Raw genomic sequence first — 115,343 nt, 5'->3', positions numbered from 1 at the left:
TCGCCACGTGCACCTGCCGCTCCTTCATCCACTTGTCGAACTCGTCGGCGGTCATCGCCTTGCCGTCCTGGCGCATGTCGAAGCGCCAGGGGCCGGGCGGCGTGGGTTCGGGCTCCGCGTTGGCGGGCGTCGGCTTGCGTTCGCCGGCTTGCGCGGTGGCGATCGGAAGCGCCTGGACCATGCGGTCCATCGCGCTCGGCGACACGGGCGGCGGCGCGGGATCGGGTGCGGCCACGCGCATGTCGGGGCCGCGATCGTTCACCGTGAGTGCGCGCACTTCCACGTTCGCGGTGCCCGCCGGATACACGCCGAGCTTCACCGCGGCCGCGTAACTGAGGTCGATCACGCGCCCGTCGTGGAAGGGGCCGCGATCGTTGACGCGCACCACCACCGACTTGCCGTTCGCCAGGTTGGTGACGCGCGCGAAGGACGGCAGCGGCAAGGTCTTGTGCGCAGCGCTGAAGGCGTACATGTCGTACACCTCGAGCGACGAGGTACGGCGGCCGTGGAATTTCTGGCCGTAGAACGACGCGGTGCCGCGTTCGACATAGCCCGAGGGATCGTCGAGCACGTGGTATTGCTTGCCGAGCACCGCGTAATCGCGATTGCCGTAGCGCGAACGCGGTTCGGCGACGACGTCCGGTTCCGGGATCAGGTGCACGTCGTCGATCGGCGGCGGCGCGCTGTCCCGGACGTTCGGTGCGTAAAGGCCGCCGGCGGTGTAATCGCCGCGCTTGGAGAGATCTTCCTGCGCGGGCGCGTAAGGCGAACGGCGCTTGCCGCCCTGCGTGTTCGCCGATGCGTTCGAAACGGTGGTGGAAGATTGCGAAGGCGCCGGCGCCTTGGTGGTCGGCGCGCCGCCGCAGGCGGCCAGCAACAGGCACATCGCCGGCAGCGCGCGCTTCATGGCGGCGTGGCCTGCGCCTGCACCGGCGGCAGCGGAACGGTCGCCAGCTGCGTCTGTTGCGCCACCTGCGCGTCGCGCCCGGCGATCGATTCGGCGAGCTGGTACACGGCCGTCGCATACAAACGCGAGGTGTTGTACTTGGTGATCGCGCGGAAGTTGTCGAACACCATCCAATATTCGGTGCCGCCGGCGCCGTCGAAGCGCACGATCTGCGCGGGCGTGGCGGGCGCGAGCGGAAGGGTGGTGCGGTAGCCGATCGGCGCGAAGCTCTCGAAGGGCTGCATCACGTCGATGTCTTTGGCGCTGTAATCGGTGGCCGACGGATCGCGCAGCGCGGCCGTCATCACCGGGCCGCCGCGTTTCCAGCCGCCCTTCTTCGCAAAATAGTTGGCGACCGATTCCGTCGCGTCGTCGATGTTCTCGAACAGATCGCGCTTGCCGTCGTTGTCGCCATCCACCGCGTACTGGCGGTAGCTGGAGGGCATGAACTGGCCGTAGCCCATCGCGCCGGCATAGCTGCCCTTGAGCTGCGTGATGTCCAGGCCCGCTTCCTTGCCCAGGGCGAAGAACTGGCCGAGCTCGTCGCGGAAGAAGGCTTCGCGCTGGTTCTCGCGCGTGACCTTGGCCGGATCGCCGGTGCGCGGATAGTTGAAGGCGAGCGTGTAGAGCGCATCGATGACCGGATAGCTGCCCTTGTTGCCGCCGTAGCTGGTTTCCACGCCGATGATCGCGGTGATGATTTCCGCCGGCACGCCGAAGCGGGCTTCGGCGCGTGCGAGCGCATCGCGATTGGTCGACATGAAGGCCTTGCCGCCGTCGATGCGCCCTTGCGTGATGAAGATCGGGCGGTAGTCGCGCCACGGTTTGGCTTCGGCCGGGCGCGACATCGCGGCGATGATGCCGTCGCGGATCTGCGCCTTCGCGAGCACCGATTCGATGTACGCAGGATCGATGTCGTACTTCGCCGCGGTCAGGCGCACGAAGTCGGCGCGCGCGGCGCTGATGTCGCGCAATTGCGGCGGAACGGGCGCTGCGGGCGTCGTGCTGCGGGTTGCGGCGGAAGCCGGCTTGACCTGCGTGATGGCGGGCGCCGGCGCGGTTTGCGGGGAAGGCGGGGCCTGGGTCGCGCACGCAGTCAGCGCGGCCAGCGGAATGAGCAATGCGGCACGGAACGTCATTGCGCCGGAGGGTAGCGCGTGGACGGGGAATGGGGAATAGGGAATGGGGAATTGTTGATCCGCCGTGCATCAACCATTCCCTATTCCCTATCCCCTATTCCCGCCTTTGCTTCATGTCGTATGGCGCGGGCGATGCGCGCCGACCGCCATCACCAGGCCCAATCCCGCCAGCAGGGAAACCGCCGACGTGCCGCCGTAACTCAGGAGGGGCATGGGCACGCCGACGACCGGCAACATGCCCGAGATCATCCCACCGTTGACGATGACGTAGACGAAGAAGGACAGGCCCAACGCGCCCGCGAGCAGGCGCGAATAGCCATCGCGCGCTTCGGCGGCGATCCACAGGCAGCGACCGATCACGAACAGATACAGCGTGAGTACCGTCGCCACGCCGAGCCAACCGAACTCTTCGCTCAGCACGGCGAAGATGAAGTCGGTGGTGTGTTCGGGCAGGTAATCCAGGTGCGATTGCGAACCCTGCCCCCAACCCTTGCCCGTCATGCCGCCCGCGCCGATGGCGATCTTCGACTGGATGATGTTCCAGCCGGCGCCGAGCGGATCGGATTCGGGATTGAGGAAGGTCAGGATGCGTTCCTTCTGGTATTCGCGCAGCATGAAGAACCACGCGACGGGCGCGACCGCCGCCACGCCGGCGAAGGCAGCGACGAACCACCACCACGACAACCCGGCGAGGAACAGCGCGAACACGCCGCTCGACGCCACCAGCATCCCGGTGCCGAAGTCCGGCTGCAGCAGGATCAGCCCGAGGGGAATCGCGATCAGGACGCCGGAGACGAGCACGACGCGGAAATTCGGCGGCAGCGGTTCGCGCTGCAGGAACCACGCGACCATCATCGGCAGGCTCAACTTGATCACTTCCGAAGGCTGGAAGTAGAAGAAGCCCAGGTTGATCCAGTGGTTGCCGTGCTTGCCCTGCCCGATCGCGAGCACGAGCAGCAGCGGCAGCAGCGAGATGCCGTACACCAGCGGCGACCAGTGCCGCAGCCGCGTGGGCGGAATGCGCGACAGGCCCCACATCGCGGCCAGGCCCACGACGAAGCGCGCGCCCTGCGCGTAAACGAGCTTCGGGGTTTCGGCGCCCGCGCTGTACAGCACGGCCAGGCCGATGGTCATCAAGGCCAGCAGCGCGGCGAGCAGCCACGGATCGACCGTGCGCAACACGCGCCCGGTGAGATCCACGCCGATGCGGAGGATCGCGTTCATCGCGGCGGTGCCGGTGTCGGCGACGGCGCCGCCGGAACTGCAGCGGCGACGGGTACCTGCTCGGGCGGCGCCACTTCCGGCATCTTCCCCAGCAGGTAAGCGTCGAAGATCTTGCGTGCGATCGGGCCGGCGGTGCTCGCGCCGAAGCCACCGTGTTCGACGGCGACCGCGACCGCGATCGTCGGGTTCTCCGCCGGCGCATAACCGACGAACAAGGCTTGGTGGCGGAGGTTGAACGGCAACTGGTGCGGATCCACGCTCACGCCGCCGCGTCGGCTGATCTTCTGCGCGGTGCCGGTCTTGCCCGCCATCAGGTACGGCGCGCCGCGCACGAGGCTGAAGCCCGTGCCGCCCGGCTGCATCGTCATCATCATGCCTTCCTGCACGGCGCGCAGGTTGTCGGGATGGTCGGTGATGCGCACCGCGGGCGGCTGCACGATCGGCAACCACGGCGTGTCGTAACCATCGCGACGCGCGGCGGCCAGATGCGGACGAATCAGGCGACCGCCGTTCGCGATCGCCGACACACCGCGCGCGAGTTGCAGCGTCGTGGCGACCCAATAGCCCTGCCCGATGCCCGCGATCACGGTCTCGCCGGCATACCACTGGTCCTTCGTGCGCGTGGCCTTCCACGCCGGCGAGGGCACGATGCCGCTGGTTTCGCCGGCGAGGTCGATGCCCGAGGGCGCGCCGAATCCGTACTTGTGCATGTACGAAGCGAAGCGCTCGATGCCCATGTCGTAGGCGAGCTTGTAGTAGTAGAAGTTCACCGACGCGGCGATCGACTTGCGCAGGTCCGTCCAGCCCGCGCCGCCGTGCGCGTCGCGATATCCGCGCTTCTGGCCCGGGATATGGAATTCGCCGGTGGAGAACACCTTGTCTTCCGGACGGCGCAGGCCGCTGTCCAGGCCCGCGAGCGCGATCAGCGGCTTCACCGTCGAACCCGGCGGACCACCGCCGAGCACATTGCGGTTGAACAGCGGGCGCGAGGGATCATCCATCAGCGCCTTGTATTGCGCGTGCGAGATGCCGTTGACGAACAGGTTGGGGTCGTAGGAAGGCAGGCTCACCATCGCGAGGATTTCGCCGGTGCGCGGATCGATCGCGACCGCCGAACCGTCGTGGTCTTCGAACGCGGCGACCATCGCCTTCTGCAGATCCAGGTCGATCGACAGGCGCAGGTCCGCGCCCGGCACCGCGGGCACCTGGCCCAGGCGGCGCAGCGCGCGGCCTTCGACGTTGGTTTCGATCTTCTCGAAACCGACCTTGCCGCGCAGCGCTTCTTCGTAATAACGCTCCAGGCCCGTCTTGCCGGTGTGCGTGAGCGCGGCATCCACTTCGCCCATCTTCGCCAGGTCCGCCTGGTCGATGCGGCCGACGTACCCGATGATGTGCGCGAGCAGATCGCCGTAGGGGTAATGGCGATTGAGGTAGGGCACGAGCTCGACGCCCGGGAAACGCCAGCGGTCGACCGCGAAACGCGCCGCCTCTTCCTCGCCCACGCGCATCTTCAGCGTGATCGGGCGCCAGCCGTGGCGGGCCTTGCGTTCGACGTCGAAGCGTTCGATGTCTTCTGGATCGAGCGCGACGATCTTCGAAAGGCTCGCGACCAGTTGTTGGGTGTCACCCGCCTGGTCGGGCACGACGTCCAGGCGGAAGGCCGGCACGTTTTCGGCGAGCACGCGGCCCTTGCGATCGAGGATCAGCCCGCGGCCCGGCACGACCGGGCGCGGCTTGATGCGGTTGGCTTCCGAGCGCGTGGCGTATTCGTCGTGTTCGAGCACCTGCAGGCGGAAGTACCAGCCGCCCAGGCCGAACAACGCGAGCGCGACCGCCGCGAACGCGATCAACGCGCGGGTGCGGAACTGCATCGCCTCGGCGAATGCGTTCTTCAGCTGGCGGCGGCGCATGCGACGGCCTTCAGCGGTTGCGCCACGCCCGCAGGCGCAGCGTGTCGAACAACAGGAACAACGGTGCCCACAGCACCATCCCGATCGCAGGCGCGACCCACGACAGCGGTGGCAACAACGACTCGCCCAGCGCCAGGTGGAGCGCGGTGGTCACGATGCGATCGTTGAGCAACAGCGCGCCGATCGCCAGTGCCTGCTGCGACAGCGGGAAGAAGCGCAGCCGCGCGCGGAAGCGCTGCAGGATGAACGCGAGGATGGTCAGGCGCAGCGCCTGTTCGCCGAGCAGGCTGCCGAAACACAGATCCGCGATGAGGCCGACGACGAACGCGAAGCCCAGGCCCACGCGATCGGGTTCTTCGAGCACCCAGTAGGCGAGCGCGAGCGCGAGCCAGTACGGGCGCAGCGGCGCGACCTGCGCCGGAAGCGGCAGCAAACCGAGCAGCAGCGCGACGACGATGCTGACGGGAAGCACCCAGGCGGCGCGTTCGCGGCTCATGGGCGGGCCCCCGTGGTGGCGGGCGCGGGCTGCGTGGGTGCAGGCTGCGTGGCCGCGGGTCGCGTCGGTGCGGACTGCGTGGATGCGGGCTGCGTGCGTGCCGCCGGCGCGCGCGCCTTGAGTTGCGCACGCGTGGGAATGGCGGCGGTGGAGGCGGGAACGGTGGCGCTCGATGGGCTGGCAGGCGCGGTACTCGCGGGCGCGGGACCGATCACCGGGCGTTCGGGTGCGCTGCGCAGCAGCAGCACGTCGCGGCCACGATCCAGTTGCGCGGCGGGCGTGACATCGCCGACGAGGAACGCACGGCTGTCGTCGGGGCGCAGCGCGGAGATCTTGCCCACGGGGAACCCCGCGGGGAAACGCTCGCCGAGGCCGGACGTGACAACGACATCGCCGACCTTCACGTCGCTGGACAGGGGAATGCTCGCGAGCGCGAGGCGATCGCTGCGCCCCGTGCCGTAGGCGACCAGGCGCACGCCGTTGCGCATCACGGCGACGGGCACGGCATGGTCGGGATCGGTGAGCAGCAAGGCGGTCGAATGCGACGCGGTGGTGGCGATGACCTGGCCGACCACGCCGCCGGCATCGATCACGACCTGGCCCACGCGCACGCCGTCGCTGCTGCCGGCATCGAGCACGAGGCGCTGCCGCGTGGGATCCAGGTCGATGTCGAGGATGGGCGCGAGTTGCACGTCCAGGCCGCCGCGCTGCACGACGCCGAGCATGCGGCGCAGGCGATCGTTGTCGGCGGCCGCCGCCTGCAGGCGCGCCATGCGCGCGCTGTCGACGAGCATCTGGTTGCGCATGCGGCGGTTTTCTTCGATGAGCGAGGTGCGCGTGCCGGCATCGTCGCTGATCGAATCGATCATGGCCCCGGGCCACCCCGCCACGGCCCACATCGGCTGCACGAAGGCCTGCGCCTGCTGGCGGACCTGCGAGAGCCAGCCGCCGCGATGGTCCAGCAGGATCAGCGCGAAGGCCGCGGCCAGATACGCCAGCAGCCGAAGCGTGCCGACGATTTCGCCGGGGCGGGCAGCTGCGGGACCGGCGTAGGACGGCACGATGGCGGCGAGGAAAGTAGACCTGGCGGGAAAGGGGCTCGCTTATTCCGGCGCGAAGAACTCGTTGCCGTGCATGTCGAGCATCTCGAGCGCACGGCCACCGCCACGCGCCACGCACGTCAGCGGATCGTCGGCCACCTGCACGTGCAGGCCGGTTTCTTCGGTCAGCAGGCGGTCCAGGTCGCGCAGCAGCGCGCCACCACCGGTGAGCACGATGCCGCGCTCGGCGACGTCGGCGCACAGTTCCGGCGGAGTCTGCTCCAGCGCCTGCTTCACCGCCGCGACGATGCCGGCGAGCGGCTCGCGCAGCGCTTCGAGGACTTCGTTGGAGGTGATGGTGATCATCTTCGGCACGCCCTCGGCCAGGTGGCGGCCCGAGATTTCCATCGTGCGCACTTCCTTCGGCGGGTAGGCGCAGCCGATTTCGAGCTTGATGCGCTCGGCCGTCGCGTCGCCGATCAGCATGCCCTGCGTGCGGCGGACGTAGGCGATGATCGCCTCGTCGAAGCGGTCGCCGCCGATGCGGGCCGACTGGGAGTACACGATGCCGTTGAGGGCGATGACCGCGACTTCCGTCGTGCCGCCGCCGATGTCCACGACCATCGAGCCGCAGGCTTCGGTCACCGGCATGCCGGCGCCGATGGCGGCGGCCATGGGTTCTTCGACCAGGTGGACCTCGCGGGCACCGGCTTCTTCGGCCGATTCCTTGATCGCGCGGCGCTCGACCTGGGTGGAGCCGCAGGGCACGCACACCAGCACGCGCGGGCTGGGACGCAGCAGGCGCGACTTGTGCACCTTGCGGATGAAGTGCTTGAGCATTTCCTCGGTGTAGGTGAAGTCGGCGATGACGCCATCCTTCATCGGCCGGATCGTCGTGATGTGGCCCGGGGTGCGGCCAAGCATCTGCTTGGCCTCCGTGCCGACCGCCGCGACCGTCTTGGAGCCGCCGCCGAGGCGATCCTGGCGCACGGCGACCACGGACGGCTCGTTGAGCACGATGCCCTGCCCGCGGACGTAGATGAGGGTGTTGGCCGTGCCCAGATCGATGGACAGGTCGCTGGAGAAGTAGCGGCCGAGGAACTTGAACATTCGGGGGGAGTCGCCTGCATGCGGGCGGCACTGGAAATCGTGCCGCGAAGGTGCGCTAGCCTATCCTTCCCCCTGCCCCCCAGCAAGCGCGGAGTGCGCGTTTTTTCCGGGGATTTCGGGCAATTCGACGGCCTCCGCAGAATCGCCCCCGAAGTGGCCCGTTCTGGCCATGCGGGCAATGGGCCGCTACCCTGTGCGCCCCGCGGGCCCAGCCCGGCCCGAATACAAGGTTTCCCGATGTCCGCCCTGATCTGCGGTTCCCTGGCCTACGACACCATCATGGTGTTCCCCGACCAGTTCAAGAACCACATCCTGCCGGACAAGGTGCACATCCTGAATGTCTCCTTCCTCGTGCCGAGGATGCGCCGCGAGTTCGGCGGTTGCGCGGGCAACATCGCCTACAACCTCAAGCTGCTGGGCGGCGATCCGATCCCGATGGCCACCGTCGGCCAGGATTTCGGCCCGTATCGCGAGTGGTTCGTCGAACAGGACATCCGCCTGGACCAGGTCAAGGTGATCGATGAACTGTTCACGCCGCAGGCCTTCATCACCACCGACCACGACAACAACCAGATCACCGCTTTCCATCCGGGCGCGATGATGCGCAGCTACGAAAACCACGTGAAGGACGTGGCGGGCGTGACGTTCGGCATCGTGAGTCCCGACGGCCGCGAAGGCATGTTGCAGAACGCGAAGGAATTCGCCGAGGGCGGCATTCCCTTCATCTTCGATCCGGGCCAGGCGATGCCGCTGTTCAACGGGCAGGAACTGCGCGAGTTCATCGAGCTGGCCGACTACGTCACGGTCAACGATTACGAATCCAACCTGTTGCAGGAGCGCACGGGCTGGAACGAGAAGGACATCGTTTCGCGCACGAAGGCCTACATCGTCACGCGCGGCCCGCAGGGCGCGCAGATCCACACGCCGGGCAAGTCCTACGACGTGCCGCCGGCGCACGAGCGCCGCGTCACCGATCCCACCGGTTGCGGCGACGCATTCCGCGCGGGCCTGATCTTCGGCATCGAAAAGGGCGCGGACTGGATGACGATCGGGCGCATCGGCAATCTCATGGGCGCGCTGAAGGTCGAACATCCGGGCACGCAGAACCAGCGCTTCGATTACGCGGACTTCAGCGAGCAATTCCGCCAGCAGTTCGGCTACGCGCTGTAATCACATCACGTGCGCCAGCCAGAGCAACTCTGGCTGCGCGAGGCGCTCGAATTCCTTGTACGGCATCCGCACCGCATCGGTGTGCGTGCCGGCGTTGAACGCGATTTCGTGGTGCGAGGCAAGGCGCGAGTCGACGAACACCGGCAGGCCGTAGAGATTGCCGAACGGCGGCATCGCACCGACTTCGCAATCGGGGAATGCATCCTTGAATTCGGTCTCTTCGGCCAGTTCGGTCATGCGCCCGCCGAGGGCGCGCGACAGGCGCGTGAGGTCGACGCGATACGCCGCGGGCATCACCATCATCGCGAGCGTGCCGTCGACTTTCAGCATCACGGTCTTGGCGAACACCTGGCGGCTGACGTGCGCCGCGCTGGCGGTTTCGTGCGCGGTGACCGTGCGGTCGTGCACTAGCGTGGAATAGTGGGAATGCTGCTGGTCGAGATAGTTGTGCAGGCGCGGTGACAGCATGGTCGCCTCCGCTCCGGTGGGGACGTCGAGCTTAGTCCCCTCGCGCTAACCCGGCGTGATCGTTTGCCGGACTACTTCCACTTCGGCAGTTTGCCCTTGTCCACGCCACCGGTTTCGAACACCGCTGTGCGCGTGCCGCCGGCCTTCACCGGGAATTCGATGGAAAGGGCCGTTTTCGCCTGCGCGGCCATGCGCCACAACGCGCCCTGGTCGGTGATGAACATCGCGATCGCCTCGTCGGTCTTCGGGCGCGTGGCCGCCATCGCCTTCGGTTTTCCGTCGTCGATCGTGACCTTCACCTTGCAGCCCGAATAGCAATCGAAATCGCCCTTCTCCAGCACCAGGTACGCGCTCTTTCCCCATTCGGGATGGTCGCGGAAGATCAGGCGCACGGGACGCTTGCCGCCGCCGGTGTCGACTTCCTGCTTGGAATAGATCGCGGCCGAAACTTGCGTGCCGCCTTTCGCCGGTTGTGTTTGATAAGCCCACAGGGCGGCGCGGCGACGCGCATCGTCTTCGGCGTGCAGATGCGCGCGCGCGTCATCGAGCTTGGCCTGGATGCGCTTTGCGGCGGCGGAGTTCGGGTAATCCATCTGCAGCGAATCGCCGTAGCCGCGCGCGAGTTTCCAATCGCTGCGCGCATACGCATCCTCGAATTCCTTCTCCTTGCCGGCGGCGAGTTGATCGACGCGCGCCGACTCGGCGGCCGCGGCCTTCGCGGCGGCCTGCGGATCTTCCTTCGGGCCGCACGCGGCAAGCAGCAAGGCGACGGCGAGCGTGGAGCAAGTGCGGGCGTTCATCGGGGCTGGCCTCGTTCGATAAGTCGGTCGATGGCGATGGCGACGTCTTCGGGCCGCTCCATGATCGACATGTGGCCGCAATCGTCGAGCATCACGCCCGTCGCCTGCGGAATGCGGTCAGCGTACAACCCGAGCGCGCTGGGATCGATCACGGCGTCCTGTCGGCACCACAGCAACAACGCCGGCTGCCGGATGCGCGCGGCTTCATTGCCGGGAAGGAAACGCTCGGGGCCGCGGCCGATCGCGGCGAGCACCTGTTGTTCGAAGGCCGCATCGCGCATGCGACGCGCGATGTAGGCCTTGTCGGCCGGCCACGGCACCCACGGCCGAGTGTCTTCGCGATGGAAAATGGTGGCGAAGAAACGATCCAGGCTCGCGCGATCGCGCACGGCGTACGGATTGCCTCCGGCGACGACCTGTTTGCCGAAGTCGTTGTCGTTGAAGCGCACGCCCGCCGCATCAATCAGCGCCACGCGCGACACCAGGTCCGGATGGCCCGCAGCGACCAGCGCCGCGATGCCGCCGCCCATCGAATGCCCGACGAGCACGACCGGCTTGCCCGGCGAAACGTTGCGAATGAAAGCGGCCAGGCGCTCGCTCTGCGCGAGGAAACCGTAGTTCTCGTTCGGAATGCGCTGGCTTTCGCCCCAACCCGGCAGGTCGGGAATCACGAGGCGATATTTGCCCGCGAGCGCACGCGCGACGGGATAGAAGTTTTCCTTGCCGCCGACGAAGCCATGCACCATCACGATCGTCGGTGCATCGGCCGTCTTCGCATCGCGTGTCGCGTAGACCCAGCGATGGCCCGCGACCTCGCGCGTCTCGCGCGACAACTTCGCATCGTGCCGTTGCCGCGCGAACTCCATGCGAATCGCCGCGTCCGGATCGATGACGACATAGGCGAACAACGCAAGCAACGCGGCCGCCACGAGGGCGGCCGCGAGGGCGACTTGGCGGGGTCGCGTCATCAGCTTACTGCGCGTTCTTCGACTTCGCCGCGTCGATCACCGCTTGCACCGAACCGGTGGTGATCGGGTGGTAGCCCGGCTTGGCCTTCGCGAAGGTTTCCTCGGCGAGCTTCAGGCCTTCCGGCGTTTTCACCAGCTCGTTGTACGTCGGCATGATCAGCTTGCGACGGCCGATCTTCTGCAGGAACGCGGCGATGGCTTCGTTGGCCTGCGTGTAACCGCTGCGCACCGCGAGCGGATACCAGCGCTGCGCGATCTCGCCGTTCGGCGTACCGGTGAACTTGTACGCCGTGTCCAGCTCTTCCATCTGCTTGGTATTGAGCGTGGTGGGCATGCCTTCGATGAAGTGCACCCACTCCTGCGTCGACCACTTGCCGGTGGCATCGGCGGCCGGCAGCGTGCCGTCCTGCAGCCACGCCTTGCGTGCGGTGTCGACCGCGTCGAAGCGCGGCGAAGCGGTTTGCGGCGCGTCGGAGGGGACGCCAGGCTCGTGCAGCCATTCGTCGAACTCCTGCTGCGTGACCTTGCCCGGGTACTTGTCGAGCAGGTTGGCCTTCGCGTAGTCGGCGAACTGCTGCGAGGAAATCGACTGGAACGCGAAGTGGTCGAAATAGCCGCGCAGGAACGCATCGAAGTTGTCGCGGCCGAAGCGCTGTTCGAGGAACTGCATGAACCACGCGCCCTTGGTGTAGACCGTCGAGCTGAGGTTGTCGTCGGGATCCTTCAGTTCGCCCGGCGCGCCGGCGAGCTTCTGCAGCGGCTTGTTGTCCTCGGTGTATTCGGACTTGAGCTCGTTGCGGTTGATCACCAGCTCCATGTCCGAACGCGGCTTGCCGTACAGCGCTTCGACGATGCGGTTCTCGACGTAGCTGGTCACGCCTTCGTTGAGCCACGCGTCCTTCGCGGTGGAGAAGGTCACCAGGTTGCCCGACCAGCTGTGCGCGAGTTCATGCGCGACCAGCGAGACGAGCGACTTGTCGCCGACGATCACGGTCGGCGTGGCGAAGGTCAGGCGCGGGTTCTCCATGCCGCCGTAAGGGAACGAAGGCGGCAGCACGAGGATGTCGTAGCGATCCCAGCGATACGGGCCGTACAGCTTTTCGGCGGTGTCGATCATCTTGCCGGTGTCGGCGAATTCCGCGGCCGCCGGCTTCACGGTGCCCGGTTCGGCCCACACGCCGGCCTTGTCGGTGATCGGCTGGAAGACCAGGTCGCCGGCCGCGATCGCGAGCAGGTAGGACGGGATCTTCTGCGGCATCTTGAAGCTGTAGTCGCCGTCGCGCGCGGCCTTGGGATCGTTGTCGGCGCTCATCAGCACCATCGCGTCCTTCGGTGCGGTGACGTGCGCGGTGTAGGAGAAGCGCACGATCGGCGTGTCCTGCAACGGCACCCACGAACGCGCGTGGATCTGCTGCGACTGGCTGAACATGAAGGGTTGCTTCTTGCCGGCCGTCATCGACGGTTCGAGCCACTGCAGGCCCGAGGCATTCGGCGACGTCGTGTACGTCACGCGCACCTGCTTGGGGCGCTGCGGCGTTTCGATGGTCAGCTTCGTGCCGAGCACCTTGTCGGCGCCGTCGGCGAGCTTGAACTGCAGCGGCGCCCACTTCCCGTCGGCGCCCAGGCCTTCGGCCTTCGCGATGGTCAGATCGCGCGTGTCGAGCACGAGCTGCGTGGCGGTGGGATCGACCCAGTCCAGCGAATAGGTGGCGGCACCCGACAGGGTCTTCTTCGCGAAATCGAGCGCGAGATCCAGCGCGAGGTCGGTCGTGCGGACCTTGTCGGGCTGCGAATAGGAGTGTTCGTCGGTCACGGCGGCGGCCTGCGTGGCGGGGGCGGCAGCGGCGGCGGTCGAGGATGCAGCGGGCGTGCCCGGCGTCGCAGGGGTTTCGTTCTTCGCGTAGGCGCTGAGCGCGAGCGTGACGGCCAGGGACAGCATCAGGGGGGCGTGGCGCATGCGGGCGGAATCTCCGGGGAACCGAGGCGGCCGAGTGTAGCCTCGACGACGCCCGCACGCGCAAAGGACCCCTGAACGACGCAGCCCGGCCGAAGCCGGGCTGCGCGTGGCAATGGCCGGGCCTGCCAGGCGTGAATCACCAACTCATGCGCGGGCCGACGAACCACTGGGTGTCGCCGCCGATGAACTTCACGTCCGCCGCAAGGCCGAAGGATTGGCTGAACTTGGCCTGCGCGCCGACGCGGGTGTAGAACTCGCCGTTGCCGTACGCCACGTCGCCGTATCCGCCGAGTGCATAGCCTTCGAAGTGCTTGCCCATCGCGGCACGCACGCCGCCTTCGATGGAAGCACCGTTGCTGTCGTTGCTGAACTTGCGACCGTAGTAGACATAGTCCGTATCGGCCATGGTCCAGGCCAGCCGGGCGACGAAGTCGACGTTGTCGCTAAGGCCGTGGCGATAGCCGACACCGAGCGACCACTGCGTGGTGTCGAGATCCGAATAGATGTTCGAAACGGCAATGCTGTGATCGGCGTAGCTGCCGAAGACGTGGAAGTTCTCGTTCAACGCCCAGGAGCCGTTGATCGCCCAGCCATCGGCGTCGCGGCCGGCATCGCTGTGAACGTAACCAGCTTCGGCGTAGGTGTATGACAGATCGGGGCCCTTGGCAGAGGCCGCAAACGGCAGGGCGGCGAGCAGGACGAGGGCGAACCAGGAACGTTGCATTTGCTTGGAACCTCGGGGTTGGTGTGCGGGCGATGCTGACGGCCGCGCCGGCGCGGCTCCATCGGCCTTTGGTGAGGCCGGGTCCACAACGGGACGCAATGCCTCCACGCCCCGACTTCCGGCACGCTCGCCGCGCGAGGCGAATCCCCATGCTCCGCGCCCATGCCTGTCCTGACTTCGAGCGGCCCGCTCCGGCGCGCCCTGTTCTGCCTTGTCGCGCTCGTCGCGGCCACTCCCGCCTTCGCGCAGACCGCGGCCCCCGCCGCGCCCGCGACCCAGACCGTCGTGCGCGACATTCCGCGCGCGCCGTCGGACATCGTCGTCGATGGCGTGCTCGACGATGCCGCGTGGGCGGCCGCGACGCCGATCGACCTCGCCTTCGAGGTCACGCCGAACGACAACACGCCCGCGCCGGTGAAGACCACCGCGCGCATGGCCTACACCGACGACGCGCTGCTGATTTCCTTCCACGCCGAAGATCCCGATCCGTCGAAGCTGCGCGCGTTCCTGCGCGACCGCGATGCGTTGTACAGCGACGACTTCGTCGGCGTGATGCTCGACACCTTCGACGATCAGCGCCGCGCGTACGAATTCTTCGTCAATCCCTTCGGCGTGCAGGCCGACCTGATCAAGGAAGAGTCGACCAACTCCGAGGACGACAGCTGGGATGGCCTGTGGGAAAGCGCCGCGAAGGTGACCGAACACGGTTACGACGTGGAAATGCGCATCCCCTTCGCGACGCTGCGCTTCCGCGACACCGACGGCACGCGCCGCTGGGGCGCGACCTTCCTGCGCATCCGCCCGCGCGATTTCCGTTACCAGTACTTCAGCAACCGCGTCGAGCGCGGTTCGAAGTGTTTGACCTGCACCTTCGACAAGGTCGAGGGCTTCGTCGGCGTGAAGCAGGGCAAGAACCTGGAGATCACGCCGACGCTCACGATGTTGCATGCCGAAGAACGCGCGCGCCCCGGCGCGGAATGGACAAACGACGGCACCGACATCGAGCCCGGCGTCGACGTGGCCTGGGCGCCGAGCCCGAACCTCACGCTCAACGCCACGCTCAATCCGGATTTCTCGCAGGTCGAAACCGACCAGGCGCAGCTCGACCTCAATACGAGCTTCGCGTTGTTTTTCCCGGAGAAGCGCCCGTTCTTCCTGGAAGGCGCCGATTACTTCACCACGCCGCTGCAGGTGCTCTACACGCGCCAGATCGCCGATCCCGATGGTGGCCTGCGCGTCACCGGCCGTAACGGCGGGCAGGCCTACGGCGCGATCCTCGCGCGCGATGCCACCACGCAATTGCTCGTTCCGGGGCCGCTGGGTTCCTCGTTCCGCTTCCTCGAACAATCGGCGGACGATTTCGTCGGCCGCTATCGCTACGATTTGGATGCGTACACCAGCGTGGGCGCGATCGCGACGTATCGCGCCGGCGAGGGCTATCGCAATTCGGTCGGCGGCATCGATGCGCGCTACCAGAAGGACGAGCACACGCTGATCGGCCAGTGGCTGGGCAGCGATTCGGTGTATCCCGACGGCCTGGCGCTGCGCGACACGGCGCCGAAGGGCGACGCGCTATACCTCAAGTATGCATTCGCGAATCGCAACTGGCGTTTCAACCTGCAGCACCAGGCCGTCGACGACGGTTTCCGCGCGGACCTGGGCTTCATCACGCAGGTGGGTTACGACAAGCAGACCATCGGTGGCGGCCGTACGTGGTTCATGCCGAAGGGTTCGACCGTGAGCCGGATCGAGTTCAACGGCGACTGGGACATCACGCACCGGTTCGACGGGCAGTTGCTGGAGAAGGAACTCGAGGGTTATCTCGCGGCGCGCGCATCGCGGCAGGGCTATTACGAACTGGGCGGCCTGTCGCGCACGCGTTTCTGGAATGGCCGGATGTTCGACGAGCAGTGGGGCTCGTTCTACTTCGAACTCGTGCCGTGGGCGCCGATCAAGGTTGGCGGCAATTTCCAGGACGGCACGGCGCTGGACTTGCTTGCATCACGCACCGGGCATCTGGTCGACGCCGAGCCGTTCGTGCAACTCGACATCGGGCGCGGCATCAACCTCAACGTGACTTACACGCTGCAGCAATTGCATCGCGACGGTGGCACGGCGTACGACGCGCGCGTGTTGGACGGGCGACTGAGCTGGCAGTTCGATCCGCGCCAGCGCGTGCGTCTGTCGGTGCAGAGCAGCGACATCGACCGGGATCCGGCGTTGTATGACGTGCCGGTGCTGCGCCATTCGAGCGATGTGGCGGCGCAGGTGTTGTATTCGTACAAGCTCAATCCGCGCAGTGCGCTGTATGCGGGGTATTCGGAAGGCGGGTTCGAGGATGACGAAGTGCGCAATATGTTCACCAATACGCGCAGTTTGTTCCTGAAGATCAGCTATGCGTGGCAGCCGGGGTAAGAGCTTTACTTGCGTCATTGGCGCGTCGCCCGAACGTTGTGAGTTCCAAATTTTTTTGGGAAAAAAATTTGAAACTCACAACGCTGGGGCATCACCTTTCGAGCGTTGGCTCTCGATTGGGGACTTCGCCCGAGCCTTTGCTTTGCCGGTGCGAAGCAAGCTTCGCACTGCGCCGATCCTTGTCGAAGGAGCGCTCTAGACCTTGTATCCAGTATGCACGGCCACGATGCCTGCATTGAGGTTCTTGAACGAGCACCTTGCGAACCCTGCGGCTTCCATCATGCCCTTCAACTGTTCCTGCGGCGGATGCTTGCGAATCGACTCGGCCAGATATTGGTAGCTGCCGGAATCCTGCGCGAACAACTTGCCCAATTGCGGCAGCACCTTGAAGGAATGGAAGTCGTAGATCGGCTTGAACCACTCCGCCTTCACTTCGGAGAACTCGAGCACGCGCATCTGGCCGCCGACTTTCAGCACGCGGTGCATCTCGCGTAGCGCGGCGTCCTTGTCGGTCACGTTGCGCAGGCCGAAAGCGATCGTGACCAAGTCAAAGCTCGCATCGGGAAACGGCAGCGCTTCGGCGTTCATCTGCACATACGATAGGCCGCGCACGTTGCCGCGGTCGGTCATGCGATCGCGGCCCACGCGCAGCATCGCGCCGTTGATGTCGCCGATGACGACTTCGCCCTGCTCGCCGACGCGGTCGCGCAGCAGCGCGGCGATGTCGCCGGTGCCGCCCGCCAGGTCGAGTACGCGATCGCCGGGCTTCACTTGCGCGGTGGCGACGAAGTAACGCTTCCACACGCGATGGATGCCGAGCGACATCAGGTCGTTCATCAGGTCGTACTTGCCGGCGACCGAAGAGAAGACTTCGCCGACGAGCTTCTGCTTCTCGCGCACGGGCACGTCGCGGAAGCCGAAATGGGTGGTGTCGCGGTCGTTGGGCTGGCTCATGCGTTGGATTATCGCCCACAACGCCAAGGCCGGTTCCATCCGCGCGATGCGTTGGCGGGGGCACACACCCCAACGGGAGTCGATCCGTGAAGACCACTGCCCTGTTCACCCTTGCCCTGATCCCCGCGCTCGCATTGACGCTGTCCGCCTCGGCGCAGGACGCCGGCGCATCGGGCGCCCACGTCATGGTCAAGGCGTCCGACACCAAGTGGGGCGAAGGCCCGGCGTTCCTGCCCAAGGGCGTGCAGGCGGCCGTGCTGTACGGCGACCCGGCGAAGTCGGGGCCCTTTGCGATCCGTCTGAAGGCGCCCGCGGGCGGGAAGATCCCGCGCCACTGGCATCCCACCGATGAGCAAGTGACGATCATCGAAGGCGACTTCCACCTGGCGATGGACGAAGGCGCCAAGGCGCACGAAGCGGACTTCGGCGCCGGCGATTACGTCAACCTGCCCGCGAAGATGCAGCATGAAGCATCGACGAAGGGCGGCGCCGTCGTGCAGGTCAACGGGATGGGCCCGTTCCAGATCAACTACGTCGATCCGAAGGACGATCCGCGGAACGCGAAGCCTTAGAGGATGTACCGCGACAGATCCGGATCCTGCACCAGTTCGCCCAGGTGCAGATCCACGTAGTCGCGGTCGATCGTCAGCGCGGTGCCGTCCTTGTCGGGCGCTTCGAAGCTCAGGGTATCGAGCAGGCGCTCCATCACCGTATGCAGGCGGCGCGCGCCGATGTTTTCCTGGCGGTCGTTCACCTGCTCGGCGATGTCGGCCAGGCGTTCGATCGCTGCGTCGTCGAAGCGCAGCGACACGCCTTCGGTCTTCAGCAGTTCGACGTACTGGCGCGTGAGTGCCGCGCGCGGTTCGGTGAGGATACGGACGAAGTCGGCCTTGCTCAGCGCCGAGAGCTCCACGCGGATCGGGAAGCGGCCCTGCATTTCGGGGATGAGGTCGCTCGGCTTGGCCAGGTGGAACGCACCCGAGGCGATGAACAGGATGTGGTCGGTGTTCACCGGGCCGTACTTGGTGCTCACCGTCGAGCCTTCCACCAGCGGCAGCAGGTCGCGCTGCACGCCTTCGCGCGAGACGTCGGCGCCGTAGCCTTCCGAGCGCTTGGCGACCTTGTCGATCTCGTCGATGAACACGATGCCGTGCTGTTCGCACGCTTCGATCGCCGCGGCGCGGACGTCGTCTTCATTGACGAGCTTGCCCGCTTCTTCCTCGATCAGCAGCGGGCGCGCGGCCTTGATCGACATCCGCTTGGTGTGCGTCTTGCCGCCGGCCACCTGCGAGAACATCTGCCGCAACTGCTGGCCCATCTCTTCCATGCCGGGCGGCGCCATGATGTCGACGCCGACGTTCATCGCGATCTCCAGCTCGATTTCGCGCTCGTCCAGCGTGCCCGCGCGCAACTGCTTGCGCAGCTTGGCGCGCGTGGCCGTTTCTTCTGGCGAAACCTCTTCGGGCGCTTCTTCGTTGGTGAAGCCGAACACGGTCGGGACCTGCCGCTTGGGCAACAGCGAGGCGAGGATGCGTTCTTCGGCGCGGTCCTCGGCCTGCGTGCGCACGCGCAGCTTGGCCTGTTCGCGATACATCTTCACCGCGGTGTCGGCGAGGTCGCGCACGATCTGTTCGACGTCCTTGCCGACGTAGCCGACTTCGGTGAAGCGCGTGGCTTCCACTTTCACGAAGGGCGCGTTGGCCAGCGTCGCCAGGCGGCGCGCGATTTCGGTCTTGCCCACGCCCGTGGGGCCGATCATCAGGATGTTCTTGGGCATCACCTCGTCGCGCAGGTCCGGTTCCAGCTGCATGCGGCGCCAGCGATTGCGCAGCGCGATGGCGACCGCGCGCTTGGCGGCCTGCTGGCCGACGATGTGCTTGTCGAGCTCCTGCACGATTTCGCGCGGCGTCATGGTGGTGGAGGAGGTTTGGACGGCGAAGTTGGTCATCAGAGCTCTTCCACCACGATGTTGCGGTTCGTGTAGATGCAAACGTCGCCGGCGATGCTGAGCGCTTCGGTGACGATGGTCTTCGCGTCGAGCGATGTGTGCGCGTAAAGCGCGCGCGCCGCCGACAGCGCATACGGGCCGCCGGAACCGATCGCGATGATCCCGTCCTCGGGTTCGATCACGTCGCCCGTGCCGGACACGATGAGCGAGGTCTCCTTGTCTGCGACCGCCAGCAACGCCTCGAGTTTCCCGAGGCGGCGTTCGGTGCGCCAATCCTTCGCCAATTCCACCGCGGCGCGGGTGAGTTGGCCGTGTTTTTCGAGTTTCGATTCGAATAGTTCGAACAAGGTGAACGCGTCGGCCGCCGCACCGGCGAAGCCGGCGAGCACCTGGCCGCCGCGTCCGAGGCGGCGCACCTTGCGCGCGTTGGCCTTCATCACGGTGTTGCCGAGCGTGACCTGGCCGTCGCCACCGACCGCGACTTTGCCGTCGCGACGGACGGAGAGGATGGTGGTGGCGTGGAAACGATTGGGATCCATCGGGGGATTGGCTCCGGAACGGTTTAGCTTGAGGTGGGGACGCCGGGCGGGGGATCAAGCGCGAATCGATGGAGGCGTCGGCCCTGCGCGGGGGAACGTTCGGGGTGAACAGTGCGCGGGGGCCTCGACAGACTGTTCGGATGCCTGCCGTGCCCTTCTCCCGCCGATTCCTGCGCGATGTCGCCTGCGCCGTCGCCCTGCCGCTCGCGCTTGCAGCGGCGGGTGCGCGTGCCGCAGAGGCGGATCATGAACCCTCGCCGCATGGTCTGGTGCGCACGCTGCTCGCTTCGTTCGACCCGGTGCGCACGACATCGGGATTCGCGGCGCGGCGTCATCCCGTGAAGAAACGCGTGCACTTCCACAATGGCGTGGACTTCGCCGCGCCGCACGGCACGCCGGTGCGATCCGTCGCCGACGGACGCATCACGTTCGCGGGATGGCAGCGGGGATACGGCAAGGTCGTCTACATCGAACATGGCCCCGGCGAGCACACCGTATATGCGCACCTGAGCCGCATCGATGTGCGCACCGGCGATATCGTCGGCGTGGGACGCACCATCGGCGCGGTCGGGAATACGGGTGTCGCGACCGGCCCGCACCTGCACTTCGAAGTGCGTGAACACGGCAAGCCGGTCGATCCCATGAAGTGGGCCCTGCCCTCCTTGCGCGGTGCGATGCCATCGGCCATGCACGCGATGGTCGACGCACCCGATGCCGCGCGATGCGTGGCGCTTCTGCAGAAATTCTCCCTCGAGTCGTTGAACCCCGACGAACTCGAACTCGTTCGCCGAGGATGCGCCCAATGAAACCCCTGTCGTTCTTCCTGCGCCTTTCAGGCGTGTTCGCGATGCTCGTATTGCTCGGCGCCTGTGCGACGAAACCGGTCGCCGTGCAGGGCCCGGTCCCGTTCGACGAGGCCGTGCGCGACGCCACCGACGCGTTGGTCGCGCAGACCAATGCCATGCCATCCTTCATCGCGCAGCTGTCCCGGCGCGGCATCGTGCACGACCCGACACTCGATGCCGAAACCGCCCAGCAGACCATGACCACGCAGCGGCTCGACACGCTCGCGACGACGCATCTCGGCACGCAGTACAAGCAGTTCGACCTGCTTCCGTTCCGCTCCGCAAACCTGGCGAATGCCGAATATCTGCTGGTCAGCACCCTCTCGCGCGATGGCGCCGCAGGTGCGCGCACCTTGCGCATCGATCTGGCGCTCGTGGAGATCGCAACCGGCGTCGTCGCCGCGCAGGCCGGCGCGCTTGCGATCGACGACGGGCTGGACCACGCGCCGCTGCCCTACTACCGCGACAGCCCGGTGCTGGTGAAGGACCAGGTCGTCGAAGGCTACGTGCGCACCGCACGCACGCCGCGCGGGCAACAGGGCGATCGTGTTTACCTGGAGCGCATCGCGTCGGCCATGGTGACGAACGAAGCGACCGACCTGTACAACCAGGCGCGCTATCGCGAGGCGCTCGGCGAATATCGCAGCGCGCTGGCCGCGCCCTTCGGCGAGCAGCTGCGCGTTCTCAACGGCATCTACATGGCGGCGGCGAAACTCAGGCAGACCGAGGAATCCGAAGCGGCCTTCGCGCGCGTGGTCGCCATGGGCATCGCGTATCGGCAACTGAGCGTGAAGTTCCTCTTCGAACCCGGCGGCACGGCGTTCCATGTCGACCCGCGCATCCACAGTCCGTATCCGATGTGGTTGCGGCAGATCGCACGCGAGGCTGTCGCTGCGGATGTCTGCCTCGACGTCGCGGGGCACGCCAGCCGCACCGGAAAGCAATCCGTGAACCAGGCCCTGTCGTTGCGTCGCGCCGCGCGCATCCAGGCGGGCCTGGTCGCGGAGGCGCCGGTGTTGAAGACGCGCACGAAGGCGATCGGCCTGGGCTTCGAGCAGAACCTCATCGGCACGGGTACCGACGATGCGATCGACGTGCTGGACCGACGCGTGGAATTCCGCATCGTGCCCTGCGGAAAGAAGGGTTAGACCTTCTTCCGCCTGGCCCGGGGGTGTGCGGCGTCGTACACCTTCGACAGGTGTCCGAAATCCAGGTGCGTGTAGATCTGCGTCGTCGAGATGTCGGCGTGGCCGAGCAATTCCTGCACGCCGCGCAAATCGCCTGAGGATTCCAGCACGTGGCTTGCGAAGCTGTGGCGCAGCAGATGCGGGTGCACGTTCTTGAACAAGCCCTGCCGTTGCGCGAGCGTGCGCAGGCGCAACTGCACGGCGCGCGAGGTCAGCGGGCCGTTTCGGCCGGGGAAGAGGAATGCATCGTCGGCGGTCGGCTTTTGCTCGGCCTTCCATTCGCCCAAGGCTGCGCGTGCGAAAGAACCGACCGGCACCGTGCGCTGCTTCTTGCCCTTGCCGAGCACGGTGACCATGCCGACGCCCAGGTCGAGGTCGCGCCAGCGCAGCGCGCACAGTTCCGACAAGCGCAGGCCCGAGGAATAGAACAGTTCGAGCAACGCGCGGTCGCGCAGGCCGAGCGGCACGTCGGTCGGGACTTCGACCAACACCTTCGCCTCATCGGCATCCAGGATCTGCGGCAACTTGCGCGGCGCTTTCGGCGCGCGGATCGGTTGCGCCGGATTGGCCGGGATGCGGCCGTGGCGCAGCAACCAGCGATAGAAGCTGCGGCATGCGGAGAGGCGGCGTTGCAGGCTCTTCGGCGAAAGACCGCGCCGATGCTCCGAAGCGATGAATGCGCGCAGTTGTTCGGTGTGGATCGTTTCGACGTCCAGGCCCTGTGCGGTCGCAAACGCCTGCAATCCATCCAGGTCGCGGCGATAGCCGTCGAGCGTGTGCGGCGACATGCGCCGCTCCACTTCCAGGTGCGCGAGGTACTCGGCGATCGCGGCCATGGCCGTCTGCGCCGTCGTCAGCCCGGGAAACGCTGCAAGGCGACCGAGAGCGTCTCGCCCATCATGCGCAGGAACAAGGTGCCCATGCCCGGGAAGAAGCGGTTGGGATCGCGGGAGCCGACGCCGATCAGGCCGATGCCCGGAATGGAAAGCAGCGCGGTGGATTGCACTTCCTCCGCGCGCACACCGTAAAGCAACGCGTGCTTGTCCGGATGCAGGCGGCCGCAGATCGGCTCGCCATCGTCGATCGCGTCCTTGAACGGCGCCAGGCGCGGATCGCCGGCGGGAATCGATTGCCACCAATCGGCGTCGTCGAGCCCGGCGACCGGCGCGAAAGTCAGGATGCGCACGAGGTCGCCCTGGAAATCTTCTTCGAGCGTCGCGGCCATCGCGCGCAAGGTGGCCGCCGGCGTGTCCTGGCGCATCAGGCCCAGGGCGAGCTGGTGCGTGCGCACCGCGAGGCGTTCGTTTTCCTGCGCGTTGGCGAACAACTCCTGCAGGCGACGCGCGAGTTCGCGGTTCTTGTCGCGCAACACTTCGAGTTGGTAACTCGCCAGCGATGCGGCGGGGCCGTCTTCGCGCGGCACGACCAGGCTGATCGCCAGGTCCGGGAACTGCTTGAGAAACGTGGGATGCCGGCGCAACCAGGCGGCGACTTCGTGGGCACCGAGTTTTTCGGTCGTCTCGCTCATGGCAACCACTCCCCTTCGAATACGAATGCGGCCGGACCGGCCATGGTGATCGGGCTGGCGTCGTCGGGCCAGGCGATGCGGAGTTCGCCTCCCGGCAACGCGACGACGACATCGCGGTCGATGCGGCCGCGTCGCATCAGGATCGCGGCGGCCGCGCATGCGCCGCTGCCGCAGGCCAGGGTTTCGCCGACGCCGCGCTCGTACACGCGCAGGCGGATGCGGTCGCGCGATTGCACTTGCGCGAAACCGACGTTCACCGATTCGGGAAACGCCGCGCTGCGCTGCAGCGCCGGGCCCTGGAGCCCGACGCGCGCGGTGGCGATGTCGTCGACTTCGATCAGCGCGTGCGGGTTGCCCATCGATGCGGCGCCGATGCGCAAGGTCGTGTCATCGACCTGGATCTCGTAGGTATCGCGCGCCTGCTCGCCCTGTCCGGCGAGCGGAACGTGCGCCGGCGCGAAATCGGGCACGCCCATCGCGATGCGATAACGATTGCCGGGCAACACATCGACCGCATGCGTGCCCGCGGGGCTGTCGAGTTCGAAGCGCGCGCCCTGCGCCGTGCCGTCGCGCACGACGAACGCGGCGACGCAGCGCGCACCATTGCCGCATTGCTGCGCCTGCGAGCCGTCGGCATTCCAGATGCGATAGCTGGCCGCGGACGATGCATTGCGCGGCGCTTCGATCGTGATGATCTGGTCGCAGCCCACGCCCGCGTGGCGATCGCCGAGCGCACGACACAGCGACGCATCGGGCACGGCTTGCCCATGCCGCAGGTCGACCATGACGAAGTCGTTGCCGGCGCCGTGCATTTTCGTGAAGCGCAGGGAGCGGCCGCCGGCCGCGTGCGGCTGGTTCATCGGATCGGTTTCAGCGCGGCTTGCCGGGCGTCCCATCGGAATCGGCCGGCGGTGCGGTCGTCGTTGCGGGCGGAGGTGCGATGGACGTGGCAGGCGGCGGCGCGATCGTCGAGGACGACGGCAGCGCGACTGTCGCGGACGACGGCGGCGCCATCGATGCCGCCACTTCCGGCGGCATCTCCTGCGGTTCGGGATTGAGGATCAGCTGTCCCTTGTTGCCGCAGCCGGCGAGCGGCAGGGCGGCGAACAGGGCGACGGCGACGAGGCGGACTGCGTTCATGGGCGCCAGTGTGTCACTTCGCGGCGGCGGTTTGCACGCCGCCGGCGTCGGCCCGCAGTTGCGTCAGCAGGAACGCATACATCTCCGACAACTCGCGATAGCGGCGGAAACGCCCCGACTTGCCACCGTGGCCCGCATCCATGTTGACGCGGAACAGCACCGGGCGATCCGGGCCGGCGGTGTCGAGGTCGCGCAGGCGCGCGACGTACTTGGCCGGTTCGAAGTACTGGACCTGCGAATCCCACAGGCCCGTGCCGACGAACATCGCCGGGTAGGCCTGCGCCTTGAGGTTGTCGTAGGGCGAGTACGACAGCATGTAGTCGTAGTAGTCCTTCTTCTCGGGGTTGCCCCACTCGTCGTATTCGTTGGTGGTCAGCGGGATCGACGGGTCGAGCATCGTGGTGACGACGTCGACGAAGGGCACCTGCGAGAGGATCACGCGGTACTTCTCCGGCGCCATGTTCGCGATGGCCCCCATCAGCAGGCCGCCGGCGCTGCCGCCGTAGGCGGCGACGCGATCCTTCGACGCATAGCCTTCCTTGACCAGGAAATCGGTGACGTCGATGAAGTCGGTGAAGGTGTTCTTCTTCTTGAACAGGTGGCCGTCGTCGTACCACTGGCGGCCCATTTCCTGGCCACCGCGGATGTGCGCGAGCACGTACACCATGCCGCGATCGAGCAGGCTCACCACCGGCAGGTTGAAGCCCGGGTCGGTGGAGGAGCCATAGCTGCCGTAGGCGTACTGCAACAGCGCGGCCGTGCCGTCCTTCTTGAAGCCCTTCTTGTAGACGACCGAGACCGGCACCTTCGTGCCGTCGCGCGCCGTCGCCCACAGGCGCTCGGTGGTGTACTTGTCCGGGTCGTAGCCGATCACCGGGTCGCGCTTCATCAGCTTGCGCTCGCCGGTCTTCGTGTTGAGTTCGTACACGGTGGCCGGCGTGGTCATCGACGTATAGGTGTAACGCAGCCAGTCGGTGTCCGGCTCGGCGTTGACCGACAGGCCCATGCCGTAGGCCGGTTCATCGGCTTTGACGTACTCGGACTTGCCGTCGGCGCGCAGCAGGCGCAGGCGTTCCAGGCCTTCGCTGCGTTCGGCGATCGCGGCGAAGCCGTCGAACAGCTCGAAGCCGTCGATGAAGACCGATTCGCTGTGCGGGATCCAATCCTTCCATTCCTTGCGCGAGCCCGAGCCATCGGGCGCGGTCACGACCTTGTAGTTCTTCGCGCCGTCGGCGTTGGTGCGGATGACCCAGCGGCCGCCGTGGTGGTCGGCTTCGTATTCGACGTCGCGTTCGCGCGGGGCGAGCACGGCGAAGGCCTTCGGGTCGGCGGCGGGCGCGCAGCGGAATTCGCTCGACACGGTGCTGTCCATCTGGATGCAGATGAACTTGTCGTCGCGCGTGCGGCCCACGCCCATGTAGAAGCTGTCGTCCTTTTCGGTATAGACCACTTCGTCGGCGTTCGCCGGCGTACCGAGCACGTGTTTCTGCACGCGCGTGGTGAGCAGCGTCTTCGGATCGTTCCAGACGTAGAAGAGCGTCTTGTTGTCGTCGGCCCACACCAGGTTCGGCGCGACGCCCGCCACTTCGTCCGAATACACCTCACCCGTGGCGAGATTCTTGATCTTGATCGTGTACTGGCGGCGGCCGACGGCGTCCTCGGCCCACGCGAGCAGGTTGTTGTCCTGGCTGACTTCCCAATCGCCGACGCTGAAGTAATCCTTGCCGGCGGCCATGGCGTTGACGTCGAGCAACACTTCCTCGGTGGCGTCCATCGCACCCTTGCGGCGCGCGTACACCGGATAGTCCTTGCCGGTTTCGAAGCGCGAGTAATACCAGTAGCCGCGCTCGTGGTACGGCACCGAGCTGTCGTCCTGCTTGATGCGGCCGACGATTTCCTCGTACAGCTTTTCCTGCAGCGGCTTCAGCGGCGCCATGACGGCGTCGGTGTACGCATTCTCGGCGTTGAGGTAGGCGAGCATCTCCGGGTTCTTGCGCGTGTCGTCGCGCAGCCAGTAGTACTCGTCGTTGCGTTCTGCGCCGAAGGGCGCCTTGACGACGTGCGGCTTCTTGGCGACGTCGGGAGGTTGCGGAAGGTCGGCGGCGAAAGTGGTGGTCGAAGTCATCAGCGTCAGGGCGAGAAGGCAGGGAGTGAGTTTCATGTCGGGTCCGTTAGCGGCGGGTTACTTCGACAGTTCGTTCCACAGGAAGGTGTAGGCGAGCGCGTTCATGTGCGCCGACTGCGCGTTGTTCGCCGCGCCGCCGTGCCCGCCCTCGATGTTTTCGTAATAGCGCACGTTCTTGTTGGCCGCGAGCATCTTGGCCATCATCTTGCGGGCGTGGCCGGGATGCACGCGATCGTCCTTGGTGGACGTGGCGAACAACACCGGCGGGTAGGTCTTCGTCGCATCGAACAGGTGGTAGGGCGAGAAGGTCTTGATGAAGTCCCAGTCGGCCGTGTCCGGATCGCCGTATTCGGCCATCCACGAGGCGCCGGCGAGCAGGTGGCTGTAACGCTTCATGTCGAGCAGCGGCACCTGCACGACGATGGCGCCGAACAACTCCGGATACTGCGTGAGCATGTTGCCCATCAGCAGGCCGCCGTTGCTGCCGCCCATGATGCCCAGGCGCTGGTGCGTGGTGAGTTTCGACGCGACCAGGTCGTTGGCGACGGCCGCGAAATCTTCGTAGGCCTTGTGGCGATTGGCCTTCAGGGCGGCCTGGTGCCAGCGCGGGCCGTATTCGCCGCCGCCACGGATGTTGGCGACCGCATACGCGCCGCCCTTCTCCAGCCAACCCTTGCCGACGCCGCCGGAGTACCCGGGCGTCATCGACACTTCGAAACCGCCATAGCCGTAGAGCAGCGTCGGCGTGGCGCCGTCGTTCTTCGCATTCTTCGGCTTCACGAGGAAGTACGGGATGCGCGTGCCGTCCTTCGAGGTGGCGAAATGTTGTTCGATGACGTGCGTGGTGGCGTCGAAGAATTGCGGGTTCGACTTGAGGACTTCGGGCGCTGCGTCGCCCGACACATCGGCGATCGCGAGCGTCGTCGGCGTGAGGTAGTCGGTGGCGGTGACCCACACGGCGTCGCTTTCGTCGGCATCCACCGCGCCTACGCTCACGGTGCCGATGGTCGGCGGGCCCGCGAGCGGCTTGCGCGCCCATGCACCCTCGCCCGGCGTCAGCACGGTCAGCTTGTTCTTGACGTCCTCCATGACGTTGAGGACCAGGTGGTCCTTCGTCCAGGACGAGCCGGCGAGCGAGGTGTTGTCGGTGGGCGCGAAGAGTTCGGTGAAGTCGCGCTTGCCCGCCATGAAGTCGTCGAACTTCGTCGCGATGAGCGCACCGGACGGCCAGGTCTTGCCACCGGCTTCGTAAGGGTCGCGCAATTCCAGCAGCAGCCATTCCTTGTGGACGGACTTGATCGCCGAGTTCGGCGCATCGACCTTCGCCAACGTGCCATCGCTGCCGCGCAGATAAAGTTCATCGTTGTAGAAGGCGATGGTGCGCTGGACGAAATCGCGCTGGAAACCGGGCGTCAGGTCGCGCCCGGCGGCGATGTACATGTCCTCGGGCTGGCCTTCGTAGACTTTCGTGGCCTTTGAAAGCGGCGTGCCGCGCGACCACTGCTTCACGATGCGCGGGTAGCCCGAAGGCGTCATCGAACCTGCGCCGAAATCGGTGTAGACGTAGGTGGTGTCGCGATCGATCCAGCCCATGCCGCCCTTGGCTTCGGGGCGGAAGAAACCGTCTTTCACCCAGGCCTTCGCTGCGAGGTCGAACTCGCGCGTGACGTCGGCATCCGAGCCGCCTCGCGAGAGCGCGATCAGGCAGCGCGCGTAATCGGGCTTGAGGCAATCGGCGCCGTGCCAGACCCAGTTTTCCTTCTCGGCGCGATTGAGGGCATCGAGATCGAGGATGGTTTCCCACTTCGGGTCGGGCTTGCGGTATTCGGCGAGCGTCGTGCGGCGCCAAAGACCGCGTTCGTGGTCTTTGTCCTTCCAGAAGTTGTAGTAATACGGCCCGATCTTCTCGACGCCGGGGATCTTGGCGGTCGAATCCAGGATCGCGCGGATGTCGGATTCGAGTTTGCGGAACTGCGGGGTCGCCGCGAGTTCGGCTTCGCTCTTCGCGTTCTGCTCGCGGACCCAGGCGATCGCCTTGTCGCCGTTCACATCCTCGAGCCATTGATAGGGATCGTCGTTCGCCACGGCGGGCTCCTGCTTCGCGGGGGGCCCATCGGCGGTTTGCGCGGTGGCGGCGGCACCTGCGCCGCTGAGTGCGGCGAGCCCGAAGGCGATTCCTGCGACGAGGCGGAAAGACGACCCTTGGGGCATGACGGCTCCGGCAGCGATGGGAGGGCCGTCACGCTATCACGGCCCGCTCAGCGGGCGCGCACCCACCTGGCGTGGACCCGGCGCAGGGCCCAGAGCGCGCTCGCGGGCATCGCGATCAGCCACATCGGAAGGAAGCCGACGGGGGTGTTGGTGCGCGCGGCGGGAAGCAGGAGCACGGCGAGGACGCCGAAGGTGAGGACGATGCGCAACAGGCTGGCGAGGCGGGTGGTCTGGGCGGGATGCATGGCGGCGTCGCTCCGTTTGGGTTGGAGCGAGCTTTGATGCGCGGCATCTCACGGGTTGCGAATGCCCCGCGGGATCAATACCCGGCGGCGTCGAGCGCCTTGTCGGCTTCCTTCCGGCCGATGTCGATCAATTCCTTCGCCCGCCAGAACTCATAGAACTGGCACGCATCGCGCGGGATGCGGATGACGAGCTCGGGCGGGTCCAGCGCGAGCTGCACGCGCGCGATCTGCGCCTGCATCGTATCCAGCGAGCGCGCCATGAGGTCGGTGAAGCCCAGGCGCACGCGCGCGGCATCAGCCGATGCTTGCGTGGCGCGCGTGTGTTTCCACGCGGTGAGCCAGCTGCGGTTGGTCGGGCCCGATGGCGCATCCGCTTCGGCCGGCTCGCCGGGCGGGTGTTGCGGCCAGCCGTGCATGTCGACCGCGATCAGGCGATGCGCGTCGGACAAGCGCGTCGCGGCGATCGGCAGCGGTGCAAGCAGGCCACCATCGACCAGCGCGCGACCGTGGATCACGTGCGGCGTGAACAGGCCCGGGATCGCGAACGAGGCGCGGATCGCATCCCACATGTCGCCTTCGCGCAACCAGACTTCGCGCTGCCGCAACAGGTCGACCGCGACCGCGGTGAAGTCGATCGGCAGGTCTTCGATCTTCGGCGAACCCGCGATCTCGCGCAGCGCGGCGATCAGGCGCGTGCCTTCGAACAAGGCCGAGCGGCCGAAGCCCGGATCGAGCAGCCGCAGCATCCCGCGGCGATCAAGCGACAGCAGCCAATCGCGATATTCGGGCAGCTTGCCGGACGCGTGCAGCCCGCCGACGAGTGCGCCGCTCGACGAACCGGCGATCGCGGAGATCACCATGCCGCGCACCTGCAGCGCTTCGATCACGCCGATCTGCGCCAGCCCGCGCGCACCGCCCGCGCCAAGCACCAGCGCGACTTTTTCCCCGCTGCGGATCTTCGGAGGATCGGCGGGCGACATCAGCGCTCGTAGTTGGAAATGGCGAGCGAGAGCAGGGACCGCGCCTGTTCGCGCAGCACCGGCGGCTCGACGATTTCCGCGTCGCTGCCGTAATGCAGCACGTCCATCAACAGTTCGCGCGAGTTGCTGTAGGGCAACTTCAATTCGTAGCGGCCATCGGGCAGGAAGCGCCCCTGCTGTTGCGAATGCCAGCGTTCGTCGGCCACCCAGCGCGCGGCCTTCGGGCTGAAGACGATCGTCGCCCAGTTCTTCGGCGGCCCGGAGAAGATGCCGTAGCTGGAGGCCAGGTGTTCGTCGAGCTGCGCATCCTCGATGTCGCGCGCTTCCCCCTCGCCCATCTTCGCCGAGGCGATGCGGTCGACGGCGAAACTCCGCAGCCCTTCGCGATCCTCGTCCCACGCATCGAGATACCAGTTGTCGCGATAGTGCGTGACGCGCTGCGGCGACACGGTGCGCCGCGTCTTTTCGTCGGTCGAACGCGCGCGGTAGTCGAACGTCAGCTTGCGCCGCCCGAGCACGGCCGAGGCGACGATGCGGAAGCTGTGCTCATCCAGGCGGCGCGGGCGGCTGGCGATCACGCGCACGCGTTCGACCGGCCACCGCTTGCCGCCGGCCTGCTCCTCCAGCAGCTTTTCCACGCGCGATTGCAGAGGCGCGAGCGCAGTCGAGAGCAGGCCGCCGCCGCTGCGCGAAAGCAACTGCTGCGCGGCGAGCAGCGCATGCAGCTCTTCGGAGTTCAGCCACAGGCCGGGCAACTCGAAGCGATCGTCCTCGTTGGCGTCGTACTTGAAGCCGGCCTCGCCGTCGCCGACCACCGGCGCCATCAGGCCGTCGCGGAGAAAGGCGAGGTCGCGGTAGACGGTGGCGCGCGAGCAGCCCAGTTCGTCCTGCAACCGCGCGACGGTCACCGGGTAGCGCGCCGCCTTGAGCAGGCGGTGGAGGGCGTTGATGCGTTCGTAGCGGTCCATGGGTGAATTAAAGCAGATGCCGCCGACGGCATCTCCTACAATGCGCCCATGCGCGAGCCCGAGCTCAACCCGTCGCCCTCCCCGGGCGATGCCGTTCACTCCACCACCTGCTACATGTGTGCGTGCCGTTGCGGCATCCGGGTGTGGACCCTCGACGGGCGGATCCGCTACATCCAGGGCAATCCGGACCATCCGGTGAACCGCGGCGTGCTCTGCGCCAAGGGCTCGGCCGGGCTGATGCAGCACTACTCGCCGGCGCGCCTGACGCGCCCGCTGCTCCGCACGGGCGAGCGCGGCAAGGGCGAGTTCAAGGAAATCACGTGGGACGAGGCGCTCCGGATCGCCACGTCCTGGCTCGCGCCGATCCGCGAACGCAATCCCGACGAGCTGGCCTTCTTCACGGGCCGCGACCAGTCGCAGGCGCTCACCGGCTGGTGGGCGCAGCAATTCGGCACGATCAACTACGCCGCGCACGGCGGGTTCTGCTCGGTGAACATGGCCGCCGGCGGTCTGTACACGCTGGGCGGCTCGTTCTGGGAATTCGGCGAACCCGACTGGGACCACACGCAGTACCTGATGCTGTGGGGCGTGGCCGAAGACCACGACTCCAATCCGATCAAGCTCGGACTGGGCAAGCTGAAGGCGCGCGGCGCGAAGATCGTCGCGGTGAATCCGGTGCGCACCGGTTACGGCGCGATCGCGGATGAGTGGATCGGCATCCGTCCGGGCACCGATGGCTTGTTCGCCTTCGCGCTGATCCATGAATTGCTGCGCAGCGATCGCATCGACCTGGATTACCTTGTGCGGTATGCGAATGCGCATTGGTTGGTGATCCGCAATCCGGGTGGCGCGGACGACGGCTTGATCGCGCGCGATGAAAACAACGAGGCACTCTGCTGGTGCGCACCCTCCCCTGCGAATGCWGGGGAGGGCCGGGGAGGGGTGCAGTTGGCGAACGCCGTAAACATCTCCCCCGTCGTCGTCGGCGAATACACCCTCCCCGACGGCCGCATCGCCATCCCCGTCTTCCAACTGCTCGCCGAGCGTTACCTCGACCCGCAGTATTCCCCCGACGCCGTCAGCGAACGCTGCGGCATCCCGGCCGACACCATCCGCCGCATCGCACGCGAACTCGCGAGCGCGGCCTTCGATTCGAAACTCACGCTCCCCATCGCGTGGACCGACAGCTGGGGCCGCGAACACGCCGACATGCCCGGCCGCCCCGTGTCGATGCACGCGATGCGCGGCATCAGCGCGCACAGCAACGGCTTCCATACGTGCCGCGCGCTGCACGTGTTGCAGCTGTTGCTCGGCGCGGTGGATGTGCCGGGCTCGTTCCGATTCCAGCCGCCCTTCCCCAAACCGATTCCGCCCGCGAACCGCCCCGGCAAGAAGCGCCGCGACGATGGCGGTCTCGATGCCGCGCCCCTGGGCTTCGTGCATTCGCCGGAAGACCTGGTCGTCGACGCAGACGGCCAGCCGCGCCGCATCGACCATGCGTATTCGTGGGCCTACCCGCTCGCGGCGCACGGCATGATGCATACGATGATCCGCAACGCGTGGGCGGGCGATCCCTACCGCATCGACACGTTGCTGATGTTCATGGCGAACATGAGCTGGAACTCGGCGATGAATACCGGCGAGACGATGCATTGGCTCACCGACAAGTTCGAAGACGGCGAGTACCGCATCCCGCACATCATCTACAGCGATGCGTACGCCTCGGAAATGGTGGCCTACGCCGACCTGGTGTTGCCGGATACGACCTACCTCGAACGCCACGACGCGATCTCGCTGCTCGATCGCCCGATCTCCGACGCCGATGGCGCGAGCGACGCGATCCGCCATCCGATCTTCGACGCCGCCACCCAACCGACCGACGACGGCCGCCCGCGCGACGTTCGCGGTTTCCAGAGCGTGCTGCTCGACATCGGCGCGCGCCTGGGCCTGCCCGGCATGGTCGAAACCGATGGCACGCCGAAATACCGCGACTACGCCGATTACATCGTGCGCCACGAGCGCATGCCCGGCGTCGGCCTGCTCGCCGGTTGGCGCGGCGCGGATGGATCGCTGGAAGGCAAGGGCCCGCCGAATCCGAACCAGTTGCAGAGGTACATCGAGCACGGCGGGTTCTGGCATGCGCCGATCCCTGAATCGGCGCGCTATTACAAGATGGCCAATCGCGATTACCTGCGTTGGGCGCACGGCTTCGGCTTCGTGCCCAACGAACAGCCGATCGTGATGCAGCTGTATTCGGAAACGCTGCAGAAGTTCCGCCTTGCGGCGCAGGGCTTTGGTGCGAACCAGCCGCCGGACGAACATCGCACGCGCGTGGCCACGTATTTCGATCCGCTGCCGATCTGGTACGAGCCCTTCGAACACGACGAGACATCGCGCGAAACCTATCCGCTGAGCGCGATCACGCAGCGCCCGATGTACATGTATCACGCGTGGGGTTCGCAGAACGCGTGGCTGCGGCAGATCCAGACGCGCAACGCGCTGTACGTGCATCCCTCGACGGGTGCGCAGTACGGGCTCGAAGAAGGCGATTGGGCGGACGTGACTTCGCACAACGGGACGATCACGGTGGAAGTCCGCTTCGCCGGCAACGTGCAGCCTGACACCGTGTGGAGTTGGAACGCGATCGGCAAGCGCCGCGGCGCGTGGCGCTTGTCCAAGGACGCGCCGGAGAGCAAGCGGGGCTTCCTGCTCAACCATCTGATCTCCGATGTCACGCCGAAGGGCGATTACGCGAACGCCGACCCGGTCACGGGCCAGGCGGCGTGGTTCGACCTGCGCGTGCGCATCCAGAAGTCCGAGACCGCCGGCGAAAGCGCGCCGCAATTCGCGCCGCTGCATTTCGCCGAGGCGCCCGAACATCCGCTGCGCTACGGCGCGCAATCGCGCAATCGCGAACACCCGAGCAAGACCTCGACGGACGACACGCTGCCATGACCGATCTGCCGCCGCCGTCGAAAAAGAAACTCGGCCTCGTCATCGACCTCGATACTTGCGTGGGTTGCCACGCATGCGCGACGGGTTGCAAGCAATGGAACAGCGGCGGCATGGCCGGCCCGGTGACCGACGAGAATCCGTACGGCAAGGATCCCTCTGGCGTGTGGTTCAACCGCATCCACAGCTACGAACTCGAACAGGTGCCCGCTTCGGATCAAGCGCCTGCGCAGCCGGCGATGACGCTGCACTTCCCGCGCTCGTGCCTGCATTGCGAAACGCCCGCGTGCGTCACCGTGTGCCCGACGGGCGCGAGCTACAAGCGCGCCTCCGACGGCATCGTGCTCGTCGACGAGGACAAGTGCATCGGATGCAAACTGTGTTCGTGGGCCTGCCCGTACGGCGCGCGCGAATACAGCGAAGTGGAAGGCGTGATGAAGAAATGCACGCTCTGCGTCGACCGCATCTACAACGAGAACCTCCCCGAATCCGAACGCGAGCCCGCCTGCGTGCAGGTGTGCCCGACGAAGGCGCGCCATTTCGGCGACCTGGGCGATCCGGAGTCGAAGGTCTCCAAGCTCGTCGCCGAGCGCGGCGGATTGCCGCTGCTACCGGAACTGGGATACGCGCCGGTCAATCGTTATCTCCCGCCGCGGCCGCGCCGCGCCGGTGGCGACGAGGCCGTCGCCGTCGCCGAACCTACCGTCGAAGTCACGCCGAAGCGCTGGCTCGACCGCATCTTCCGTCGCTGAGGAATTCCGCCATGGCCGATCAAACGCCGGTGCTCGTCACCACCACCAACACGGTCGAAGGCCGCCGCATCGTCGCGTACCACGGCCTGGTCGGCGGCGACGCGATCCTCGGCGCCAACATGTTCCGCGATTTCTTCGCCGGCATCCGCGACATCCTCGGCGGCCGTTCGGGTGCCTACGAGAAAGTCCTGCGCAAGGCGAAGACCGAAGCGGTCAACGACATGATCGAGCAGGCGCGCGAACTCGGCGCGAACGCAGTCGTCGGCGTCGACCTGGATTACGAGACCATCCAGATCCAGGACGGCGGTTCGATGCTGATGGTGTCGGCCTCGGGCACCGCGGTCGTGCTGGAGTGATGCCTTAAATGCATCCCGCGCTTTCGGTCATTTTCTTCACCACGCTGTCGGGCGCGGGCTACGGGTTGCTGTTCTGGGCCGCGTGGCATGCGCTGACCGGGCAGAGCGCGGCGCGCACGCTGTTGGCCTCCATCGCGATCGCGATCGTGCTTTCCACGATCGGCCTGCTCAGCTCGATGTTGCACCTGGGCAAGCCGATGCGCGCGTGGCGCGCCTTCTCGCAATGGCGCACCTCGTGGTTGTCGCGCGAAGGCGTTGCGGCGATGGCGACGTTCTTCATCGCAGCTGTCCTCGCGACGGCCACGCTCCCTCCCCTGCTCGCAGGGGAGGGCTGGGGAGGGGTCGCTCTCGGCGCGCTCGGCAAAACCGTTGCGCTCCTCGCGATGCTCGCCGCCGTCATCACCGTCTACTGCACCGCGATGATCTACGCCTCGCTCAAGCCGATCCCGGCGTGGGGGCATCGCCTCGTGCCGACGGTTTACCTGCTGTTCTCGCTGTTCACCGGTGGCCTGCTGTTCTGCGCCATCGCCACCGCGCTGGGCCGGCCCGTGTCGAACATGATCGCGCTGGCCGGCTTCGCGGCGGCGATCGCGCTGCTGGTGATGAAGGTGAAGTACTGGCGCGACGTCGATGGGCCGCTGCCGGCCACGCGTGGCGATGCCATCGGCCTGCCGCAACGCACCGCGACGGTCTTCGAACGCCCGCATACAGAAGCCAATTACCTGACGAAGGAAATGGGCTTCGTCGTCGCACGCCGGCATGCCAAGACGCTGCGCCGCATCGCGCTCGTGCTGTTCGCGGCGCTGCCGATCCTGTTCCTGCTGCCGACCTGGCTCTTCGTCCACATGGACGCCGCGCCCTGGTACACGGCGGCCGCGCTCAGCGCCCTGGCCGGCGCCTTCGTCGAACGCTGGTTGTTCTTCGCCGAAGCGAAGCACATGGTGACGTTGTATTACTGAGCGTCGATGAAGTCGCGCGCGCCCTGCGACAACAGGCGTTGCGCGACTTCCAGCCCCAGCGCTTCGCGGTCGGCGCCCGTGCTTTCGGCGCGCACGACGCGCCCGTCGCTCGCCGATCCCACCAGCCCCTGCAGATGCAGCGTGGCGCCCTCGCGGCGCGCGAACGCCGCCACCGGCACGTGGCAACTGCCGTGGAGCGCGCGATTCATCGCACGCTCGGCTTCGACGCACTCGCGCGTGGCGACATCGTCGAGCGCAGCCAGCAATGCGAATGTTTCCGGCGTGTCGTCGCGGCATTCGATCGCGATCGCGCCCTGCGCGGGCGCGGGCAACCAATCGGGGGCATCCAGGCGCCCGCGGATGCGTGATTCGAAGCCGAGCCGCGCAAGGCCTGCGCACGCGAGCACGATGGCGTCGTAGTCGCCCGCGTCGAGTTTCGCCAGCCGCGTGTTGACGTTGCCACGCAAGTCGCGCAAATCCAGGTCCGGGCGCCGCGCGCGCAATTGCGCCTGGCGACGCAACGATGACGTACCCACCACCGCACCCTGCGGCAGCGCTTCGATGTTCTCGAAACGATTGCTGACGAAGGCATCGGCATGATCTGCGCGCGCCAGGATCGCCGGCAAGGCGAAGCCCGGCTCCAGCACCATCGGCACGTCCTTCAGCGAATGCACGGCGCAATCGGCTTGCCCGCGCTGCATCGCGACTTCGAGTTCCTTGAGGAACAGGCCCTTGCCGCCGATCGCCGCGAGGGAACGATCGAGGACTTCATCGCCGCGCGTGCTCATCGGCACGATTTCGACGTGAAGCCCCGGATGCGCTGCGCGCAAACGCGCGGCGACGTGTTCGGTCTGCCAGAGGGCGAGCGGGGATTTGCGGGTGGCGATGCGGAGCGTTTGCATCCCCCATTATCGCCCGCGACGCACTACAGGTGCTTCACCGTCTCGCGCAGATGCGCCACGCAGCGCCGGCTCACTTCCAGCGGATGCTCGCCGTGCCGCAACACGGCCTGCACGTGCCCGTCGGGGGCGCGCTTGAGTTCGACGATCTCGTGCCGCGCCACCAGGCAATTGCGGTGGATGCGGACGAAGCGGTCGCCGAATTCCTCTTCCAGCGACTTGAGCGATTCCTCGATGAGGTCTTCGCCGCGCGCGTGGTGCACGACGACGTACTTCTCCTCGGCCTGCAGGTAGTGCACGTCTTCGATGGGGATCAGGCGCAGGCTGCCGCGCAGGCGCGCGCACAGGTGCGTGCGGTGTTGTTCGTGGCGGGGCTCGCCGTCGAGGGCGGCGCCGTTGCCGTTGCGGCCCGCGGCGAAGGTGCGCGCGCGTTCCAGTGCGGCGGCCAGGCGTTCGGGACGCACGGGCTTGACGAGGTAATCGATCGCCGCGGCCTCGAAGGCCGACAGCGCATGCGCGTCGTACGCGGTGCAGAACACCACCGCGGGGCGCGGTTCGAATGCGGCCAGGTGGCGCGCGGTCTCCAGGCCGTCGATGCCCGGCATCGCGATGTCGAGCAACACCAGGTCGGGATGGTGGGTGGCGCAGGCGTGCAGCGCCTCGCGCCCGTCGCCTGCCTCGGCGACCAGCTCGATGCCCGGCTGTTCGGCAAGCAGGTCCCGCAGGCGTTCGCGCGCCAGGGGTTCGTCGTCGGCGATCAACACTCTCACGAGCGACCTCCTGCTTAGAGCGGGACTCGAAGCTCAGCCAGATAGTAGCCCTCGTGCCAGTGTCCGGTCACGCGGGCCTTGGAACCGAATGCGTAGGCCAGCCGATGCGCGATGGAACGCTGCGCATGGCCGCTGCCTCCCCTCCCCGGGGCGGGCAGGTCGTCCGGCGTCATGTCCCGTTCCCTCGGCGGGGGTGCTGGGTTATGAACGCTGATATGCAGCCCATCCGGCCGTTGGGCGAGTTCGATGTCGATCGTCCCGCCCGCCGGGAGGCGCGAAATGCCGTGCAGGACCGCGTTTTCGACCAGGGGCTGCAGGACCAGGCGCGGCAGGCGGAGCTGCCAGGGCAAGGCCGCCTCGCGCCCGCGCCAGCGCACCTGCAGGCGCTCGCCGAGGCGGAGTTGCTCGATCGAAAGGTAGCGTTCGGCCAGCTCGATTTCCTCGGCCAGGCTCGAATCGCCCTCGCCCGCGCCCAGCGCCGCGCGGAACAGGTCGGACAGGTCGAGCACCGCGCGCTCGGCCACGTCCGGGTCGCGGCGGACCAGGCCGGCGATGGTGTTCATGCTGTTGAAGAGGAAATGGGGCTTGATGCGCGCCTGCAGCGCGTCGGCCTCGGCGCGCGCGCTCGCACGCACCTGCTTCTGCCAACCATCCACCGCGTAGAGATAACGCAGCACGACGCTGACGATCAGCGTCGCGATCGCCGCGCTGCCACCGATGAAGCGGTGGATGTGCACGGTCCCGGGCACCAGCCCGAGGGCCAGGCCGCGATCCACCGCATGCACGAGCGCCGCGCCCGTGGCGGCGATCAGCGCGGCGATGAGCACCGCGGCGGTGCCGCCCATCCAGGGCTTCATCCCCGACAGGGACCGGCGCGCGACGCACAACACCACCGAGACGGTGAGCGAGAGCCACAACGCGAACGCACTGGCCGACGCGAAGCGCGCCGGCGTCCATTCGGCTTCGGAGGCCGGCGCGAGCGCGATGATGCAGACGACGAGCTCGGCCACGCCGAGCATGATCGCAAGCCGCCCGAGCCGGCACAGGTCCGGCAACCAGGGTTCGCCGGGCGTGGCCGTCATGGTCAGGCGGCGAACCTGCGGTCGAACCAGTCGCGCAGATCGCGCACTTCTTCCGGGCAGACCGCATGCGGCATCGCATACGACCGCCAGGTCACGTCGAAGCCCAGGTCGCCGAGCGTCTTCGCGGTGGCCACGCCGGCCTGCACCGGGATGACCGGATCGGCCTCGCCGTGCGCGAGGAAGATCGGTTGCCGCCGGGCTTCGGCGGTGGCCTTCTCGCCCGCGATGTCGTGCGACATCGGGATGTAGGTCGACAGCGCGATGATCCCCGCCAGCGGCGTCTTGCGCGCCAGCATCGCCGACAGCGCGATCGCCCCGCCCTGCGAGAAGCCGGCCAGGAAGATGCGCTCGGGCGGAATGCCGCGGGCCTGTTCGCGGTCGAGCAACGCGCCGACCTGGGCCGTCGAGACCGCGACGCCTTCGGCATCGGCGCGATTGGCCAGGTCGAAATCGCGGATGTCGTACCACGCGCGCATGCGCATGCCAGCGTTGATCGTCACCGCGCGCACGGGCGCATGCGGGAAGACGAAGCGGATCGCGGGCCATTCCGGGCGCACCAGTTCGGGCACCAGCGGGACGAAGTCGTGCCCGTCGGCGCCGAGGCCGTGCAACCAGAGCACCGACCAGCGCGGATCCGGTCCGGTCTCTTCCTCGATGGTCTCGAGCAGGTCGATGGCGTCCATGATGTCTCCCGCGGTCCTCCGGCGCAGTCTAGTGCAAGGAGGCTGCACCGGATGCTGTCCGACGCCGGCCGCGCGCCCCGTTGGTTCGACGATGGGGGCGCGTGTCAGCGTTCCCTCGGGAGGCGCGCATGGCGAGTTCGCTCGGGCGGCTGTTCGCGGAACTGCGCCGGCGGCGCGTGGTTCGCGTGCTGGCCGTCTACGCCATCGCCGGTTGGCTGGTGATCCAGGTCGCCGCCACCGTGCTGCCGAGCCTGCACCTGCCGCCGTGGACGGTCACGCTGGTCATCGTGCTCGTCGTGCTGGGCCTGCCGATCGCGATCGCGATGGCCTGGATGTTCGACGCCGGGCCGCGCGGGCTGGAACGCACGCCGCCGTTGTCCGCCGATCCGCCACCCGTCGTCGCACCGCCCGCTTCCGCGTCCGCGCCGGCACTCGCGCGCGCACCGACCCCGCCGCCGGCCGAGCCCGAATCCGACGCCCCGACGCCGTCGCCGCGCGCATCCCCAAGCACCGATGGCCGCCGCACGATCGCGGTATTGCCCTTCGTGAACATGAGCGGCGATGCGGAGAACGAATATTTCAGCGACGGCATCGCCGAGGAAATCCTCAACCTGCTGACGCAACTGCCGCAGTTGAAAGTGGCCTCGCGCACGTCCGCCTTCGCCTACAAGGGCAAGGACTTCACCATTCCCGACGTCGCCCGCGACCTGGGCGTCACCACGCTGCTCGAAGGCAGCGTGCGCAAGGCCGGCGAGCGCGTCCGCATCACCGCGCAGCTGATCGACACCGGCAGCGACTCGCACCTGTGGTCGGAAACCTACGATCGCGAAATGAAGGATGTGTTCACCATCCAGGACGACATCGCGCACAGCATCGTCAAGGCGCTGCAGGTCACGCTGACGCCCCAGGAACGTCGCGCGCTCGTGTCGGTGGCGACCTCCGACCCCGAAGCCTACGACTACTATCTCCGCGGCCGCAGCTACATGTATTCGATGGCGCGCCGCGATTACGAGCATGCGATCCGCATGTTCGAACAGGCGATCGCGGTGGATTCGAAATACGCGCTCGCCTACGCCGGCATGGCCGATGCGTACTCGCACCTGTATCGCTACGCCGCGGCCACGCCCGAGAACGCCACGCGCGCCAATCGCGCGAGCGAACAGGCGGTCGTGCTGGATCCCGAATCGGCCGAAGCGCACGCCTCGCGCGGGTTGGCGCTGCTGATCGGCGAGCAATACGACGCGGCCGAACAGGAATTCGAAACCGCGGTCGCGCAAAACCCCAATCTGTTCGACGCCTGGTACTACTACGGCCTGGCGTGCTCCTCGCGCGGCGACCACGAAAACGCCGCGAAGAAGTACGCACGCGCCGCCGAAGTGAATCCCACCGATTTCCAGGTGCCGATGTTCCTCGCGCAGACGCTGGCCTCGCTGGGCCGCAAACAGGACGAAATGCGCGTGCGGCTCGGCGCGCTCAACACGCTCGAACGCCACATCAAGCTCAATCCGCACGACACGCGCGCCCTGTACTTCGCCGCGCAGGACCTGTGGCGCGTGGGCGAAAAGGAACGCGCGATCCTGATGGCCGAGCAGGCGCTGAAACAGGCGCAGGACGAACCGGTCGTGCTGTACAACCTCGCATGCTTCTATTGCGAGCAGGAAGACATCGAACGCGCGATCGACCTGCTGGAACAAGCCGTCGCCCTGGGTTGGGGCGATCGCGCGTGGATGGAACACGACAGCGACCTGGACCCCCTGCACGGCAATCCGCGCTTCGAGGCCCTGCTGTCGCGGATCAAGTGATCCTCAGCGGTCCTTCCGGACCACCGCGCCCTGCTTCATCACGAACACCGGCCGCTCGGTGGCGCGGATGTCCTGCAACACTTCGCCGGGAACGGCAACGATGTCGGCGAACTTGCCGGGCTCCAGCGTTCCGGTCTCTTTGTCGACACCGAGCAACCGCGCCGAGCCCTGGCTGCTCGTCATCAAGGCCTGCGCCGGCGCCATCCCGAGTTCGACGTAATCGCCGAACTCCTGCGCGTTGATCCCGTGCGGATAGACCGAGGCATCGGTGCCGTAAGCGATCGGCACGCCGATGCGCAGCGCGTTCTTCATCATGCCGCCGTGCGAGGCCGCGGCGTCCCGCGCTTTCTTGCCGACCTGCGGCGGATACGTGTCCGCCTGCTTCAGCACGAATTTCACCGCCATGCGCGTGGGCACCAGGTACACGCCCTTGTCCTTCATCCGCTGCAGGGTTTCGGGCGTGAGGAAGCTGCCGTGTTCGATCGAATCCACGCCCGCGTCTACGGCCATTCGCGCCGCGCGATCGCCATGCGCGTGCGCCGCCACCTTGCGGCGCCACGCATGCGCTTCGTCGACGATGGCGCGCAGTTCGTCGGGCGTGAGCTGCGGCACGTCGACCGGATCGGTTTCCGACAACACGCCGCCCGACGCGCAGATCTTGATGTTGTCCGCGCCGGCCTTGAGTTGTTCGCGCACCGCGCGACGGCAGGAATCGGCGCCGTTGCACACGCCGTCCTTCTCGCCGAACTCGCGCACCACGCCGGGCGGGAAGTTGGGCGCATCGCAATGGCCGCCGGTCGAACCGATCGCATGCACCGAGACCAACATGCGCGGCCCTTCGGCCAGGCCTTCGGCGATCGCGTTGCGCAGCGCGACGTCGATGGCATCGGGCGCGCCCAACTCGCGGATGGTCGTCACGCCGGCCTGCAAGGTGAGGTGGGCGTTGTGCTCGGCGTGGTAGGCCTGCTCGACGGGCAGGCGCATCATCGAGTTGTAGAAGCCACGCGTCCACGACTCGTCGTAATCGCTGGTCATGTGCGTGTGCGCGTCGATGAAACCGGGCACGAGCGTCGCGTCGCCGAGGTCGATCACCTGCGCCCCAGCGGGGACGACGACATCGCTGCCCACCGCTTCGATGGTCTTCCCGCGCACGAGGATGCGGCCGGGCGAGACGAGCTTGCCGCTCGCGCCGTCGAACAAGTGCGCCGCCTGAAGAACGATCGGCGCCGTTTCCGGCGCCGATGTCTGTGCTCTGCCGGCGAGCGTGGCGAACCCGGCGACGACGGTCAGGCAAGCGATCCCAGCAATCCGGCGCATTGCGTTCCCCATGACGTGGCGGGCGCCACGTCCGACCGGATCGATGTTACTGCGTCTTGACCGGCGTGAAGAGCAAGTCCTGGTAGTCGAAGCTGAAGTCGGCGATCGGCGAGACGGCCTTCATCGTCACGCGCGCGATCTTGCCTTCCGCGTCGAGGCCGAAGGTCACGTAGGCCGGTTCGATGTTCGCGTCGTCCCACACTGCCCGGAAGGTATCGTGGTGCGCATGCTCCAGGCGGCCGACCATGCCGGGCGTGCGCGTGAAGTCGATGCGCAGGACGCCCTTGTCGTTCGTGATCGCGATCGGGCCGTACCAGGGATCGTTGTAGCGGCCCGCGTAGTCGGCGGTCGCGAGCGACGCCTTGCCCGGCGACGGGCCGCGCGCCTTCGCCGCTTCGTCGAGCGCGGCGACGCCGCCGGCGATGCGGTTGTCGGCGAACTCGTCGAACGCGGCCAACCAATCGGTGTCCGGCGCGCCGAGGTAATGGTCGAGCAACTCCATCGCGACGCCGCGCATCGCCTGGAAGTCTTCGGAGTTGATCTGCACCGCGATGCCGATGTTCTTTTCCGGCACGAGCGCGACGTAGGTCTGCACGCCGAACACCGCGCCGCCGTGGTCGATGACCTTGAAGCCGCGGTAATCGCGCACGCTCCAGCCCAGCGCGTAAGCGGAGAACTTCGGCGAGAACGGGGCGAGCTTGCCCGGGTAGATCGCGGTCGGCGTGAGGATTGCCGGCGTCCACATCTGCTGCGACTGCGCTTCGCTGAAGACCTTGACCTGCTTGCCATCGGCATTCGTCCACGTGCCGTGGCCGAGCTGCACCTGCATCCAGTGCGCCATGTCGTTCGCACTCGACGACAAGCCGCCGGCCGGCGCGGCGTTGTCGCCGAGCGTCTTGCGTTCGTCGAGCACCTGCTGATCGCCCAGGCCACGCACGCGACCGCCGATGCGGGCATGCGGCCACGCGCGGTTGGGATTGGCGAAGCGCGCGGATTGCTCGGTCACCGAACTCGTCATGCCGGCGGGCTTGAGCACGCGCTCGCGCACGAACACTTCCCACGTCTTGCCGCTGACCTCTTCGATCAGTTGGCCGGCGACGGCGTACAGCAAGTTGTCGTACGCATAACCGCTGCGGAAGCTCGTCGCCGGCTTGATGTAACGCAGCGCGCGCACGGTGTCGGCGCGGCTGCGCGAGGAACTCGGGACGAACATCAGGTCGCCCGCACCCAGGCCCAGGCCGCTGCGATGCGTGAGCAGGTCGCGCACCGTCATCTCGTTGGTCACCCACGGGTCGTACATGCGGAACCACGGCATGTGGTCGATGATCTTGTCGTCCCACTGCAGCTTGCCGTCGTCGACGAGCACGGCCAGTGCCGCGGTGGTGATCGCCTTGCCGGTCGAGCCTGTGGGGAAGATCGTGTCGGCATCCACGCGCTCGGGCGAACCGAGCTTGCGCACGCCGTAGCCCTTCGCGAGCACGGGCTTGCCGTCTTCGACGATCGCGATCGCCATGCCCGGCACGCCGTTGGCACGCATCGCGGCTTCCACCTGCGCGTCGAGGTCGGTGGGCACCGCGGCGAACGCACCGTCGGCGACAAGCAGCAGCGTCGCCATGGCGAGCGCGGAACGAACAAGGGAGCGCGACATCGATCGTTTCCTTCGGAGWTGGGTTTTCAGTTCTGCGGCGCGGCGACCGGCCGCGGCGCGCGATTCCGCAGGCGCCACACGCCGACGGTCAGCAAGGGGAGGACGTAGACGACGAGGAACAACCACGCCAGTCCGCGATAGCCGCGCGCGATCAATTCGACCAGGCCGAAGCGCGAGGCGATGAAGATCGATCCCACCAGCAGCACCGTGGCGATCGCGAAGCGCGCGCCGCTCGACAGCTCCACACCGCGCGACGTGCGCCACGTGGCCGCGATGCGTTCGTTCGCCGCGTGCACGCAGGCTGCGCCGCTTTCGAGCAACGCGCTGAAGATCATGAGCTGGAACAGCACGTGGAAGATCGGCATGTTCAACTGCCGCAGCATGAAATCCGACGGCAAGGCTTCGGCGCCGATCGACGGGTACCACGCGACCATGCAGATGAAGAACAGCAAGCCCGGCAGCATCGCGAGCGGCCCGGCGAGCACGCCCGCGACGACCGCATCGCGCCGCGTGAGGAAGTGACGCGCCAGCGGCAGGACCATCACGGCGCCGACGATGTTGTAGCCGGCGTAGGTGAGGCCACCGGACAACCAGCCATCGGTGGGTACGGGTGTCGCGAACTGTTGCGCGGCCTGCCCGCCGAACTTCGTGAGTACGAAGATGATCAGCAACACATACACGCCGTACAACAGGAACGACACGTACTTGAACAAGCGTTCGACCGAGTGATTGCCGAACGCCGTGAACGCGCCGATCGCCAGCATCAGCAGCAGGGTGCCCACGAGCGTCGGCCAACCGAACACCGCTTGCCCGATCGCGCCCGCCGCCGCGCCGAACACGGCGAGGATCAACACCATGAAGACCAGGTACGCCAGTTCGAACACGAACGCGAACGGCCCCAGCAGGTTCGCGAAGAACGTCCGATAGTCGTAACTACGCGTCGCATGGGCGAGCGCGAAGGTCAGTGCGCACAACGCACTCCACGCGAACATCGCCACCAGGATCGCCAGCACCCCGCCCTGCGGGCCGCTGGGGATGAAGTACTCCGCCAGTTCGCGGCCCGTCGCGTAACCGCCACCGATGACCGCGGCCTTGAACGCGAGCCCCGGCAGGATCCAGCGCCGGAAGCGCCCGGTGTGCGCGGGTGCGCTCATGCCAGGCAGGAATCGACGAGGCGTTCGAACGCATCGCCGCCGCGGATCGGATCGGCGACGGGCAACCCGAGGCGATGGCTTTCGGATGCGATCAGACGATGCGCTTCTTCCGCGTCGAGCTTGCCGGTATTGAGGCTGATGCCCGCGCAACGAATGCGCGGCGACGTCCGTGCGCCCAGGCGCAGTGCGAGCTCGATCGTTTCGCGCAGGCCCGGCACCGGATAGTCCGGATGGCCGAGCACGCGCTCGCGTCCAGGCTCGTGGCACACGACGATCACGTCGGGCTGGCTCCCGTGCAGCAGCGCGAGCGACACGCCCGCATACGCCGGATGATGCAGCGAACCCTGGCCTTCGACCACGTCCCAATGCGTCGGCGCCGCATCGGGCGTGAGGAGCTCGGCGGCTCCGGCGGCGAAGTCGGCCACGACTGCGTCCATCGGAATTCCGCCGCCGGCAATCAGGATGCCGGTCTGTCCCGTCGCACGGAACGTCGCATCGACGCCCCGCGACTGGAACGCACGCGCGAGCGAGAGCGCGGTGTATTTCTTGCCCAGTGCGCAGTCGGTGCCGATCGTCAGCAATCGACGGCCGGTGCGCGCTTTGCCGGAAGCGACCGGAATGCGTTCCGGCGGAATGCGGATGTCGATCAGGCGACGCCCGAGTCGCTCGGCGGTTTCGCGCAGTCGCGCGAAATCCCGCAGGCGCGCATGCATGCCGCCGATCAGGTCGAGCCCGGCTTCCATCGCTTCGACCAGGGCATCGAGCCACGCAGGCGGAATGAACCCGCCTGCGTTGGCGACGCCGATCACCATCGCCTGCGCACCGGCGGCATGCGCCTGTGCGGGCGTGAGGAACGGCAGGCCCGTCGTGACCGTGGCGCCCGGGACCGAGAACTCGCCGATACAGCGTTCGGGCGCCCAATCGCGCAACCCGAACGCCGTCTTCGCATAGCCCGGCTCGGTGGTATCGCCAAGAAACAACAGGTAAGGCTGGGGCAACGCAATGGTCGTCATCGCGGCGGTTTCACCAAGTTCGTACGAGGTCGGTGGATCAGAAGCGGTAATCGACCTCGATCCCGAAGGTGCGCGGCATGATCGGCGTGGCGGACGTGTGGTGCGTGAGTCCGGTGACCGGGCTGGTGACGTCGGCCATCGTCGAGTAGGCGCGCTCGTCGAAGGCGTTCTTCATGTAACCGCGGATCGACCAGTTCGCGTTGGAGACCGACAGGTACAGGTCCAGCGCCTGGTAGCTGTCGATGTCCAGGCCGCGCGTGATGGTGGTGCCTTCCACGGCGCCGCCGACATCGACCTGGCGAAACGTCGTTTCTGTGATGCGGTCATCGACGTAGCGGTAGCCGCCGCCGACGTTCATGCCCCAATCGCCCGTCAACGGCAGGTAGTAATCCGCCGTCGCCGACCAGGTCACGTCGGGCACGTAGGGCATGCGATCGCCCTTCAGGCCGGTGTTGATGAACGATTCCCCGCCGGTGTCCCCTGGCACGGTGATGAGCGGGAAGTCCTCGTCGATGTTCGCGTCGTTGTAGGCCGCGTTGACGCCGAGCGTCAGGCCGTCGATCGGGCGGAAATTCACGGAGACTTCGAGACCGTTGCTCGTCGCTTCGCCACCGTTGACCAAACCACTGACGCCGTTGACGAGCGAGGCGACCTGGATGTCTTCCCACTTGATCTGGTAGGCGGCGACGTCCAGCAGCACGCGGTTGTCCGCGAACGCCGACTTCATGCCGATCTCGTAGCTGGTGAGCGTCGAGGAATCGACCTGCGGCGGCAGCCCGTTGATGACGACGTTCGGGCCGCCGGGCTGGTAACCGGTCGACACCTTGCCGTACACCATCACGTCTTCCGACACCTGGAACTGCGGCGTGATGCTCCACGTCGTCACGTCTTCTTCGGAGGTGTTGAACTCGGTGCCGATCGGCGCGAGCAGGCCGGCGACGGCGTCCTGCGTGAACTCCTGCTTGTTGCGCGACCAGCGCACGCCGGCGCCGAGCTTGAACCAATCGTTGAACTTGTACGCCGCGTTGCCGAAGACGGCCGTTTCTTCGTAGGTGCTCGGCAGGTACAGATCGCCGAGCACGCCGACGATCGAGTCGAACGGGGCCGGCAGCGGGCTGCCGTCGAACTGGTTCAGCCCCACGAACTGGTGGTTGTCTCCGCGCTCGTCGTCGTAGAAACCGCCGAGGAGCCACTCGAACGGCGCATCGGCCTTGGAACTCAGGCGGACTTCCTGCGAGAACTGCTTGAGGCGCAGATCCTGGGTGATGTACGCGCTGCCCGAGGGCAGACCGAACAGCAGCGGGTAGTCGCCGTAGGAGTACGTCAGGTCGTTGGTGATCGAGGTGGAGATGTCGGAATAGCTCGTGGCCGACACGAGGTTCGCCCAGCCCAGGTCGTAGTCGACGGTGAGCGCGTAGTTCTCGATGTCCTTCTTGAAGACTTCGTCGACGCCGACGAAGTTCGACAAACCGTAGATGTCGTCGTGCGTGGTCGGGTCGAGCGCGATCGTCGAGTTGTTCGGGCTGTCGATCTTCTGCTTCATCAGGGCGAACTGCACGCTCGCCTTGTCGGTTTTGAACAGGATCGAAGCGCGGCCGCTGGTCTGCGAGGCATCGTTGATGTCTTCGCGGCCGTTCACGAGGTTGTCGACGTAGCCGTTGGGCTCGTTGCTCGCGAAGCTTGCGCGCAGCGCGACTTCGTCCTGCGCGAGTACGAGGTTGCCGCCAACGCGATAGTTGAACGACGCGCCGTCGGCGCCCTGCGTATCGGCGATGCCCATGCCGATGCGGAACTCGTTCTGCGTGGTGTCGGGCTTCTTCATCACGTACTTGATCAGGCCGCCCATCGCGCCGGCGCCGTACAGGGTGCCCTGCGGGCCGCGCAGCACTTCGATGCTGTCGATGTCGTAGGGCAGCAGGTCGAGGTTGAACAGCGTGGCCTGCTGGTAGAGGCTGTTGGAACCGATCGGCGTTTCGTCGACATAGGTGCCGACCGTCGATCCGGGGGACATCGCCGCGATGCCGCGCATCGAGACCTGCGTCTTGCCCGGCGAGCCCGAATCCTGCACCTGCAGGCCCGGCACGTAGTTCGCATAGTCGGACATCTGCGTGGCGTTGATGTTCTCGATCTGCTCCGCGCTCAGCTTGGTCACCGCGGTGGCGACTTCGCGGATGTTCTCGGTGCGCTTGTTCGCGGTGACGGTGACGACGTCGAGTTCCTGCGCGGTCGCTGCCTGCTGCTGGTCCGCCGGCGCGGCCTGCTGCGCCAGGGCCGGGCCTGCGAGGCCGAGCGCGAGGGTGAGGGTGATCGCCGAGGTCAGCGAGTGACGACGCATGGACTTGGCGCGGTGGTGCTGTTGCATGCCTTTCTCCCCAGAAGGTTTTGTATTGCCTTATCAGGATGTAAGCATCCTGATCGGAAAATTGTCAATCGGTGTAGGACGGTTTCAGGTGCCGCCCGTCGGATGCCGGCGCATTCATCGCTTCGGCGCGGACGACCGCGCTGTGGAGCAGTCGCAACAAGGTCCCCGCGAACGCGGCGACACCGGCCATGACGACGAAGAACGCTGCGTGCCCCATCGCACTCCACAGCGTGCCGAGCGCGCCCGCCAGCAGGTTTCCGCCGAAGGAGGCGAAGTACCAGGCGGCGATCGACGTCGCCGCGTAACCGGCCGGCGCCAAACGTGCGAACAGGCTCAGCCCGATCGGCAGGATGAAGAGCTCGCCCGCGGTGAACAGGACGAAGAACGCCGCGAGCCACACCCAGTGCGCATGCCCCTGCGCGCTCGCATCGACCAGCGCAAGCAGCAGGAACGCGAGCGACACGCCGAATGCGCCGAGCGCCATCTTCTTCGCAGGCGCAGGTTCGCGGCCGCGCCTGGCCTGCTTCGTCCACAGGGCGACGAGCACCGGCGTGAGGAAGATCACGAGGAAAGGATTGAGCGACTGGAACCACGTCATCGGGATGACGAAGTTGCCGGCGCTGCGATCCAGGCCAACATCGGCCCACAGGGCGATGGTGTTGCCCGTTTGTTCGTACGCGCCGCGGAAGATCATCACGCACACGGCCACGGCCGACAGGGTGAGGATGCGTTGCTTCATCGCGAACAGGGGCATGCGCGCGGACGGCGCGAGGTCTTTGACCTTCGGGCGTTCGGGCGGCAACCACTTCCCGCCCAGCGTGTAGATCGCCAGGCCCGCCAGCATGCCGACGCCCGCCGCGCCGAAGCCGTAATGCCATCCATACAACTCGCCGAGCGTGCCGCACACCAGCGGTGCGAGCAGCCCGCCGACGTTGATGCCGACGTAATAGAAGTTGTACGCAGAACCGCGGCGCGGATCGTCCTTCGCATACAGATCGTCGATCTGGCTCGGCAGGCTCGGCAGGAACAGGCCGTTGCCCAATGCGATCGCGGCGAGCGCGAAATACAGCATCGATTCGGAGGCCATCAGGAAATGGCCGAAGGACATGATGACTGCGCCGATGATCACCGAGCGTTTCCGCCCGAGCCAACGGTCCGACACGATGCCGCCGAGCAAGGGCGTGAAGTAGAACGTCGCGATGTACACGCCGTACACCATCGAGGCGTGCTGTTGCGAGAACAGCAGCTGCTTGGTCATGTAATAGACGAGCAGCGTGCGCATGCCGTAGTAGGAGAAGATCTCCCACATCTGCGTGAAGAACAGGACCGCCAGGCCCGGCGGCTGCCGCAGCCAGCCGGGTTTGGCGATGGCTTGCGGCAGCGCGTTCACAACACGACGTCCGGTGAGCCCCACACGGCCGGCGGGCAATCGACGAGCCCGTCGAAATACACCACGCCCGGCGTGCGATCGCGTTGCAGGAAGATCGGGCCGTCGAGGTCGACGATGTCGCAGAACTGGCCGAGCAGGAACGCAGGCGCCATCGCCAGGCTCGTGCCCACCATGTTGCCGACCATCACCTTCAGGCCCAGCTCGCGTGCGCGCTGCGCCATCAACAGGCCTTCGGTGAGGCCGCCGCACTTGTCCAGCTTGATGTTGACGACATCGAACCAGTGCGCGTGTTCTTCGAGTTCGACCAGCGACAGGATGCTTTCGTCGGCGGCGATCGGCACGGTGCGATCGATGCCGTCGAGTTCGCTTTCGCGGCCGCGACGGCACGGTTGTTCGAGCAGCGCGACCTTCGCATCGACCAGCGCGGGCAGCAGGCGCTGCAACGTCGCCGGCACGTAGCCCTGGTTGGCGTCGACGCCGATCCACGCATCGGGACGCACCGCGCGAACCGCGTTCAATCGCGCGATGTCGAGTTCGACATCGCCGGTGAGCTTGAGCTTGATCGCGCGGGCATGCGTGTAGCCCAGCGCTTTCTCGGCCATGACATCGGGGCGATCGGCGCCGACGGTGAACGTCGTCGTCAGCGCCTTCGGCTTCTGCATGCCAGCCAGTTGCCAGGCCGGAATGCCGAGGATGCGCGCTTCGAGTTCCCACAACGCGCAGTCCAGCGCGTTGCGTGCGCCGCCGGGCGGCAGGATGTCGCGCAATTCATCGCGCGTGATGCCCGCTTCGATGCGGTCGCGCAGCGAGTCGAGCGTGCGCAGCATATCGGCGGGTTCGTCGCGAAGGTAGTAGACGCCCGATGCTTCGCCGCGACCGATGGCATGCCCTTGTCGCAGGTTGACCACGGTGACGGGCGAGACTTCGAAGACATGGCCGGAGATGCGGAAGGGTTCGGACAGGCGCAGCAGTTCATTCCGCAGCACGAGCTCGACGCGGTCGGTCTGGATCACGGGAAATTCTCTGAAGAAAAAAAGCGCGGCGGCGTATCGCCGCCGCGCGGGGGTCCGTCAGTAGTCGGCGGTGAAGCCGATGACGTGGCAAGCGAAACCGATGAACAGCAGGCTCAGGAACGCAGCGGCGAGCACGACGGCCCACACCTTCGCCCACTTCCTGCGCTGGCTGGTCAATACCTTCCAGGCATTCCACAGCGCGACGATCGTGCCGAGCGGCAAGAGGATCGACACGAGCGAACGAATCGCGATGATCATGCCGTCCTGCGCCGGCGTCATGAGGTCGAAGTTCGACAACATCGCGACCACCAGGCCGAACATCCCGCCGAAGGAGAGCAGCACCGCGAGCGAAGCGATGCGGATCCAGCGATGCGCGCGCGCATCCTGGCCCGTCAGCGCATAGCGCGTGCCGTAGTGGCGGCGCACCATCGCCGAGACCGGCCAGGCAAGCACCGTCAGCAACAACGCGGCCAGGCTGCCGAACAACATCGTCAGGAACACCGCCGGCGTCTGCCAGAACGCAGCGCGCTGGAACACCATGATCGAGGCGTAGGGTTCGCCGCTGAAGCGCGTGACCTTGCCTTCGACGACGTCGGCCGCGAGGCGGTCGCCGCTGTTGGTGTCCTTCCACACGAAGGGGCTGATCTCGCGCCACTTCTTCGGGGCGCCGCTGTAGGTGGAGAACATCGGCGAGCTGATGGTGCCGTCTTCGTTCGCGACGACCTTGATCTGGCCGAGCATGTAGACCAGGTTCATGAAGTTCGAATCGGCGCGGCGGCTGCTGTTGTACGTGCCGGCCATCATCTGCGCGTGCTGCTTCGCGGTGGCCGCGTCGACGCCGGCAACTTCGGGCGCCGGGTTCTTCGGCGGCAGGTACCGGTTGACGAACGCGGTGACCAGGCCGTCGCGGATCAGGCGCGCGCTGCCATCCTTGCCGGCGCTGTTGGTCGAGACGTAGATGCCGACGTTGTCGTCGAGGAACAGCTGCAGGTCGCTGTGGAACCACTGCGTGTCGCCGCCGTGCGCGATCGCGCGATGGCCGTTGGCGGTGGTTTCGTAGAAGCCGAGCATCATCTTGTTGAGCGGGCCGACGGAGGTCTGGCCGGTCTCGTGCATCTCGTGCGCGGTTTCCTCGCGCAGGATGCGCTGGCCGTCGAACGCGCCGTTCTGCAGGTGCGCGATCATGAAGTTGCCCATGTCCGCGCCGGTGGACGTCAGGCTGCCGGCCGGTGCGAGGTTGATGTACTCGTAGGGCTTGGCCTTGCCGTCGGACGCCGTCGAATAGCCCTTCGACGTCGTCTCGAGGAATTCCTTCTGCACCGGCTGGCTGAAGGAGGAATGCTGCATGCCCAGCGGCGTGAAGATGTGCTTGGCGATGTACTGGTCGAACGGCTCGCCCGAGGCGCGCTGCACGATGTAACCGGCGATGGCCGTTGCGTAGTTCGAATACGCGGGCGTGGTGCCCGGCGCGTAGATGCGTGCGGGGATCCAGTGCTTGAGCGTCGCGTCGAGCGGGAGGATCTCGCTTTCGTTGTTCGCGATCAGCCCGCGCACCACCTCTTCCATCCCGGTGGTGTGGGTCATGATGTTGCGCAACGTGACCGGCTTGCCTTCGTACGGCGGGATCTTGAAGTCGATGTACTGGTTGACGTCGGCGTCCAGGTCCAGCTTGCCCTGCTCGACCAGCTGCATCACCGCCGTCCAGGTGAACAGCTTGGAGATCGAACCCGGGCGGAACAGCGTCTTGTCGGCATCCACCGGCGTGCGCTTGTCCAGGTCGGCGAAGCCGTAGCCCTTCTTCAGCAGCACCTTGCCGTCCTTCACCACCACGACCACCGAGCCGGCGACGTCGGTCTGCTCCAGCGCGTAGGGCATGAAGCCGTCGAGCCAGGCTTCGACATCGGTGGCGGTCATGCGGTCCGCCGGGGCGGGCATCGCATCGGGCGACAGCGGCGCGGCGGCGGTCGCGGGCGCTTGCATGGCGGGCGGCACCGTCACCGGCGGCTGCTGCGCGGCCGCGGTGAACGCGACGCCCAGCGCCAGCAAGGCGGTGAACAGCGGACGTTGGATCAAACGCATTTTTCCTCTCCCCAGAGTGATCTCAATGGCCGCCCCACCCGTGGTGACTTGGCCGTTAATGAGAATAAACGTCCTGATCGGAGAATTGTCAACCTACTTTGGTCATTCCGGCCTAGAATCCTCTCCAGTAATGTCGCAATCGCGTCCCTGACTGGGGCGCAGAACAGCCGCTGGGGGCACGGAAACCGCATGACACGGCAACACCCGACCATTGGCGCACTCCTCCGGGGGCTGCGCACCAGAAACGATTGGACCTTGAAGGAAATGAGCCAGCGGTGCGGCATTCCGCTGTCGACGTTGTCGAAGGTCGAACACGACCGCCTCAGCCTCACCTACGACAAGCTGCTGCAGATCAGCCAGCGGTTGAACCTGCGCATGTCGGAATTGTTCGCCGAGGAAACCGCGGTGCCGGAACCGGCGGTCACCGCGCGACGCAGCATCGGCCGCATCGACGACGCCGTGCGCGTCACCACGCCGAACTACGACTACTTCTATTTGTGCCCGGAATTGCGCCGCAAACGCATGATCCCGGTCCTGACGCGCGTGCGTGCGAAGAGCATCGCCGAGTTCGGCGAACTCGTACGCCACCCTGGCGAGGAATACATCCACGTCATCGAAGGCCGCGCCGAAGTGCACACCGAGTTCTACGACCCGATCGTGCTCGAAGCCGGCGAATCGGTGTACATCGACTCGAACATGGGCCACGCGTACATCGCCGCCGAAGGCTGCGAGGAAGTGCTGCTGCTGGGCGTGTGTTCGAGCGCGGACGAACAGATGATGGAATCGATGATGCACATGCACGACGAGATGTCGGGGAAGCTTGTCTCGGTGAAGTGAGTCACGACTTCGCGGTGGGATCGCCGAGCGTGTCGTTCAACGCGATCGCGGCGGCGACCATCTGCCTGACCCGGGTTGCGGCGAGCGTGTCGCCGTCCCGCAATTCGATCGTGGCCAGCTCGTACTTCCCGTTGCCCTTGAGGCGATCGTCGAACTCGCGCAGGCGCTTGCCACGCCAGAAACCGAACAGCACGCGCGCGTCTTCCGCACGGATCAACAACACCGGCCCGTTGTGGAAATAGACCAGATGGCCCCACTTGATGCGCTCCTCGAGCGCGCCTGCCGATAGCGTTGCCTTGCGCAGCCGCTCGACCAGGGGCTTGCGCCAGCCGTCGAGCGCGGCGAGATAAGCGTCGGGGGATGCGGCCGGAATCGACTTCTTCATCGCCACGCGCGGCACCTGAGCTAGAACTTCTCGCCGACCGGAAAATAACGCCACGTCCCCACCGGCATCTTGCCCAGCGACACCCTGCCGATGCGGATGCGCCGGATCGCCACGACGTCCAGGCCCACCTGCTTGCACATGTCGCGCAACTGCCCCGGCTCGGCGCCCTTGATCGCGAAACGCAGGCGGATCTCGTTCTGCCAGCTCACCTTGCAGGGCGGCAACTCACGCCGGCGATAGAACAACCCGTGGTTCAGTCGCCGAAGCCCCCATGGCGCGATCTCACCGGACACCTCGACGATGTACTCGTGCTCGATGCTGTCCGCGTCTTCGGTGAGGCGACGCCAGATGCGCCCGTCCTGCGTGAACACCATCATGCCGCTGTCTTCGCGATCGAGCGGCACGAGGGGCGTGAGGCGGACGAAGTGGTCGTCGATCGAAGCGATGCCTGACGTGTCTTCGGGCCAGCGCGCTTCGGGTGTGATGAGTGTGCGTGCGAGTTTGCGGCCTTCGATCGCGTCGAAGCCGATGGGCTTGTGCAAAACGATGGTGGTGGGGTCGGGGGCGATCATGGCGACAGTGTAATGGGCCACCTTCCCGCGAGCGCGCCCTTCTATTTGAGCGGAAACGGCGATCGTTTCACCCATGGCGAGCGGCATGACGGGCAGATCAGCCCCATCGGAATGCTACGCCTGAAGGTCTTGCGGCACTTAGAGCAAAGAAAGAAATAGGGCGGGCCAGGAATGATTTGCATCGTGTCACCTCAAGCGAGGTCTGTCCGGCGACTCGCGCGCTTCGCCAGACGATCATGCAGCGCACGCACGTTATCGTCAGCAAGCGAGATCGCTGTCTTCATCGTCTCTTCGGCGGCTCTGCCGACCTGGCGAACGCGCAACACGTCGGCGACTTCCGCAAGGGTGAGCATCGTCTCCTCGTAACCCTGTCGCATCCACGCGGAGATTCGGTCGTGATCGAAGCCGAGCAAGTCCGTCGCGCGTTTCGAGATGGGCTCCCTAGGCCGTAATTCCACGATGACGGTACGGTCGTTCTCGGTCGGCCGTTGCCAGAAGCTGCCGTTTTGGAGATGACTGACGATGATTACGTCGCAGTCTTCGCCGAGCAGCGGCGTGATGGGCGTATTCCCCTGCACGGTTCGCCAGCCACCTTGGCCGCCATCGGAGTAGTGCCCATCTTCGAGGCGTCGTCGCTTGAAGATCAGCGGCAGTGCAGCGGACGCAAGCAGGCATTCCCTCTGTTGGTTGTCTGGAAGCGATTGCAATAACCGGAACTCCGAATCGGGCGTGTCGACGAGCCCCAGTGTCGCTACCGCGTCACGCCCGAGGTCCTGCAGGATGCCATGACTGCGAAAGACCGAGACCCAGAGCGGCCGGCCGTTCGCAAGAGACGGCGCATCCAGGTACTTGTCGAGCAAGGCCTTCAGCGGCACGTCGGTGAACAGGCTGGTCGGCACATCGCGATGTTCGTTGACCGCTTCCAACATCCACGTCGCGGCGGCGGCCACCAATCGGGTCGGCGGCGTTGTGCACGCAAGTGCTTGCCCTGCGCCGAGGAGCAGCCGCAGATAGGCCGGATAGTTCGGGTCGAACAGTGGGCTCTGCGCGAGTTCGGTCCACACACGCTTGAGTCGATCGGCCGCATCATCCACGGATGCGGCGCTCGCCACCATCGCGCCATTCAATGCGCCGATGCTGGCACCGGAAACAACGTCGACTTCGATCCCGGTCTCGGCCAGCGCACGTAGCACGCCCGCCTGATAGGCACCCTTCGCTCCGCCACCGGACAGCACCAAGCCAACTTTGGGGCGCGTCATGCGAATGTCCTGCGTACGAAGATCTCTTCGCTCAATCGATCAATCGCACGGTCGATCGACATAACGCGCGGAACGCGGAGCGGCAAGCGCGTGTCTTCATCGGCGGAAATCGCAAGACTCAGCGGCTGCCAGGCGTTGGCCGGCTCGGCGAGGTATCGGATCGCCTCACCCTCGATCGCATCGATCTGCTCGCAAGTCTCCCGCCACGCCGAGATCGGCAGAGGACGTGCGATATCCCATTCGAGTTCGCTTCGCAGCCGGGCCTTGACCGGGTTTCGAACCAGATCAAGCCATTCGAGCGCGTTCGCGGATTTGCTCGGGTGCCGCATGCAATCGCCGAATGGCCCCCAAAACAGCCCATCCATCAGAAGGAACGCCCTAACAATCGGACTGTGCCGCTCCGTGTGGCCTGCGTCCCAGCGATCTTCCTCCGACTTCAAATGTCGGATAGCCCTTTGTTCGATGTCGATCCGTGCGAGGTCCGCCTGCATCGCATCGAACCGTGTCTCGGCGTCGTTCCGCAAACGTCGGAGGTCTGCGTCGAGGGCCTCGACATCCTCCAGCATCAGTCCCATGCACGAAGCAAGCTCGGCGGTCTGTGTTGCAACCTGGCCGATCGCCAGCATCGACCGTGCATTGCCGAGCTGCAAATCCTTGAGCCAAGCAACGCAGGTCTGGACGTGCTCCGTCAGGGACGTATCGATCAAGTTACGCCGGCGCCGATCGGCTCCTGTCACCTCGTCGATGAACCTGGACAGTGGCCCTTCCCTGTTGCGCTGCTCCTTCGCATGGTCCGCCGTCGCCGCCAGGCCGTTAAGAAGGTCGACGGCCAGCTTATCGGTCAATTGCGGGTGTTGCTCGAAAATCGCATGACCAAATGGTTTGGCGACCGGTTTCAGTGAATCTCCCAGCGAGTCAATGCGCATGATGTACTCCGCTGGAGCCTTCGATGGCGCGCTGAAGCCACTTCGCAATGCCGCCCGCGTCACGCACTTGATCCTCCAAGTCGAAGCAGACGCTGGAGATTTTCCGGTGCACGCCGCTCTCGTCGACCTGGTCGTGGCGCGCTGCGGCTTGATCCCGCGCGGCTTGCATGCCGGCAACCTGTGCACGCACTCGCTCAAAAAAGCCCGTGAACCCCGCACGCATCGCAGCATCGAATTGGGACGCCCATTGTTCGGCAAGGATTGAGTGACGTTGCAGTTCCTCCTTGCGGAGTTGGATCAGCGTCTCCCGAGGCATTCGATGCTTGACGGTCACATGCGTAACCTCCGTCTTGTATTTGAGGTCGTCCAGAAATGGAAGGGACCCGAGAATCTGCCAAGCCACGCTCGCCTCCCGGACTCTCACGCGCCGAACGGCCATCAGCTCGCGAAGCGCGCGTGGTGCGCGTGCGGCGATGAGGTCGCGATCCATGAAGGGAGGAACGGATTGATGCAGGTCGAGGTCAATCGCAGAGTCGAGCGCTGCGAAGCTTTCCGCGACGGACCGACGTGCGTTTTCTATGAGCTCGGTCGCCAATCCGTTCGCGGCTTCCATCAACCGCCGCTCACAGTCGCGCGTCAGCGGATCGATTACTGCATCGAGCCCGGCATCCAGCTCCTCCACAAACGCGCGAACGCGTGCCGGGTCTTCGTGCGCCAACCAATCCTCGCGGCGATCGTGCTCGCAATTGTCCAGATAGGCCAGGATCGATTTCTCGCCGTTCCCGGCCAGTTGAGATTGCTCCCGCTGCGCATGCGCTTTGAATGCCTCGAACGCTGAGGCCCACGCGTCGTGCACTGCGCGCTCGATGTCCGTAATGCCTGCACTGCATTCGTCGAGCGCCCTTCGGAGCTCTCGTAGCCTGCGACCGTCGCTCTGCATCCCTTCCGCCCGAATGCGCAATTGGGCACCCAGGATCTCCGCGTTGACGCAAACCGCCTCCATCGCCGCCAATGCATGGCCCAGATGGGCATCCGATGCCAAATCAGCTTTGCGCGCCAACAGCGATTTTCGCATTTCAACCACGTCAGCGGACTTGGAATTTGCTCCCTCGTCCGAGCCGGCTGAAAGCAAGCCCGCTTCTATCAACTCGTCGACGGATTCGAGCTGGACCTCGATCAGCCGTTGCAACTCCTCCTGAACTAGCTGCAACGGAGCGCCAGTCAAATCTTCGTCTTGCCCACCCCGAGAACCCACGATCAAATCTGCCAACCACTCTACGATCTTCGTCATGCTCTACCCGTTCCCGTCCCCTTGGCGAATGGTAGACGACGACGTCGCAAACGCGCACTCAGATCTGGTGGCCCACCAGCAACCGAATAGTCGCCGCAAGCTATTGACGCCAAATAAATAAGCAGCCAGGGCAACTCGCGCCTGACTCCCAAACTGACTCACATTTGACGCAGCTTAGGGAGAGCCCTGGCCTCGACCAGCGACCAGCCAATCGATGGCCGCGTCGCTGACCCCGCGCKACTAGCGGGCGGCGCCGTGTTTCTTCATTGTAGCGTTCGTAGCAAATGCTTCGAGGGGCCGATGCATGCACTTCCCGTCATCCACCACGTTTGAAGAAGCGTTGGAAACTCTCAGGTTCGAAATTTGGCCCGAGGACGAACCGGATCGAGACGTACTGAAGCCTGCCATCCCCAGGGATCAATACGTCCAATGGCTGAACCTGCTGCAGACCGCAGCGCAGGAACGCAAGGCCGGCAATCCTGATAGGGCCTGGGTCCTCCTCCTTGAAGCCCACGGCTTCGCCAGATACCGCGAAGGGTTGGACCGGGGGCTATACCTGGCCGGGCCCGGGAGAACGCGTAGCCATTTTGCTGAGATCGGCAAGACAGGTGGCATAGCGACGCGCGACAGTCGACGGGCAAAGATCCGGGACTTGGTGCAACGCATCGCAGAGAAGCACGCGGAGCAGGGTTGGTCGACCCCCGAGGATCTTGAAGCCGATATCAAGAAAATGGGCCGACAGTGCGGGCTTTCAGTGGTACCCAGCCTCCTGACAAGCATCATGCGTGAGCCGGAGATTGCCCAAATCGCTCACGTGCTACACGGAAAGAGCACACCCGCCCCGCCGCTTCGCAAACCCCGTCATGACGAACGCAAGTAGGGGCCACCAATTCCAAACGTCCTGCACTTTCGGGGAGCCTGAAACCGAATGTAATGGTCCACTTTGGTCATGTACCGAACGTGTTCCCCAAGTGCTGCCCACATTGAATCATCGCCCCTAGTGAGCATGCCAATACAGCGGTCAACGTAGGACTCCTTCTTTTGGTTGCAATTGAAGTACATCCCTTTGCCGCGTGTTACTTCCGTTTTCCAATGATTTCCGAGAATGCTGGCGATCCGAATATCGCTGGATAACTTCTGGCCATTAAAAAAGATGGCCATGTGGAAGTGATATCCCTTCTCAATCCCGAACTCCATCTTCCACATATATCCCACTAAATGTTCAGACAGTGGGCCTGTTCGAAGGTAGCTCAAGAACTCATCTCGGTGCGCCTGAGCTTCATCGAACGTAATAGCCTGCCCTTGAAAGGCATCCGCCGACGCAAACTCTGAGTAGTACCCCGCGTCCAACCGAATTGCCAGAACCTTTGAGCACGACTGCCTCAACTTCGCTAATAGCTCGCGGCCATTTCGAGCGTTGGATCGTTCACTGCGCCGGAGGTTGTCCAGCTGCTTGCGTAGACCACCCACTTTTCCGTATGCGCGAATGTTCGCTATAGCATCATTCAGAGCCTCCGCCATATAGGGATCGATCTTGTCCTCGCCACACCACAGCCCCTCGCAGTACTTGTCGAAGGCAAGGTAAAACGGACTGAATCGATGCCGAGGGAACTGTCTTGCAATTTCCCCCGTATCCACCTTGGCGCATCGGAAGAACGCCTTGCCCAGCTTGGTAGCGCGGACCACCGGGCGGCCGCGTACCTGGTCGACCTCAAAAGGCACCTCCTTCGAGCGGAGCACTTTCGCAGTTGTTTCKACGACGTCCTTGACCATCTGCACGCAATCCCGCTGCCTAGTGAAGTACCGATTTCCGTCCTTTGTCCAGACGGTGGACCACCCTTGGAGAGTTTCAATTTCACTACTCATTTCATCACCAGTCACATCAACTAATAACTAACAACGATCATTCCTTTCCAGCAGGGTGATCGCTTGGCTGCATGACCCGGACTCTCTTGGAGGGTTCTGCCAAGAAACGGTCAATAAATGGGTGTTCTAAATAAAAATTTAACGCCCCGTTACTTGCACCTCTCCTGCATTAGCTGCATGAGGAATTCGTCGATTTCGTACTCAACAAAACCCACGTTCCGGCCGAGCTTTACGGGCTTCGGAAAGTTGGGCTTGAAGTAGTTCGACCTCTCGTCCAGATAGGAGTAGAGGGTCGACCGAGAGATTCCGAGACGCGCCTCAACCTCGGGGCGCCGAATGAGGCACGGGCGTTCTGCCCTGTTCTTGTCCATCGCATGTGCTCCTGCTGCCTTACTAGAGCGTCACCCTAGATCGGGTAGCCAGGTGAGCCCAGCACATGAAGCCGCTGTATTTTTTTACAGCGGCTAGATGCGCCCGGTCCGCGGGTAACCCACTGATTTTTGGCGATAGAGCTGTGCTGAAGCGCCCCCCCTGCAAGTGGGTAGGAGCCAGCTTTTTCGGTGGGGGAGCCAACTTTTTGGTTTAGGAGCTAACTTTTCGGACCGTAGGAGCCAAATTCTCATTGGCCCCACGAGGCAAATCGGGCTAGATGACCCTTAACAACCCGAGCGACGCTGTTGTTCGCGCTGGCGGCTGCTTGCCGTCGAGATGAGCGCAGAGAACCATTCGACACGGTCGTCTATTCTTGTCGGATCAATAGGGGATCCACCGATATGGCCAAAGCCACCGTTGCCGACATCCGCTCCGCGATTCTGAAGTTGGTCCCCAAGGACGGGACATCCGTCGGCAACATGGCACTACGTGAGCGGGTGGCCGAAAGGCTTGGGGCCAAGGTCGACGAAGACGACTACTTCGAGGCCCGCGATGCCTTGGTGGACTCGGGGAAGCTGGCCAAAGGCCAAGGCCGCGGGGGCTCGGTGCGCCGCGTGGTCGATGCCGTCGCGCCGCTGACTCTGTCGGCGCCGGAGAAGCCCGCGGACGCAGATACCGCCAAGCCCAAGCAGGTCAGCATGACGCTGGCCCAGGCGAAGCAGGCCAAGGCCGAGGTCAAGTCACGCAAGGCGGTGGACGGGGCCAAGGTCATCGCCTACCAGCACGACCAGAAGCGCAAGAACAACCCAGACGTGGGCGTGGTGACGCCGGACAACGACCCGGAGCAACCCCGCACCCGGTGGACCTATGACCCGCACATCGACCCGGCCCTGCAGTTCGACGTGGGCCGGGCGAAGGTCGAGAACCTCATTGATGCCGCCCTGGCTGCCAGTGCCGACGACGCCGAGCAGGCGCAAGGCGAGATCCTCGCTTGGCTCGATCACGCCTTGGCCGGCCAGGACGAGCGTGCCATTCGTGAAGTCATCACCAACCTGCGTGCCCGCATTGCGGCCGAGAACCGAGTCCCGGCCCAGGAGCAGCTGAACCAGCTCAAGAGCATGTCCAGCCCCTACCTCAATTGGGCGGGCAAGGCCGAGCGCACCAGCTTCGACGTGGACACGGTCAGCCTGCACGTCCACGAGCGTATCGACCCGGCCACGATCCTGGGGGTGATCCAGAAGCGGGTGAAGCAGACCAAGGAATCGGATGGCACCCAGTCCGACATGTTCCGTGCGTGGTTCGAGGAGCCGCTGCCGCTGCGCGAGGCGGTGGACTTCTACAAGCACGACCGCGGCTGGTCCAACCGACTGGTGGCGGGCGACTCGTTACTGGTGATGAACAGCTTGCTGCAGAAGGAGAGCATGGCCGGGCAGGTGCAGATGATCTACATCGACCCGCCCTACGGCATCAAGTACGGCAGCAACTTTCAGCCATTCGTCAACAAGCGCGACGTCAAGGACCGCAGCGACGCGGACCTGACCCAAGAACCGGAAATGATTAAGGCTTTCCGGGACACCTGGGAACTAGGCATCCACTCTTACCTGACGTATCTGCGCGATCGACTACTCTTGGCGAAGGAACTTCTGCACGAGTCGGGCAGCGTATTTGTGCAGATCTCAGATGAGAATCTGCATCACGTCAGAGAAATGATGGATGAAGTCCTTGGCGCAGAAAACTTCGTATCGGTCATCACTTTCGTAAAGACAAGCGGCCAAACATCTGAGTTGCTCTCCGGCATATCTGATTATCTCGTCTGGTACGCAAAGAACAAACCAGTCGCAAAGTATCGCCAAGTCTACAAAGAGCGATCCGATAGAACTCTAGACAATGCATATACCTGGGTGCTTGAGCAGAACGGACGCACTCGGAAACTCACGTCCCGCGAACTAGAGCATGGTAGAGCGCCCGGTAAGCGATTGATGTCTGCGAGCCTATTTTCGCAGGGATTTAGGCAATTTACGTCTGTTCCGTACAAGCACCTTGACATCACGTTCGACCCGGGGCACGACAAGAACTGGAAGACAACTGTTGAAGGGCTCGAGCGGCTTGGCCAGTCGGGCCGACTTGTCGTCGCTGGTTCGACGCTTTGCTATAAGCGGTACGCTGATGACTTCCCAGTCGTTGCCCACAATAACCTCTGGGAAGACACAGTCGTCAGCACATTTGTTGCTGCCAAATTGTACGTCGTGCAAACGGCAAACAAGGTTGTCGAACGTTGTATCCAAATGGTTACCGACCCAGGGGATTTGGTGTTAGATCCAACATGCGGTTCGGGAACAACGGCGTTCGTCGCCGAGAAATGGGGAAGACGCTGGATCACGTGCGATACGTCGCGCGTTGCGATTACGCTTGCCAAGCAGCGACTTATGACGGCCAGCTACGACTACTACGAGCTCAAATACCCGCATGAAGGCCTGAGGGGCGGCTTCATCTACAGGACAGTCCCGCACGTCACGCTCAAATCGATTGCCAGCAACCCGGAGATCGATGAGATCTGGGTCCGCTTGCACCCGGCAATCGAGCAGGCACTTGGCAAGCTCAATTCAGCACTGAAGTCTGCCGGCGCATCCTTCAAGATCAGCGAGGGCGGCCGCAAGGGCGAGACATTGGATTTCGCCAAGGGCGATGCGCTACAGGAATGGGAGGTCCCCTTCGACTACCCGGACGCCTGGCACCCGGCGGCGTGTGAGGCATTCGATGCGTTCCACGCCTCTCGCCAGGCAATGCAGAAAAAGATGGACGACTCCATCGCCGCGCATGCAGATCAGGAAACCCTCTACGACCAACCCACCGTCTCCAAGGACAAGCTGCGCATCACCGGCCCCTTCACTGTGGAAGCCGTGCCCTTCCCCGCCGTGCTGTCACTGGACGAAACCCAGCCCGCACGAGAAGCCGACGCCGCCATCGCTCGCAGCGGCGAGTCGCAGCGCCAGCACAGCTGGCGCGACGAACTGCTGAAGACCGGCATCCGCGGCAAGGGCGGTCAGATGCTCAAGTTCGCCGAACTGGAGACGCTGCCGGACACCAAACACCTGCACTGCACCGGTCATGTCACTGACACCGGCGAGCGCGTCGTCGTCAGCTTTGGTCCCGAGCACGCCGCATTGGAACAGCGCCAAGTGGAGCTGGCCATGCGTGAGGCCGGCGACCTTTTCCCGCGCCCGAAGATGATCATCTTCTGCGCCTTTACCTTCGACCCGGAAGCTGCAAAAGACATCGACGCCACCAAGGGCATCACCGCCCTCAAGGTGCAGATGAACACCGACCTGCTCACCGAGGACCTGAAGAAGAATCGCAGCAGCAACCAGAGCTTCTGGCTGATGGGACAACCGGACGTCGAGGTGCGCGAGCTCAAGGACGGCAAGTACGTGGTCGAGGTCAACGGCTTCGATTACTTCGACACCACCAACGGCGAGCTCAAATCCGGTGGCAAAAAGAACATCGCCGCGTGGGCACTGGACACCGATTACGATGAGCGCTGTCTGTTTCCCCACCAAGTCTTCTTTCCGATGGCTGGCGCTAAGGACGGCTGGTACAAGCTCAAGAAGGACATCAAGGCCGAGCTGGACGAGTCCAAGCTGGATAAGCTGCACGGCACGCTCAGCTTGCCGTTCGAGCCCGGCGACAACCGCAAGGTCGCGGTAAAGATCGTCGACGACCGCGGTATCGAGTCGTTGAAAGTGATCGCGCTGGGTTGAGGCCGAAATGACCAAACCCAAGTCGCTGATCGTCAATTCGCCCTTCGAAGTGCCTCGCTGGCATTGGCTGGACAACCAGGGCTCGCTGAAGCTGGCCGAGGGTCGCCGTCAGGCCGGTTACGAAATTTTCGACACCCGCAACAACACCCGGCGCAACGAGCCGCTGGAGCTCGTTGAACGTATCCGTTCCCGCGTCGGCAAGTGGCGCGAGGCCCAATACCCCGGCGTCACCACGGTGACGCGCAGTCTGCTAGAGCACTGGAACGATGCCAGCGCGCGCCAGTACCCGTTCTACTTCTGCCAGTTGGAAGCGATCGAAACGTTGATCTGGTGGATAGAGGCGCCCGCCGACTACAAGCAGGGCATTGCCGTCCCAGGAGACGGCGGCGCGTGGGAACGCCTCTGCAACAAGATGGCCACAGGCAGCGGCAAGACCACGGTGATGGCGATGCTGATCACCTGGCAGGTGCTGAACGCCCTGACCTATCCAAAGCGCAACAAGGACTTCTCCCGCACCATCTTCATCGTTGCGCCGGGCCTGACCGTGCGTGAGCGTCTGCAGGTCCTCTATCCGGGACACCCGGCCAACTACTACGACACCTTCGGCCTGTGCCCTTCTGAGGCGCTGCGGAGCAAGCTCAACCAGGTGGAATTGCTGGTGGAGAACTGGCATTCGCTGATGCCGCTGAAGGTGCCGGAACGCTCGGTGGTCAAAAAGGGTGCCGAGAGCGACAAGGCCTTCGTCAAGCGCGTGCTCGGCAAGCTGGCGGGCTACAAGGACATCGTCGTTATCAACGACGAAGCCCACCATGCCTATCGCCAGTCGCCTGAGGACAAGCGCAGCCGTGATGTGAAACGGCGCGCCGAGGAAATGGGGTTGGACCAGGAGGAGGCGACCCGCTGGATCGAGGGGCTGGATCGCATCCATCGTGAGCTTCGCATCCAGCGTTGCTTCGACCTGTCGGCAACGCCCTTCGCACCAACCGGCCGCTCCAACACTGAGTCCGGTCTGTTCGACTGGATCGTCTCCGACTTCGGCCTCAACGACGCCATCGAGGCCGGTTTGGTCAAAACGCCACGCGTAGTCGTGCGCGACGGCGTGGTGCCCGACACCAAGACACTTAAGCCCAAGCTGTACCACCTCTACCGCGACCCGGAAGTCCAGGACGATCTAAACCGTCGTGGCGCGCAGCCGCACGAGCCGCTGCCGCCGCTGGTCCAACAGGCCTACACGCTGCTGGGCGCGGATTGGCGCAAGGCTGCCGAGGCATGGTCGCAGGGTGGCCATGATTCGCCACCGGTACTGCTGACCGTGTGCAATCGCACGGAGACCGCAGCGCGCATCGAACGCTACTTCACCAGCGGCGATGTGCACTGGCCCGAGCTGCGCAATCCAAACCGCACGCTGCGTGTGGACTCCAAGGTGCTGGAGAAGGCGGAAGTCGGCGCGACCGCCGGGACCGACAAGGACTACGAGGCGCGGCTGAACGCCATTGTCGCGGCGGCCAACATTCCGAGCGATCGCAAGGCACGGCTGGAGGGCCTCAAGAAGGAAGAGCTGCTCCGCGAGATCGTGGATAACGTGGGCAAGCGCGGAACAGCCGGACAGGATCTGCAGAACGTCATCTCCGTGGCGATGCTGTCCGAGGGCTGGGATGCCAAGAACGTCACGCACATCCTCGGATTGCGCGCCTTCACCAGCCAGTTGCTTTGTGAGCAGGTGATCGGTCGCGGCCTGCGCCGCGTCGGCTACGACACCGAGTCGGTGGTCGGGCCGGATGGCGTGGAGCGGCAGTTGTTCAAGGCGGAATACGTCAACGTGTTCGGCGTGCCCCTGTCCGTGTTCCAGGACCTCAGCGGCGAGGGCGAAGCGCCTCCCCCGCCGAAGCCCAGCACCCAGATCGAAGCGTTGGAAGAGCGCAACAGCCTGGAGATCCGCTGGCCGAACGTGTTGCGCGTGGACGCGATCGTCCGTCCGGGACTGACTCTTGACTGGATCAAGATGGAGCCCTTGAAGCTAGATCCTGCGCGCACGCCATTGGCGGCCGACATGGCCCCCGCGTTGGGTGGCGCTAACGCCTGGGATCAGATCACGGAGATCGACCTGGAGAAGCTGCCTGACGAGTTCCGGCTGCAGCGGCTGGTGTTCCAGGCCGCACGCAAGGCCTACGACCAGATGAGTGGGCAGTTCACCGGCACGCCGGAATACCTGGCGTTCCAGCTGATTCGCCTGATCGAGAAGTTCCTGGCTTCGGACAAGGTGGAAGTGCCGTCGCTGTTCCATCAGGAACCGCTACGCAAACGCATCCTGGTATCCCTCAACATGGACGTGGTGGTGCAGCATCTGCTGCGTTACCTGATCCCGCAGAACCAGGAGCGCATCGAACCGGTCTTCGACGAGGAGTTCCCGGTTGGCTCCACCCGGTACATGCGGACCTGGTACACCACCAAGACCTGCCAGCCGGCGCAGAAGTCGCAGATCAGCCATGTCGTGGCCGATGGCGCGTGGGAAGCCCACGCTGCCAACGTGCTGGAAACCAGCCCGCAAGTGCAAACCTACGCCAAGAACGATCACCTGGGCTTCCAGATCTACTACATGTGGAATGGCGCCAAGCGCCGCTATATCCCCGACTTCCTGATCAAGCTGGCCAACGGCAAGACGCTGGTGCTGGAGATCAAGGGCGAGGACAGCGAGCAGAACAAGGCCAAGCGGGCCGCGCTCGATGCCTGGGTGGCGGGTGTGAACCAGAAGGGCGGCTTCGGCGTCTGGAGCTGGGACGTGGCGTTTGAGCCGCACCAGGTTCAGGACATTCTGGCTAGTCATTCCTAGGAACGGCGCGAACGCGCACCGCCCTTGCGCATGAAAGGGGACATGCTGTGGCACTTGAAGCGTTGAGGCCAACCGAACGGCTTTTGGTCATGGATCTTGTCGCTGAGGCAGGACTAGATGTTAGTGACTGGGCCAATTACGCAGGCAAGCATCCGGCATCCAATCCACGGTACTGCTACGAATGGGTGTTCACCCAGGAGGGAATGCCTTCGGTCGCATGCCTGTGGTTCGACAATATCGAACGGGCGCCTGATGGCTCGGTGCGGCAGCGTTTGAACCTGTGGCAGGTCGCCAAGAAGCACGAATCATTGCCTGGGCGATCGGCTGTCGCTAAGCGTGCCAGGACTATGGATTTGGTCCTGCAGACGGCGTTTCGCAAGCAGTCACCGATCAGGGTCATCGTTGTGGACGGCGAGCAAGCCGATCTGGTGGCACAGAACGCGCAGTCGTCGAAGGTCGAGCGCAGGAGACTTGATCCCGCTGCATGGACGGTTGCGGAATACGATTGGTCAACGGGTGATTGTCTGCTGGTGCGGAATGAAGCGGTTCTCACGGGAATGGTCGGATTGCAGGGTACGGATCTTTCATCGGAAGAGCCAAAGCCGTCGTCTGCCAAACCCGTTTCGACTTACGTCACCCGGCTTGCCTATAACAGCCATCACTGGCGTAGGCCGGCCACCGCAGCGGAAGTGCAGGAAGCCGGCGACACATACCGCAACGAGAACGGCTTTGGCCACGAAGACTGGCTGTTCCGCGACGAATGGGAGCTCGACGGGTGGCGCTATGCATTCGTGCAGGGCGTGAACAACAGCCGCGCCAAGCTGCTGCGGGAGGGTAAGCCGTTCAACCTTCGCTTGTTCACCATGCCCGCGCCCAGCGACCGGCGAGCAGTAGCAGAGATTCGTGATGTGGAGTGCCTGGATAACCGGGCTGCAGAGGCTGCCATTGCCGCTTATGAAAGGCTTGGTTGGCTAGACACCATGCGTGCGGAGATCGCGGCTGCAGGCGGTCGCCCAGAAGCGCTGGACGAAACGGGCTATGCCCCGCACATCCTCAATCTGCGCTACCGCATCGACAACCTGAGCATGCTGGATGCGGACAAACCGCTTCCACCGGATGACCCGGTACATCGGCTCAAGCGCTACGGCCTGTATGGAACGGAAGGCGCCCTGGACGCGGCCGTGGATAGGGCGGGCAATCCCCTCGGTGTCACGTCGCTCGAGGTCTTCCCGCTGTCCGCGGACGACTACCGGCAGACGTTCGATCGCATCGAGATGTCGGACAACCAGCGGCGCTGGCTCGTTGCGCATTACTACTCGCCTGACGCGACGACCTCGATGCTGCAGCTGGCAAGCGCCTTGGGTTACACGGATCACAGGGCTGCAAATGGCGCGTATGGCGCCTTGGCTCGCAAAGTGGCAGACGAGCTGCCTCGAGCCCCGGATGATCTTGAAGACGGGGAGTACGTCGACTGGCTGCAGGCACTTGCGCAGATCGTCGAACGCGACGAGCTGAACCATAGCCAATGGCGGCTTCGGGAAGAAGTCGTGCAGGCGATGCTTGAGATGGGGTGGGTTGAGGCACGAGATGTAACCGACAGCGAGTTCATGGAATCGCCAACCCCAGACGAACAACGACTCGCGCGGGACTACGGACTGGACGACACGCAGATTAGGCAGATGATGCTCAGCCGGCGTGGCCAAGGGCGCTTCCGGAACGAGACATTGCGATTCTGGGGTGGACGCTGCGCAGTAAGCGGGTTGCCGGAGATTTGCTTCCTAGTCGCTTCCCACATCAAGCCGTGGAAAGTTGCGAATCCGAATGAGCGGTTGGATGGATTCAACGGATTGCCGCTGACGCCCAACCTCGACAGGGCGTTTGATCGGGGCTACGTGTCGTTCGCAGAGGACGGTTCAATCATGATCTCCCCGGTCATGAGCGTGGAGTCGATGCAGGCACTGGGCATACGGCCCGACATGGCGTTGCGGATCCGCGACAATCGCATTGGTACGTACATGGCGTATCACCGAGAACACATTTTTGTTCAGGAGAAGGCCGCTTTTCGTACGCCTACCTGAGCCCCGCGCCCACAACGGCGACACAGCCGGCGACTGGCGGTGCTAGGACTTCGCACTCGCCAATTGGGGCAGTCAAATGCCGGATCACCCGGGCAGCTTCAAGGCGATCGATGAAGTCGTTGATGGGAGCGTAGAAGTTAGGAATCCGGGCGTTCTCTTCTTCGGTGAATACCCAGTAGTTCAACCGACGCTTGGAATACCCTGCCCGGCGAGCCTCGGCACGGTTGGCGTACTGCGCGACGAACAGGCGATACAGACTCGCCTCGGGGTGGAAGCTACGGCGAACCCAAGCGGCTACGTCCTTCTGATTGAACCGGTGGCTGGGCGATTGTTTTGCCACGAAGTGGTCGTAGGCCAGGAGCTGCCATAGGGCCGGATCCACTCCAAAGACCCAGGCATCTTCGTGGGCACGCAGGCAGGCTGATCGCACCGCCGGCGGCACGGCATCCAGGAGCTCGCTGACACGTTCGTCTGCACTGATCTGGTGTTCGCGCAGGATTTGCTTGATGCGGTCCGGCGAGGTCAGTTCGGACAGTTGGGCCAGATCGGTGGCGTGCCCTGCGCGCTTCAAACGTCGAAAATGGGCCTTGCGCCCGTCCTTGTCCTTGGCTTTTTGAGCCTCGCGTTCCCGACGTGCCTGCGCCGCCTTGGCCAGCTGTTCTTGCTGCTGCGCGATCTCTCCGTTGCGCACGGCAACCTGCTCGTCCAGCTCCCGCTTTGAAGCCTGCCAATCCGCGACTGCCTCGGGACACGATATCCAGCTGCGATTTGCAGGATCGAAGAGCACCGCCTGCTCAAAAGCGCTCTGGTCGTGGGGAATGTTCCGGTGCAACTGAGACAGGTCGATTTCGACCATCCTCCGAGCCTGCGCCTGGACCCGAGCCGCCTTGCGGTCGTCGACAGCGTGAGTGACACGGATCTCTATCAGCAGCTCGCCCGCCTCATCTTTGGCATAGACGTCAGGCTGGTAGGCGCCCAAAGTCCGCTCAACCTCGATGTCGCGCAGTCCGACCCGGCGCATGGGACGATCGATCTGCCGCCCCCAATGAAGTTGCCCCTCCTCGTCCCGCGCATGCGGCGGATTGGGCATGACGATCGGGTCTCCGATCCAAGCCGGGATAACCAGCTCCTGGCGCACGGCGATCAGCTGCTTGGCCCGGAGGTGGATGCCGGTTTCGCGGCCGGTCTGGCAGCCGGTGTCGGTCAAGTGGGCGAAGTGGGGCCGCTTGCGCCGACTCTCCTGGGCTTTAGCAGCCAACGGGGCATGGCATCCCGGGCAGATGCAGCCGCAGGCCTTTCCTTTGGCCACTTCCCCGGGAGCCCAGACCCGATTGTCCCTCAGCCCAAATGGGACGCGGAATCCGCCGCGCCGCGCCAACGGACTGCCAGACGGATTGCGAAGTGTGAAGGGCTCTGGGATGGTGTCCATGGTGCTTTCCTTGATCGGAGGGAAAGCAAAAATTCGCGGTAAGCAATGGACACAAACAGCTCCAAACCCGCCCAAACCAGTAATTCGCAGGTTGACTCCTTGCAGCTGGCGCTTGAATGGCTGGACCGGGAGGGTGGCGAGCAGCGCAACGCACGGGTGCTCAGGGAGCTGATTGAGGCGACCGTCACCGCCCTGTCGCGCGGCGATGCGCCGCCCGAAAAGGACACCACTACCCTCCGGGATCTATTGCAGCGGCTTGATGGGAACAAGGGCGCGGCGTGGTCGAAGCCGGTCCGGGCAAAGGAACTGGCCAACTGGTGGGATGCGCGAGCAGAACAACTGCGCCAGACCTGCAGCGTGCATGGATGCGGCTGGACGCCAAGGCTTGTGGTCAAGATTGGCGGCGGGCGTGGCCTCCCCTCACGACTGTCGTTCGAGTTCTATCCGACCGACGACAATGAATCAGAAGCCGGCACGACGGCGTCGGAAGCCACCCCGACCTTGGTGCGGTATCAGATGGATCCCGCCAAGCCGGCGCTTTGGCTACGCCTACTGGTCGGCAGTCGACCCTTTCCCGTGCAGTCCTGGCGCGGCTACTTGTTGTTGGGGACTGCGGTATTGGACATGAGTCTGATCGTACTCATCTGGTTGGGGACCTACGCTTCGTGGACACGGGACCAGCCAATCACCACGGCGGTGCTTGCCCAACTGGGCGTCGCGCTTCTGGTGACTGCAGGGTTGTGGTGGTTTTCGAAACCGGTCCGGCAGCTCCCAACCCAGCGGGTCACGATTGCCGGCCCTTCCTTCCTAGCGCTGAGCGAGTTGCATGGTCAGCTCCGAACGATGCCAGCGCCGGGTCGGCAACTGAAGTCGCGTGAGTTCGCCGTGGTCCGCCATTGGGGCATCTGTCCGATCTGCTCGGCGGAAGTGGACTTAGACTCGGGAGGCAATGCGTTCCCTGATCGCTTAATCGGCCGTTGCAATGACGCTCCGCTGGAGCACGTTTTCTCGTTCGACCCTGTGCGCCTGGTGGGCGAACCCCTGAGGCGCGGCACTGGCTCCGAGCCGCGCGACACCACGGAAACATAAAAAGCGAATCGTGGGACGCTCCCGCCAGCCCGCATGATTGCGGGCTGGCGGGTTATGTCATTGCCCTACTTTTTCCTTACGCCTGGCGTGCGCGTGTCGCAGATACACACCCAAACCGAACACGGCGAAGCCGTAGACGACGACACCACCGACCACCTTCAGCATTGCTGCCTCCTATTCCGCCATTCCCAAAGATAAAACCCGGCCAGTGCCGGGAGTTATGTCGTGTGCATCGATTGTTACTCAGGCGACCAGCGCCATAGCCTCATCCCAGGCCCGCTGCTTGAGCTGAGCTCCTTGTCCGAACCAGGCCGCGTCTCGACGGTGATCGTCGCTTCGCGCGCGACGATGGTGATCGACGTACTCCGTGACGCTGTTGAGCAACCCCCACGCCGTGCCGCGGCTGGAAGCCATTAGCGCGCCACGACCGCCGCCCTCATACAGCGAACGGACAGCGGTCAGCGCCTGTTCGTTGACCACCGTGGCCTTGTTGTCCTGCGCCTGGTAAGTCAACACGCGGCGCAGCAGAGCTTCCACCGAATCCGGATCGACCGGACGCTCCACCAACGACTTCACGCGTGTCACGAAGCCATCCCAGGCGGACACCGTTATGCCCAGCTGGCGCTTGACGGCATCGGGGTCGAACTGACTGCGGTGCGGCACCTTGATGGCACTGCTGGCGTTACCCAGGGCGATGGCGAGGGTGTTGTTGCAGACCACTCGCACCGAGGTGAACTGCGCCGTGGTCGCCAGCGTGCCGTCGCAAGCGGTCGCAAGCAGCAGATAGCCATCCACCTTGTCCCGGCCCTTCAGGCTTGCGCTCTGACCGGTCCGAGCCAGCGCCCAGAACTTGCGGCCTTCGCGCAGCACGCCGGCCGTTTCCAGTTCGAAACCGTTGCAGGCTGTCAGGTCGCGGTAGAACTCCAGGATCTCGCCCGGCTGCACGACCTGAAAGCGTTTTGACACCACCGACAAAGGCGCCTTGGTATCCGAGCGGTACAGCACCTTCCGCTCGGGGAACGAATTGATGACACCGATGTTGTTGCTGCCTGTGACGTAGCGGACTTCCGCATCGTCGATCTGCCAGTCCATGCCCGCCTGCTTCTTCCACACCTCAATGGGCTGCTGTGGTGCCAGCGGGTTGCCCAAACCATGCCACGGGCGGTCGCCGGTGTATGCCATCGTTTCGACCAGATGCATTTCGTTTCCTCATTTTGGCGGCATAAACGCACAAGGCCCGGACGAATGCCGGGCCTTATGTGGGATGCCAGAAGTGGGTTGGGTCAGGGGTCGCAGGGGCCGCATTTCGTGCATTTGACAATGCCGACCAGAACAGCGGCGGCCACAACCAGAACGCAGTAGATCGCGTCGAACTTGTCTCTCGTCACATCAGATCACCCGGTTTGGACACATCGAGCGGTGCGTCATGGCGCGAAGCGGTAGTCCACCGGCTTCGACTGAGTGATATAGGTTCAAAATTCCTTTCAATCTATCTTGATACTGCGAGCGCACTCTGGTTTGTTTAGGCTAATGGCCGTATCAGCTTCATCGGAGCAGCGACGCGACGACGCGCACGGGAGGGCCGTTGCCGCTTCGCGCTGGGCCACGTGCGAAGAACCGCCGCCAATATCGAAACGCCTTGGGCATCAAAGCCCTCCTGCGCGTTCCTGGTCGCAGGCACTCCCAATCACGCTTTCGCCTGAGCGAATGCCGGTGGCGCGACGTTTCGTTCGTGGCAGAAGTATCATCGCCTCAACGATCGATCAGATGACGCATCTCGATGGAAACGCTTTGCTACTGCTGTGACAAGCCTGCCGTCGGTCAAGGTGATCACGTTCCGCCGCGCGCTCTATTTACATCAGGCACTTTTGCCTTTAAAGCGCCGATCATTGTTCCTTCGTGCATCGAGCACAATGAGAACAAATCGATGGCGGACGAGTATCTGAAGCTTGTCCTGACGTCATCAGCAGCAGCTGTGCCCGACGACGTCAGAGGCGGCACAGTGAGGTCCGTCCTAAGGCACGTGAAGAACCCGCACACTTCCCTTGATCGCTTTGGCATGGAGCGAACCGAAGAAGGCATTCGGATTGGAGCTGCCGCCCCACTCGATTCGGAGCTCCTCGACGATGCTTTGGGCAAGGTGGCACGTGGCATCTACTACCACCATCACCGCGGGCTGAAAAAGCTCATTGGGAAGGTCGTCGTCTTACCGATCTTCCTTGGCATCGAACCAGATGCGCCCGCCGATGTCCGCGCCCAGCTTGAGAGCCTTGCGGACTCGACGGCAGAGAATCTGAAAATTATTCCCGTCCAGGGCGAGCATCAGGACGTTTTTGGTTACCAAGTGATTGACTGCTCCGAGTTCGTGACCGTCAACATGGTCTTCTACGGGACGAAGATTGCATCGGTGATCCAGCCGCGCCTCGGTTGACTTCAAAGTGCGCTCAATGGTCATCTGACAGGAAGGTGGTAGGAGCGTCCCATGTTGTCGGTCGCCGGCAGCAGATCAGAGACGAACGTGTTGCCTCCACCGTTAGGGTTTGGCGACGACGACGCACGCCAATCCAAGTCGGGGTTTCGAGGCGTTTACGTGCGTACACAGAGGACATGATTTCGATGGTCAGACTTCGGCGCCTACACGATTGGAGTTCACGTCGACGTCGATCAAGTTTGCAGGCGTTATGCGCTCCACCAAGTGAAGATGGGCCATCTCCGCATGTCCGCTTTGGGTCGGAAGCGGACACCAGGCAGGTGGGTCGCGTTGGTTCGGTGTTTGACGGGACTTGATCAGCGCGCGCGTCCCTGGGCGTCTCCCAAGACAATTCGGGTGGCCGACTTTGTCAAAACGGTAGCCCATCGACTGCATTTCGTTGGCAATCAGAACGCCGCAAAACCCAACGGTCGCAATTCGGCTTGACGCCTCAACTTCCTGCGGGCGGCGCGCGCGGACGTACAGGTAGCGCGGGCTGTCCAAGCCGATTGTCCTCCACTAGCCGCGCACGGCCGCGTAGTCATCGTCGCAGATTGTTCTGGTGCGGCCCTCGAGATGCAGCGAGTAGCCGGTACGCGTAAATGCACTCCATAAGTCGCTGGCACGGATGCGCAGATATCATCGAACTGGAGGTCGACAAGCTTGGTCCCACCCGTGTCGTTTAACTTAGATGGAGGCTGTGCCCTTGAAACTACTAGACGTTTTCACGGCTCACTATAGCGCTGTCGATGCGATCAACAGCCTGCGTTGTTTCTATTGCACCAGCTGGGATGGAATCGACCGCTCCGACGAGGTAGGTGCCATCTACCAATACATCACCGGCAAGGGCGTCGGTCTTGACTACCTGAACACTCATGTGGCCTCGAAAGTGGGCTCGCCCCTCTTCGACGTGAAGTTTGCAGGTGTTTTTTGTCACAAGAAGCCGATCATCTATAGAACTGCAGCAGCAATGAAGGCCAACCCGTCAAGACCACTGAGGTGCGAGCTTGGCGACCTTCTAGTTTCATTCCTACTCCTCGATAGCGAGGATCAGCTGCACTACTATGCAAGTTCACTGTTCCAAGCGAAGGTCAAGGACAGGATTGACAACAAGACTCAGCAGCACCTCTATGACGATGATCCTTCGTTCGAATTGCCGAAGAACCTAGGCGGCGCTGAAAGGGAGTTTCCAAAGCCGACGGCAGAAAGATCGAGAGCACTGCGCTATTTACTGATGGGTAAGCATCGAGACAGCTGTCATATCGACGCTCGCTGCAGCCCTTGGGCGCCCACACAGTCGACTGCTTGGGGTGACTTCATGCACTTTCTGGTGCAAGGCATTGACGGCCTCCAGGCCATACCGCGGAGCACAGGATCCGAGTGGGACCTAATCAACCACGATGTGCTGACAATGGCGAGCAAGGTGCCCCCCAAGAAACCACGACGAGGCTCCGACGCCGCCGTGCAGCTTGCTACGGGGTCCTTCAACAATTTCAAAGTTCGCGATCACTGGTATGAGTCTTCGGAGGCTGAAGGCATTCCGACCATCATGGTCATTGCCGCGGCCAAGGAGCGTTGGCCACTGCAAACCTGATAGACCTCGCACACTCGGGCCGGTCACTACAGGCAAGTGGATACGGGACCGGTAGCGATGTCCGCTATCGGCCAGAAGCGGACGTGGCAAGGCTAATGGGTTGTCCGTGGTTAGGTCGCCGGCATAACGCAAACCCTCGCCTATATTCTGGGCTCCACCTACTCGCTGTCGCCGGACGCTTCAGCTTGCACCCACCAGGTCTCCAGTGTCTTGGCGTCAGCGCGCTCGGACTCCTCGTGGCGCTTCGAGCTCTTCCACTCCTGGTCCCACCAGTAGCACTGGGTGTGCGAATAGCGACCGACCAGCTCCTGGCGGTGCGTGGCGCCGCTCCAGACATCCTTCTCACCGCTGATGACCCATAGGGCTTCGAGCCCCTCGCGTTGCAGCATCTCGAAGAAAGCGGCGCGATCCACCAGGGCCGCCGCAGGACCCGGCTGTTCCACGGACGGGTCGAAGAACGCCATGTGCCCGGCTTGGTCCACGAAGCAAGGACGTCGGCCGCTCACCATCCGCAAGCCAAGGGTCTGGGCGAGCCAGGGGGCCGGTAGCTCCAATCCGACCGTGCGATCAATTGATTGGTCAAAGCCACTGGCTTCGCATCGGTACTCGACCGTCGTGGGCTTGGCCGACGCCGGACCGGCGTGACGCGGACCGCGGCTGGACCACGAGGCTTCGTCGGCCAGGTCGGGATGCCAAGGGAACTCGCCGAGGTAGATGTCGTGCCCTAGGTGGAGGCGCTCGAAGCTGTCCACATCGACCATGGTCTTCCGCGTGAAGGCCCTCTGGAGCTCGGCAAAATCGTTCTTGGGCACGACGACGCAGCGCACGCGGTACCACGTTCGCCTTTGCGATTCGCGCTCGCCGCGGACCAGCCCCTTGCCCGAGCGCTCGGCGAACAACGACAGCACGAGCCACTTCTTTCCGGAGTTCGGCTCCGTGACGTCGATCAGGTGCGACCCCGTCAGCACGTCCTGCGGTGAGTCCAGCCATCCCAGACGTGCTGGGAGCGAAGCCGCGCGCAGCTGCGAAGTGACCGGGCTCCACCAGGTCGAAGGCCACTGGCGCCAATCGTCGTAGTGCGTGCGAGTGAGAAGCAACGATGGATCGATGTCGCGGACATCCACCTGGCGCGCCCGCTCATACAATACGGGGAGGACTTGGTTTCGGCCGCGGAATGGACCGATGAACGCGAGGTTGTCGGCCATCCGCGCCAACAGCTCTCGAAACGCGATCCATTGATACTTTTTCCCGAACCGCTCGATCCGGTGTTCCCGGCGACCATACTCAACGAAGGTTCGCTCGAAGTCGGCGAACAGCTCCGAGGTCCAACCAAGGTCGTGAGCGCGCTTGCACACCCAGCGACGTGCCCAGCTGGTATCGAAGGTCGCCAGCTGGCCGTCCATCCACCTATTCCCCCGCCCGAAACGCACGAAGGACAGTCCCTGGACCCGAAAGGCTTCCCATGCCACCCCATGGAGCGTCGAGCGAAACGCCTGCAGGGCGGCCTTCCATGCATCCATCTCGGGGCTCTTCTGGTACGCACCCTGCCCTTGGACCGCATCAGCGGCCGCCAGAACCGCATCAAAGGCCGCGCGCTGTGCGGCCGTGGCATCCCGGAGAAATCTAGCTTCCCACGCGCCGTACTGGTCTGCGGCGGTCGGCAGCCGCGGAGCCCTGATGGGGGCGGGGCTCCAGTCGTCGACCCGGCGGTCCATGATGTACCGCGCGAAGTCACCATCGTTGATCGTCGAACTCACGATGCTGTCGCTGAACGGACCGTGCTTGCCCTCCTCCACGTAGGTCTCAATGAGCTCGTCGGGCACGAATTCGATGGGCCATGCACTCGTGTACGGCGGGCGGCGGGCGTCGAGCTCGAGGCCCGGCGGAAGCATCGATCGGCTCGCCGCATACTCCAGAATGCCCAAGGCATGGTCGCGTGCAAGGATGTCTTCCAGGACGGGTGAGCGCGCGAAAACCAGTCGATCCACCGTTCCTGCCAGATCCGCCAGATGCTTGCCCCGGCCTTGCAGGGCCGCGCCATAACAAGCTGCAAGCAGGCGCTCGATCACATAGGGATCGTCGACGTCCCGGAAACGGGTGAGCAGCTCGGCCGCGAGGTCCAGACGATCTGCGAGCAGCGCCGCCAGGCCCTTCGTCGCCCGATCGCGCACCGTCCGGTGCGGCGTCGTGAGAAACCATGTGAGCAGCGTCGCCGCGAGCTCGGCGCGCTCAGGCTCGATGCGGTGTTCTGCAGCCGTCAGCGCCCAAGAGATCAAGGTCTTTATTTCGCCCTCGAAGCCGCGAGCAGCGAGCGAGACAGACCACGTGGAATCGCGCTGCGGAAGGGTCTGCGCACGTAACTTTTGATCGACGAACCGCGCATTGTAGGCGTTGTCGGGCTCGGTGCCGATCGAGAGGAGGATGTCGTCGACGACCTCGTCGGACCAGTGTTGAACCAGCAGCTCGTAAGTCCGGTCGGAGAAGACCGTCTGGACTCGCCACAAGAGGCTGTCGCGAAACCCAGCGACGACCGTAGAGTCATACCGTGGCGCCAGTTCGATCAGCTCGACGCCCGTGCGCTCCGGGAGCAGAACGGAAAGCGCCTCGACGACACCGGCGCGCAGGTAGTTCTCGTCGCCGAACGCCATCGCCCCCAACGGCATCTCCGGGGCAAAGGATGCGAGTGGATCGGAGTTATCGAGCCAGCGGTCGAGGGCGCGCTCGGCGATCGCGTAATCGCTATAGCGCTCAAAGGTGAACCGGACGTGCTCGACCGATCGTCCCGCGTCGTCGTCGACGGGCTCGACGGAAAGCAGTCCTTCCAAGGCCAGTTGGGACAGCAGGCTGTCGGCAAGGCGTCCGCCAGAGGGGCGTACGTCCTCCAACACCCGATAGGCCACGGCCTTGTCCACGTAGCTGACGCCGGTCTCAACGAGCACATCGACGAAGGCGGCGATCGCCCTCGGGATGAGCTCGGCGTGGGGGTCGAGCCCCAAGCGCCGGTTGATCAGAGTTGCCACGGCGTCGAAATAGAACTTGAAGATCGCCGTGACCCCGCGCAAGCCACGGGGGAAGACCCGCACGCCCTGCTTTTCCAGCAGGTCACAACAGGTCTTGAGGAAAAGTGGATTGTTGAATTCGGGCAGAAGGCTGGGCACACCCGGTCGAACGATCCCGCGCGCATCGAGATACGCTTGGGCGGCCGCACCGGACGGGTCGTCGCCAAAGCCTAGGTGGTCGATCACGTGGAGGGTCGAGCCGATCAGTTGCTCGGGCACCACGTGCGGGACGTACGTCGTCCGACATGAGACGACGATGGCGACGTGCGGAAATGCTTGGGCAGCAGCCAAGAATGCGGGGAGGCGCTCGTACCAGAAATGGATGCCATGGCGCTCGTTCAATGCGTCGATGCAGATGAGCGCGCGCACGCCCCGCGTTTGGGCGTCCGTGTCGAGCGCCCCGAGAAAGTGAGAGACCTCTTCCGTCGGCGGGCGATGGAGCTGACGCAGGATCTGATGCCACGGTTCGGCATCGACGAGCTGGTGTGAGGGGATCAGCAGCGCGGGGAGGCCACGCCCCACCTGATGCTGGACGACGTCTGCAAGCAGATGCGACTTCCCGCTTCCAGCGTGCCCAGTCAGCAAGACGGCCCGCTGGTTGGCAAGCCCCCAGCGACGGCCAGTTAGCGCATCCACGACCTCCTCGAGAGCGTCGAGCAGCGTGCGCAGTTGGTGGATGGCGGCTGACCGGGGATCGCCGCGAGCAGGTCCGCTCGAAGGCGGAAGCTTCAGGCTGTACACCCATCGGACTGCGGCGCGTGCCGATTCCACACAGCTTTCGGCGGCAGCACGCCATTGCCCGATGGGGAACGGTTCGTCTGCACCTGTCGGCTGGATCCGAAACGCGTCGACAGCGCGGTCGATCGCGCCCTGCAGCCGTTCCACGTGGCCCGCGTCGTCGGCGCATCCCAGGCGTTGGATCTCGCGGATGGAGGATGTCCCCGCATCACCGATGCGGACGAGCCAGCGGTCGACCTCTTCCTGCAATGACGGGTCCCTCGCCAAGGAGAGGAAGTCCCGGCGAATCGGCAGTTCGATATTCGTCTCGGGTGTGTAGCGCGATCCCAGCGTCGCGCGCGCCGCGTTGAAGCTTGTCCTGAAAAACGCGTCTGAGAACCCGGCCTCATCGAACCAGTACAAGACCCGCCCGGCCATCCGGTCCGGGTCGGAGGTCAGCTGTGAGATCAGCTGGCTCTGCCCCCAAAGGTCGATCGTCAGTGTCCGCCCGTCGGCGCGTGTACCGTCCATCCAGCGCGCACGCCAGTCGTCCCACTTTTGACGCGCACTCTTCGCACGCTTGGATCGGGCGTCGGGCAGATCGAACGGTATGCAGACGGTGTAGTGCGTCAGTCGAGGATGCGCTCGGAGCGCGGTTTCGATCGAGTCATCCAGCTGGGTGGCCAGACTGTCGCTCCAGGCGAAGACGTACTTGGCTTGCCACCCATGCTCAGACCCGTCTGCATAACGCCGCAGGCACTCCACCCCGCCGTCGCCGCCGCGCCCCTTACGGACGAACGCCGACTCCCTCGGTGCGGGCTGCACTGCGGCCAGCTGGCAGCAGACCTCTTCGAATGCAGTGTGCTGCGACCCATCCAAGGGTCGGATATGGGTGAAGCGAATAGCAGGGAGCCCCACACAAACCTCGATCGCGCGAAAAGGTTGCCCTGCCACTAGCGTACCCGTTTGTTTCGCACGCCGGGGGACGTCTGCTTTGGGTCGGAAGCAGACGTCGGTTAGGCCTCGCGCCACTTGTGGACGCAGTGATCTCGCTCTCGCTGAGGGAAGCGTCCCGAGCACTTCTTATAGACTCAATGTTTCCCCATCGACTAAGGGAACACGTCCAATGGCTCAACGGCCTATAGAAAACCGGCGACTGCCTCCTGGGCCTGGATTTTCCGCCAAGCACCCGCTTTTTCCAGCGGTGGCGCGGATCGATAAGACTCTCGGAAAGACGGGTCAGTTTATTCTCGTCAATGAACTTGCCGTCCGAGAGTTGACGGTACTAGCACAGAATTCCGGCGCCGGCACTGAGGCGCATATGAAGTCGGTTGCTTCACGGCACGGCATCAATGTTTCGCTTAGCGAGTTCAGCGAGGTGTCGGCAGAGCTTCCGCGGTGGTACGCCGTGCTGGTGTTCACAGCCGTCGACAGAATTATTCGCCAGTTGATAAAGGAAATTCGTAAGTACAAGCAGCCTCCCTCATGGGCTACCCATGGCATCAAACGGCCCCTTGGCGCGCTCGAACAATTGGCTGCTAATCAACCCTCGGGGGAAAAGCGACTAGATACGTACGTTGAATTTGAGGTTCTTCAGTATTACCGCTTGCTCAGGAATGAGATCGTCCACCCTCCCCGCAGCAGCAATCGTCCCGCCGTCGCGGCTTACGATGCATTTACCGAGACCACGCGGGCTTACCTAAAGACAAGCTACCAAACTCGTGGCGCTCCAAATTCCCCAGACGCAGTTGCATTTGACGACTTCTTTCTTCATGCGCGTGCGGCGCGTGAATTTGCGATGGTTATTAGCGACGCTTATCAGCTCACAGTCGAGGAGATTCTAAACATCGACGGGAAAAGCGAAGCGCTGGTGCGAAAGGCAAGGAACGCAGGCGGTGGACGGGAGCATAACTTCCGAAACTTCTTTTACGACCACTACTTCAAGCGGTACCAGCGATGGAACGACGCGGCTGCGATTGCGCACGCCAACCGTTTTGCGGATCAAGCGCTCCGTGTACTGCGTTAGATGCGCGACCGCAGTAGTACGTGCGTAGGCTATTCGACCCCACGCGCGCTGCGCGGAGTCCGCTGTCGGTCAGAAGCGGACATTGAATCAGGTCCGTCACTATCGCTTCGCAAGCGCTCGGGAATCATTGTCAGGTGGACTTCGCCTACCGTATCGCGAGTTTTCTTCGAACCATCGCAAGCGCTTGTCTTCAGGAGAATGCTCAATGAAGGCACGTTGCGGCTTGAATCCCAGGTCGGCATAGCCGATGGAAGTAAAGCCCCCGAATTCCCGATCGAATTCATTCTGGGCTGCACTAGCCATGGCCGCTGCGCAGCGGCGATCGTGTCGGACCCAGCGCCCTGCTAACTCATCAGTGCTGTGCGCAACCGGTCTTGGAGGGTGAGCGCGTCCGGACGGCCCGCGGACGCCAAGGCCGCAGCAATGTCGAGCAGCGCGGCGCGTGCGTCAATGCGTTTTCGCAAGGCAGCCACATCGTTCTGCAAGATCGTGAGTATCAGGTCGACGAGCGCGTCGCCGCTGCCGCTGCGGTGAAACCCAATGGCGGCATTCGGGGCTTCAAGTGCGGCTTTGATCCACAGCAGGCCGTCAGATCGGAGCGGGGCACCGAAGGGCGACGCCAGAAAGTGGCACAAGCCCGCCAGATTGTCTTCGCGCTTGAGGTGGGTCTTCGCCCAGGTCGCGAGCGTCCCCCGCATCCGTAGCGCCGCCTCCGCCGGGAGCTTGTCGAGAACCCATTCGTAGCCGAACCCGAGAATCGCTCGTCGCATCTGGTCGCCGTAGAACCACAGGCGAGGCTCGTTCCAATTGGCAGCGAGTGCGTAGTCCGCCAGTGCCTGCCTGAGCGCTTCGAAGCGCTGCGGGTCCGCCCCTTTGGACAATCCCAGAAATAGCGCACGGACAAAATGTTGGACGGTGAAATGGCCGGCCGGCCCGAGTTCCAATACTTGCTGCCAAACACGCGGGTCGCCGCTCGGTTCGCTGAGCGAAAGGGCCGCGAGCCTTTCGACGACGTTGTACGCAAACTGACCGGACATGTGGATCTCGCCATCATCATCGGCGCGCTCGCGCGCGTGTTCGACTTCCAGCGCCCAAAACCGGGAGACCAAGGCCAGGTCCACCGCGTGGTTCCCGGAACCGGGTCCTCGCAACAACCAGTCGAACAGGTCATCCAGTGCTTGCGTATCCAAGCTGCCTCCGGTCAGATGATCCGGGGGCCTTCGGGACGAATCGGCCAGGTGCGCTCGCAGCTGGCGGCGATAGATGAGCCGTGCGCACCCGGCGTCGACGCGCGCGAGATCAAGCGCCTCGGGCGTGCTAGGCACGCTCAGGGATACGTCGCGTAGCCGCCGCCACCAATGCGCCCACACCCGCTCGACGGCGGCGACGTCCCCGTAGCGAGGCGCCAGCATGCTCAGCGCGGACCAAAGCACCCCGACATGCAATAGGCGCCACCAACGATCTCCAAGCGCGTCTCGATAGCGAAATGCCGTGGCTACGGTGCTTTGTGACGCTAGACGATCACCGCTGGTCAGCAGCCGGACCACGCGCTGGTTGGATTCAGGGGTCGCCTCCAAAGCCCACTGCCGCGTCAACGCCAAGGCGACAAAATCGAGTCCCGTGTGGGTGGTTGGGAATCGTCCGCTACGCAGTTCCTCGGCGGTGCTGGATAACGACGCGAGCGCAGCGTCGAAAATGGAAAACATCTTGCTCTGCGCCGACGCGTTGCGCGCCAACCACTTGGGTGCGAGCACCATGACAGTGGCTGCGATGGCGCGTTCAAAGCGCCGTTGCACCCACGGTTCTTCGTGCGGCGGCATTGCCAGCAACTCACACAGGGCGGTGGCCTGCTGGTCACTGATAGGTTGGCCAGTATCGAGCAATTGTTGACACTGGCCCGGCACCGTGAGCTGCATGCGTGCCGGTGCATGGGTTTGCTCCCACGCCTGCACTTGTTGCGCGAGCTCTACGGGAAGCACGAACACAAGTTCGCCCTGGTCATTCCGGCGGTAATTCGCCGTGTCTAGGCGCGCGGCGGTGAAGCTTTGCTCCAAGGAGGCTTTCACGTCCTCGGGGACGGTCCACTCGGTCGTCCATCCGAGGACAACGTCGGCCAAGGCTGGATGAGAAAGGATCAGCCCGATTGCAACCTCGACCAATTCGACGCAACGATGTGGCGCCAGTACCCAATGTTTCGCAAGCTCGAACAGCTGATCGCCGGACGAGACGAAATTGCCTGCGAAGTTGTGCTCGACATGCTCCACCCGAAAGCTATCCCAGGCATAGAGCTCGGGCTTCGCCAATAGGGGCGACAACGGGCCGGTGAACAGCGCCGGGCGATGCTTACCCACATTGATGAGAACACCGAGGATCGCCATGGATTGCGATTCGGACAGCAACTGGCTGACCCGAGAAGACACGTCCAGGCCCTCGTTCATCCGGGTCACCAGCCAGCGTTCGAGGCTATCGAGGGCGCAATGCAGGTTTCCCGTTGGCGCGGAGATGGTCTGCGACCAGGCCAGTACGTGCGCGTCCCCGACGAAGGTGTGGTCCGTCCCCCCCACCGGTAGGGCGACACTGGAACCACATGCGCCTTCGGTCCAGCGGTCGGTGCAAAACGCAGCCAGTTGCACCAGCGCGGCGGTGGCCTGATCAGGAGCGATCTGGAGGAAGGGCCAGAACGGACTTTTCCAGAAGATTGTGGGGAACGAATCCACTGGATAGTCCAAGCCCAAACGTTCACGGTACGGATGGCGACCGGCATCGAACTCGCGTTCGGGTTTGTCCTCTACGATGAGTGCCAGCAAAACTTCGGCGGCGATGCCCGGGGCGACGCGCATCAGCGGCTCCAGCGCACCATTCTTGAAGCAGGCCTTGCGAAAGTCCCGATCGACGGGGTGGGAGGCGCCGATCGGCCAGGGCGGCAGCTTCTGCCGCACCGGGGCGCCGACCATTCCCATTTTGCGGGCGGTTTCGTGACGTGCACGAAGCGCGGGATCGGCCGCTAAACGCTGTTCGTGCTGAGCCAGACGCTGCGCGCGAATCTTTTCGATCCGAGAGGTCGTCTCGCCATCGATCGGCTTGCGCCCGCTCAATTCCAACGCCAACGCGCATACCGCTTCAGGCCGATCAGGTGCTCCCGCAAGCGCCGCGGCATAAAAGTCCGGTTCTAGGTCGATCAGCATGTCGCCCACTCCCTTGTGGACCTGGATCGTCCGCGCCACCGCCAATGCCAGGTCGGCCAGTTCCTGTCGGAAGGGGGTCGGTTGCTTTTCGCCCACAGTGGTCGGTGTTTGCGTCAGCCAGCTGTGCGTGAATCGGGCAAGCGGGGAAGACAGCATTGCCCCGAGCTTGTCGTGCTGCGCCAGGACGAACTGCAGCATGGGTACCCAGCGCCCAATCACGATGGCGCGGCGGTGTGTCTCGGCGTAGAGCTCGAACCAGCCGGTCGACGGCTGGATGGCTTGCGCGGGCACGGTGGCGATGTGGAGAAATCGCGTGAGCAGCTTGTCGAACCGTTTAGCGTGGTCGTCGAGCAGCCAGTCCGCTCGCTCCGTCAAAAATCGGTGGGCTTCGGGATCCAGGCAGATGGCATCGAACAAGATGCCTTGCACCAGTCCTGCGTGGGGACTGTTGAGACCGAACGCCTCGTCCCACGCGGTTCCGCTACCGGCGCAGCGGCGAAGTAGGTGCTGCCCGAGTAGCCGCAGCGCATTGGTCCACAAGGGATTGGCTGCGAGCGGCGCCCACGCCTGCGGGTCGTTCGACAGTTCCTTGAGGCGTTGGAAACGCGCCCAATCCGCGGCCAAGTCGTGTTCGAATCGCAGGTGATTGGTGGCCAAATCGACCCGCAAGGGCAGGGTTGTCTGGCTCGTTTGAAACGCTTGCAGCTGTCCCGCATCGAGGGTCGAGATCGGGAAACTGAGTTCCGAGTCCGCTTCCCGTACTCCCAGCCGCATGAGCAGCGCTTGCGCTGCGAGATCGTGTTGCGTCCAAAACCGCCACAGCGCGTCCACGACGTCGATGTGGGACGCAAACGATGCTGTGGGCGTGGCCAGTCCCGCCCCCGCGCCTAGCACCCAAGCCAGCGCCTTGAGGCTGGTCAGTGCCGAGATTGTGGATTCGTGGCTCGTAAGCCACTGCAAGGTGGGCGAGGCCGCTACTGCTTCTTTTACGTCCAGGGCCGACAAAGGACCCACTTCGACCAAGCGAGTGGCATGTTTGGAAAAGGCCGTCGTCAGTAACGGCAATCCGCGCGGCTGCGTGGTCACCACTACGCGCCAAGGCACGACTCGATCCGGGGTGTCACCCACCGCAGTGCTCGACAGCGACTTGACCAAAGCCGCGAGGGCTGCGGCATCCAGGTGCTCGGCGGCGTCCAACACCAGCACATTCTCGCGCGCGTTGGTGGCGCGCAACAGTTCACGCAGCTCATGCCGCAGGCCGACCGCGCCGCGCTTTACGGCGGACGCGACGATGGCCGCGGCCTCCGGTCCCAACCAAAGATGCGCGGCGGTCGACCATTGCGCATCGAGCACGCTCTTGACCAGCGCCGACTTGCCGCTGCCCGACTCGCCGATGACGATGGACACCGCGTCGGCACGCAGGCCCTCGATCAGCTTGATCGCTTCGTCCGCGCGCGCCAGGCGATGACCATTCGGTAGCGCGGTGGCGATGCTCGCGGATTGATCGGCCGAATACCGTGACAGGACTTCCCAGTCCGATCGATAGTCCGGGTGATCACGCAGGGCAAAGGCGACGCGCAGCTGCTCCCACGCGTCGAGCACGGGAATGGTCCCGTGTTCGAGCCGCGCTTTCTTCGCCATGGACAGTAAGCGCTCCCAAAGCTCTTCGGCCTCGGACAGATCGCCGGATACCAACAGCTGACGGCACTGACCAATCGCCTCGTTCTCGCGCAGGGCATCGACCGCGTGCAGCTCGAGCGGCAACACGTCTAGGCGTTGGATCAGCTTGCGCGTCTCCTCATCCGACGCCTGCCCGCTGGGGGCCTTCGCTTGTACGCTGTCGAACAGTTGCGACTGCCTGGCGTTTTCGCGAATGCGGGCCAAGCCTAAAGCCGCATCCGGTCCCGCGCAGGCATGCTTGACCTCGCGCCACGTCGCCTCGAATTCCGTATGCCGAGCGGCCGTGACCAGCGCCAGGTGGTCATTGGACGTTGAGAGTGGATGGTCGGGATGGTGCCACTGGGCCCACGCGGACAGAACAAAGCTGGTGGGAAGCGCCGTCCCCGATACCTGGATGTTGCCCTTGCACGACAGCGCCAGCTTACGCACCGAGCCATCGTTTTGGAGACTGGTGATTAGCAGGTCATCGATCTTCCAGCCCAACGCGGCGACCTGCGCCTGAAGCGTCGAGCCTCGACCGCCAATGGCCGGCACCGGTTCGCCCATCAGCATCTTCATCAGCAGCCAGGCGCCAACGCGATCTTCGAAGTCGAACCCCGCTCCGCTGGTAACGCGGAGCGGGGGAGGGGAACGATCCGGATAGGGCTCGCTGGACATAGGCGTTCATTCTAGGGTCGCCACGGTGTCCAACGTAGTTCGTCGGGCCGGATCGGGCGGCCTACCAGCCCGTCGGTTTCGCAAAAGGCCGCAATGGCGGAGGCCGGGACATCGGAGCGGATGTCCACGCATTCGAGGCCCGAGGCCATGCGATAGCGGGAGCAGTCCAAGCGCGCAGAAATGAGACTGGTGGTGAGCGCGTGCTGGGCGATCAACCGCTGGGTGTCGCCCGAACACAGCCGCCAGGGGATGTCCAGCGCGAACAAGTAGCCGGTCGTGGGGACCACGGCGACGTCAGCGTCTAGATGCCTGGCCACCGCCCGCAACCATTCGCCGCCCGCCGCCGAGAAGGCCGGGATTGTCCCCACGGTGTCGTCGTCGTGCACCTCCAGGGCAGCACTCAGAGCCGAGAAGGTGTACACCGCGCCCGCCCGCACGTCCGGGCGAGCCTGGGCGATTGCACTCTCGAGCGCCTGCGCATGGAAGACCCCTCCGAAGCGCTCCCGCGCCGCCTGCACCAGGGCGGCTTCATCCCACGCGACGAAGCCACGTGTGGCGACGGTTTCCAGAGACGTCAACCGCGTGCCGTGGAACACGCGAATGCCGGCGAAGTGAACCCGCAGCGCAGCACGCACACTCTCAACGAGATCGCACGCGCGGCCTGTAGCGCGAGAGTTCTCTTCGAGCCAGTCGATCCAGCTTGGCTCGACCTCATCAGAGAAGCGCGCCAGAACCTCCGCCGGCACGTGGGCTTCGACCACTTGGTACACCATCGGCGACCACGCTCGCCACGCGTCGCGGTCGAAGAAGGGCAAAGAATCAGGCAGGTCTTCAGCCAAGGCGATAGTCCGTCGGCCATTTCCGATGGCCGGTAAGCTCTTCAAAGCGCGGATCTTCGAACGCAATCACGTCAATCACTTCGGACGGTTCCAAGTCGCGCGGCACGTTCAAATCGAACGACGGTGACGGCTCGGGGTGCGCGATCTGCGCACGTACCGCGTTTGACAACAACTCGGCCGCACGGCATCCGTACAAGTCGTCAACAGGCAGGGGAACGGCACATTTGACGATCGCCGGCTGGCCCAGGTCACTGAGCACGCCCGCGACGGCCGCGTCGTCTTCGAAGCCGGCGTACAGCGCTTCGCCGCCCCAGGAGCGAAAGAGACGGTAAACCGCCGAAGCGTCGCGCAGGCTCGAGCGGTTAGGGCACAGCCACACCCTATCGGTTCGATGGCCGTGGCGATTGGCCAGGTGCGCCTGGACCATGGGGCTGTCCAGGAAAAACCGGTACTGCGCCGGTGTCATGAGCCCAGCCTGTACCAGTGCTTCGAGTCGCGCCTGTACCAGGTCCGGCGACAGCGCACGCAATCCGTCGGTGCGAATCTTGAGCGCTTCCGAGGGTGTCAGGCGCGTGCAGTGATAGCCCACCAGTCGATGACCGCGCAGCAGTGCCTCGGTGCGCTCGACCAGGACGCCGTACGCCGGTCGGCACGCGTTCGCGGGCGGATCGATGCGCACCCGAAAGTCATTCCGGCCGAGACGATCGATACGCTGACGCTCGTGGTGGTAGGCCACCAGCGCGTCGCGCCCATCCTCGACTACACGACGCACGTCTTCCGGCCACGATTCCGGCAATTCGAGTTCGAAGTCTACGCGGTACAACGCCCCATACCCTCGCCGAAAAACGCTTTACCAGATTATCTCCGGAATCCCCTTCGAAGGTGCGCGCTACGACGCGGTTGATCCGTGCGCGCGTTGCGCAGACAACACCTACGGGGCGTGCATGGCAGGAAGCCTGCCACTAGACCGTTGCTTTTCACCCGGTCATCCGTTCAAGCAAATCTGGTCTCTTCGTTCTCCAACTCGTCTTCATAGCGGATCAGCAGCTCTTGAAGTACATAGGCGGAGCCGACGGCATTCATATACCGGCCGGTGATGGGAAAGCCCCTGAAAAGATGCAATGGGTCAGCAACCATTGTTCCCTTGACGATGGAACCCGCAAACGCATGCGTCTCCTGTGCAACGAAAAGTGCCAATTGCGCCGTGGCGTAGTTCAGCGCACCAAGGGATAAGAAGTGCACTTCCTCCTTATCCGTCAGTGACGGCGCAAACGCACTCATGAGCGAGGACTGGCGTCCACCGTGCGTGCTCTCGGAGAACATCTTCTTAGCTTGACGGTGCCTATCGACGAGCGACCTAGACCGTTCTACCTCGGTGCCACAGGCCAAAAGGTACTGATGCACTTTGTCGTACACCTTTCCATACCCAATGTGTCTGTTCCAGAACTCGTTCGTGTCAGGGGTCGCGGCGAAGGCATTGCATGTTTCATCGCTCAGTGCCAGCGCCATGGCGATTTCGATGTCCTCGATGAACGTGCGCGCTAAAACCCGCGCGGTCATATCCTGACCGATGGCGAGCAGGTCGCGTATCGAGATGACATCGCGTTTGAGCTTAGAAACGGTCACCGCGAAACTTACAAGGCTGCCGCTAAGCGGAAACTCGTACAGAAAGCGCTCGAACTGCACGAAAAATTGAATGCTCTCGTCCAGCAGGACGAACCAAGGCTGCAGATGCGCATCAATGCGTTGGGCTAAGCGTTCGCGTGTGGCCTGGAGCTCCGCTGCGACATTTATGCGCCCGCAGTCCGCCGGCGCTATGGCGGCAAGCTGCAATCGGCTCGCCTGTTCGACCAGACCTTGCACAACAGATGACTCGATTCTCATTGCGATGGGCCCCTATCCCGCTCGCCGAATGGGAATAACGTTCTTCGACTCTTCTCGCAGTTGATCAAGATAGTCGGCCCACGCCTGCATCATCTTCTTACGCTCCACCAAATGTGCAGTCCGGTTGTACGCGCGCCCTAGCGGATCTCGTACTGCATGCGCCAGCTGATGCTCGATAAAGTCCGGCCGGAAGCCCAACACTTCGTCCATGACTGTCCGCGCCATCGCCCGGAAGCCATGTCCCGTGATGACGTCACCGCTGAAGCCCAAGTATCGCAACGCAGCATTGATGGTGTTCTCGCTCATCGGCCGCTTCGCACTTCTGACACCCGGAAAAACGAACTCGCTGCGACGGGTTATAGGCAGCAACTCTTCCAGGATCTCTTTCGCCTGAGACGAAAGAGGAACGATGTGCGGCGTTCCGGTCTTGCTGGCAATGAAGCGCCACTCCGACGCGCGGAGATCAATATCGGCCCATCGCGCCTTTCGCAGTTCCCCTGGGCGCACGAAGAGCATCGGCGCCAACTTCAAAGCCGCCAAGGTCACGGGAGACCCGCGGTAGGCGTACATGGCTCGGAGCAGGTCACCGATCTTTGCAGGGTCGGTCACGCTAGCGAAGTGCTTGGTCTGTGGCTGCTCCAGCGCCCCCGCTAGGTCGCCTGCCGGGTTGGCCTGCGCTCGCCCCGTAGCTATGGCATACCGGAACACACGCCCGGCAAACGATCGAGCCCGATGGGCCGTCTCGACTACGCCCCGCTTCTCCAGCTTCCGCAACGACGCCAGTAAAAGCGGCGCGGTCACGTCGGTGATCGGCATTCCGCTGACCGCCGCCATGTCCTTCTCAATCAGCCGGCGCTCGCGCTTTACCGAACCGGAGCTCAACCCTTCCTTTGCGCGCTTGGCCAACAGTTCGGCCGCGATCGCGCCGAACGTCGTCGCCGCCTGCTCGATCTTCGCAGCCCGCTCGATCCTGGCCGCGTTCGCGGGACTGCCCCCACCCCTCACCAGGGCACGAAGGCGATCGCGCTCGACACGAGCCTCTGCCAAGCCCATGACCGGGTACTCCGCCATCGTGATGATGCTGGGCTTGCCCGCATGTCGATATCGATATCGCCAGACCTTCGCGCCACTGGGGCGCACCTCGATGCACAGGCCGTTGGTGTCTGCGATTCGGTAGGCACATTCGCGCGGCTTGAGTGTGCGCAATTTGGTGTCGGTGAGCATGTGTGAGTCAGCCGTTTGTGAGTCAGCGACCCCATGGCCGACCCTCTGACTCACAGCGTGACTCACTTTTATGCCGGATTCAATCGAACAACTCAGGACAGGCGCGCACAAAAAACCCCGCAATTTGCAGGGTTAATGGTCGCTACTTGGACTTGCTTGGATGACTTCGGACATCTATGTGGTGGGCCCACCAGGACTCGAACCTGGAACCAAAGGATTATGAGTCCTCTGCTCTAACCATTGAGCTACAGGCCCGTCGCGAGCGCATCTTACAGAAGCTGGTCGCGTCGTCTCCACGAAGGCCTGTGGGGTCGGGTCATTCGTCGCTTCAGTCCTCCGCAGTCGCCACCACAAACGCACCCGCCAACCGAACCATCGCCCACGTATCCCGCTCGCAGTACGCCAGCATCCCGGCGCGCAATCGCTGGCGCTCCCCTGGCGATGTCGCGGCATCGGAGGCCCGCAGATACGCTTTCTGCGCCTCGCTGCCATCGGCGACCTCGAGTGCGCTGTAATCCAGGTCCGGCGCGATGGTCGGCAGGACCGACTTGATCGACCAGGAGCCGCGCATGTCGCGGTGGTAGTAGTGCTTTCGATAGATCGGCAGCAGATCCACCAGCCGGTCGACGATCGCGTGCAGGCCTTCGGCGTGCTCGGGAAACAACACGGCCAGTTCGCGCAGGCGCGCGCCTTCGAAACCCTGGTTCCAGACGATCACCGGTCCATGACTCGGCACGGCATCCAGGAGGCGTTCGACGAATCCCTGCAAGGGCGAGGCGCCGGTGAGGTCGAGGAAGGCCGCGTGTCGCATCGCGCCATCGCGCGTCTGCGTGTGGCAGGAGAACTGGAACGGCAACTGTTGGAACGGCCGCGTGCCCAGCCAGCGCGGCACGACGAACACGATCGTTTCGAAATCCAGGTACGCGCGCGGGTAGTCGATGTCGGCCAACAGGCGTGGCAGATCGTCCGACACGAAGGTCTCGCCGGTGCGCGTCGCCGATGCGACGCGTCGATGCAGTGGATTCGGAAGTTCACTCTCCGGCACATCGCAAAGATCGAGATAGCCTGCACTCGCCAACCGGTCGGCCAACGCGCCGGCGCGCGGCAGCAAATGCACGGAGAACGCCGGGCCTTCCGGTTCCGACGCCCGACAATGCGAAAGGAATGGGCACTCGTACGGTGTGAAGCAGGCACCACTCGTCGCCAGCGCCGGCATCGGGCCCAGCGCGACCTGCTTCAGCGCTTCGACAATCCCGGGGATGCGAGGGATCAACGCCTCCACTTCGGCCGTGATGTCCACGAGTTTCAGCAAGCCGCGGTAATCGCCTTCGGTTTCGTACACGAATCGCGTGTCGACATGCCCGTGCAGGACACGGGTAACGTTACGGCCCGCGCCGCGCGCAACCCACGTCTGGATCGCGCAGTCCCAGACATGTTCGGTCTTGACCGACGTCGTCGACTTGACCTCGATCAGGGTGTCGCAGTCGCCGTGGCGCTGGAACGCATCCACGCGCACGCGAACCCGTTCGTGCGAGAAGGCGGGCTCGAACAACATCGGCGCCTGCGCATCGGGTTGCGCCAACAGGGCCGCGGTTTCCGCAAGCGCGTCGTCCACGTGCAGGTGATCGGCGGAGATCAGGTGGCCACCGCCGAGCAACGCGCGCGCCAAGTCGCCGAATCGCGTGCCTTCGTCGAGTCGGGCTTGCGCGGGAGTGCTCCATCGCGCGGCCTTGGGGTCGTGCAGCTCCAACCAAAGGCGCTTGTGGCATTGGCGGCCGGACTGCACGCGGGATTTCGACAGCCAGGGAAGGCTCATGCCGGCTGGATGAACCGTGACGCGCGGAACTCCCTCACCATCCGCGATGCGCTCGGTTCGCGCAGCATGGCTTCGAAGACTTCGTGCCAGGTGTAGCGGCGCCAGGGCGCGTCGGTTCGGCCCTTCAGGTTCTTGGAAACGATCACGAACGTCGTTTCATATCCCAGCAGGTCCTGCAGGATGAATTCCTGCAGTTGCGTCTGCGTCATGTCGAAGCCACCCAGCGGATTCCCCTCGCCCGCGCGGTAGGCGCCCACGCCGGACTCGAGCTTCGCTTCGATGCAGACAACCCTGTCGTCGCCCAGGTGCAGCACCAAGTCCGGCTTTGCGTTGAATGCCCATTTCAACATGCAGGCGCGCATCGCGAACCTGCGGCCGCCGGCCTGGCACCACGCATCGAACTGCGCGTCGCTCCAACGTGCAGGCATCTGGATGTGGTTCGCAGACGCGGCCTTCGACCCTAACCCGATGAAGAATTCGTTGAATGCCTTGCAGTCCGTCGGCAGCGCCACGTGCGGCGATTGCAGCATCGCCACGATGGCTTCGCGATAACGTTGGTTGCGCGCGTCCGCCTCCGTTTCGCGGCGACCCATTTCCGCCCATAGGTCGCGCGGGTGCGCGTACTCGAAGTAGGCGCGCGGCTCGCTACCGTCCACCGCCTCCACGCCGATCAAATCCAGAAATGCACGCAGGCGCTGCTCATCCAGGAGCAGGTGATACAACACGGCCGCGAAGTTGCGTTCCTCGCGGCAATAGTGGACGTAGTCCTCGGTGACGCCGAGGCGGTGTCGCAATTTCTGTTCGTTGCCCAATCGATTCCCCTGATCGTTGTTCATGCCATGCTTGAACGAGGCAGCCCTTTACACAACAACGGAAACTTGCGCATGGAAACCGCCAGGCCCGCCGAGGCCTTGAACTTTTTCTGGCACTGCCGCGTGGCCGTCAAGCTGATCGACGAACTGCAGGACACCACGGTGACCAAGGCCCACGCATTGCACGCAGTGCGAATGGCGACACTTTGCGCAGCCGGCAGGAACGGCGTTCAGTACGCGAGCGAGGGGGCCCGGATGATCAAGGGCGACCAGACAAAGCACTGGGAGAAGTTCGGGCTCGTCAAGGAGCACGCCATTCCGGTTCGCCTCGTTCGCACGCTCGTGCTGAATGACCTCCGGGCCACGAGCGACGGAGCGCAAGCTGCAGTCCCGCTCGTGCTCTCCGAGCAGGACATGCAAGGTCTCACGCCCAAAGTCATAGCGCTCTTCCGACAGCATCCGCGGGCCTGGCAAGCCGCGCGGATCATTCGCGAGTGGACCTTGCTGGCATGGATCACCAAGGACGAAGACGCGCGATTCGACGACAAGGCGCGGCACGGCGGCATCAGCCTTCGCGACCGCATGCCGACCGGTTGGACGCACGATCAGGACCGCTTCGCCCGGTACAACAGCTGCGGGATCGTGGTCTCCCCCATCAGCGCCCCAGCATCAAACCCGCCGCCTCACCCGCCGCACGCAACCCCGACAACGCCGCGCCTTCCATGAAGCCCTGCCACTCGTAGAAGCTGCTGGTCTGGTCGCCGGCGAAGTAGATGTTGCCGATCGGCTTGGCTTCGTTGTGCGCGATGGTCGTGAAGTAGCCCGGGCGCGGTGCGGGGTAGGCACCGAGCGCGTTCTGGTCCAGCGACCAGTTGTGCACGGCGGCCTGCAGGTTGCCTCTCGCGTCGCGGCGGACGGCGGTGGCGGCGCCCGGGAGCACGCGCTCGAGGTCGCCGAGGAAGGCCTTCGCGTCGGACTGCATCGTTTCCTGGCGCAGCACGCGTGCGGCCGCGCCGCCGACGTGGTGCGTGAGCACCGCGCGCGTCGCGGCGCCGTGCGTGGGGTTGGATTCCCAGGTGTTGCGCAGGCGCGGAAGATTGGCCGACACCGTGCCGTTCGCATTGTTGCGCGTGGCCCAGTACGGCTGGTTGAAGCCGAGCATCAACTTGCTCGCGTCGCCCGTGCGCGATTGGTCGATCGCCAGGCGCTTGTATGCCGGCATCTCCACGCTCAAATCGAACGCCACCTTGCGCAGCACGCTGAAGGGCAGCGCGAGTACGACCGCATCGTGGTCGTAGTCGACGTAACGGCCCGCGACGGCGAAGGTCAGGCGCACCGCGCCACCGGCGGTCTTGCGCACCGCGGCCAGGCGATGGCCGAGCGCGACGGGCGTCGGCAGCTTCGCCGCCAGGCCCGTGGCGATCAGGTCGTTGCCGCCGGCGACATGCAGGTGATCTTCTCGACCATCGTTGTACGCGCCGAACTTGGTGCGGCGATCGCCATGGATGAAGCGCAGGAACGCGATCGCACTGAGCTCGCCCGGTTCGACGCCGAACTCGGCTTCGCACGCGGCCTGCATCATCGCGCGCAGCAGATCACCGGCGCCGTACAGATCGAGGAAGTCCGACAGGCTCATCAGATCGAGCAGAGTCGCCGCTTCGATGTGATTGTCGGCGGTCGGCGATTTGATACGCGCGAGTTCGTCGCCGATTGCCGCGGCGAACGCGCGGTATTCGTCGACGACCTGCGATTCGGAATACGCGCGGCCGGCGAAGTGGAATTTCTCGACGCCGGCGCGGGCGAAGGGCTCGAGCTGCAGGTTCAGTTGGCGCGCGTAACCGAGCATCACGTGGTGCGAGGTGCCGATGAATTCGGCGCCGCGTTCGGCCACCTGGCCCGGGAAGAAACCGCGCAGGCTGAAGATGCGGCCGCCGACGCGCGTGCCCGCTTCGAACACGCGTGCGGTGACGCCCAGGCGCGCGAGTTCGGTCGCGCACGCAAGGCCCGCGATGCCGGCGCCGATGACGGCCACGCCGCGCGTGTTGGTGGTTTTCGCGACGACCGTGCGCACGGCTTGCGTTGCCGCGGCCCATGCGCCCGGTGCCATCGCGCCGGCCGCCGCGATCGCGGCGCCCGCGGTCGCGCCCTGGAAGAGGCGGCGACGGTCTTCGTTCTGCACGCCTTCCTGGCCGATCGCTTCCTCGGCGCTTTCGCCGGTGCGCTCGCAACGCTCCGCGAGGCGGGCGATGCGCAGCAGTTCACTCATCGTGCGGCTACGGCTCATGTCGGTTCCCCGCTCAGTAGGACTTCTGGAAGATCAGCTGCAAGGCGTTGTCGCGATCGCCCGACGAACCGAAGACGCCGCGATATTCGACGCGGATGGAGTAAGCGCCATCGACCGCGAAGTTGGCGCCCAGGCCGAGCATCCAGCGCGAACGATCGAAGCCCGCCACGTCGGCGCCGTACACCGGACCGGAGATCAGGTCGGCGTAGCGCATCGTCGTGAACCCGTCGGCCTTGAAGTCGTGCTGGTATTCGGCGCGGAACATCGGCGTGAACACGCCCCAGTCCGTGTCGTGCTTCATCTCCACGCGCAGGCCGACATTGCCGGTCGTCGCATCGACGTTCTGTTCGCCGTAGGCCAGCGAATACACGGCGTCGCCCTGCTCGGTGTAGGCATCGAGCGTGGCGCGCGAAACATCCAGGCGCGCATACGGGGTGTATTGCACGTTGCCCTGCACGATGTCCGCACCGCTCGAAAGCGACCCGAACCACTGCGTGCCATCGCGCGCACCGGTCACCGATCCACCGTTGATCGTGAGATAGCGGCGGAGGTCGAAGCGCATGTCCTGATAGCCGACCAGCCCGTCGAGGAAGAACGTTTCACCCGGGTGGTAGCTGGCGTAGGCGACGACGGAGAAAGATTCGCCATCGACCTGGCTGTTGCGCTCGCCCACGTCGCTCTGGTCGCGGCCGTAGCCCACGCCCGCGCCGAACACGAAGGACTTCGACAGGCGCCAGTCGGCACCGACGCTGAGACCGTCGGTTTCGAAATCGGCACCGGCCGCGCCGTTGCGCGCATCGGTCGAACCCGAACGGATCGCACCGCCGATCCATGCGCCCCACGCGCCGTCGGCCGTAGTGGCGGGCAGGCTGCTGTCGGGCGCATCGGCGAGGGCTGCACCGTTGCGCATCGCCGACTGCGGCGTGCACAGGTCCTGCTTCGGGCCGCGGAGCGCTTCGGGGCAACGCATGCGTGCGTTGATGCTCACGCTGTTGCTCAGGCCGCGCGCGCCGGCGCCGTGCAGGCTTTCCAGGCGTTGCTGGAAGTTGTTGATCTGCGCGTTGGCGAAGCGTTGCGTCGCTTGCGCCTGCGCATCGAGCAGGCCGCGCACTTCGGCATCACGCGTGGGATCCGGACGCGCGATAACGGCGAAGGTGTAGGCCTGCGTGGCGGTGAAGCCGAGCGCATCGGTCGCGGTGACGGTGAAACTGTAGTTGCCGTCCGTCGTCGGCGTGCCCGAGAGCGCGCCGCCCGTCGCGAGGGTGAGACCATCCGGCAACGCACCGGCGGTGACGGCGAAGGTGTACGGCGCCGAACCACCGGTCGCGGTCAGCGTCTGCGCGTAGGCCTGGTTCTGCGTGCCCACGGTGAGCGTCGTCGGCGTGATGGTGATCGTCGGCGCGGAGATCGCGAGCGTGTACGCATGCGATGCACTCGCCGCGGTACCGGTCGTGCTGTCGACGACATCGACGGTGAAGGTGAAGCTGCCGGCGACCGTCGGCGTGCCCGAGAGTGCGCCGGTCGAAGCGTTCAAGGCCAGGCCCGCGGGAAGTGCGCCGGCCGTGATCGCGTAGGTGTACGGCGCGATGCCGCCGGTGGTCGCGAAGCTCTGCGTGTACGTAACGCCCGCGGTGCCTGCTGCCAGCGTCGCCGGCGTGAGCGTCAGCGTCGGCGATGCGATCACCAGCGTGTAGGCGTTGGTGACGGTGGCCGCGGTGCCGCCCGTGCTGTCGGCGACGGCGACCGAAACGTTGAACGTACCGGCCTGCGTCGGCGTGCCGCTGAACGTGCGCGTCGTCGAATCGAACGCGATGCCCGCCGGCAACGCGCCGGTGAGCGTCGCCGTGTACGGCGCGATGCCGCCGGAGATCGTCAGCACCTGCGTGTACGCGGTGCCCGCGGTCCCGCCGGCGAGCGTGGCCGGCGTGAGCGCGATGGTCGGCACTGCGACGTTCAACGTGTAGGCCTGCGTGGCGACCTGGTTGTTCGCGTCGCTGGCCTGCACGGTGAAGTTGAACGCGCCAGATGCAGTCGGCGTGCCGGCGAGTGCACCGGCCGGCGACAGCGTCACGCCCGCGGGCAGCGCGCCTGCGGTGATCGCGAAGGTGTACGGCGCGACTGCACCGCTGGCCGAGAGCGCCTGCGAATACGCGGCGCCCGCCGTCGCATTCGGCACGGTCGCCGGGGTGACGGCGATCGTCGGCGCACCGACGTTGATCGTGTAAGCGTGCGCGATCGTGAACGGCGCGCCCACGCCCGTCGAACCGGTGTCGGTCGCGGTGATGGTCACGTTGTAATTCCCCGGCACCGTCGGCGTGCCCGAGAGCGTGTTGCCCGCGAAGGTCACGCCGGCCGGCAACGTGCCGGTCTGCACGTAGGTGTAGGGGCCGACGCCGCCGCTGGCCGTGAACGCCTGCGAGAACGCGGCCGCGTACGGCGCGTTGAACGTCGTCGCACCCGGCGCAAGCGCGATCGTCGGCACCGCGACATCCAGCGAGAACGCCTGCGTCGTGGTGAACGGACCGGCGCCCGTGCTGCTGTCGGTGGCCGACACCGAAAGCGCGAATGTGCCGGCTTGCGTCGGCGTGCCCGCGATCGTCACGCTGTTCGCGGTGGTGCCGGTGATCGACACGCCGGCCGGCAGGTTCGTCACCTGGTAACCGGAATACGGCGCGGCGCCGCCGCTGAAGGTGAAGGTCTGCGTGTACGGCGCTGCGACCGTTGCGTTGAAGCCTGCCGTCGTGGCGATCGCGATCGACGGATCGGCGACCGTGACCGAGACCGTCGCCGGCGCGGACGTGCCGCCGCTGTTGGTCGCGGTGTAGGTGAAGCTGTCGGTGCCTGCGAAGCCGGCGTTGGGCTGGTAGGTGATCGTCACGCCGCTGGCGTTGACGACGCCGTTCACTGCGTTGGTCGCGACCGTGACATTGGTCGGCGCACCACCGGTGATGTCGAGCGTCACCGTGGCGGCGGCCGAACCGTAAGCCGCGGCATGCGTGCTGGCGTTCGCGACGGGCGTGACGTCGGTGATGCCGATGGCGTAGTTGCGCGCCGTCGACACGTACGGACCGCTGCCCGTGCTGCTGTCGGTCGCCATGATGGCGAAGTTGAAGGTGCCCATCGCGGTCGGCGTGCCGGTGATCGCGCCGGTCGATGCATTGAGCGCAAGACCATTCGGCAACGCGCCGCTGGTCACGGCGTAGGAATACGGCGCGGTGCCGCCCGATGCCGCATTGAGCGAAGCACTGTAGGCCTGCGACAACGTGCCGCCGGGCAGGGTCGTCGCGGGCAGCGTGATCGCCGCCGCGCTGACGGCCAGCGTGTAGGCCTGGCTCGCGGTGAACGGGCCCGGCGACGGGCTGCTGTCGGTCGCGGTGACGGTGAAATTGAACGCGCCGCCTGCGGTCGGCGTGCCGGAGAGCGTGCCGCCCGTCGACAGCGTCAGGCCGGCGGGCAACGTGCCCGCGGTGACTGCGTACGAATACGGCGCGGCGCCGCCCGTGGCGGAAATCGACTGGCTGTATCCCGTGGCCACGGTTGCGTTCGGCACCGTCGCCGTCGTGATGCTGACCGGCACGTCGTCGTTGAGGATCGTGACCTGCGCGCTGGCGTCGGCGATGGTCGCGTTCGTTGCGCCGGACAGGTTGACGTTGAAGGTTTCGTTGGCCTCGGGCGTGATGTCGCCCACGATGCCGACGGAAATCACGCGCACCGTCGTGCCGGCCGGGAAGGTGACCGTGCCCGAACCGGCCACGTAATCGCCGGGCGCGGCGGCCGTACCATCGGCCGTCGCGTAGTTCACGGTGACGGGCTGGCCGCTCGCTGCGCTCAGGCGCACCGCGACCGCGCTGGCCGCGATCGCCACGTTGCCTTCGTTGGTCGACAGATCGTCGATCGAGATCGTCGGCGCCGCATCGTTGTCGGTGATCTGGCCCTGGCCCTGCGCGTCGGAGATGGTCGCGCCGGTCACGTTGGAGACGTTGACGAAGTAATTCTCCGACGGCTCGTTCAGTGCGTCGTCGTTGATCGCGACGGTGAAGGTGTAGGTGCTGCTGCCTGCCGAAATGATCTGGCTGGTCAGGCTGTTCGTCGTGTAGTCCGCGCCCGAGGTGGCGCTGCCATTCGCGGTCGCGATGTCGAACGTCACGCCACCGGCCAATGCAGGCGCGCTGAGCGACACGGTGAACGTCGCCGTCCCCGCGCTCTCGGAAACGGAGACATCGTTGATCGACAACGTCGGCAGATCGTCGTTGACGATGGTGCCGGTGGCGCTGATCGGCAGCGCCGTCGTGTAACCGGTGCCTGCGTTGAGCACGACGAGGACGGTTTCATCCGGCTCGGGCGTCGCATCCGCCGCGGGGTCCACGATCACCGTGCCGCTCGTCGCGCCGGCGGGAATGACCAGCGGGCCCGGGGTAGCGGTGAAGTCCGTGCCCCCCGTCGCCGAGCCTGCGCCGAAGGCCCAGTTGATCGAGATGCTGCTCAATGCGGGCTGGCTGAGCGTGAAGGTGTAGACGAGGTTCGTGGCGCCGTCTTCGGAGACCGAAGCCGGCGAGACGGCGACCGAAACCGCGGGCACGTCGTCGTTGTTGATCGTGCCGGTCGCCGCGGCGGGCGCCCCGACCGCGTAACCGGCGCCGCTGGCGACGGTGACGATCGCGGTTTCATTGGCTTCGATCGTGCCGTCGGCGATGGGATCGATCGTCAGCGTGACCGAGCTGCTGCCGTTGGGAATGACGACCGTCGCGGTGTTGCCGGTGTAATCGCTGCCGGCCGTCGCGGTGCCGCCGTAGGTCAGGTTCACGGTCAGCGCGCCGCTGGTGATCGCGCCGCGGCCGATCGTGTAGACCAGGTTGGTCGCACCGTCTTCGGTGACGCTGGCCGGCGCGACGCTGATCGACACCGTCGGCAATGCGGACACGGCGACGGTCAGGGTTTCGAGTTCGAAATAGCTGCCTGCGCCGGTGCTCGCATCGGTCACGCGCAAGGTGACCGGGTAGTTGCCGGCCGCCACGCTCGTGGTGCCACTCACCACGCCGGCAGCGGAGATCGACAGGCCCGCAGGCAACGATCCGGTTTCGATGGTGAAGATGTAAGGCGCGACACCACCCGTGGCAGTGACCGTCTGCGAAGTCGCAACGTTCTGCGAAACGGTGATCGTCGGGGTGCCGAGCGCGAGCGTGGGATTCGCGATGCTGCCCGTGTAGCCCTTGATGCCGGTTTCGACTCCGTCGCTCGCAGCGACGTCGAAGTTGTAGGGGCCGCGTTGCGTCGGCGTACCGCTCAGCGTGCCGTTCGATGCGAGGACAAGGCCGGCCGGCAACGTGCTGGCGTTCGAGAAGGTATAGGAGCCGCCGGTGCCGCCGGTGGCGGAAAGCGTCTGCGAGAACGGGGCGCCGACCACCATCGCGTTGAGCGAAGCCGGGGACACGACGATCGACGAGGTGGCCGCGGTGATGGTCACGTCGACCAGCACCATCCCACCGTCGTTGTCCTCCAGGATGAAGGCGTCGGAAGTGGCCGTGTCGCCGTTGTGCGCGTAGCTGACGAACTGCACGCCAGCGTTGTTCGCCCCGATGGTCACCGTGCCGTGGCTCGCGCCGAAGCCGGCGAGCGGTTCGCTCATGCCGCCATCGAAGGGACCGTCGCAATCGCTCACGTCGATCTGGACCGACGCGCCCGTGGCGACGGACTCGTTGATCTGCGGGCAGTAGGCCGAGTCCTGCGCGAACGCCAGGGAGGGAAAGAGCACGCCGAAGCACAGCAAAAGCGAAAAAAGAAACGCAAAACGACGGACGTCGCACGCGCGACGCGTGATCGGAAGCTGCATTCGGATTGTCCCCTGATTCCCCGGATCCGTCGCACGGCCCATCCCCGGGGCGACGCACGCGGCTACAAAAGCGTTGGCGATTGAAACACGTCGCGGTGACAAGGGAAAGCGTGACGGATTCAGCTACCGAAAGGAGACACTCGTTCCAGATACTTGCCGACGCGGACGGATGCCTGCACAGTGTCGCGTCGCGACGACCGGGGGAAACGGTGTCGTCGCGGGGTTCCGTCGCCACGTCGACGCAGGGGAAACAACGCGATGTCCGAGTTCTACCTTGGCCAGGTCATGCTGGTCGGTTTCGGCTTTGCGCCGAAATATTGGGCGCAGTGCAACGGCCAGCTGCTGTCGATCCAGCAGAACACCGCCTTGTTCTCGCTGCTCGGTACTTATTACGGCGGTAACGGCGTCCAGAACTTCGCACTGCCGGACCTGCGTGGGCGCACGCCCGTCGGCGCGGGCAGTTCGGTCGATCCGGGCTGGCAGCCGAACATGGTGCAGGGACAGGTAGGCGGCGTCGAAAACGTCACGCTCAACAGCGCGCAGGTGCCTTCGCACACGCACCAGGTTCGCGCATCCACCGGCCCGGGCAACAACAGAGTGCCGAGTGCGCGCGTGTTCGCGCAGAGCACCAACACCGCCGGCGCCGCAGAGCCCTTGTATGCGCCCGCGGGCGGTACGACGGTGCAGTTGAATCCGGCCACCGTCGCGCAGTCGGGCCAGAACCAGCCGCACCCGAACATGCAGCCGTACACGGCGCTGAATTTCTGCATCGCCCTCTCGGGCATCTATCCCTCGCGCAGCTGACGCCGCCGGAGACCGCGACCATGGAACCTTACATCGGCGAAATTCGCCTGTTTCCGTACACCTTCGCGCCGCGCGGATGGATGGACTGCGCGGGGCAACTGTTGTCGATCGCGGATTTCGAGGTGCTCTACGTGCTCCTCGGAACCACATACGGCGGCGACGGCGTCACGACCTTCGGCTTGCCCGACCTGCGCAGCCGCGCGCCGATCCACATCGGACAGGGCCCGGGCCTGAGCAATCGCGTGCTCGGCGAGCGCGCGGGCACCGAGACGGTGACGCTGACGACCGCGCAGGTGCCTGCGCACTCGCATCCGGTCTACGCGACGACGGCTGCCGCGACTTCGACGACGCCCGGCCCCGGCCTGCTGCCCGCCGCGGTGAGCGGCGATACCTTCTACGTCAACACGCTCACGGGCAACAACGCCGCGGCGATGTCGCCGGCGTCGACGACGCCTGCAGGCTCGAGCCAGCCGCACGACAACACGATGCCGACCCTGACCGCGCGCTGGTGCATCGCGTGGGAAGGCATCTTCCCGAGCCAGAATTGATCCGGAGCCTGACGTGACTGAACCCTTCCTCGGCGAGATCCAGATCTTCGGATTCAATTTCAATCCGAACGGCTGGGCGTTCTGCAACGGCGCGACGATGGCGATCCAGCAGAACACCGCCCTGTTCTCGCTGCTCGGCACCACCTACGGCGGCAACGGGATCTCGACCTACCAGTTGCCGAACTTCACCGGACGCGCGGCCGCGGGCCAGGGCCAGGGGGCCGGGTTGTCGCCGCGCGAGATCGGCGAGACCTTCGGCAGCGCGAGCGTCGCGCTGTTGCAGACGGAAGTGCCCGCGCACACGCACGCATTCAACGCGTACTCGCAGACCGCGCCGGGCAGCGGCACGGGCACGCCGGTCGCCAACGGCGGGCTGTCCTTCCTCGCCGCCAGCACGACCTCGCGCACGTTCAACGCATCGCCCGATACGACGATGGCGCCGGGCATGCTCGGTCCGTTCTCCGGCGGTTCGCAGCCGCACGAAAACAGCCAGCCCTACCTCGCGATGAATTTCTGCATCGCGTTGCAAGGCATCTTCCCCGCGCGCGACTGATGACCGCGGCATTGCGCGCGCTCGGCGTCCGCCTTCGCGCGCTCACCGAGGACGACACCGCCTGGCAGCACGCGCTGTTCGCGCAATCGCGGCCGGAGCTGACCTGGGTTCCGCTGCCCGCCATCGCGCGCGAGCATCTGATCGCGCAGCAATACGGGCTGCAGCACAAGCATTTCATCGCGCACCATGCGTGCGCGGATTTCCTCGCGATCGAACATGAAAACGAGGGTGCGATCGGCCGCTGGATCCTCGATCGTTCCTACGATGCGGGCGAATGGCGCATCGTGGACATCGCGCTGCAGGCGCACTGGCGGGGCCGCGGCATCGGCGGCGCGTTGTTGCGCGAGTGCCAGCACCAGGCGGCCGCCGACGGTTGCGCGGTGACGCTGCATGTCGCGCACCATAATCGCGATGCGCGGCGCCTCTACGAAAAGCTGGGGTTTTCGCTGGCCGGCGACACCGGGACGCACGCGCTGATGCGCTGGTCGGCGTCGCTCAGTTAAAGATCGCCTGGTACAGGAACCCGCCCCGCTCCTGCGCGATGGGCACGATGAAAATCCCCAGCTCGCCCATCTTGTCGTGGCGCATCGGATAGATCTGCTGCGGGAACACGATCGGCGAGGTATTGCGGAACAACAGCGAGAACGGTGCGCGCATCGCGCCCGGCGTGCGTTGCGGCAGCGCGCGCGCTTCGACGAGCTCGAACGGCACTTCCATCCCGTCGTAGGACGCGGAGAAGGTGGTGTTCACGTGCGGCGCGAAGTGTTCGAGGCGGAGCAGATCCATGCGCGCATGGTAAAGCAGAAGCCCCGCTTTCGCGGGGCTCCTGGTGTTGCGGTCAGTCGATGTCGAGGAAGCTGCGGAGCTGTTCGCTCCGGCTGGGATGGCGCAGCTTGCGCAACGCCTTGGCTTCGATCTGGCGGATGCGCTCGCGCGTGACGTCGAACTGCTTGCCGACCTCTTCCAGCGTGTGGTCGGTATTCATGTCGATGCCGAAGCGCATGCGCAACACCTTCGCTTCCCGCGGCGTCAGGCCCGCGAGCACGTCGCGCACCGTTTCGGACAGGTTGATGTTGGTGGTGCTTTCGATCGGGGACTCCACGTTGGTGTCCTCGATGAAGTCGCCCAGGTGCGAATCCTCGTCGTCGCCGATCGGCGTCTCCATGGAGATCGGTTCCTTCGCGATCTTCATGACCTTGCGGATCTTGTCCTCGGGCATGTCCATCTCTTTCGCCAACTCTTCCGGCGTGGCCTCGCGGCCGAACTGCTGGAGCATCTGGCGGGAGATGCGATTGAGCTTGTTGATCGTCTCGATCATGTGCACCGGGATGCGGATGGTGCGTGCCTGGTCGGCGATCGAGCGCGTGATGGCCTGGCGGATCCACCAGGTGGCATACGTCGAGAACTTGTAGCCGCGGCGGTATTCGAACTTGTCGACCGCCTTCATCAGGCCGATGTTGCCTTCCTGGATGAGGTCGAGGAACTGCAGGCCGCGGTTGGTGTACTTCTTGGCGATGGAGATCACCAGGCGCAGGTTGGCCTCGACCATCTCCTTCTTGGCCTTGCGGGCCTTCGCCTCGCCGTAGGCCATCGCGCGCGAGATTTCCTTGATGTCGGGCAGCTGCAGGTACAGCGCCTGTTCCACCGCGATGGTGGCTTCCTGCTCGGCGACGATCTGTTCCTTGACGTCGCGCAGGCCCGAGGACCACTTCTGCTTGCGCTTGAGGACGTCGTCCACCCAACCCAGGTTGGTCTGGTTGCCTTCCCAGGCGCGCAGGAAATCCTTGCGCGGCATGCGCGCGACGCGCGTGGCCAGGTCGAGGATGCGGCGCTCGTGGTCCTTGATCTCGCCCACCACGTCGCGCAGCTTGCGGACCAGCGTATCGGTCAGCGGCAGCGGCAGCTTGAGCGTCATGAAGATCTCGGCCATCTCCTCGCGGAGCTTGGCGACCGGCTTCGCGGTCGGGCCGTTCTTCTGGTAGGACTTCTGGAACTTCTGGTAGAGGGCGCCCATCGCGTCCATGCGGCGCAGGACTTCGGCCGGATCCGGACCCGTCGGGCCCGTTTCCTCGGCGGCTTCCTCGCCTTCGGCGACTTCTTCTTCCTCGACTTCGGCGGCGTTCTCGTCGACTTCAGCGGGCACCGGGATTTCGGCGACCGGCTCTTCGATGTCGTTGAAGCCCGCGACGATTTCGGCCAGGCGCTTCTTGCCGGCCTTGTGCAGGTCGTATTCCTCCAGCAGCAGCTGGATCGACCAGGGGAAGCTCGCCAGTGCCGAGAGCATCTGGTTGAGGCCTTCCTCGATGCGCTTGGCGATGGCGATTTCGCCTTCGCGCGTCAGCAGTTCGACCGTGCCCATCTCGCGCATGTACATGCGGACGGGGTCGGTCGTGCGGCCGCCTTCGGAATCGAGCGCGGTCAGCGCGGCCGCGGCTTCTTCGGCCGCGGTGTCGTCGACTTCGCGACCGCCGCCGGACGAACCGGCGAGGAGGAGGGTTTCGGCGTCGGGTGCAACTTCGTGCACTTCGATGCCCATGCCGTTGATCATGCCGATGATGTCTTCGATCTGTTCGGGATCGACGACGTCGTCGGGCAGGTGATCGTTGACTTCGGCGTAGGTCAGGTATCCCTGTTCCAGGCCCTTGCTGATCAGCTGCTTGATGTCGGACTGGGGGGCCTGGCGTTCGGTTGCCATGTGGTGCGCCACCGTTTATGAGGGTCTGAGGGAACCCGGCATTATACCCGCCGGGGGTGATGATCAGGGTCGGAGAAGGAAGGTGACCGGCCCGTCATTGACGAGACGAACGATCATATGGGCCCGGAACCGGCCTGTTTCCACCCTTCCCGCGTGCCGCTGGCGGCAAGCTTCGACAAGTTTGTTGAAGCCGGGTTCAGCGACTTCCGGCGGCGCGGCCGTGCTGAAGCTGGGGCGCATGCCCGACTGCGTGTCCGCGGCCAGGGTGAACTGGCTGACGAGCAGCAGCCCGCCCCCCGTGTCCTTCAGCCCGAGGTTCATCTTGCCCTGCGCGTCTTCGAAAACACGGTATCCGAGGAGGCGTTCGGCGATCCGCGCGATCTGCGCGTCGGTATCCCCCGGCTCCATGCCGACGAAGGCGAGCAGGCCGGCATCGATGGCGCCGACGATGGCGCCGTCGACCACCACGCTGGCTTCGGTGACGCGCTGGATGAGGGCGAGCATGGCGTTGCGATCGTGGCCGGGTGCGCCAAGCTAGCAGACCGCGCCCGCTAGACTTCCCACGTGACCGACTTCGCCGCAGGCCTCATCCACCTCCTCGCCACCTGGTTCGCCCGCCTGCCCTGGCCGTGGCTGCGGGCGATGGCGGACGGCTTCGCCCGCCTCTGGGCCGGCCGCGATGCGCGCAGCGCCCGGGTGGTGAAGCGGAACCTCGAACTGGCCTACCCCGAATGGCTGCCCGCGCAACGGGCGCAGCGGACCGCCGATGTCCTGCGGACCACCACGCGGCAGGCGCTGGAAACCCTGCGCTTCTGGACGCGGCCGCACGCACGCAATCTCGCGCTGATCCGCGAGTCGCACGGCGTGGAGCTCTTCGACGCCGCGCTCGCTGCCGGCAAGGGCCTGATCGTCGCCGCCCCGCATTACGGCAACTGGGAGTTGTTGAACCAGTGGCTGGCCTCGCGCACGCAACTGGCGATCCTCTACGCACCGCCCGATTCGAAGATCGGCGAAGCCTTCCTGCGCCGCGTGCGCGCCGCGCACGGCGATGCCGATCGCGTGACGCAGGTGCGGGCCGAAGGTCCGGCGATCCGCGGCTTGTTCAAGTTGCTGCAGGGCGGCGGTGTCGCCGGGATCCTGCCCGACCAGCAACCCAAGGCCGGCGACGGCGAGTTCGCGCCGTTCTTCGGGACTCCCGCACTGACCATGACGCTGCTCACGCGCTTGGCCCAGCGCACGGGCGCGACGGTATTGGTCGGATATTGCGAGCGCATCGGGCAAACCGACGACGGCCCGGCATTCGCGTTGCGCTTCGAAGCGGTGCCCGATGCGGCGAAGGATGTCGCGGCGTTGAACGCCGCCATCGAACGCGTCGCGCGCCGCGACCCTGCGCAATATCAATGGACCTACAAGCGCTTCTCGATCCCCGCGCCCGGCAGTCCGCTCGGCAATCCGTACTGGCCCGACTGCTACCCTGCAAGCGCGCAACGCGCCGCGCTGGCGCGCACCGGGGAAGGGGAATCGCAGTGAGCGAAGCCGCAACGGACGAAACGATGCCGATCGACGCGCAGTGGCGGCCCTTGTCGCCACGCGCGAAGACGTTGTACGCGTTGCGCCATGGCGCGATCGGGTTCGTCGCGGGCATTCCGATTGCCGTGTTGGCGTTTTCTTTCGGCACGCAGATCGGCACCGGGGGTGCGGCCGCCATCGCGTTGTCGTCGTGGGCGGTGTTGCTGGCGCTGGGCGTCATCGTGGGGATCAAGCGTTTTCGTTCGAGTGCATGGCGCCTGGGCGAGGATGGTTTCGCGTATCGCCGCGGCCGCCTGTTCTTTCGCGAAACCCGCGTGCCCGCCTCGCGCGTGCAACACCTGGATCTCAAACACGGCCCGCTCGAGCGGCGCTGGAACCTCGCCACGCTCGTGGTCCACACCGCGGGCAGCAAGATGAGCGCGGTGTCGGTGACCGGCCTGGATGCCGGGGATGCCGAAGCCCTGCGCGACCGCCTCGCGCGCCAACTCGACGACGATGACGCCCTCTGACGCGGCGCCGCCGGATCGGCGGCTCCATCCGTGGTCGTGGCTGTTCGTGCTGCTGCAGCAACTACGGCAGTTCATCATTCCGATCGTCGCCGCGTTCTTCTTCGGCGGCGACCGCAACGAGTTGTGGCCGCTGATCGGCGTCGGCGTGCTCACGCTGACCTCGGTGCTGCAGTACGTCACCTATCGCTACAGCGTCGGCCGCGACGGGTTGACGATCCGTAGCGGCTGGCTGCATCGGCAACGTCGCGAGATCCCCTACGCGCGCATCCACAACGTGTCGGTGAACCAGACGGTGTTGCATCGGATGTTCGGCGTGGCCGAATTGCGACTGGATTCGGCGGGCGGCGACAAACCCGAAGCCACGATGCGCGTGTTGCGCATGGATGATGCGCTCGCGCTGGAGCGGCTGATCCGGCATCGCGGTGCGACGGTCGATGTCGCCGCCGAAGGTGAAGCGCCTTCGTCGCACGTGCTGCTCGCCTTGTCGCCGGGCGAAGTCTTGCGTCTTGGCCTGATCTCCAATCGCGGGCTGCTCGTCCTGCTCGGCGGTTACGCCGCTTCGATGCAGTTCGCGCCGCGCCTGGCGGAAAACCTGTTCGAAACCTGGGGCAAGGCGATGTTCGGCTGGGCCGAGTCGCACCACTTCGGCGTGCAGGATTACGCCATCGCCGGTGCGACGCTGGTCATCGCATTGCTGGCGATGATGCGCCTGTTGTCGCTCGCGCTGGCCTTGTTGCAGTACTACGGTTTCGTGCTGAGCGAAGACGGGCCGCGGCTCACCGTGGAGCGCGGGTTGCTCGCGCGTTCGCGCAACTCCGCATCCAAGCGACGCCTGCAAGCGTGGACCCTGCAGGAAGGCGTGCTGCATCGTTTGCTCGGGCGCCGCAGTCTGCAGGTCGATACCGCGGGCGGACAGACGCGCGAAGGCCAGGCCCCGCGCGCCTTCCGTGAATTGGCACCGGTCGCGACGCCCGCGCAATGCGATGCGCTGATCGAACACCTCCTGCCCGATGTCGGCTGGTCTTCGCTCGAGTGGCAATCTCTGCATCCGAAATCGGCGATCCGCGTTTTCCTCGCGAATGCGTGGTTCCCGGGACTCGTCGTGATCGCGCTGACGTGGCGCTTCGGGTGGATCGGCCTGCTCGCGCTCGCGTGGCCGGCGTGGACCTGGTTCGTCGCGCAACACCATGCGCGCCGTTCGGGTTACGCGGTGAACGAGAAGCTCATCGCCGTGCGCGCGGGCTGGTGGTCGCGGCAGTGGCGGTTCGCGGAGATCGACAAATTGCAGGCGCTGCGCATCGCAACCGGCCCGCTCGACCGGCGCTGGGGCATGGCGACCTTGTGGCTCGATACCGCGGGCGTCGGTGCGATGTCCGGCCCCTTGCGCATCGCACACATGCCCGAAGCGGAAGCACGCGAGTTGTGCGATCGGCTGGCGCGGCGGTTGGCTTCGCGCAAACTGCGCTGGTGATTCAGCGCGCGAGTTCCAGGCACAGCGCCTCGTAGCGCTGGTGCATCAACTCGCGGCCGTATTTTTCTTGCGCGGAACGGCGTGCGGCGGCGCCGAGGCGCGTCGCAAGCGCATCGCTGGTCAACAGCTCCTGCAGCACATCGGCCAGGGCCACGTCGTCGTTCTCGGGAACAAGGCGCCCATCGACGCCATCGTCGATCACTTCGCGCACGCCGGGCACGGCGCTGCCCACCACCGCGCACCCTGCCGCCATGCCTTCGATGAGCGCGAGCGGCATGCCTTCCCAATGCGTGGACAGCACCGCGATGCGATGCGTCAGCAGCAGCTCAGGCACGTTGCGCGCGACGCCGAGGAAGCGCACCTGGTCTTCCAGGCCCAGCAAACGCACGAGTTGTTCCAGCGGCGCGCGATGGCGCGCCTTGCCGCCGCCGGCGAAGGACACCGGCACGACATGTCCACGATCGCGCAGGTGCGCGACGGCACGGATCAAGGTCGCGTGGTCCTTCTGTTTCGACAGGCGCGCGACCATGACGATGCCCGGGATGCGTTGCGCGACCGGATGCGCGTCGGCTTCTTCGAACGGCGCCAGGCGAATGCCGTTGGGAATCGCGATCGTCCGTTCGGGCGGCATGCCTTGCGCGAGCAGTTCGTTCTTCACGCCTTCGGAGCAACCGACGATGCGTGCGCTGCGTTTGGCCAGCCACCGGGACTGCTTCAAGCGCCACGCGGTGTAGCGCTCGCGCGTGTTGTGTTCGACGTGCACCAGGTGGGGCACCTTCGCGATCAGCCCCGCGTAGCGGCCCCACAGGTGTTCGCTGAAGCCGTGCGCGATCAGCACGTCGGGTTTGAATTCGCGACACACCTTCACCAGCGCCCAGATCGTCGCGGCGTGCGACCAACCCGGCACGACGCGCAAGGGCACGCCGGCCTGTTGGAGCTCGGCGATGCGGCGCGGATCGGTGCGGCGCTTGCGGCGAAGGACGAGCAGCGGCGCGATCCGGGGGCTGTCGACACCCGCCTGGGCCAGCGCGATCGCCACCTGCGTCGCACCGCCGGAAAATCCGCCGGTGACGAAATGCAGGACGCGGACGGGCTGCGGCGCAGGCGAATGGGCGTCGACGGGGGCGGACATGGCGCGCAGTCTACCGGCCGCGGCGGGCATAATCCCGTGCATGTCGCAGCCCCTGCCCCTGTCCGGCGTCGTGATCACGAAGAACGAGGCCGACCGCATCGCGCGGTGCGTCGCGTCGATGATGCCCTTGTGCAGCGAAGTCATCGTGCTCGATTCCGGTTCGACCGACGACACGGTGCGCATCGCCGCCGAACTCGGCGCGCGCATCGAACAGCTGGAGTGGCAGGGCTTCGCCTTGCAGAAGAACGCGGCGATCGCGATGGCGCGCGAGCGCTGGGTGCTGCTGCTCGATGCGGATGAGTGGTTGGAGCCCGCCGCGCAGGAGCAGGTGCGCAAGCTTTTCGCCGGCGACATCGAACAAGCCGATGTCTGGCTGCTGATGCGGCGCACGCATTTCCTCGGCCACGCTCTGCGCGGCGGGAGTTTCGCGCGCGAGCCCGTGCATCGCCTGTTCCGGTCGAACATCCGCCACGGCCTGCGCGCGGTGCACGAATACCTCGACGTCGAAGGCCGCACGGTGCGTCCTTCGCAGATCGTGCTCGAACACGACACCGCGCGCAGCGCCGAGGATTACTGGACGAAGTTGCAGCGCTACGCCGCGCTGTGGGCGGGCGAGCAACATGCGAAGGGAAAGACGGCGGGTCCGCTGCGCGGTTGGTTCGCCGCCACCGCCTACCTGCTCAAGAATCTGTTGTTGCGTGGCGGCCTGATCGATGGCGCCGCGGGCTGGCAGTTCCACTGGCTGCATGCGCGCTACGCCAAGCGCAAGTACGACCTGCTCGCGCGCGCCTCAGCGGCCTGACACGCGGCACGCCGGCGCGATCGCCGAGGCATCGAACAACCACCACGTCCGCCGATTCGCCGTGCCGATGGCCTGCCCGCGCTCGCGCAGCAGGCACGCATCCAACGCATCCTGCTGCACGAACAGGCGGCGTTTTTCGGGTGCGGCCTCCAGCCATGCGATGCCGGCGCGCAGTTGCTGGTCGACGGGTTTGCGGAAGCCGAATTCTTCGACCGGGCCCTGCGCCTGCAGCAGGTTCTGTTCCTTCCACGCGACCAGGCCGAGCGTCGCATCGCCCGCCATCGTGCGGCCGCGTTCCATCACCGCGCGCGCGGAGTTCTCCGCATCGAGCAGCACCGCGGTGCCGGAGAACAGCACGACGACCAGCAACGACAGCGCGATTGCGGAAGCCTTCAACGCATCGCGCCGCCACCACGCGCACACGGCCAACATGACGGCGCCCGTGATCGCGAGTAGCCACCACAACGCATCGCTCGCCGGCGCCAGGCCGCGTTCGGCTTCGATCTTCACTTCGAACGACGGATCGCCGTGCAGCGCCGCGACGCCGGCGCCGACGAACGCCAACCCGAGGACGACGACCAGCGCGAGCAGGATGCGACGGAACCATTTCGACGCAGTCACGCCTTCCAGGTAAGGCCCGGCCGCGACGGCCACCATCGGCAGCATCGGCAGGATGTACATGTCGCGCTTGCCGGGGCTCGCGCTGAAGAACACCAGCACCAGCAGCGCCCAACCCAGCGGCAGCCACACGCGCGCATCGCGCGCACGGAACGCATCGCGCCAGCGCGGGAACAACCACGGCAAGGCCAGCGAGAACGGCATCCAGTAGAAGGCGATGACTTCGAGGAAATACCAGACCGGCTGCGTGTGGTGCCACGCGCTGGTGTAGCGGGTCGCGGTCTGCTTGAAGAGCAGTTCGTTGACGTAGGCTTGGTGCTCGGGATCGCCGCTCGTCGTCGCGGTGAGGATCATCGGCACGAACCACAGCGCGATCGCCGCAAGGAAGGCGAGCGCGCCACCGCTCCAGCGCAAGGCGTTGCCGCGGCCCAGGTCGGACAGCCCGTTCCACCCGCGCCAACGCATCAGCGCATACGGAATCAGGGCCAGCAGCGCGAGGAAGCCGACGCCCTTGCTGATCACCCCGAGCCCCGCGGCGAAGCACCCGATCCAGAACCAACGCCACGCCGGGCCGAGCAACACATGCCGCGCGATGCCGTACACACCGAGCGTGATGAAGCAGACCACCGTCGGATCGATCTGCGCGCGCTTGGCCTGGTACAGGAACTGCACGCATGCGAGCACGGCGATCGCCGACCACAAGCCCGCGCGATGCGACCAGAGCCGGCGCGCGAGGTCGTAGGTCAACCACAGCGTGGCCATCGCCGCGACGAGCGAAGGCAACAGGAAGGCCCACGTCCAGTCGCGCACGACCGCGTACGCCACGCCGAGCAGCCAGAAGAAGAGCGGCGGCTTGTCGGCATACAACTCGTGGCCGCGATGCGGGAACAACCAGTCGCCGCTGTCCCACATCTGCTTGGCGACCAGGACGAAGCGCGGTTCGTCGGCCGGCCACGGCGCGCGCAGGCCGATGCCCGCGCCCAGCACGAGCAGGGCGATGGCGAAGAACCAGAACAACTCGCGGCGGCGGACATCGGTCATGACGCCGCGCACCTTACCTCAGCGTTTGCTCACGCGTCCGTAAAAGAAGCCGTCCATGCCGTCTTCGCCGGGCAATCGCCGGCGACCTGCGCCGGATTCGCGACCGAATCGGGCATCCAGCGGCTCGACGACCGCACCCGGCGTGCGCTGGAGGAACGCGTCGATCTGCGCGGCGTTCTCCTCGTGCAGGATCGAACACGTCGCGTACAACAACGTCCCGCCGGGCGCGAGCATCGTCCATGCGGCGTCCAGCAAGCGTGCCTGGATCTCGCGCAGGGAATCGATGTCGGTGTCGCGGCGATGCAGCAGCACGTCGGGCTGGCGGCGCACGATGCCGGTGGCCGAACACGGCGCGTCGATCAGGATCGCGTCGAAGGGCACGCCGTCCCACCAGGTGTCGGGTGCGGCGGCATCGGCGGCTTGCAGGTGTGCATTCGCGCCGACGCCCAGGCGCGCGTGGGTTTCGTGCACGCGCCGCAGGCGTTGCGGATCGATGTCGAGTGCGAACAATTGCAGCGTCGGTTCGCGTTCGAGCAGATGCGCGGACTTGCCGCCAGGCGCCGCGCACGCATCGAGCACGCGCGCACCCGTCTGCGGCGACAGTGCATCGGCGACGCATTGCGCACTGCCGTCCTGCACGGACACCAGGCCTTCCGCGAAACCAGGCAGTTCGCTGACCGCGACAGGCTTGCCGAGCACGAGCGCATCTTCGGGAAACGCGGGCGCCGTCGCCTCGATACCGGCGGCCTGCAGGCGCGCGCGATACGCCTCGCGATCGATGCGCGTGCGGTTCACGCGCAACCACATCGGCGCGGGAATCGCGCTCGCGGCGAAGACTGCAGGAGCCGCATCGCCCCAATCGCGCTGCACGCGCGTGCGCAGCCACGTGGGCCATGCGCTTTCCGGTGCGACCTCAGGCAAACCTTCGCGCAATGCGCGGCGGAGGATGGCGTTGACCATGCCCGCCTGATGCGTGCGGCCCATCGCGCGCGTCGCTTCGACCGTCGCATCGACAGCCGCATGCGCGGGCAGGCCCATCTCGACCTGCGCCAGGCCGACGTACAGCAGCGTGCGCAGATCTTCGTCGCGGTAACCGAGCGGCTTCGCGATCCAGGCCTTCAACGCCGCGTCGTAACGCGGCTGCCCGCGGATCGCGGTGAACACGATGGCTTCGAGCAGTGCGCGATCGCGCACGTCGCGCAGCGTCGGCAGGCGTTGCGCGAGTTCGGCCTTGAGCGAACGTTGCCGCTGCAACACCACGCCCAGCGTCTGCGTGGCCGCGATGCGCAGTGCGACGCCGGGGGCAGCCTGCTTCATTTAGGGATGCAATGCGCCGATGCGCAGGTCGCGACGACCGTTGAGGTAATCGGCGGCCGTGATCGCCTTGCCGCCCGCGCGTTGCAGCACGCGGATACGCAGCGCGCCTTCGCCACAGGCAATGTCGAGGCCATCGCGGCCCGCGGCGAGCACCGTGCCGGGCGTGCCTTCGCCTTCGATCGGCGCGGCGCGATGGATGCGGACGATGTCGCCCGCGATCTCGCCTTCGGCCATCGGCCACGGATCGAACGCACGCACCTTGCGCGCGAGCACGTCGGCCGGCTGC

General features: G+C 65.2%; 89 protein-coding genes, 1 tRNA gene and 2 pseudogenes (2 of these 92 only partly in view). 28 read left to right on the top strand and 64 right to left on the bottom strand.

What is annotated here, in order from left to right; all coding sequences use genetic code 11:
* The 7 genes and pseudogenes from AC1DOM_RS02020 to AC1DOM_RS01990 all read right to left on the bottom strand — a co-directional run.
* Positions 1–907, bottom strand: the 5' portion of a protein-coding gene (locus AC1DOM_RS02020; protein ID WP_498959708.1) for a septal ring lytic transglycosylase RlpA family protein. It extends 371 nt beyond the left edge of the window; 907 of the gene's 1,278 nt are visible here — the first part of the coding sequence; it begins with the start codon at positions 905–907; its stop codon lies beyond the left edge, outside the window.
* Between the two features lie 71 nt (positions 908–978).
* Positions 979–2,085 (bottom strand): annotated as a pseudogene (gene mltB / locus AC1DOM_RS02015) (lytic murein transglycosylase B); the annotation flags it as partial.
* Positions 2,086–2,196: 111 nt separating this feature from the next.
* Complete coding sequence (rodA, locus tag AC1DOM_RS02010) at positions 2,197–3,309, bottom strand: rod shape-determining protein RodA (protein WP_498959706.1); 1,113 nt, start codon at positions 3,307–3,309, stop codon at positions 2,197–2,199.
* Complete coding sequence (gene mrdA, locus AC1DOM_RS02005) at positions 3,306–5,219, bottom strand: penicillin-binding protein 2 (RefSeq protein WP_498959704.1); 1,914 nt, start codon at positions 5,217–5,219, stop codon at positions 3,306–3,308. Before mrdA ends, rodA begins: the two co-directional genes overlap by 4 nt.
* A 10-nt stretch (positions 5,220–5,229) precedes the next feature.
* Positions 5,230–5,715, bottom strand: coding sequence for a rod shape-determining protein MreD (gene mreD / locus AC1DOM_RS02000; protein ID WP_498959703.1), 486 nt, complete (start codon positions 5,713–5,715; stop codon positions 5,230–5,232).
* Positions 5,715–6,776: pseudogene (mreC, locus tag AC1DOM_RS01995) on the bottom strand (rod shape-determining protein MreC); the annotation flags it as partial. The pseudogene mreC and the gene mreD, both read right to left, overlap by 1 nt.
* A 42-nt stretch (positions 6,777–6,818) precedes the next feature.
* The gene (locus tag AC1DOM_RS01990) at positions 6,819–7,865 is read right to left on the bottom strand and encodes a rod shape-determining protein (protein WP_498959701.1); all 1,047 of its coding nucleotides are present in this window, start codon (positions 7,863–7,865) and stop codon (positions 6,819–6,821) included.
* Positions 7,866–8,102: 237 nt separating this feature from the next.
* On the opposite strand from AC1DOM_RS01990, the gene AC1DOM_RS01985 reads away from it, so the two are divergent.
* The gene (locus AC1DOM_RS01985) at positions 8,103–9,035 is read left to right on the top strand and encodes a carbohydrate kinase family protein (protein WP_498959699.1); all 933 of its coding nucleotides are present in this window, start codon (positions 8,103–8,105) and stop codon (positions 9,033–9,035) included.
* On the opposite strand, the gene AC1DOM_RS01980 is transcribed toward AC1DOM_RS01985, so the two are convergent.
* From AC1DOM_RS01980 to AC1DOM_RS01960, 5 genes are all read right to left on the bottom strand, one after another.
* Positions 9,036–9,503, bottom strand: a complete 468-nt coding sequence (locus tag AC1DOM_RS01980) for an aminoacyl-tRNA deacylase (protein ID WP_498959697.1) — start codon at positions 9,501–9,503, stop codon at positions 9,036–9,038. It lies immediately after the preceding gene.
* Between the two features lie 71 nt (positions 9,504–9,574).
* Positions 9,575–10,303 (bottom strand): hypothetical protein, encoded by a 729-nt coding sequence (locus AC1DOM_RS01975; RefSeq protein WP_498959695.1) that lies wholly within the window; start codon positions 10,301–10,303, stop codon positions 9,575–9,577.
* Positions 10,300–11,271, bottom strand: coding sequence for an alpha/beta fold hydrolase (locus tag AC1DOM_RS01970; protein WP_498959693.1), 972 nt, complete (start codon positions 11,269–11,271; stop codon positions 10,300–10,302). The genes AC1DOM_RS01975 and AC1DOM_RS01970 overlap by 4 nt, the downstream gene beginning before the upstream one ends.
* Positions 11,272–11,275: 4 nt before the next feature.
* Entirely contained in the window at positions 11,276–13,228 is a 1,953-nt protein-coding gene (locus AC1DOM_RS01965; RefSeq protein ID WP_498959691.1) for a M1 family metallopeptidase, read from the bottom strand.
* 136 nt (positions 13,229–13,364) lie between these two features.
* Positions 13,365–13,952, bottom strand: coding sequence for an outer membrane beta-barrel protein (locus tag AC1DOM_RS01960; RefSeq protein ID WP_498959690.1), 588 nt, complete (start codon positions 13,950–13,952; stop codon positions 13,365–13,367).
* A 162-nt stretch (positions 13,953–14,114) separates the two neighbouring features.
* Here AC1DOM_RS01960 and AC1DOM_RS01955 point away from each other — a divergent pair, with 162 nt between their 5' ends.
* On the top strand, positions 14,115–16,367 hold the full coding sequence (locus AC1DOM_RS01955; protein WP_498959688.1) for a carbohydrate binding family 9 domain-containing protein: 2,253 nt from the start codon (positions 14,115–14,117) through the stop codon (positions 16,365–16,367).
* Between the two features lie 195 nt (positions 16,368–16,562).
* On the opposite strand, the gene ubiE is transcribed toward AC1DOM_RS01955, so the two are convergent.
* The gene (gene ubiE / locus AC1DOM_RS01950; protein ID WP_498959686.1) at positions 16,563–17,321 is read right to left on the bottom strand and encodes a bifunctional demethylmenaquinone methyltransferase/2-methoxy-6-polyprenyl-1,4-benzoquinol methylase UbiE; all 759 of its coding nucleotides are present in this window, start codon (positions 17,319–17,321) and stop codon (positions 16,563–16,565) included.
* Positions 17,322–17,407: 86 nt separating this feature from the next.
* Between ubiE and AC1DOM_RS01945 the strand changes: the two genes are divergently transcribed.
* The gene (locus AC1DOM_RS01945; RefSeq protein ID WP_498959684.1) at positions 17,408–17,893 is read left to right on the top strand and encodes a cupin domain-containing protein; all 486 of its coding nucleotides are present in this window, start codon (positions 17,408–17,410) and stop codon (positions 17,891–17,893) included.
* Here the strand turns inward: AC1DOM_RS01945 and hslU are convergent.
* Both hslU and hslV read right to left on the bottom strand, forming a co-directional pair.
* Positions 17,890–19,233, bottom strand: a complete 1,344-nt coding sequence (hslU, locus tag AC1DOM_RS01940) for an ATP-dependent protease ATPase subunit HslU (RefSeq protein WP_498960205.1) — start codon at positions 19,231–19,233, stop codon at positions 17,890–17,892. The genes AC1DOM_RS01945 and hslU overlap by 4 nt on opposite strands.
* A 35-nt stretch (positions 19,234–19,268) precedes the next feature.
* Positions 19,269–19,808: an ATP-dependent protease subunit HslV gene (gene hslV, locus AC1DOM_RS01935; RefSeq protein ID WP_498959682.1), complete on the bottom strand. Its 540-nt coding sequence runs from the start codon at positions 19,806–19,808 to the stop codon at positions 19,269–19,271.
* Between the two features lie 140 nt (positions 19,809–19,948).
* Between hslV and AC1DOM_RS01930 the strand changes: the two genes are divergently transcribed.
* Together AC1DOM_RS01930 and AC1DOM_RS01925 are read left to right on the top strand one after the other, a co-directional pair.
* Positions 19,949–20,614, top strand: coding sequence for a M23 family metallopeptidase (locus AC1DOM_RS01930; protein WP_498959680.1), 666 nt, complete (start codon positions 19,949–19,951; stop codon positions 20,612–20,614).
* Positions 20,611–21,801, top strand: a complete 1,191-nt coding sequence (locus AC1DOM_RS01925) for an OmpA family protein (RefSeq protein ID WP_498959678.1) — start codon at positions 20,611–20,613, stop codon at positions 21,799–21,801. Before AC1DOM_RS01930 ends, AC1DOM_RS01925 begins: the two co-directional genes overlap by 4 nt.
* Here the strand turns inward: AC1DOM_RS01925 and xerC are convergent.
* From xerC to AC1DOM_RS01880, 9 genes are all read right to left on the bottom strand, one after another.
* Positions 21,798–22,676 (bottom strand): tyrosine recombinase XerC, encoded by an 879-nt coding sequence (xerC, locus tag AC1DOM_RS01920; RefSeq protein WP_498959677.1) that lies wholly within the window; start codon positions 22,674–22,676, stop codon positions 21,798–21,800. The genes AC1DOM_RS01925 and xerC overlap by 4 nt on opposite strands.
* A 17-nt stretch (positions 22,677–22,693) precedes the next feature.
* Positions 22,694–23,368, bottom strand: a complete 675-nt coding sequence (locus tag AC1DOM_RS01915) for a DUF484 family protein (RefSeq protein WP_498959675.1) — start codon at positions 23,366–23,368, stop codon at positions 22,694–22,696.
* Entirely contained in the window at positions 23,365–24,228 is an 864-nt protein-coding gene (gene dapF, locus AC1DOM_RS01910; RefSeq protein ID WP_498959673.1) for a diaminopimelate epimerase, read from the bottom strand. Before dapF ends, AC1DOM_RS01915 begins: the two co-directional genes overlap by 4 nt.
* 10 nt (positions 24,229–24,238) lie before the next feature.
* Positions 24,239–24,508: an LPS translocon maturation chaperone LptM gene (gene lptM / locus AC1DOM_RS01905; protein WP_498959671.1), complete on the bottom strand. Its 270-nt coding sequence runs from the start codon at positions 24,506–24,508 to the stop codon at positions 24,239–24,241.
* Positions 24,509–24,521: 13 nt separating this feature from the next.
* The gene (locus tag AC1DOM_RS01900) at positions 24,522–26,669 is read right to left on the bottom strand and encodes a S9 family peptidase (RefSeq protein ID WP_498959669.1); all 2,148 of its coding nucleotides are present in this window, start codon (positions 26,667–26,669) and stop codon (positions 24,522–24,524) included.
* A gap of 21 nt (positions 26,670–26,690) precedes the next feature.
* Positions 26,691–28,844 (bottom strand): prolyl oligopeptidase family serine peptidase, encoded by a 2,154-nt coding sequence (locus tag AC1DOM_RS01895; RefSeq protein ID WP_498959667.1) that lies wholly within the window; start codon positions 28,842–28,844, stop codon positions 26,691–26,693.
* A gap of 47 nt (positions 28,845–28,891) precedes the next feature.
* Positions 28,892–29,089 (bottom strand): hypothetical protein, encoded by a 198-nt coding sequence (locus tag AC1DOM_RS01890; RefSeq protein ID WP_498959665.1) that lies wholly within the window; start codon positions 29,087–29,089, stop codon positions 28,892–28,894.
* A gap of 74 nt (positions 29,090–29,163) precedes the next feature.
* On the bottom strand, positions 29,164–30,069 hold the full coding sequence (locus tag AC1DOM_RS01885) for a patatin-like phospholipase family protein (protein WP_498959663.1): 906 nt from the start codon (positions 30,067–30,069) through the stop codon (positions 29,164–29,166).
* Positions 30,069–31,037 carry a helix-turn-helix transcriptional regulator gene (locus tag AC1DOM_RS01880; RefSeq protein ID WP_498959661.1) on the bottom strand — a complete coding sequence of 323 codons (969 nt, stop codon included), beginning with the start codon at positions 31,035–31,037 and terminating at the stop codon, positions 30,069–30,071. Before AC1DOM_RS01880 ends, AC1DOM_RS01885 begins: the two co-directional genes overlap by 1 nt.
* Positions 31,038–31,085: 48 nt before the next feature.
* Here AC1DOM_RS01880 and AC1DOM_RS01875 point away from each other — a divergent pair, with 48 nt between their 5' ends.
* Genes AC1DOM_RS01875 through AC1DOM_RS01860 form a run of 4 tightly spaced genes read left to right on the top strand, consistent with a single transcriptional unit; the run spans position 31,086 to position 36,056 of the window.
* A complete protein-coding gene (locus AC1DOM_RS01875; RefSeq protein WP_498959659.1) occupies positions 31,086–33,992 on the top strand; it encodes a molybdopterin oxidoreductase family protein in 2,907 nt (968 codons plus the stop codon).
* Complete coding sequence (locus AC1DOM_RS01870) at positions 33,989–34,741, top strand: 4Fe-4S dicluster domain-containing protein (protein ID WP_498959657.1); 753 nt, start codon at positions 33,989–33,991, stop codon at positions 34,739–34,741. The genes AC1DOM_RS01875 and AC1DOM_RS01870 overlap by 4 nt, the downstream gene beginning before the upstream one ends.
* 11 nt (positions 34,742–34,752) lie before the next feature.
* Positions 34,753–35,097, top strand: a complete 345-nt coding sequence (locus AC1DOM_RS01865) for a heavy metal-binding domain-containing protein (RefSeq protein ID WP_498959655.1) — start codon at positions 34,753–34,755, stop codon at positions 35,095–35,097.
* Positions 35,098–35,105: 8 nt separating this feature from the next.
* Positions 35,106–36,056 (top strand): dimethyl sulfoxide reductase anchor subunit family protein, encoded by a 951-nt coding sequence (locus tag AC1DOM_RS01860; RefSeq protein WP_498959653.1) that lies wholly within the window; start codon positions 35,106–35,108, stop codon positions 36,054–36,056.
* On the opposite strand, the gene hemC is transcribed toward AC1DOM_RS01860, so the two are convergent.
* Genes hemC through AC1DOM_RS01840 form a run of 4 tightly spaced genes read right to left on the bottom strand, consistent with a single transcriptional unit; the run spans position 36,050 to position 39,490 of the window.
* Positions 36,050–36,958: a hydroxymethylbilane synthase gene (hemC, locus tag AC1DOM_RS01855; protein ID WP_498959651.1), complete on the bottom strand. Its 909-nt coding sequence runs from the start codon at positions 36,956–36,958 to the stop codon at positions 36,050–36,052. The genes AC1DOM_RS01860 and hemC overlap by 7 nt on opposite strands.
* 23 nt (positions 36,959–36,981) lie before the next feature.
* The gene (locus tag AC1DOM_RS01850) at positions 36,982–37,725 is read right to left on the bottom strand and encodes a LytR/AlgR family response regulator transcription factor (RefSeq protein ID WP_498959649.1); all 744 of its coding nucleotides are present in this window, start codon (positions 37,723–37,725) and stop codon (positions 36,982–36,984) included.
* Positions 37,726–37,739: 14 nt separating this feature from the next.
* A complete protein-coding gene (locus tag AC1DOM_RS01845) occupies positions 37,740–38,807 on the bottom strand; it encodes a sensor histidine kinase (protein ID WP_498959647.1) in 1,068 nt (355 codons plus the stop codon).
* A 2-nt stretch (positions 38,808–38,809) separates the two neighbouring features.
* Positions 38,810–39,490, bottom strand: coding sequence for an alpha/beta hydrolase (locus tag AC1DOM_RS01840; RefSeq protein WP_498959645.1), 681 nt, complete (start codon positions 39,488–39,490; stop codon positions 38,810–38,812).
* A gap of 128 nt (positions 39,491–39,618) precedes the next feature.
* On the opposite strand from AC1DOM_RS01840, the gene AC1DOM_RS01835 reads away from it, so the two are divergent.
* The gene (locus tag AC1DOM_RS01835) at positions 39,619–41,292 is read left to right on the top strand and encodes a TPR end-of-group domain-containing protein (protein WP_498959643.1); all 1,674 of its coding nucleotides are present in this window, start codon (positions 39,619–39,621) and stop codon (positions 41,290–41,292) included.
* A 3-nt stretch (positions 41,293–41,295) separates the two neighbouring features.
* Here the strand turns inward: AC1DOM_RS01835 and AC1DOM_RS01830 are convergent, their stop codons facing one another.
* The 8 genes from AC1DOM_RS01830 to AC1DOM_RS01795 form a co-directional block, all read right to left on the bottom strand.
* Positions 41,296–42,609, bottom strand: a complete 1,314-nt coding sequence (locus AC1DOM_RS01830) for a metal-dependent hydrolase family protein (protein ID WP_498959641.1) — start codon at positions 42,607–42,609, stop codon at positions 41,296–41,298.
* Between the two features lie 46 nt (positions 42,610–42,655).
* Positions 42,656–44,257 carry a serine hydrolase gene (locus AC1DOM_RS01825; RefSeq protein WP_498959639.1) on the bottom strand — a complete coding sequence of 534 codons (1,602 nt, stop codon included), beginning with the start codon at positions 44,255–44,257 and terminating at the stop codon, positions 42,656–42,658.
* Between the two features lie 26 nt (positions 44,258–44,283).
* Positions 44,284–45,411: a YkvI family membrane protein gene (locus tag AC1DOM_RS01820; protein WP_498959637.1), complete on the bottom strand. Its 1,128-nt coding sequence runs from the start codon at positions 45,409–45,411 to the stop codon at positions 44,284–44,286.
* Positions 45,408–46,424: an N-acetyltransferase DgcN family protein gene (locus tag AC1DOM_RS01815; protein ID WP_498959635.1), complete on the bottom strand. Its 1,017-nt coding sequence runs from the start codon at positions 46,422–46,424 to the stop codon at positions 45,408–45,410. The genes AC1DOM_RS01820 and AC1DOM_RS01815 overlap by 4 nt, the downstream gene beginning before the upstream one ends.
* Before the next feature lie 37 nt (positions 46,425–46,461).
* Complete coding sequence (locus AC1DOM_RS01810; protein WP_498959633.1) at positions 46,462–48,786, bottom strand: TonB-dependent receptor; 2,325 nt, start codon at positions 48,784–48,786, stop codon at positions 46,462–46,464.
* Positions 48,787–48,850: 64 nt separating this feature from the next.
* Complete coding sequence (locus tag AC1DOM_RS01805) at positions 48,851–50,176, bottom strand: peptide MFS transporter (protein ID WP_498959631.1); 1,326 nt, start codon at positions 50,174–50,176, stop codon at positions 48,851–48,853.
* Positions 50,173–51,189, bottom strand: coding sequence for a dipeptide epimerase (locus tag AC1DOM_RS01800; protein ID WP_498959629.1), 1,017 nt, complete (start codon positions 51,187–51,189; stop codon positions 50,173–50,175). Before AC1DOM_RS01800 ends, AC1DOM_RS01805 begins: the two co-directional genes overlap by 4 nt.
* Before the next feature lie 57 nt (positions 51,190–51,246).
* On the bottom strand, positions 51,247–53,268 hold the full coding sequence (locus tag AC1DOM_RS01795) for a serine hydrolase domain-containing protein (RefSeq protein WP_498959627.1): 2,022 nt from the start codon (positions 53,266–53,268) through the stop codon (positions 51,247–51,249).
* A 189-nt stretch (positions 53,269–53,457) separates the two neighbouring features.
* Here AC1DOM_RS01795 and AC1DOM_RS01790 point away from each other — a divergent pair, with 189 nt between their 5' ends.
* Positions 53,458–54,105 (top strand): helix-turn-helix domain-containing protein, encoded by a 648-nt coding sequence (locus AC1DOM_RS01790; protein WP_498959625.1) that lies wholly within the window; start codon positions 53,458–53,460, stop codon positions 54,103–54,105.
* A gap of 1 nt (position 54,106) precedes the next feature.
* On the opposite strand, the gene AC1DOM_RS01785 is transcribed toward AC1DOM_RS01790, so the two are convergent.
* The 5 genes from AC1DOM_RS01785 to AC1DOM_RS01765 form a co-directional block, all read right to left on the bottom strand.
* Positions 54,107–54,490, bottom strand: a complete 384-nt coding sequence (locus AC1DOM_RS01785; RefSeq protein ID WP_498960203.1) for a DUF1801 domain-containing protein — start codon at positions 54,488–54,490, stop codon at positions 54,107–54,109.
* Positions 54,491–54,510: 20 nt separating this feature from the next.
* Positions 54,511–55,062, bottom strand: coding sequence for an RNA-binding protein (locus AC1DOM_RS01780; RefSeq protein ID WP_498959623.1), 552 nt, complete (start codon positions 55,060–55,062; stop codon positions 54,511–54,513).
* Positions 55,063–55,253: 191 nt separating this feature from the next.
* Entirely contained in the window at positions 55,254–56,321 is a 1,068-nt protein-coding gene (locus AC1DOM_RS01775; protein ID WP_498959621.1) for a patatin-like phospholipase family protein, read from the bottom strand.
* Complete coding sequence (locus AC1DOM_RS01770) at positions 56,318–57,247, bottom strand: diguanylate cyclase regulator RdcB family protein (protein ID WP_498959619.1); 930 nt, start codon at positions 57,245–57,247, stop codon at positions 56,318–56,320. Before AC1DOM_RS01770 ends, AC1DOM_RS01775 begins: the two co-directional genes overlap by 4 nt.
* On the bottom strand, positions 57,237–58,538 hold the full coding sequence (locus AC1DOM_RS01765; RefSeq protein WP_498959617.1) for a hypothetical protein: 1,302 nt from the start codon (positions 58,536–58,538) through the stop codon (positions 57,237–57,239). Before AC1DOM_RS01765 ends, AC1DOM_RS01770 begins: the two co-directional genes overlap by 11 nt.
* A 304-nt stretch (positions 58,539–58,842) precedes the next feature.
* Here AC1DOM_RS01765 and AC1DOM_RS01760 point away from each other — a divergent pair, with 304 nt between their 5' ends.
* Positions 58,843–59,418, top strand: a complete 576-nt coding sequence (locus AC1DOM_RS01760) for a hypothetical protein (RefSeq protein WP_498959615.1) — start codon at positions 58,843–58,845, stop codon at positions 59,416–59,418.
* On the opposite strand, the gene AC1DOM_RS01755 is transcribed toward AC1DOM_RS01760, so the two are convergent.
* Positions 59,400–60,311: a YagK/YfjJ domain-containing protein gene (locus AC1DOM_RS01755; RefSeq protein ID WP_498960201.1), complete on the bottom strand. Its 912-nt coding sequence runs from the start codon at positions 60,309–60,311 to the stop codon at positions 59,400–59,402. The two genes, AC1DOM_RS01760 and AC1DOM_RS01755, sit on opposite strands and share 19 nt — an antisense overlap.
* Before the next feature lie 242 nt (positions 60,312–60,553).
* Complete coding sequence (locus AC1DOM_RS01750; RefSeq protein WP_498959613.1) at positions 60,554–60,775, bottom strand: helix-turn-helix transcriptional regulator; 222 nt, start codon at positions 60,773–60,775, stop codon at positions 60,554–60,556.
* Between the two features lie 402 nt (positions 60,776–61,177).
* Here AC1DOM_RS01750 and AC1DOM_RS01745 point away from each other — a divergent pair, with 402 nt between their 5' ends.
* The 3 genes from AC1DOM_RS01745 to AC1DOM_RS01735 all read left to right on the top strand — a co-directional run bounded on the left by AC1DOM_RS01745 (position 61,178) and on the right by AC1DOM_RS01735 (position 69,442).
* On the top strand, positions 61,178–64,534 hold the full coding sequence (locus AC1DOM_RS01745; protein WP_498959611.1) for a site-specific DNA-methyltransferase: 3,357 nt from the start codon (positions 61,178–61,180) through the stop codon (positions 64,532–64,534).
* 7 nt (positions 64,535–64,541) lie between these two features.
* A complete protein-coding gene (locus tag AC1DOM_RS01740; RefSeq protein ID WP_498959609.1) occupies positions 64,542–67,364 on the top strand; it encodes a BPTD_3080 family restriction endonuclease in 2,823 nt (940 codons plus the stop codon).
* An 89-nt stretch (positions 67,365–67,453) separates the two neighbouring features.
* Complete coding sequence (locus AC1DOM_RS01735; protein ID WP_498959607.1) at positions 67,454–69,442, top strand: HNH endonuclease; 1,989 nt, start codon at positions 67,454–67,456, stop codon at positions 69,440–69,442.
* Here AC1DOM_RS01735 and AC1DOM_RS01730 read toward each other — a convergent pair.
* On the bottom strand, positions 69,435–70,649 hold the full coding sequence (locus AC1DOM_RS01730; RefSeq protein WP_498959605.1) for a hypothetical protein: 1,215 nt from the start codon (positions 70,647–70,649) through the stop codon (positions 69,435–69,437). The genes AC1DOM_RS01735 and AC1DOM_RS01730 overlap by 8 nt on opposite strands.
* A gap of 267 nt (positions 70,650–70,916) precedes the next feature.
* Between AC1DOM_RS01730 and AC1DOM_RS01725 the strand changes: the two genes are divergently transcribed.
* On the top strand, positions 70,917–71,960 hold the full coding sequence (locus AC1DOM_RS01725) for a hypothetical protein (RefSeq protein WP_498959603.1): 1,044 nt from the start codon (positions 70,917–70,919) through the stop codon (positions 71,958–71,960).
* Between the two features lie 243 nt (positions 71,961–72,203).
* Here the strand turns inward: AC1DOM_RS01725 and AC1DOM_RS01720 are convergent, their stop codons facing one another.
* Positions 72,204–73,160 (bottom strand): DUF932 domain-containing protein, encoded by a 957-nt coding sequence (locus AC1DOM_RS01720; protein WP_498959601.1) that lies wholly within the window; start codon positions 73,158–73,160, stop codon positions 72,204–72,206.
* A gap of 580 nt (positions 73,161–73,740) precedes the next feature.
* On the opposite strand from AC1DOM_RS01720, the gene AC1DOM_RS01715 reads away from it, so the two are divergent.
* Complete coding sequence (locus AC1DOM_RS01715; protein ID WP_498959599.1) at positions 73,741–74,391, top strand: hypothetical protein; 651 nt, start codon at positions 73,741–73,743, stop codon at positions 74,389–74,391.
* A gap of 189 nt (positions 74,392–74,580) precedes the next feature.
* Here AC1DOM_RS01715 and AC1DOM_RS01710 read toward each other — a convergent pair whose 3' ends face one another.
* The gene (locus AC1DOM_RS01710) at positions 74,581–74,934 is read right to left on the bottom strand and encodes a hypothetical protein (protein WP_498959597.1); all 354 of its coding nucleotides are present in this window, start codon (positions 74,932–74,934) and stop codon (positions 74,581–74,583) included.
* Positions 74,935–75,136: 202 nt separating this feature from the next.
* Between AC1DOM_RS01710 and AC1DOM_RS01705 the strand changes: the two genes are divergently transcribed.
* Positions 75,137–76,024 carry a hypothetical protein gene (locus AC1DOM_RS01705; RefSeq protein WP_498959595.1) on the top strand — a complete coding sequence of 296 codons (888 nt, stop codon included), beginning with the start codon at positions 75,137–75,139 and terminating at the stop codon, positions 76,022–76,024.
* 158 nt (positions 76,025–76,182) lie between these two features.
* On the opposite strand, the gene AC1DOM_RS01700 is transcribed toward AC1DOM_RS01705, so the two are convergent.
* Entirely contained in the window at positions 76,183–80,679 is a 4,497-nt protein-coding gene (locus AC1DOM_RS01700; RefSeq protein WP_498959593.1) for an NACHT domain-containing protein, read from the bottom strand.
* Between the two features lie 325 nt (positions 80,680–81,004).
* On the opposite strand from AC1DOM_RS01700, the gene AC1DOM_RS01695 reads away from it, so the two are divergent.
* A complete protein-coding gene (locus AC1DOM_RS01695; RefSeq protein WP_498959591.1) occupies positions 81,005–81,826 on the top strand; it encodes a hypothetical protein in 822 nt (273 codons plus the stop codon).
* 344 nt (positions 81,827–82,170) lie between these two features.
* Here the strand turns inward: AC1DOM_RS01695 and AC1DOM_RS01690 are convergent, their stop codons facing one another.
* From AC1DOM_RS01690 to AC1DOM_RS01655, 8 genes are all read right to left on the bottom strand, one after another.
* On the bottom strand, positions 82,171–87,348 hold the full coding sequence (locus tag AC1DOM_RS01690; RefSeq protein ID WP_498959589.1) for a hypothetical protein: 5,178 nt from the start codon (positions 87,346–87,348) through the stop codon (positions 82,171–82,173).
* Between the two features lie 11 nt (positions 87,349–87,359).
* A complete protein-coding gene (locus AC1DOM_RS01685; protein ID WP_498959587.1) occupies positions 87,360–88,187 on the bottom strand; it encodes a hypothetical protein in 828 nt (275 codons plus the stop codon).
* Complete coding sequence (locus AC1DOM_RS01680; protein ID WP_498959585.1) at positions 88,180–89,010, bottom strand: hypothetical protein; 831 nt, start codon at positions 89,008–89,010, stop codon at positions 88,180–88,182. The genes AC1DOM_RS01685 and AC1DOM_RS01680 overlap by 8 nt, the downstream gene beginning before the upstream one ends.
* Before the next feature lie 170 nt (positions 89,011–89,180).
* A complete protein-coding gene (locus tag AC1DOM_RS01675) occupies positions 89,181–90,050 on the bottom strand; it encodes a hypothetical protein (protein WP_498959583.1) in 870 nt (289 codons plus the stop codon).
* A gap of 33 nt (positions 90,051–90,083) precedes the next feature.
* Entirely contained in the window at positions 90,084–91,295 is a 1,212-nt protein-coding gene (locus tag AC1DOM_RS01670; protein ID WP_498959581.1) for a tyrosine-type recombinase/integrase, read from the bottom strand.
* Between the two features lie 179 nt (positions 91,296–91,474).
* Positions 91,475–91,550 (bottom strand) — tRNA-Ile (locus tag AC1DOM_RS01665).
* 73 nt (positions 91,551–91,623) lie between these two features.
* Positions 91,624–93,111: a DUF2779 domain-containing protein gene (locus AC1DOM_RS01660; protein WP_498959579.1), complete on the bottom strand. Its 1,488-nt coding sequence runs from the start codon at positions 93,109–93,111 to the stop codon at positions 91,624–91,626.
* Positions 93,108–93,947 (bottom strand): hypothetical protein, encoded by an 840-nt coding sequence (locus AC1DOM_RS01655; RefSeq protein WP_498959577.1) that lies wholly within the window; start codon positions 93,945–93,947, stop codon positions 93,108–93,110. The genes AC1DOM_RS01660 and AC1DOM_RS01655 overlap by 4 nt, the downstream gene beginning before the upstream one ends.
* Before the next feature lie 48 nt (positions 93,948–93,995).
* Here AC1DOM_RS01655 and AC1DOM_RS01650 point away from each other — a divergent pair, with 48 nt between their 5' ends.
* Entirely contained in the window at positions 93,996–94,649 is a 654-nt protein-coding gene (locus AC1DOM_RS01650; RefSeq protein WP_498959576.1) for a hypothetical protein, read from the top strand.
* Here AC1DOM_RS01650 and AC1DOM_RS01645 read toward each other — a convergent pair.
* Together AC1DOM_RS01645 and AC1DOM_RS01640 are read right to left on the bottom strand one after the other, a co-directional pair.
* The gene (locus tag AC1DOM_RS01645; RefSeq protein WP_498959574.1) at positions 94,579–96,207 is read right to left on the bottom strand and encodes a flavin monoamine oxidase family protein; all 1,629 of its coding nucleotides are present in this window, start codon (positions 96,205–96,207) and stop codon (positions 94,579–94,581) included. The genes AC1DOM_RS01650 and AC1DOM_RS01645 overlap by 71 nt on opposite strands.
* 13 nt (positions 96,208–96,220) lie before the next feature.
* Positions 96,221–102,037 carry a putative Ig domain-containing protein gene (locus AC1DOM_RS01640; RefSeq protein ID WP_498959572.1) on the bottom strand — a complete coding sequence of 1,939 codons (5,817 nt, stop codon included), beginning with the start codon at positions 102,035–102,037 and terminating at the stop codon, positions 96,221–96,223.
* 258 nt (positions 102,038–102,295) lie between these two features.
* On the opposite strand from AC1DOM_RS01640, the gene AC1DOM_RS01635 reads away from it, so the two are divergent.
* Genes AC1DOM_RS01635 through AC1DOM_RS01620 form a run of 4 tightly spaced genes read left to right on the top strand, consistent with a single transcriptional unit; the run spans position 102,296 to position 104,445 of the window.
* Positions 102,296–102,841 carry a phage tail protein gene (locus AC1DOM_RS01635; RefSeq protein ID WP_498959570.1) on the top strand — a complete coding sequence of 182 codons (546 nt, stop codon included), beginning with the start codon at positions 102,296–102,298 and terminating at the stop codon, positions 102,839–102,841.
* A 20-nt stretch (positions 102,842–102,861) separates the two neighbouring features.
* Complete coding sequence (locus AC1DOM_RS01630) at positions 102,862–103,389, top strand: phage tail protein (RefSeq protein WP_498959568.1); 528 nt, start codon at positions 102,862–102,864, stop codon at positions 103,387–103,389.
* 13 nt (positions 103,390–103,402) lie between these two features.
* Positions 103,403–103,942, top strand: a complete 540-nt coding sequence (locus AC1DOM_RS01625; RefSeq protein WP_498959567.1) for a phage tail protein — start codon at positions 103,403–103,405, stop codon at positions 103,940–103,942.
* Positions 103,942–104,445 (top strand): GNAT family N-acetyltransferase, encoded by a 504-nt coding sequence (locus tag AC1DOM_RS01620; RefSeq protein WP_498959565.1) that lies wholly within the window; start codon positions 103,942–103,944, stop codon positions 104,443–104,445. Before AC1DOM_RS01625 ends, AC1DOM_RS01620 begins: the two co-directional genes overlap by 1 nt.
* Here AC1DOM_RS01620 and AC1DOM_RS01615 read toward each other — a convergent pair.
* The 3 genes from AC1DOM_RS01615 to dtd form a co-directional block, all read right to left on the bottom strand.
* Entirely contained in the window at positions 104,438–104,728 is a 291-nt protein-coding gene (locus tag AC1DOM_RS01615; RefSeq protein WP_498959563.1) for a DUF6916 family protein, read from the bottom strand. The genes AC1DOM_RS01620 and AC1DOM_RS01615 overlap by 8 nt on opposite strands.
* A 52-nt stretch (positions 104,729–104,780) precedes the next feature.
* Positions 104,781–106,637 carry an RNA polymerase sigma factor RpoD gene (gene rpoD, locus AC1DOM_RS01610; protein ID WP_498959561.1) on the bottom strand — a complete coding sequence of 619 codons (1,857 nt, stop codon included), beginning with the start codon at positions 106,635–106,637 and terminating at the stop codon, positions 104,781–104,783.
* A 63-nt stretch (positions 106,638–106,700) separates the two neighbouring features.
* Entirely contained in the window at positions 106,701–107,141 is a 441-nt protein-coding gene (gene dtd / locus AC1DOM_RS01605) for a D-aminoacyl-tRNA deacylase (RefSeq protein WP_498959559.1), read from the bottom strand.
* Between the two features lie 60 nt (positions 107,142–107,201).
* On the opposite strand from dtd, the gene AC1DOM_RS01600 reads away from it, so the two are divergent.
* Genes AC1DOM_RS01600 through AC1DOM_RS01590 form a run of 3 tightly spaced genes read left to right on the top strand, consistent with a single transcriptional unit; the run spans position 107,202 to position 110,147 of the window.
* Positions 107,202–108,167 (top strand): lauroyl acyltransferase, encoded by a 966-nt coding sequence (locus AC1DOM_RS01600; protein WP_498959556.1) that lies wholly within the window; start codon positions 107,202–107,204, stop codon positions 108,165–108,167.
* A 23-nt stretch (positions 108,168–108,190) separates the two neighbouring features.
* On the top strand, positions 108,191–108,676 hold the full coding sequence (locus AC1DOM_RS01595) for a PH domain-containing protein (protein ID WP_498960199.1): 486 nt from the start codon (positions 108,191–108,193) through the stop codon (positions 108,674–108,676).
* Entirely contained in the window at positions 108,663–110,147 is a 1,485-nt protein-coding gene (locus AC1DOM_RS01590; protein ID WP_498960197.1) for a PH domain-containing protein, read from the top strand. The genes AC1DOM_RS01595 and AC1DOM_RS01590 overlap by 14 nt, the downstream gene beginning before the upstream one ends.
* A 1-nt stretch (position 110,148) precedes the next feature.
* Here the strand turns inward: AC1DOM_RS01590 and AC1DOM_RS01585 are convergent, their stop codons facing one another.
* Positions 110,149–111,279 (bottom strand): glycosyltransferase, encoded by a 1,131-nt coding sequence (locus AC1DOM_RS01585; RefSeq protein ID WP_498959554.1) that lies wholly within the window; start codon positions 111,277–111,279, stop codon positions 110,149–110,151.
* A 40-nt stretch (positions 111,280–111,319) separates the two neighbouring features.
* Between AC1DOM_RS01585 and AC1DOM_RS01580 the strand changes: the two genes are divergently transcribed.
* Positions 111,320–112,081, top strand: a complete 762-nt coding sequence (locus tag AC1DOM_RS01580) for a glycosyltransferase family 2 protein (protein WP_498959551.1) — start codon at positions 111,320–111,322, stop codon at positions 112,079–112,081.
* On the opposite strand, the gene AC1DOM_RS01575 is transcribed toward AC1DOM_RS01580, so the two are convergent.
* The 3 genes in view from AC1DOM_RS01575 to fmt are tightly spaced (at most 18 nt apart) and all read right to left on the bottom strand, a layout consistent with a single transcriptional unit that may run on beyond the window.
* Entirely contained in the window at positions 112,070–113,740 is a 1,671-nt protein-coding gene (locus AC1DOM_RS01575; RefSeq protein ID WP_498959550.1) for an ArnT family glycosyltransferase, read from the bottom strand. The genes AC1DOM_RS01580 and AC1DOM_RS01575 overlap by 12 nt on opposite strands.
* Positions 113,741–113,758: 18 nt before the next feature.
* Positions 113,759–115,057, bottom strand: a complete 1,299-nt coding sequence (gene rsmB, locus AC1DOM_RS01570) for a 16S rRNA (cytosine(967)-C(5))-methyltransferase RsmB (RefSeq protein WP_498959548.1) — start codon at positions 115,055–115,057, stop codon at positions 113,759–113,761.
* Positions 115,058–115,343 carry the final stretch of a methionyl-tRNA formyltransferase gene (gene fmt, locus AC1DOM_RS01565; protein WP_498959546.1) on the bottom strand. Its footprint extends 641 nt past the window's final position, so 286 of the gene's 927 nt are visible here — the last part of the coding sequence; the start codon falls outside the window, past its right edge — the gene reads right to left on this strand; its stop codon occupies positions 115,058–115,060.

Source organism: Lysobacter sp. P5_B12 (assembly GCF_056400425.1).
The sequence above is the reverse complement of the archived record's forward strand: the minus strand, read 5'-3'. Positions and strand labels throughout refer to the sequence as shown.

What these genes read in the sequence shown, in the direction of transcription:
- rodA (WP_498959706.1), bottom strand. Translation starts at nt 3,309, where the DNA reads ATGAACGCGATCCTCCGCATCGGCGTGGATCTCACCGGGCGCGTGTTG.
- mrdA (WP_498959704.1), bottom strand. Translation starts at nt 5,219, where the DNA reads ATGCGCCGCCGCCAGCTGAAGAACGCATTCGCCGAGGCGATGCAGTTC.
- mreD (WP_498959703.1), bottom strand. Translation starts at nt 5,715, where the DNA reads ATGAGCCGCGAACGCGCCGCCTGGGTGCTTCCCGTCAGCATCGTCGTC.
- AC1DOM_RS01990 (WP_498959701.1), bottom strand. Translation starts at nt 7,865, where the DNA reads ATGTTCAAGTTCCTCGGCCGCTACTTCTCCAGCGACCTGTCCATCGAT.
- AC1DOM_RS01985 (WP_498959699.1), top strand. Translation starts at nt 8,103, where the DNA reads ATGTCCGCCCTGATCTGCGGTTCCCTGGCCTACGACACCATCATGGTG.
- AC1DOM_RS01980 (WP_498959697.1), bottom strand. Translation starts at nt 9,503, where the DNA reads ATGCTGTCACCGCGCCTGCACAACTATCTCGACCAGCAGCATTCCCAC.
- AC1DOM_RS01975 (WP_498959695.1), bottom strand. Translation starts at nt 10,303, where the DNA reads ATGAACGCCCGCACTTGCTCCACGCTCGCCGTCGCCTTGCTGCTTGCC.
- AC1DOM_RS01970 (WP_498959693.1), bottom strand. Translation starts at nt 11,271, where the DNA reads ATGACGCGACCCCGCCAAGTCGCCCTCGCGGCCGCCCTCGTGGCGGCC.
- AC1DOM_RS01965 (WP_498959691.1), bottom strand. Translation starts at nt 13,228, where the DNA reads ATGCGCCACGCCCCCCTGATGCTGTCCCTGGCCGTCACGCTCGCGCTC.
- AC1DOM_RS01960 (WP_498959690.1), bottom strand. Translation starts at nt 13,952, where the DNA reads ATGCAACGTTCCTGGTTCGCCCTCGTCCTGCTCGCCGCCCTGCCGTTT.
- AC1DOM_RS01955 (WP_498959688.1), top strand. Translation starts at nt 14,115, where the DNA reads ATGCCTGTCCTGACTTCGAGCGGCCCGCTCCGGCGCGCCCTGTTCTGC.
- ubiE (WP_498959686.1), bottom strand. Translation starts at nt 17,321, where the DNA reads ATGAGCCAGCCCAACGACCGCGACACCACCCATTTCGGCTTCCGCGAC.
- hslU (WP_498960205.1), bottom strand. Translation starts at nt 19,233, where the DNA reads ATGACGCCGCGCGAAATCGTGCAGGAGCTCGACAAGCACATCGTCGGC.
- hslV (WP_498959682.1), bottom strand. Translation starts at nt 19,808, where the DNA reads ATGGATCCCAATCGTTTCCACGCCACCACCATCCTCTCCGTCCGTCGC.
- AC1DOM_RS01930 (WP_498959680.1), top strand. Translation starts at nt 19,949, where the DNA reads ATGCCTGCCGTGCCCTTCTCCCGCCGATTCCTGCGCGATGTCGCCTGC.
- AC1DOM_RS01925 (WP_498959678.1), top strand. Translation starts at nt 20,611, where the DNA reads ATGAAACCCCTGTCGTTCTTCCTGCGCCTTTCAGGCGTGTTCGCGATG.
- xerC (WP_498959677.1), bottom strand. Translation starts at nt 22,676, where the DNA reads ATGGCCGCGATCGCCGAGTACCTCGCGCACCTGGAAGTGGAGCGGCGC.
- AC1DOM_RS01915 (WP_498959675.1), bottom strand. Translation starts at nt 23,368, where the DNA reads ATGAGCGAGACGACCGAAAAACTCGGTGCCCACGAAGTCGCCGCCTGG.
- dapF (WP_498959673.1), bottom strand. Translation starts at nt 24,228, where the DNA reads ATGAACCAGCCGCACGCGGCCGGCGGCCGCTCCCTGCGCTTCACGAAA.
- lptM (WP_498959671.1), bottom strand. Translation starts at nt 24,508, where the DNA reads ATGAACGCAGTCCGCCTCGTCGCCGTCGCCCTGTTCGCCGCCCTGCCG.
- AC1DOM_RS01900 (WP_498959669.1), bottom strand. Translation starts at nt 26,669, where the DNA reads ATGAAACTCACTCCCTGCCTTCTCGCCCTGACGCTGATGACTTCGACC.
- AC1DOM_RS01895 (WP_498959667.1), bottom strand. Translation starts at nt 28,844, where the DNA reads ATGCCCCAAGGGTCGTCTTTCCGCCTCGTCGCAGGAATCGCCTTCGGG.
- AC1DOM_RS01890 (WP_498959665.1), bottom strand. Translation starts at nt 29,089, where the DNA reads ATGCATCCCGCCCAGACCACCCGCCTCGCCAGCCTGTTGCGCATCGTC.
- AC1DOM_RS01885 (WP_498959663.1), bottom strand. Translation starts at nt 30,069, where the DNA reads ATGTCGCCCGCCGATCCTCCGAAGATCCGCAGCGGGGAAAAAGTCGCG.
- AC1DOM_RS01880 (WP_498959661.1), bottom strand. Translation starts at nt 31,037, where the DNA reads ATGGACCGCTACGAACGCATCAACGCCCTCCACCGCCTGCTCAAGGCG.
- AC1DOM_RS01870 (WP_498959657.1), top strand. Translation starts at nt 33,989, where the DNA reads ATGACCGATCTGCCGCCGCCGTCGAAAAAGAAACTCGGCCTCGTCATC.
- AC1DOM_RS01865 (WP_498959655.1), top strand. Translation starts at nt 34,753, where the DNA reads ATGGCCGATCAAACGCCGGTGCTCGTCACCACCACCAACACGGTCGAA.
- AC1DOM_RS01860 (WP_498959653.1), top strand. Translation starts at nt 35,106, where the DNA reads ATGCATCCCGCGCTTTCGGTCATTTTCTTCACCACGCTGTCGGGCGCG.
- hemC (WP_498959651.1), bottom strand. Translation starts at nt 36,958, where the DNA reads ATGCAAACGCTCCGCATCGCCACCCGCAAATCCCCGCTCGCCCTCTGG.
- AC1DOM_RS01845 (WP_498959647.1), bottom strand. Translation starts at nt 38,807, where the DNA reads ATGACGGCCACGCCCGGCGAACCCTGGTTGCCGGACCTGTGCCGGCTC.
- AC1DOM_RS01840 (WP_498959645.1), bottom strand. Translation starts at nt 39,490, where the DNA reads ATGGACGCCATCGACCTGCTCGAGACCATCGAGGAAGAGACCGGACCG.
- AC1DOM_RS01835 (WP_498959643.1), top strand. Translation starts at nt 39,619, where the DNA reads ATGGCGAGTTCGCTCGGGCGGCTGTTCGCGGAACTGCGCCGGCGGCGC.
- AC1DOM_RS01830 (WP_498959641.1), bottom strand. Translation starts at nt 42,609, where the DNA reads ATGCGCCGGATTGCTGGGATCGCTTGCCTGACCGTCGTCGCCGGGTTC.
- AC1DOM_RS01825 (WP_498959639.1), bottom strand. Translation starts at nt 44,257, where the DNA reads ATGTCGCGCTCCCTTGTTCGTTCCGCGCTCGCCATGGCGACGCTGCTG.
- AC1DOM_RS01820 (WP_498959637.1), bottom strand. Translation starts at nt 45,411, where the DNA reads ATGAGCGCACCCGCGCACACCGGGCGCTTCCGGCGCTGGATCCTGCCG.
- AC1DOM_RS01815 (WP_498959635.1), bottom strand. Translation starts at nt 46,424, where the DNA reads ATGACGACCATTGCGTTGCCCCAGCCTTACCTGTTGTTTCTTGGCGAT.
- AC1DOM_RS01810 (WP_498959633.1), bottom strand. Translation starts at nt 48,786, where the DNA reads ATGCAACAGCACCACCGCGCCAAGTCCATGCGTCGTCACTCGCTGACC.
- AC1DOM_RS01795 (WP_498959627.1), bottom strand. Translation starts at nt 53,268, where the DNA reads ATGCGTTTGATCCAACGTCCGCTGTTCACCGCCTTGCTGGCGCTGGGC.
- AC1DOM_RS01790 (WP_498959625.1), top strand. Translation starts at nt 53,458, where the DNA reads ATGACACGGCAACACCCGACCATTGGCGCACTCCTCCGGGGGCTGCGC.
- AC1DOM_RS01785 (WP_498960203.1), bottom strand. Translation starts at nt 54,490, where the DNA reads ATGAAGAAGTCGATTCCGGCCGCATCCCCCGACGCTTATCTCGCCGCG.
- AC1DOM_RS01780 (WP_498959623.1), bottom strand. Translation starts at nt 55,062, where the DNA reads ATGATCGCCCCCGACCCCACCACCATCGTTTTGCACAAGCCCATCGGC.
- AC1DOM_RS01775 (WP_498959621.1), bottom strand. Translation starts at nt 56,321, where the DNA reads ATGACGCGCCCCAAAGTTGGCTTGGTGCTGTCCGGTGGCGGAGCGAAG.
- AC1DOM_RS01770 (WP_498959619.1), bottom strand. Translation starts at nt 57,247, where the DNA reads ATGCGCATTGACTCGCTGGGAGATTCACTGAAACCGGTCGCCAAACCA.
- AC1DOM_RS01765 (WP_498959617.1), bottom strand. Translation starts at nt 58,538, where the DNA reads ATGACGAAGATCGTAGAGTGGTTGGCAGATTTGATCGTGGGTTCTCGG.
- AC1DOM_RS01760 (WP_498959615.1), top strand. Translation starts at nt 58,843, where the DNA reads ATGCACTTCCCGTCATCCACCACGTTTGAAGAAGCGTTGGAAACTCTC.
- AC1DOM_RS01750 (WP_498959613.1), bottom strand. Translation starts at nt 60,775, where the DNA reads ATGGACAAGAACAGGGCAGAACGCCCGTGCCTCATTCGGCGCCCCGAG.
- AC1DOM_RS01745 (WP_498959611.1), top strand. Translation starts at nt 61,178, where the DNA reads ATGGCCAAAGCCACCGTTGCCGACATCCGCTCCGCGATTCTGAAGTTG.
- AC1DOM_RS01740 (WP_498959609.1), top strand. Translation starts at nt 64,542, where the DNA reads ATGACCAAACCCAAGTCGCTGATCGTCAATTCGCCCTTCGAAGTGCCT.
- AC1DOM_RS01735 (WP_498959607.1), top strand. Translation starts at nt 67,454, where the DNA reads ATGGATCTTGTCGCTGAGGCAGGACTAGATGTTAGTGACTGGGCCAAT.
- AC1DOM_RS01725 (WP_498959603.1), top strand. Translation starts at nt 70,917, where the DNA reads ATGGACACAAACAGCTCCAAACCCGCCCAAACCAGTAATTCGCAGGTT.
- AC1DOM_RS01720 (WP_498959601.1), bottom strand. Translation starts at nt 73,160, where the DNA reads ATGCATCTGGTCGAAACGATGGCATACACCGGCGACCGCCCGTGGCAT.
- AC1DOM_RS01715 (WP_498959599.1), top strand. Translation starts at nt 73,741, where the DNA reads ATGGAAACGCTTTGCTACTGCTGTGACAAGCCTGCCGTCGGTCAAGGT.
- AC1DOM_RS01690 (WP_498959589.1), bottom strand. Translation starts at nt 87,348, where the DNA reads ATGTCCAGCGAGCCCTATCCGGATCGTTCCCCTCCCCCGCTCCGCGTT.
- AC1DOM_RS01670 (WP_498959581.1), bottom strand. Translation starts at nt 91,295, where the DNA reads ATGCTCACCGACACCAAATTGCGCACACTCAAGCCGCGCGAATGTGCC.
- AC1DOM_RS01660 (WP_498959579.1), bottom strand. Translation starts at nt 93,111, where the DNA reads ATGAGCCTTCCCTGGCTGTCGAAATCCCGCGTGCAGTCCGGCCGCCAA.
- AC1DOM_RS01655 (WP_498959577.1), bottom strand. Translation starts at nt 93,947, where the DNA reads ATGAACAACGATCAGGGGAATCGATTGGGCAACGAACAGAAATTGCGA.
- AC1DOM_RS01650 (WP_498959576.1), top strand. Translation starts at nt 93,996, where the DNA reads ATGGAAACCGCCAGGCCCGCCGAGGCCTTGAACTTTTTCTGGCACTGC.
- AC1DOM_RS01645 (WP_498959574.1), bottom strand. Translation starts at nt 96,207, where the DNA reads ATGAGCCGTAGCCGCACGATGAGTGAACTGCTGCGCATCGCCCGCCTC.
- AC1DOM_RS01640 (WP_498959572.1), bottom strand. Translation starts at nt 102,037, where the DNA reads ATGCAGCTTCCGATCACGCGTCGCGCGTGCGACGTCCGTCGTTTTGCG.
- AC1DOM_RS01635 (WP_498959570.1), top strand. Translation starts at nt 102,296, where the DNA reads ATGTCCGAGTTCTACCTTGGCCAGGTCATGCTGGTCGGTTTCGGCTTT.
- AC1DOM_RS01630 (WP_498959568.1), top strand. Translation starts at nt 102,862, where the DNA reads ATGGAACCTTACATCGGCGAAATTCGCCTGTTTCCGTACACCTTCGCG.
- AC1DOM_RS01620 (WP_498959565.1), top strand. Translation starts at nt 103,942, where the DNA reads ATGACCGCGGCATTGCGCGCGCTCGGCGTCCGCCTTCGCGCGCTCACC.
- AC1DOM_RS01615 (WP_498959563.1), bottom strand. Translation starts at nt 104,728, where the DNA reads ATGGATCTGCTCCGCCTCGAACACTTCGCGCCGCACGTGAACACCACC.
- rpoD (WP_498959561.1), bottom strand. Translation starts at nt 106,637, where the DNA reads ATGGCAACCGAACGCCAGGCCCCCCAGTCCGACATCAAGCAGCTGATC.
- dtd (WP_498959559.1), bottom strand. Translation starts at nt 107,141, where the DNA reads ATGCTCGCCCTCATCCAGCGCGTCACCGAAGCCAGCGTGGTGGTCGAC.
- AC1DOM_RS01595 (WP_498960199.1), top strand. Translation starts at nt 108,191, where the DNA reads ATGCCGATCGACGCGCAGTGGCGGCCCTTGTCGCCACGCGCGAAGACG.
- AC1DOM_RS01590 (WP_498960197.1), top strand. Translation starts at nt 108,663, where the DNA reads ATGACGCCCTCTGACGCGGCGCCGCCGGATCGGCGGCTCCATCCGTGG.
- AC1DOM_RS01585 (WP_498959554.1), bottom strand. Translation starts at nt 111,279, where the DNA reads ATGTCCGCCCCCGTCGACGCCCATTCGCCTGCGCCGCAGCCCGTCCGC.
- AC1DOM_RS01580 (WP_498959551.1), top strand. Translation starts at nt 111,320, where the DNA reads ATGTCGCAGCCCCTGCCCCTGTCCGGCGTCGTGATCACGAAGAACGAG.
- AC1DOM_RS01575 (WP_498959550.1), bottom strand. Translation starts at nt 113,740, where the DNA reads ATGACCGATGTCCGCCGCCGCGAGTTGTTCTGGTTCTTCGCCATCGCC.
- rsmB (WP_498959548.1), bottom strand. Translation starts at nt 115,057, where the DNA reads ATGAAGCAGGCTGCCCCCGGCGTCGCACTGCGCATCGCGGCCACGCAG.